The organism is Nitrospirota bacterium, from assembly GCA_040755395.1.
Classification (GTDB): domain Bacteria; phylum Nitrospirota; class Nitrospiria; order Nitrospirales; family Nitrospiraceae; genus DATLZU01.
Map to the genome: position 1 here is coordinate 1 of JBFMAX010000013.1, position 111,444 is coordinate 111,444.

Genomic DNA, 111,444 nt, shown 5'->3' on the forward strand with positions numbered 1-111,444 from the left:
CCGGTGCTGTGCTCTGCTCCTTCACGGCGGTGCCTCCTTTCATGGCCGGAATGCCTCCGGCTGGGTTTGGTCACCCGAAAGGTTGCCACCGCCTTTTTCCTATTTCCACACTTTCTGACTATACCTCATGAGGAATGTGGAATGAGGAATGATGAATTTAGGAATGAGGAATGCCGGCTGAGGAACGCGGGGAGAGACGCTCTTCAAAAAATTCCACATTCCTCATTTCTTCTACAGGTCTCGGATCGCGCCCTGAAGCACCGTGATTTGGGTGACGGGGTCGCCGGCGCTTTTCAGCTCCGCGCGGATCTGATCTTTGAGGTAGGAAGAATAGCCGACCTTGTCGAGCAGCAAGTCGAGAAACCGCTCGGCCGGCAGCAGGCTTTGCGCCTTCAACTCCTCGATCGTCTCCTCGCTCACCGGCACGTAGGTCGAACCCACGTGAAAAATGACGTTGTAGTACCGGTCTCTGCCGATTCGCTCAAATCGTAAGCCCTTCACGCGAAGCCTCCATTCCACCGGCCGGCCAAGGCGCTCATTCTAGACAAACCCATCGGTGAAAGACAAGGCCGGGTAGATGACCGCGCGACTCAACGCGCGCTTCTCGCCCGACCCAAGCCGATCGAATCCGGGGTTAGCCCCCGCTGTCCTTTTTCCCGAAATATTCCCGCCGGCTGACGGCAACGTCCGCGACGAACATCACGCCGGAGTGTCGTTCGAACAAGGGTCGCAGTCCGGCCAGAATCGGCTCGACCTTTTCTTCCGGGACGACGGTCATGATCATCACCAGGCTTTCCTGCTCGCTGAACATGAAATGCGCTTCGCGGAACCCATGATGGCCTTTCCCCGACACATTGCCGATGATCGTGTACCCGGTCGCGTTCACCCTGTCCAACAAGTCGGTGACGAACGCCCGGTGTTCTCCGGCGACGATGACACGGATCTCCTTCATGGGATGCAGCGTGAGGGCGCTCATGCGGTCGGCTCCTTTCCTCTCCAATCCAGTGCGGGGGCACCGGGACCGGTGCGCGCCGTCAGCGACCCGTTGCAAGGAAATCGCAACGGGTGCCCCGGCTCCACTCGCCCGTCGGCCCATAGCGATACAAGGCTCCATCCGATGGATCCAGCGCGGCGAGGTGCACCCACTCGTGATGATACAGGTGCCGCAACAGTTCGTGCCGCGCGATCAGCTTCTCGATGTTGGCGCGGGGAGCCTCGACCACGGTCAGCAGCCGCACGGGCTCGTGATAGGGAACCTCGCCGTTCATCACCGTCTGCCAGGCCAGGCCGAGCCGCAGATCGCTCCAGGGTCCGGACATGATCCCGACTCGTCCCACGACGTTATGATACACCTTGCTGCCGCTGCCGTAGACCTCGTTATCCACGGTGGAGAAATAATGTTCCATATTGATCCATTGCGCCACGACTTGCGGCGCCGTCAGCAAGACTTCCAGAAGGCGGCTGGTCGGGTCTTCGCGGTAGTCGTACGAATGCAGGAACACGCGTCCGCCGAGGTCGAGGCCCTTCGTCAGTTCGCGCGGCCCGATGATGAAGGCCGCGTTGCCGGACAGCCCCCATTCCGGCCGGGTCTGGCTCCAGTCGGCGGCTCGGTCGCGCACATGCGCGACCGCCTGCGGAATGGACGGCGTCCGCGCCAGATCCGGGAAGCGGGTGCACCGCTCCTGGCTGGTCAGCCGAGCGGCTTCCCGCAAATCATCCAGCAAGCGGGCCACGTCCTTCCGGTGGGTCAGCGGGACGTCTTCGAGGTCGAACAGTTGCACCTCGTCCGTCGTCGTGTCGATCTGACCGGCGAGAAAGTAGGTGTCGGAAGGTATGTCGATCCCGTTCTTGGCGAGCCGCGCCCTGACCTGCGGTTTGTTGGCCATTCCGGCGAGCACCCGGGCGTTGGGCTTGCCTTCGTTGCCGCCGCAGGCGCCGCAATCCAGCGCCGACTCGAACGGGTTGTTGTCCGAGGTGCTCCCATGCGCGCAGAACAAGACGAGCCGCGCGAAGTTGCGGGTCAGGCCCATCATCCGGAGCGCGGTCTCGACCGTGAACACCTGCTCTTCCAGCGTGAAGCCGGTTCGCGTGATCCGTTCCCGTTGGCGCGAGGCCGCCCGATGATTGACGTCGTATCGTCGGCGCAGGGTCTCCACGAAGTTCGCCAGCGCGTCCGGCGGCAGCCCGGTGCGCCGAACGAGATCCGGCACCTGGGCGTCGAGCGCTCCGTCGCCGTTCAACGCCCGCCGGCGCAGGGCTTCCACCAGTTCGGGCGAGACCCGCGAGCCGTGCAGGCCGAGCTCATTGCGCAAGGCCTTCCAGACGATCGCCCGCTGTTCCGCGACGACCATCTCTTCGGTGTCCGCCGGGGTCAGTTTATCGACGGTCACGGTGGTGGCGATGGGCGGCACGAAAATCCGGCGCAGCCAGGCGGTCCAGCGGCGATACCACGCGGAGAAGAAGGTCTTGCCGAACAAGGGGAGACCGTAGAACCAGCCCAGCGATTCCACCATGACATAGGGAGTCACTACGTTCTCTTTGAGATCGTGCAACAGGGTGTGTCCCGCATGGACCAGTTTGGCTCTCGATTCATGCTTGGGCACCATGTGATCGAGGTAACTGCGGGGAAACTCGCGCACTTCGTTCTTGGCCCGCATGATCACAGGAAACTGTTCGGTCTCATGGTCCTTCCCCCATGCCCGGAACCGAATGAAAACGGCGAAGAACCCGGCAAAGCCATAGGTCTCGTTCGCGCCGGTCGATTCCAGATGACGCCGGAACGGCTCGGATCGCACATCGATGCAAAAGACCGATTGAGATTGGGGTCTGACCGGAACGGACCCCTCCCGCTCGCTCGTGCGCGAAAGGGAGGCCGTCCGCATAAGTTGGCCGAACGCCTGGTCGTGGTACCCGGCTTCGAATGCCTTGAGCCAGAGGGAACCGTGGGCCGATTCGGGGAACTCGTCCATCCAGCGCGCCAGCATGGCCAGATGATCCGGAGTGCCCTCCAGCAGGACCGTCGGCACGATGTCCAACGCCTGAGCCAGCGCCAGCAGGCGCCGGGCCGTCGCCAACCGGAAGGCCCGATCCCGGCGCGGGCCCATCTCCGTCTGAACGCGGTCGGCTGCCTCTTTCCACCCGTCGTCGCCCCGGCGGGCCAGCCGATCGACCAGGTCGACATAGGGGGCCGGCAAGCGTCCGGCGGCCCGTTCCTTGCGCAAGAAGTACGCTTCGGGGTGCTGCTCCATGTAGCGCGTCACCGCGGTGAAGGTCCCCTCGATGCCGAGCTCATCGCGACAGACTTTCCGGACCAGTTCGCGCACATACCAGAGGCGGACGGCCAGGAATTTCACGAGACTGATCGGGCACGCCTGCTGCCAGGCATAGTCGGGCCTTTCCTCGCGCCACTTGATGAAGCTGGGCCAGCCGGGGAGCGCCGTGAGTTGGAGCGAGAGGTAGTCTTGCCGAAGCTCGTGGGGAACGGCGAGGATGTCCAGGCTCTCCAACACGGCGTCCTCGGGGTGTTCGGGCAGCGCCTCGATTTTCCGCCGACTGTCCGCAATGCCGCAGGGCGACCACTCCCGCGCCGCAAGGGATTTCCACGCGACATAGAACCCCCGTTCCCGCCCCGGCATCGACCAGGCGGCGTGGCCTTCGTCCAAGAAGGCTTCGCACCACTTCACCATTTCACTGTTGACCTGGGCGACGATGGACGTGCCGCAGGTGCGGTCGCACCAACTCGACAGGGTCAGGGCGCGTCCTAAGGACGAGAGGTCCTCTTTCACCGCCGCGGCCATCTGGTCGTACACCGGCGGGACCGACACCGCGGGAGCCAGATGGTCGGCCAAGGCGCGGACCAGGTCCTCGTTCGGTCCGCCGTCCACCAGGGCGTCGAGCGGTTCGTCCGGCAGTGCGCACAACCCATGGGTCAGGCAGGCCCGTAGGACCTCGCGATGTGCGATGCGGCACGGGCCGACGATCACGTGCTGCTCGCGGGCCAACGGGCGTAACGCCTCCTCGAGATGATGGAGGCGAATCCGGCCGGATCGGAGATAGCGCCGATACAGGTCGCCCGTGAGATAGCCCCTCCCTCCGAGGAACCGCGCGCCCCGCGCGACCGCTTCGTCGAACGGCAGATATTCGAGGCTGTGCAGCGGATTATGGTGCACGAACGTGCGCATCGGCCAATAGTGCGCGATCACTTCGCCGGCCACGCGGACGATGCCGCGCAATTCCATGCGGCGGGTTTCCGTGTCGATGCCGCGCGCTACCTGGTCCATGCGGGAAACTCCAGGGTGACCGTTCGCTGTGGCGGAGCAGGGCCGGATTCGAACAGCCGGGACGGCATCACGCCGAGCATCAGCAGGAGGGCGATCACGAGGGCGAGCGAAGCCGACTCGGGACCCCGCAGATCCTGATGGCGCAGGGTCGTTCGTTCCTGGCCGAACAGGAGGCGGTGCGCAAGATCGAAGAAATACCAGGATGCGCAGAGCCAGGCGATCACGACGACGATCAGGCCGCTGGTCGCGGTATGGGACGGCGCGAGCAGCATGCCGACCAAGCCTGAGAACACGCCGAAGGGCGGCAGACCCAGCGCGGCGAGCACGAGGAGCGAGAGCGCCACGGCGAAGCGAGGCATCGGGCGCGCGAGGCCGCTCAACGCCCGAAGATCAACGTCGCCGTAACGGGCGCGCAGGGCGTACCACGCGAGCAGCAATCCGCCGCCGGCCAGCCCGACCGCGCTCAGGTAGACGGCCGTCTGGGGCGGGGCCGTGCGGGTCTCGGCCAGGTACCACCACAGAATGGAGAGGAACGCCAGATCGCCGTAAGCGATGAGCGCGGCCGGACGCGATTGAGCCAGCGCTTTCAGCGACCCGTAGAGGGTTCCCGCGAGAGCCAGCCCCGCCGCCGCCTGCGCCAGCGCGTCCGGCCAGTGGGGAATCGCCCCACGCAGCCCGTGGAACCCGAGCACCGGCAGGAGCAGGGCGAGAAAGGCGGGCAGGTTGCCCGGCAGTCCCGTGACGGCGGCAAGGTAGCCGTGGTGAAACGGCACGAGCGGCAGCGCGATCGCGCAGCCCACGACGAAGGCGAGGGAGGAGACGGGAGGAGCCGCGAGGAGGGCGGTCGCGAGGCTCAGGACGCCGAGGCCGAGGGTCCCGATCCCCCACCAGGCAGCGGGCTCGGGAAGGGCCCTTTGGACGGACAGGAGCAGCGCAACGAGCGCGAGAACGAGCAGCAGAAGGATCTGCCCTAGAGGACCTTCCCCCGCGAGCGCGCCCAGCCCTATTCCGAGCAAGAGCAGGGTCAGCAACCAGGCCGTTCGGTTGCTCCCATGCGCCGGTTGTCCCAGCAGCGACACGAAGGCGCCCAGAGGCGGAAGCAAGAGAAACGGCAGCCCTTCGGCCGCGGCGGAGAGCGACCCGAAGCTCCAGCACACCGTGAGGAGACTCGCCGCGGCGACCAGGAGCCCCCAGACCTTGAGCACCCGCGGGTTGCCCCACAGGAGCAGCCCCAGCGCCGCGCCCAGGACGGGCGTTGCGACGACCAGCAGAGGCGCAGTCGCCCAAGCCGTCATGACATCCTCCCCCAAGACCATCGGTCGAGCCGGTCGGCTGCGCGCATGACGGCCCGGCCCAGCTTAGCGTAGAGCTCATCAAGATAGAGGCGGTTCATGAACAGCACGTACAGATATGAATGGCCCCGTTCCGCCCAGGCCGGCATCCGCACCGGCCGCCCGCGCGTTCGCGCGTACAGGAAAAACCACCCGAGGACGATCAGGAGGGTCGTGGTCGCGACGAGCCCGTCGAAGAGGAAGCCGGGCAGCGCGGCGGCCCGGAAGTACGAGGCCGTCTCCGCCGGATCGGGATAGAGGAAGGTGGTGAAGGATTCGGCGGCGAACAGGTAGGTGAACACGACGACAAGCAGCGTCGCCAGCATGGCCGCGGACACTTTCCATGAGGCGACGGCCCGCAGGCGGGTCAGCGTCAGGATCGCCTGGGACGACGTGACCCAACTGAAGAACAGGAAAATCACGGTCCCCTGGGAGTCGCGGATCGGGATGCGCAAGATGCCGTGGGTCACCAGCAGGATCACCAGCGGGATCAGCAGAGTCGTGACGAATCCCGTGGACCAGGCGAGCCGGGAAAATTCGGCTTCCTCCGGCGGACGGGCGACGGGCGGCAAGACCGGCTCCTGCCGGGCCTTGTGAATCACGTTGCCGCAGTTGAGGAAGACGGTCGCCTTGAAGAGCCCGTGCGCGATGAGATGGAAGATCGCGAGCGAAAACGCGCCCAGGCCGCACTCCATGATCATGTAGCCCATCTGGCCGATGGTGGAGAAGCCGAGCGTTTTCTTGATGTCGTTCTGCGCCAGCATCATCGCCGCGCCGAGGATCGCCGTGAGCGAGCCGACCACGAAGGCGACGTGAAGGGCCGTGGAGCTCAACCCGTAGAGGGGCGCGAGGCGGTTCATCAGAAAGCCCCCGGCGTTGATGATGCCGGCATGCAGCAACGCATGGACCGGCGTCGGGGCGTACAGGGAGCGCGGAAGCCAGATATGAAGAGGAAACTGCGCCGACTTGCTCATCGCGCCGACAAACAGCAGCAGCGTCACCGCGGTGGGGCCGCCGACCTCGACGCCGGACGCAAGAACCAAGGCGCCCGGCGTCTCGGCGGCCCGCGCGAAGAGCTCGTCGAACTCCAGGGTGCCGTAGAGCGAGTGCGCGAGCACGATCCCGGCGAGAAAGGCGACATCGCCGACGCGCAGCAGCGTGAACGTTTTGAACGCGCCCTCGAGCGTGGCGGCATGAGAGAGGTTGTGCGCGAGCAAATAGAGCAGGTAGCTCAGCAGTTGCCAGCACACAAAGAGCATGAGGAGATTGGCGCTCGACACCATGCACAGGAGGGCGAAGGTCGTGAAGCCGATGAGCGCCAGAAACCGGCGGTAGCCGCGATCCTGATACAGGTAGCCGACGGAGTAGCGGTAAATGACCGCGCCCACCCCGGCGATGAGCACCATCATGACCGCGCTGAGCCGGTCGATGCGGAAACCCAGCGGGAGGCCCAGAGTCCCGGCGGAGGCGGGATCATAGAATCGAATGTCGACTGGTCCATACGAGACGACGGCACCCAACGTCGCGATGGCGCCGAGAAAGGCCGCGGCCATGGGCGCCACGCCCAGCTTTGCGCGGTGATGCTGCGTCGCGGGCTCCCCGATCAGGACAAAGAAGACCGTCAACAGCGGCAACAGCGGGACGAGGATCAAGAGCGACATGCCCGGCGTCGTGTCCTTTCGCGGGACGGGCGCCTCGTTCGCGGGACAAACAAGGGCCCAAAAAACAAAAGCCAACCGGTCCCTCCGCGAGGGAATCCGGCTGGCTTGCACTGCAACCGACCGTCGACGAAGCCGGCCGCCCTACCGCCGTCTGAATTCCGACACACAGTCTCGGATGGGTCCACCGGTTCCGAGGGGAGATCGGGAGCGGGGCACCATCGCGTCTTGCGATGCTGCTCTTTATAGCTGAGACTCGCGGCGGCGGCAAAAGAAATTTCGTCCCATGTCTAGGTCTTAAGGCCCATGGCCCATACCCGAGCCGCGAGTGGAATAGTTGTCGATGCGCGGGACGGAACGCTTTATAATCCAAGCCGCCCTTTCCGGCCGGCGAGGATCGATGAATCACCCCGAAAAGCGCACCAAAGGCGAAGTCGAGGCCGCCATTCGCAATGCGGTCATCAAGTTCGAGCAGGAGTTCATGGGACGAGGCCCGGACGACGTGCGGGCCTTCATCGTCCGGGACATGGTCGTGGTCCGCTTGAAAGGCGTCCTGACGCCGGCGGAGCGACAACTCGCCAAAACGCCCGACGGCGTGGACATGGTGAAACGGCTGCGACAGAATCTGATCGCGCAGGGACGGGACAGGCTGTTCGACCAGGTGAGCGAGATCACCGGGGCCAGCACGGTCGCGCTCTTCACGGACATCGACGCCCAGGTGGGCGAGCGGGTGTTCGTGTTCACGCTCGATCGCGATCTGGAATCCAGCTTCCGCTGAAGGTGCGCCATGCAAAAGCTGATTGAGGGATTCAAGAAATTCCAGACCGAAGTCTTTCGGGCCAAGAAGGGGCTGTTCGACCGGCTCGCGCATCAGCAACATCCCCGGGCGCTGTTCATTACCTGCTCGGACTCGAGAATCGATCCCTGTCTCCTCACCCAAACGGAGCCGGGCGAGCTGTTTATCTTGCGGAACGCCGGAAACCTGGTGCCGTCCTACGGCGCCACCGTCGGCAGCACCACCGCGACGATCGAATACGCGGTCGGCGTGCTGGAGGTCCGCAACATCATCGTCTGCGGGCATACGGACTGCGGCGTGGTGAAGGCGTTGCTCGATCCGGACCAGGTCGGCGATCTGCCGGCGGTCAAAGCGTGGCTGACGCAGGCCGAGGCCACCCGCCGTGTGGTGAAAGAGAACTACGCCCACCTCAACGGCGAGGCCCTGCTGGTGGCCACCATCCAGGAAAACGTCCGCATCCAGGTCGAGCATCTGCAGACGCACCCGACCGTCGCAGCCCGGTTGCGGAGGGGTGCCCTGGAGCTGCACGGATGGGTCTATTCCATCGCGACCGGCGACGTTTGGGCGTACGATTTCGACAAGGACCGGTTCGTGTCGCTGTTGGACGTCCGGCCGGACAACCGTCGAGCCGGGCGATAATGTCCGTTGGTCTCAGGCCATGCCCCGAACACTGGAAACCTTGCGCTTCGACAACACCTACGCCCGCCTGCCGGAGGCGTTCTACGCCAAGTTGAATCCCACCCCGTTCGACCATCCGCCCTATCTGGTCAGTTTCAATCCCGCCGCCGCGGCGCTGACCGATCTCGATCCCGAGGAAGCGCGGCGGCCCGAGTTCACCGGCGTCTTCGGCGGCAGCCTGCTGGTGCCCGGCATGGAGCCGCTGGCGATGCTGTACGCCGGCCATCAGTTCGGGGTCTATGTGCCGCAACTCGGGGACGGGCGGGCGATTCTGCTGGGGGAAGTGCGCGACGAACGCGGGGAGAAGTGGGATCTGCATTTGAAAGGCGCCGGGCAGACGCCGTTTTCACGGGACGGCGACGGGCGCAAGGTCCTGCGGTCGGCCATCCGCGAGTATTTGTGCAGCGAGGCGATGCACGGGCTGGGCATTTCCACGACGCGCGCGCTGTGTATCGTGGGCAGCGACGACAAGGTGTATCGCGAACAGGTCGAGACCGGCGCGATGCTGCTGCGGATGGCGCCCTCGCATGTGCGCTTCGGCACGTTCGAGGTGTTTTACTACCGCCGGCAACACGAGCAACTCAAGCTTCTCGCCGAGTATGTGATCGAGCAGCATTTCCCGCATCTGCGCAGGGCCGACGACCGCTACGCCCGATGGTTCCACGACGTGGTGACGGGGACGGCGCAGCTCATCGCCAAGTGGCAGGCTGTCGGCTTTGCCCACGGAGTGATGAACACCGACAATATGTCGATCCTGGGCCTGACGCTCGATTACGGGCCGTTTGGGTTCATGGACGACTATGATCCCGGCTTCATCTGCAACCATTCCGATCATAACGGCCGCTATGCCTTCGACCGGCAGCCGTACATCGGTCTCTGGAACCTGAGCTGCCTCGCACAGACTTTGCTCCCGTTGGCGCCGAAAGAAGAGCTGAAAGCCGCCCTCGACACCTATGAGACGACGCTGAACCGTTGCTATCTCGACTCGATGCGGGCGAAGCTGGGCCTGGAACAATCGAGATCGGAAGACGAGACCCTGATCCACGATCTGCTCGCGCTGATGCAGGCAGGCCGCGCGGACTATACGATGGTCTTCAGGGCGCTGGGCGACTTCAGGCCCCTCGCTCTTCCCTCTCGGGTGCGCGACTTCTTTCTGGATCGCGACGCCTTCGACGCATGGGCCCAGCGGTACGCCGCGCGGCTGCGCGAGGAGGACAGCCGGGATGAAGAACGCCAGCGGCGCATGAGCCGGATCAACCCGAGGTACGTGTTACGGAACTATCTGGCCCAGCAGGCCATTGAGAAGGCGCAACAGAAGGATTTCTCGGAGATCGACCGCCTCCTGACCCTTCTCCGAGATCCCTACACCGACCAGCCGGGCATGGAACCCTACGCCGCCGCTCCGCCTGACTGGGGCAAGCATCTGATCGTGAGCTGCTCTTCGTGATCGCATGCGCATCGAGCAATTCGGCGGGGTGACGATCCGGATCACCGGCGGGACGGATGGGAAAGGCGAAGGGCATGGCCCGGTGGTCATCCTACTGCACGGGTTCGGCGCGCCCGGGGATGATCTCGTCTCGCTCGGGGACGCCATTGGCGCCCCGGCCGGGACCCGGTTCGTCTTTCCCCAAGGGCCGCTCTCCCTCAATCTCGGTTTCGGCGACTCCCGGGCCTGGTGGATGATCGACTGGAACCGGGTCAACCAGGACATCGCCGCGGGCCGTTTCCGTGATTTGTCGCGGGAAGTACCCAAGGGCCTGCCCGCGGCGAGACAGGGGGTGCTGGCGATGCTCAAGGAGTTAGAGCGTCGTTTCGGGGTCGATCCCAGGAAGACCGTCCTCGGCGGATTCTCGCAGGGCGCCATGCTGGCCTGCGACGTGATGTTGAGGACGGATGATCCGTTCGCCGGACTGGTGTTGCTCTCGGGCACGTTACTAGCTCAGGATGAGTGGGCGCCGTTGATGCCGAAACGGCGAGGACTGCCGGTCTTCCAGAGCCACGGCACACACGATCACATCCTGCCGCATCTGATGGCCGAGCGGCTGCGGGATGAATTGACGCAGGCCGGGCTGCGGGTGGAGTGGCACAGCTTTCGAGGGGGTCACGAAATTCCGGATAGGGTCGTGACGCAGCTCGGCGCGTTCATCAGAAGCGTGCTGAATCGAACATGAGCGAGATCGCGGCGTTTGAACTCACAGGCGCCGACGGCGCAGAGCGGGTTTTCAGTGAACAGTTTACAGCTCTCGGCTGTCAGTTCCGGAAGTTGAGAACTGACGACTGACAGCTATTTGTCTTTCCCCGCCGTGGCCTTCATCACCGCTTCGCGCAGGCCCGCCGAGTGGGGATGGTTCACCTCGCGGCGGATGAGGATATCGGCGGGCCGAACGGTCTTGCCGTAGTAGGAGCTGTTCCACTCGTCCCGAAAGGCGATGACGGCGCCTTCCAACGACACGCCCGCGAAGAGGCCTTTGGCCCGCGCGAAGGACAGCAGATCGGCGCTGAGGTTGGGAGCGGTCGCGCCTTCCACGCCGGCACCCACCGGCCCGACGGCGATGGAGGCATCGGCGCCGAGCTTGAAGGTGCTGGTCAGCATGGATTCGACGCCCTTCTTGGTCATGATGAGCAGAATCACTTCGGCGGCCTGCGCGCCGAACTGGAAGCCGAAACTGCCGGCCCCCATCGTGTAGAACGCCGGTTCGCTCCACCCGCCGGTTTGCTCGTCCCGAACCAGCAAGACGCCGCTTCCCCCTGCGCCGCCGAAGAAGAAGGCGGCCTTCAAAAACTGGGGCACGATGAACAGACCCTTGGCCTCCTTCACATGATCCCGAAACCAGCTCATGTTGGAATCGGCCAGAAAGCCCTCCAGGGTCATCCGCGCACGATCCACCAGGTCTTGTTGTTCGCGATCCTCGGCCCACGTCGAATCGGGTACCGTCCCCGATAACGCGGTCAAGGCGACGGCGAGGAAAAGCCTCGCGACAGGCCGGGCGATGGGTCTCGGAAGAAAGACTCGGAATGCCTGTCCCTGCGGTCTGAACATGACCCCTCCATCTTGCGCGATGTTCGCCTCGCATCACGGGACCATCACTTCTCGGCGTTCTGCTATTGTCGCCGACGGCCCGGCCTTGGGCAACCCCGCGGCGGAACGAAGTGGTCATGCGTCCGTGTTGATCATCGAGGCGCGGCCGTGAATTACGGAACCGGAAGGCGCTCGAGCTCGGCGTGACGACGGAGCCCGGGCAGCGCCCGGCGCAGCCCGGCGGCCGCGGCCAGCGTGACCAGCCCGCCGAGGGCGACCGTAAGCGGCGCGCCGATCCACGCGCCGGAGATGCCGCCCAACAGGCTGCCGAAGACGGTGAGCCCCAGCGAGGCGGTGGTGTAGAGGCTGACCACCCGCCCGCGCATGCCGTCCGGCGCGAGCGATTGCAGCAGCGTGTTGCTCGCGGCCAAAGTGCCGACCATCGCGAAGCCGATCGCGGCCAGGGCCGGGAGGGAGAGCCACAGCGACCGGCTGGCGGCGAACAGAAGCAGGCTGCCGCCGAACAGGGTCACCGCGCGGCAGATGGATGAGGCGAGGCCGGTCACCGAGGGCCGGCGCGCGAGCTTGAGCGCGCCGGTCAAGGCGCCCACGCCCGTTGCGGCCATCAGCCAGCCGAGCCCGGCCGGGCCGACCCGGAGCACTTCACCTGCGAAGACGGGCAGGAGCGTGGCGAAAGGCATGGCGGCGACGCTCACGACGGCGACCGCAGCCAGCACCGCGCGGACGTGAGGAGTTGTGCGGGCATAGGTCAGACCTTCGCGGAGCTGGCTCGCAGCGTCGCCCGGCGGGAGAGGCGGAAGCGGAGCGATCCGCATCGCCTTCAGGCAGCCGAGGACCACCAGGTAGCTCAGGGCGTTGATCAGGAAGCAGGGGCCTTCGCCCACGGTCGCGACGAGCACGCCCGCGATGGAAGGGCCCACGATCCGGGCGGCGTTGAACATCGAGGAATTCAATCCGATGGCGGACGGGATATCCGGCGACGGGACCAGATCGGTCATGAACGTCTGCCGGGTCGGAATTTCCAGCGCGCTGATCAAACCCATCAGCAGCGCCAGCGCAAGAATCCAGGGGACCGTCACGAGGCCGGTGAGCGTGAGCGCCGCCAGGGTCGCCGCCTGGAGCAGCAACAGGGTTTGGGTGAGGACCATCAGCCGATAGCGAGGGACTCGGTCCGCCACCAGGCCGGCCGCGAGCGACAGGAAGAGGATCGGCGCCCGGGCGAGGAATTCCGTCACGCCCAGGAGAAGCGGCGACTCCGTCAGCCGATAGACGAGCCAGGCTTGCGCCAGGCTGTGCATCCAGGAGCCGCACAGGGAAAACCCATGGCCCGCCGCAAAGAGGGCGAAGTTGCGATGGCTCAAGGCGCGCCAGGGCGATGCGGAAGGCAGGTGCTCGTTCAAGAGGATATCTCGGATTGATGAAACGGAAATGGTTCTGGCCTTGCTCCTGTGTACCATATCACGTGACCTACAGACAGGGGACGCGTTTGCGCCCTGTCGTCCACACCGATGCTGTGTTAGACTACCGCGCTGCCGGCTCAGTTGTGAGTCGTCGGACAGTCAAACGGACGCTCTCCGAGAGTACGGCGGAAGAAAGGATTGGTTCGGAATCCATGAGCGCGAACGACAAGCAGGTGATTTTTTCCTTGATCGGCGTCGGCAAGGTCTATCCGCCGAAAAAGCAGGTGCTGCGGGACATTTATCTGGGCTTCTATTACGGCGCCAAGATCGGCGTGCTGGGCTTGAACGGGTCGGGCAAGAGCACGCTGTTGCGCATTATCGCTGGCGCGGAGAAAGGCTATCTCGGCGAGATCACGATGTCCAAGGGCTACACGGTCGGACTGCTGGAACAGGAACCGCAGCTCGATCCGACCAAGACAGTGAAGGAGGTCGTCGAAGAGGGTCGCAAGGACGTGATCGCCCTGCTGAAAGAATACGAAGACGTGAGTAACAGGATCGGCGAGGCCTCGCCCGAGGAAATGGAAAAACTGTTGGACAGGCAGGCGCAGCTTCAGGAACGGATCGAGGCGGCCAACGGCTGGGAGCTGGAAAACGAGCTGGAGGTCGCGATGGACGCGCTTCGCTGTCCACCGGCCGATCAGAAGGTCGGCACGCTCTCCGGCGGGGAGAAGCGCCGGGTCGCGCTCTGCCGCCTGTTGATCCAGGAACCGGATATCCTCTTGCTCGACGAACCGACGAACCATCTCGACGCCGAATCGGTGCAGTGGCTGGAGCAGCATTTGCAGCAGTACAAGGGCACGGTCATCGCCGTCACGCACGACCGGTACTTTCTCGACAACGTGGCCGGCTGGATCCTGGAGCTCGATCGCGGCCACGGGATTCCCTTTCAGGGCAACTACTCGTCGTGGCTCGAGCAGAAGCAGGCGCGGCTGGAGAAGGAAGAGAAGGCCGAATCCAAGCGGCGGAAGACCTTGGAGCGCGAGCTGGAATGGATTCGGATGTCGCCCAAGGCGCGCCAGGCCAAGGGCAAGGCGCGGCTCAACCGCTATGAAGAGCTGGTGAGCCAGCAGCAGGAACGGAGGGCCGAGGACCTGGAGATTTACATTCCGCCGGGGCCGCGCCTCGGCGACGTGGTGGTGGAGGCGAGAGGCGTCAGCAAGGCCTACGCCGACAAGGTCCTGTTCGAAAACCTCAGTTTCAGCCTGCCGCGCGGCGGCATCGTCGGCGTCATCGGACCGAACGGCGCCGGCAAGACAACCCTGTTCAAGCTGATCGTCGGCAAGGAGAAGCCGGACGCGGGCACGATCAGGCTCGGCGAGACCGTGAAGCTCGGCTACGTGGACCAGGACCGCACGCTCGACGGCAACAAAACCGTCTGGGAGGTCATCTCCGACGGGAACGACACGATCAAGCTCGGCAAGGTCGAGGTCAACTCGCGGGCGTACTGCGCGCGATTCAACTTCAGCGGCGCCGACCAGCAGAAGAAGGTGAAGGACCTCTCGGGAGGGGAGCGGAACCGGGTGCATCTCGCGCGGATGCTCAAGGAAGGCGCGAACCTTCTCCTCTTAGACGAGCCGACGAACGATCTCGACGTGAACACCCTGCGCGCGTTGGAGGAGGGCCTCGAATCCTTCGGCGGCTGCGCTGTCGTGAGCAGCCACGACCGCTGGTTCTTGGACCGTATCGCCACCCACATCCTGGCGTTCGAGGGCGACAGCCGCGTCGTCTGGTTCGAAGGCAACTACAGCGAATATGAAGCCGACCGAAAGAAGCGGCTCGGCAAAGAAGCCGAACGGCCGCACCGGATCCGGTATCGGAAACTGACCAGGGGCTAGACCCGTTCTTCTAGATGGTTTACTCTATGCGAGGCTTACGACATCAGCAGCGAACGGAAAGCATCGAAAGCGGAGGACAGATACCAGAGTTTGCCCCCATCTTGACGCTATGAAGCTCAAAAGGATCGTACTGAAGGGTTTCAAGTCGATAAGAGAGCTCGATCTCGAATTACGCTCGCTGAACGTGCTGATCGGAGCTAATGGAGCAGGGAAAAGCAATTTCATCGCGTTGTTCCACCTGCTCAACCAGATGGTCATGGGCAATTTCCAGAATGCCGTTGCGAAGGCCGGCGGAGCCGGGACCTTTCTATACTTCGGTGAAAAGACGACGAAGCAGATTGATGTCGACCTTTACTTTGGACAGAACGGTTACTCCTGTTCTTGGGCCGCGACTGCCGACGGGTCTCTGTTTTTTGCAAAGGAACTGTGCCGTTTTTGGGGTGATCATACAACTGCTCCCTCTGGCCATCGTGAACCTCTCGGTTCTGGGCATCGTGAGAGTAAACTGAGTGAAGCTGAAAGGCCTCCGGGTTCACCGGTTCAAGGCTACGTCAGCGATGCTTTAAGAAGCTGGAAGGTCTATCACTTCCACGATACCAGCGAAACAGCCCCCGTGAAGAAGTCCGGGGAAATCAACGATAACCTGTTCCTCCGACCAGACGCCGGGAACCTTGCCGCGTTCCTTTTTCGCCTGAGAGAAAGCCGACAGCGAGATCACTATGAGGCGATTCGTGACACCGTCCGCCAGGTGACGCCGTTCTTTGATGACTTTGTCCTCAGACCTGATCCTCTGAACGAGAATATGATTCGCCTCGAGTGGAGGGAGAGAGGGTCCGATTACCCGTTCATGGCATACCATCTCTCCGATGGGACGTTGCGATTCATGTGTCTCGTGACTTTGCTGATGCAGCCGACTCCGCCCTCGACCGTGCTCATCGATGAGCCGGAACTTGGGCTTCATCCATACGCTATCGTCGTGCTGGCATCTCTGTTGAAAAGCGCTTCACGACGGACTCAGGTAGTGGTGTCAACGCAATCGGTGCCGTTAGTGAATCAATTGGATCTCGAGGATATCGTTGTGGTCGAGAGAGTCGAACGGCAGTCCGCGTTTAGGCGTTTGGACGTTGAGGAAATCAAGGGTTGGCTCGAAGACTATAGGATCGGAGACCTCTGGGAGAAGAACCTGTTGGGCGGCAGGCCATAAAGGGTGAAGAAGGTCTTCGTGTACGTGGAGGGTCCAACGGAGGAACGGTTCGTCAAGCAGTTGATGGTTCCGTATCTGGAACAGCGAGGTATCTTTCTTCACCCGATCGGTTGGAATGGACAAGGAAAGTACAGCAAGGTGCGGAAAGATTTGTTCAGACTCTTGGGAGACGCAAGTGCCGCGCTTGTGACAACGATGCTCGACTACTACGGACTTCCAAACAGTTTCCCGGGGAGAAGCGAGCCTGAGGGCAGCGATTGCTATCAGCATGTACGGTTCGTCGAGAATGCAATCGGTGCTGATATTAGCAATCAAAAGTTCCGACCCCACCTTACCCTGCATGAGTTCGAGAACCTTCTGTTTGCTTCACCAGGCGACATGGCAGCGGGGTTACCCGGTGGGCAAGGCCTTGAGCAGATGTTTCGCGGCATTCGCAGCCAATATAGGACTCCTGAAGAGATCAACGATAGCTCAAGCACTGCCGCACATATGAGGATTTCTGGCGTGTACCCACAGTACCAAAAAGCGCTTCATGGGCCGCAGATTGCCGAACGAATTGGCCTGGACAAGATCCGTACAGAATGTCCTCATTTCAACGAATGGATCTCCTTCTTGGAATCTCTCAGCGAGTAAGTTCTTTACGAGCAGCAGAATTTACGGGTCGGACTTACAACTGGCTTCAGTGATCGACGGTTGCGTGTAGCCACCAGACTAACCCTCTGTGCAGTGAGCCAAGGCAGTTCTTCCCTTGTTCTCGTCACCGGCGCCGCCGGCCTCATTGGCAGCTACCTCGTCAAGGCCGCCGCGCGGTGGGCGCCGGAATGGCGGGTCTACGGCCTGACCCGTTCCGCTCTCGATCTCACCGACACGGCCCGGGTCCGCGACCGGTGGCGGACGCTCCAGCCGAGCCTCGTCATTCACTGCGCGGCGCTGAGCCGGACGGAAGCCTGCGAGCGGGAGCCGGCGCTGGCGCACAGGCTCAACGTCGACGTCACGGCGCGGCTCGCCGACCTGTCCGCGGACATCGCCTTTCTCTTCTTCTCCAGCGACCAGGTCTTCGACGGCCGCACGGGCCGGTACGGGGAAACCGACGAACCTCATCCGCTGAATGTGTACGCCGAAACCAAACTGGCGGCCGAACGGGTTGTTCTGGCGAATCCGAAGCATACGGTCGTGCGGACGTCGCTGAACGCGGGCTGGTCGCCGACCGGAGACCGCAGTTTCGTCGAAGAGATGCGGCGAACGTGGCAGGCCGGGCGGAGGCTCACGCTGTTCACCGATGAATTTCGTTGCCCGATTCCCGCCGGGGTCACGGCGCGGGCCGTCTGGGAATTGGTGCGGAAGCAGCAGCCGGGACTGTACCATCTGGCCGGCGCCGAGCGGCTGTCGCGATGGGACATCGGACGGTTGCTGGCCGCGCAGTGGCCGGAGCTGCAAGCTGAAATGGCGCCCGGATCGGTTCGGGACTACGCCGGGCCATACCGTCCCCCGGACTTGTCCCTGAACTGCGATAAGATCCAAGCGCTGCTGTCGTTTCGGTTGCCGGGATTCGGCGAGTGGCTGGCCGGCCGCGCGGGCCGTGATGACGATCTTTGGGACTACTAAAACCCGTGAAGCGTGATGCGTGAAGCGGGGCACCCATTGCATTACTGGAGCAATGGGTCCCGGTGAAGCGCAACCCCGGGAAAAGGAGCACGCGATGACGGGGTCCGACCCTCTCGCCCTGGTCGTGACGGGTTATCTGGCGATGGCCGTCCTCATGGCGGGGCTGTGGGCTCTGCAACTCCGCGTGCGGAACGCCTCGATCGCGGACGCCGGCTGGTGTCTGGGGCTCGGCCTCGTCGTCTGCTGGTACGCGTGGGCCGCCCACGGAGACACGGATCGTCGATGGCTCGTCGCGATCATGGGATCGATCTATGCCTTTCGCCTCGGGTTCTACATCCTGGTCGATCGCGTGCTCGGCAAAGCGGAGGATGCACGGTATCGGCGGCTCCGGCAGGAGTGGGGCGAACGGCAAGAGGTCCGGCTGTTCCTCTACTTTCAGCTCCAGGCCGCCGCGGTCGCCCTGTTTTCGTTGCCCTTTCTGGTCCTCATGCAGAACCCGCGGCCGACCTTCAGCCTGTGGGAGTTGGCCGGCGCGCTCGTGTGGCTCGTCGCCGTCACCGGCGAAGCGGTCGCGGATCGGCAACTGGCGCAGTTTCGCGCCAAGCCCTGGAACCGTGACAGAGTCTGCCGCGAAGGGTTGTGGCGGTATTCGCGCCACCCCAACTACTTCTTCGAATGGCTGCACTGGTGGAGCTACGTCGTGATGGGCGTTGGGCTGCCGAACTGGTGGGTGACGCTCCTGGGGCCGGTCGTGATGGGCTGGGCGCTGCTCAAGGTGACGGGCATTCCACCGGCCGAGGAACAGGCCGTCGCCAGCCGCGGGGAGGAGTACCGCATCTACCAGCGAACCACGAGCGCCTTCTTCCCGTGGTTTCCCAAGTCCGGCTGATCCTTACCGGCTTTGACTCAGTGCGGCCAGCCTGTCCTTGGCCTTCTTCGCCGCGTCGCTGTTCGGGTAGTCGCGGAGGATCTCTTCGTACAGTTCCTTGGCGTGCGCCTGGTTGTTCTGCTTTTCTTCGAATTGCGCGGTCTCGAACAACTCGTCCGCCTTGTTGCCGGTGCAGCTCGCCGCGGCGAGCGCGAGCGCAAAGAACCACCCGATCACGGTGCGCGTCATGCGACCACCTCTTTCCGGAAGCTCTCATGGTAGATGCGGCGTGTCGGGCTCGTCCAGCGGGAAAACGCCGGGAGAGGCGATCACAGCATCAGGAGTTTGGTGATCGGGCTGTCGGGTTGGCGCGGGGTCTGGCGAGCGTGATACGAGTGGGCGCGCAATTTGTCCCGGTCGAGCCGCACGCGCCCGCCGTCCGCCTCGTGCAGCTTCTGCCAGGATTCGAGCAGATTCAGGCAGGCGTGGTCGATGTGGCGGAGCGAGTCGAAGCGAACCTGGATGTCCGTGCCGGGCGGGACCAGTTCGAGCGCCGTGGCGAGCTTCGGGAGACTCACGAACGTGGCGATGCCTTTGAGATCCAGCGTCAACGCGCCGGTGCGGACATCGGACGAGAGTTCCGTCTCGAGGTTCTGCGTGGTGTAAATCAATTTGGCGACGGCCAAGCCTACGCCGACCAGCACCCCTGTCAGCAGATTGGTCGCCACGATCGTGCCGAGCGTCCCCGCGTAGATCAACACCTCGCTTCGGCCGTGCGTCCTCAATTCGCGGATCGCTCCGACGTTGATGAGCTTGTAGCCGGTGAAGACCAGCACGGCGCCCAGGCTCGCCGTAGGAATCAGACGAAGCATGAAGGGAAGAAACGAGACGAAGAGCAGCAGCCAGGTCCCGTGAAGGATGGCGGAGGCGCGGGTCCGGGCGCCGGCGTGGACGTTGGCCGCGCTGCGGACGATGACGCCCGTCATGGGCAGCGCGCCGAGGAGCCCGCAGAGCATGTTGCCCACGCCCTGGCTGAACAGTTCGCGGTTATAGCGGGTGCGGCGGCCCGTGTGGAGGTGGTCCACCGCCGTTGCCGACAGCAGGGTTTCCACGCTGGCGATGAGCGCGAGCGCCAGCGCTTCCGCCAGCGTCGCGGTGTCCAGGAGATGGCGAAGGTTCTCGGCCGTCGGGAACTGGATGATGCTCAGGAGATCGTCGCGGACCTTGACGTGGCTGATCGGGAGATCGAACATCGTCGAGACCGAGGCGGCCAGCGCTACGCCGATCAACAGCGCGGGAATGGCTCTCGCCTTCTTGGGCGCCAGGAGATTCCAAAGGACGATGGCCCCGATCGTGAGCACTCCGATCCGCGCGGCGACGTGATGGTTTGTGGCGACGTCGTGATCCGGCACGAGCCCCTTCCACACGGCGGCGGGAATGGTCAGAATGTTTTCGATCCCGCTGCCTTTCGGCGTGTCGTCGATCATGACGTGAAACTGGCTGGCGAAGATCAGCACGCCGATGCCGGCCAGCATCCCGTGGATCACCGCGGGAGAGACGGCCCGGAACCATTGTCCCAACTGGAGCCAGGCCGACGCGATCTGAATGACGCCGGCCATCAGGACGATCACGGCCAACTTCTCCAGGCCGTGGGTCTGGATCAGCTCATAGACGATCACGCTCAGACCGGCCGCCGGCCCGCTGACCTGCAGCGGACAGCCCGACAGCCACCCGACGACGAGCCCGCCGACGATGCCGGTGATGATGCCGGTCGCCGGCGGCGCGCCGGAGGCGACTGCAATGCCCATGCAGAGCGGCAGCGCCACCAGGAACACGACGATCGACGCGAACAGATCCCGCTTCAAATCGGCGGGGGTGAAGTTGTGGAGGTCAGCGTTGAATCCCATGGCCGAAGCCTGCGTCGCGATTCTCGCAGGTGCAAAGTCTCAGCAAAGGGTAGCGGAAGGAATCGAAGGGACCAAGCGAATTCCATCATCCTATTGGTGAGTCCGACCGGGCGGGATTACAAACCCTTGGGCCGGGTCCCGGTGCGGGAAGCCGAAAGGTCGATTCCATACCGCGGGGCCGTGATCGCCTCGCTCCGGCAGCGGGGACAACGACTCGGTCTGGTCAGACGCGACCGGTCCCGAAAGATATAGCCGCAATCCTGGCATGCGGACGGTTCCAGCATGAAGCGGCGCGACCGATCGCGGGCGACGGTTTTCACGATGTGGGTCAGATGCTCTTCGACCTGGCGTTCGGAGATGCCGACCAGTTGGGCCAGTTGCCGTGACGTGAGCCGCGCGTCGAGGAGCAAATCCATCATACGCTGGCGAGCGGTCTGTTCCGGCGGAAGCATGGATGGTGCGGGCGGAAGCATGGGGCTGTGATGGTACGCGAATCGAAGGCGCGAAGCCAAGCCATCCGTTGACGCTTCTCTACCGGAAGAGGAAGAAGGTCGCACGGAACACGTTATGAAACTGTGGCTGACCATCGCGCTCGGCGCCCTCGCCCTGGCTGGGGTTTCGTTGGCGCTGGGAGCGGCGCTGAGCGCGCCCTCGCGCGGCAAACGGTTGGCTCAGGCCCTAAGAATTCCCCATCCCGCCGTCATCGCCCACCGAGGCGCATCCTTTTACGCGCCGGAGGGCACTCGTCCCGCGTATCTGCTCGCTCGCGAGATGGGCGCCGATTATCTGGAGCTGGATCTCCAACGGTCCCGTGACGGCGTGCTCGTTGTCTTCCATGACGACGATTTGTCCCGCACCACCAACGTGGCCGAAATTTTCCCCGGCCGCGAGCAAGCGCCGGTCGGCTCCTTTACGTTCGAAGAGCTGCAGCGCCTGGACGCCGGCTCGTGGTTCAACCGGCGGTTTCCGAAACGAGCGCGGCCGGCGTTTGGCGGCCTGCGCATCCTGCGGCTGGATGAGGTGCTCACCATCGCCGAGGGCGAAGACCGGCGCCCGGGCCTGTACATCGAAACCAAATCCGCGCACCGCTATCCTGAGATCGAGCGGCAATTGATCGAGACGCTTGCCGCGCAGGGGTGGATCGATCGGGCGGCCGCCGGTCCGCAATCGCGCGTGATCCTCCAGTCGTTCGAGCTCGACAGCCTCGCCCGGTTGCAAGCTCTGGCGCCTCAGGTGCCCAGGGTCTTCCTGATCGACGAAACGCTGATCGCCCGCGAAGGATGGGACTTGCTGTTCAAGAAGGCGAGGGCGGCGGCGTCCGGGATCGGGACCTGGGGCCTTCGTCATGCGCTCAGCCCGCGCTGGGATCGGGGCGCAGCACCGGTGCGCTACCTCACGACCTGGCCCTGGTACACGGGCCAAGCCCACCGAGCCGGCCTCTTAGTCCATTCCTGGACCGTCAACGACCGGTGGGAACTGTTGGCGCTCCATCTGTTCGGCGTGGACGGGTTCTTTACCGATCGTCCCGACCTGGCGCTGGCCGTGTGTCATCGCAGCCCGGCGCCGGAACCGGATCGGCTCTGGGAGAAAATCGGCTACTGATCAGGAAAAAAATAGACGTTTAAACCCCTCGTCGCTCGCCTCGTGCCTCTCGCCCAATCACTATTTTCCTGCCCTATGTTCGGCGAGACGAAGGCCCACGAAGGCTGTGTAAGAAATTTCCTACTGTGACGACCAACGACAGACCCGGCGATCTGTCAGTTGAACAAATCGGCAGGGTCTGGCAGGATCATCCCCCTAAGTCCCCGGTCGTATCGGGTCTCCAGGAAAAGGTCTCGGCGCATGAAAGTCCTCGCGGTTCATCCCGGTCCGCTCATGTACACCAAGATCTATCTGCGGCTTGAGCCGCTCGGTCTGGAGTTGGTCGCGCAGGCCGCCAGACAGGCCGGTTACGACGTCCGGCTGCTGGATCTGCAGGTGGAGACGCACCGCGACTACGTGAGGCTGCTCGACGAGTGGAGCCCCGACGTCGTCGCTTTTTCCTGCAATTATCTGGCGAACGTGCCGGAAATCGTCGACCTGGCCAAATTGACCAAACAGAAACTGCCCGACTGCTTTTTCTTCGTCGGAGGTCACAGCGCGTCCTTTATCGCGCAAGAATTTCTGGAGCACGGAGCGGGGGCCATCGACTGTGTGCTGAAAGGGGAGGGTGAGGCCGCCGTCACCAAGCTCCTGCTGGCCGTCGAACACGATCGTCGCGCCGTCGCCAAGGTGCCCGGCATCGTCGCCCAGTCCGGTGAAGGGTTGCCGCCGCAGTTTGTCGAGAGCCTCGATCACCTGCGCCCCGCCCGAGATCTACTGCGCCATCGCCGCAAGTACTTCATCGGCGTACTCGACCCCTGCGCCTCCATCGAATTCGCGCGCGGTTGTCCCTGGGACTGTTCCTTCTGCAGCGCCTGGACCTTTTACGGACGGAGTTATCGCGTCGTCAGCCCGGAACGGGCCGTCGAGGATCTTAAACGGATCGAGGAGCCGGGCATTTTCATCGTCGACGATGTGGCGTTCATCCAGGCGAAACATGGATTCGAGATCGGGGAGGCAATCGCCCGACAGGGCATCAAGAAGCAGTACTATTTGGAAACGCGCGGCGACGTGCTGCTACGGAACAAGGAGGTGTTCCAGTTCTGGAAGAGGCTGGGGCTGCAATACATGTTTCTGGGCATCGAGGCGATCGACGAAGAAGGCCTCAAAATGCACCGCAAGCGCATCTCGCTCGGCAAGAACTTCGAGGCGCTGGAGTTCGCCCGGTCGCTGGGCATCACGGTCGCCATCAACCTGATCGCGGATCCCGGCTGGGATCGGAAACGGTTCGAGGTCATCCGGGAATGGTGTCTGGAAATTCCGGAAATCGTGAACATCAGTGTCAACACCCCCTATCCGGGAACGGAGAGCTGGCGCACCGAAACGCGGAAGTTCCAGACGCGGGACTATCGGCTCTTCGACATCCAGCATGCGGTGTTGCCGACGCGGCTGCCGCTCCCCGAGTTTTACGAGGAGCTGGTCAAGACTCAACAGGTGCTGAACAAGAAGCACCTGGGCTGGACCGCCCTCAAGTCCACCGCCAAGATCGCGGCCGGCCATTTGCTGCGCGGCCAGACGAATTTCGTGAAGATGCTGTGGAAGTTCAACAGCGTGTACAACCCCAAGCTGCAGCTCGCCGACCACCAGCGCCCCGTCGCGTACGAGATGAAGCTGCCCGAGGCGATTCATGGAAAGGTCGATTCCAAACTCCTGTATATTCTGCCGCCCCCCGGCCGCCACGGTCGGGCCATCGACGACTCGACCGAGCAGTTTGTCGACGCCACCCGGATGGGAACGGGCGTCTAGCCTACCCCATCGACCCGTGTAGAAGATGGCGAGCAGCGAATAGCCAACAGCGAGTAGCTCCGCGCTGCTTGCTGTTAGCTGTTCGCTACGTGCCAGGGACATTTTATGGCGAACCCAAGGACCACGAAGACTGGTATGAAAATGCGGGTCCTGTCACCGACCAGCCGGGTACCCGTTGCTCCTCTCCGTTTGCAACGGGTGCAAGCTCACACCCCGCCCACACCCGCCGGGCGGGTACCCGAGGGACCCCGCTGCGCGCGGACAGGCGCCCAGGTCGGTGCCACCCGCATTTTCATGCTCCAGGGTGGCCACTTGGTGGTCATGAATTACTGGTATACTAATCGCCCTGGCCAGATCTTCTGACTATGCGTTGGATACAGAACCATGAAGGCATTGAACTGGGATGAACTGGCTGAATTGGCCTTGTCACGCGTCCGGGCGGCCGGGGCGGAGTACGGCGACATCCGCATCCTCGACAGCGCGATGCAGACCGTCCACGGCGAGGATCGGCGGATCGCGAAGATTCGGGACGGCCGCGACAGCGGCTTCGGCGTGCGCGTGCTCTACCGCGGGGCCTGGGGGTTTGCGGCCAGCTCGATTTTGTCGCTGGAGGAGGTGCCGCGGGTTGCAAAGCTGGCGATCGAAATCGCAAAGGGATCGGCCGATCTGCTCAGCGAGCCGGTGCGCCTGGCCGACGAGCCGGTCCATCGAGACAGGGTGATCACGCCTCGGCAGATCGATCCGTTCTCCGTGCCGCTGGAAGACAAGACGACGCTGCTGCTCGATGTGATGGAGTACGTCCACCGGCAGCCCGGCGTCGTCCGCAGCCGCGCGAACCTCTGGGCCCGTCGCGATCTCAAGTTGTTTGTTTCCAGCGAGGGCTCGCGGTTGGAGTTCGATCTGTTGGCGGTGCAGGGCGACTTCGAGGCGACCGCGGTGCACGACGGGCGCTTCGCCTCGCGCAGTTTCAGCACGCCGCACCTCCGCACCGGCTATGAGTTGATCGCCGACGCCAATTTCTTGGCCGAAGCGCCGCGCATCGCCGCGCAGGCGGTGGAGAAAGTCAAGGCTCCGCCGGTGGATCCGGGGCGCTACGATCTCGTGCTCGATCCGGAGCACCTGTCGCTCACCATCCACGAATCCTGCGGCCATCCCAGCGAGCTGGATCGCGCGTTGGGCTACGAGGCGAACTACGCGGGGACGAGTTTTCTCACGCCCGACAAGCGCGGCGCCTTCCGCTACGGGTCGCCCCACGTGAATCTCGTGGCCGACAATACCGAACCGGAGACGCTCGCCGCCACGGGATACGACGACGACGGGGTGGCCTGCCAGCAGTGGGACATCGTGCGCGAAGGGATCTTCGTCGGCTACTGCACGAACCGCGAGACGGCGCCCAAGATCGGCGAGCCGCGTTCGCGCGGGTCGAACCGGGCGGACGGGTGGGGCAGCGTGCCGATCGTGCGGATCGCCAACATCGGGCTCGAGCCGGGCGTGGCCTCGTTGAACGATCTGATCGCCGATGTGAAACGCGGCATCTACATCGAAGGGCATGGTTCCTACAGCATCGACCAGCGGCGGTATAACTTCCAGTTCGGCGGCGACGCCTTCTGGCTCATCGAGCACGGCCGGCGCGCCCACATGCTCCGGGACGTGATCTATTACGGCATCACGCCGGAGTTCTGGAGCAGGTGCGACGGCGTGGCGGATCGCTCGCACCGCCGCCGGTACGGTTTCATCACCTGCGGGAAAGGTCAGCCCGGCCAGTCCGGCTGGATGACCCACGCCGCCGCGCATGCGCGCTTTCGGAACGTGAACGTGATTCGGGGACAGGCCGCACCATGACCGAGGGCTCGGCCGCTGCGCCGAAACTGACCGACCGGGATGAATTCCGTTTTCTCGCCGACCTGGTATTCAAGCGTTCGAGCGGCGATCAGACCTTCGTCGCGCTCCAAGACCAGCACGGCGGCACCGTCCGTTTCGCCAACAATCAGGTCATCCAGAACGTCGACACCCGGCGCATCTCCTTCAGCGTCACGGTCGCGTTCGGCCGACGGCACGGAACCGCCGGCACGACGGACCTGACCGCTGGTTCGGTCCAAGAGGCGCTTACACGAGCCGAACGGCTCGCGCGGGTCGCTCCCGAAGACCCCGAATACCTGCCGCCGGTCGAACCGCAATCCTACCCGACGGTGCCGACAGCTCGGCCGGAAACGGCGGCCGCCGGCCCGTCCGGCCGCTTGGCCCACGCGAGACAAGCCATCGAGTTGTGCCGAGCCGAGCGGCTCACAGCAGCCGGCATCGTCTCGTCCTGCGCCGCGGCCGTCGGCGTGGCCGCGAGCAACGGCCTGTTCGCCCACGAGGAACGGACCGAGGCCCGATTCAGCCTGACGGCGCAGGAGGGTGAGGCGACCGGCTGGGCATCGGCGGCGCACCGGTCGATCGATCGGCTTGCCGTGCGCGAACGGACACGGTTCGCCATCGACAAGGCGAAACAGTCCGTCGAGGCGAAAGAGATGCCGGCCGGCCGCTACACGGTCATTCTCGAAGCGCCGGCGGTGGCCGGCCTTCTGACCTGGTTCATCTGGATGCTGGACGCCAAGGCGTTCTATAAAGGAACCAGCCCGTTCAGCGGCAAGCTGGGCCAACGGATCGTCGATCCGCGGCTGTCGCTGAAGAACCGACCCGACCATCCGGATTTGCTCGGCTACGGATTCACAAGCGAAGGCCTACCGGTGAACAACTCGACGTGGATCGATGGGGGCGTGCTCCGGCAACTGTCGTACGATCGGTTCACCGCCAAGGAGCATGGCGTCGACCGCATCGCGACGCTGGAATCGCCGCTGCTCTCCGGCGACGAATGGGCGAAGGCCGGCGTCGGAGACCTCATCCGCAGCACGGCGCGCGGCGTGCTGGTCACCACCTTCTGGTATATCCGCACCGTCAATCCCACCGACCTGACCCTGACCGGCATGACCAGGGACGGCACGTTTCTGGTCGAGGACGGCCGGATCACGACGGCGGTGCGCAACTTCCGGTTCCATGACAGTCCGCTGCGGGCCTTCAATGAGATCGAGGCGTTCACCGTGCCTGAGGAGGCGGTTACCACCGAGACCGGCAAGCTGCTCGTGCCCGCCATGAAAATTCGCGACTTCAATTTCTCCAGCGTGACCCGGTTCTGATCACACACAGTCTGAAAGCCTTCCAAGAGAATCATCTTGTTCAGCCGTGTAGGGTCCTTCCTTCACCGTAACTACGCGTCCGCCGGAGTCCCGTCTATACCTAGGGTCGACAGTGCTGTAACTCCTCGGAACCGCGTCGAGTTCTGAAGACCGCGCTCAATCGGCACGGCTGCCGCGACGGCACAATCCTTGCCAATCTGCTTCCCGTGGCAATTCACAACAAGGGAGGTGTCATAATGAACCGACTTCTACTTCTGGGTTTCGCCGTTCTGACGGTCTTGACTCTCGCCACGCCGGTCATTGCCCAGGGCCCGCCGTTCACGCCTCCTGGGCCTCCCAGGCCTGTGCCCGCGCCGCTACCGGATGAGGCGTGCACGCAAGTGCCGGAACTGTGTGTAGTGCAGTAGTGCAGTAGTGCAGTAGGTGCGCCGCGAAGCCGGCCGCTTCGACTGCATTGAAGCGGCCGGCCCTGCCTCCCGTTTGTCGCCTCTCCGTCTCCTACCGTATTCCCATTGACTAATGGCGTCGGGCAAGAGTACACAGTCTTCATGAGCTTTGGGCTTACCCTGTTTGACCCGTTGCTTGCACCCGTTGCAGGAAAAGAGCAACGGGTACCCGCAATGGGTGCCCCAGCAAGATGAAAATAGAGCCGACAGCCAGCCGCGAATGGCATAGAGCTATTTGCTGTTCGCTATTCGCTATTTTCTAAGGGAATCATGACCCCTACCGTTCGAGCCCGTCGCCGTCTCTTCGCTCCTGAGACCTTTCGTCATGGGTATGACCCGCCGTTCGGGCGTCTGTTCTCCGCCGTGTTCCTCGATTCTTGACCGGCTCAGACTCATCTCGACCATCTTCCGACGTGAGCGGCGGCCTCGGGGCTCCCCTGAAACGCTCGCCGCACTGGAGGTGCCGTCATGGCGCGAATGTTCAAAGAGGCTCCCGTGAAACTCATCCGGATTCTTCCTGCGGACCGCCCGATGCCCGGACGCCATCCGTTCGCGCGAACCATCATTTTGCTGAAACTGGAGCAGAGAACGGCCGCCGCTCGCGAGTGGATCGGGCAGGTCGCTCGGTGGCCCCGGCATCTCGCCGCCTGGGCCTCCCGCGGGCGCACGATCGTTCGGAAGATTCGGGAACACCTCGCTCCACGATGCGCGTCAGCGTGGGTGGCGTTGCGCTGCGCGGTGGGGATCTGCCGGGTGCGGATGGCCGCCGCGGCGCGGCGGTGGACGTCGGCCGTCAAGGAAAGGTTCGCAGAGATGCCACCGAAGCTGGATCGTATGCGGAGCGTCATCACGGAGAAAGGCCGTCGTCTGGCGCGGCGGCTCATGGAGCAGGCGCAAGCCATCCATGCGTCGAGGAGTGACGACGCTCGGGTTCAGGACCTCGTCCGTGAGGTGATCGCCTTGCGGGAGCAGGTCGCGGCTCAGCAGCGGGAGTTGGCGCAGATCACCGCGCGAGTTGGAGACCTCAACGCGATGATCCGCTCGCAGCAAGGAGTTCTCGTCCAGTTCGGCGACGAACTGGACACGGCGTCGATACGCGCGACGCCGCCCGACTCCGTGGGGACCCGAAGGCCTGCGAACCGGGCGGCACGGTCGGCCGGGCCTCGGCACTGCGTCGCAGAGCCTGCCGCCGCGGAAGCCTGAGCGGGCGTGTCGTCATGAGGATGGTGAGTGCGGCGTCTCGATCTGCGGCGTGGGGGCTTTTGGCCGTCCTGATCGTGGCGCTCGCTTCGGGAGCGTGTTCGAGCGCGAGACAGACCGTGTCGGGTCAAGTGTCCCCCGCAGTGCCGCTGTACGACAATCTGGGCAGCCTCCACCATCCCATCACGACGCCTTCGCAGAAGGCCCAGCAGTATTTCGATCAAGGCCTGCGGCTGGTGTATGCCTTCAATCACGAGGAGGCGATCCACTCGTTTGAGGAAGCGACGCGGCACGATCCCGCCGCGGCCATGCCTTACTGGGGTGTCGCGCTGGCGCTGGGGCCGAACATCAACGCGCCGATGGACAAGGAACAGGAACGCCGCGCGTATCACGCCCTGCAACAGGCCCTGACTCGACGCGAGCATGCCGGCCCCAAGGAACGCGCTTACATCGAGGCGCTCGCCACCCGCTATTCGCCGGATTCGAACGCAAAACGGGAGACGTTGGATCAAGCCTACGCGGATGCGATGCGGGAGGTCTGGAAACGGTACCCGGATGACACCGATGCGGGGACGCTCTTCGCCGAGGCGCTGATGGACTTGCAGCCGTGGAACTTCTGGACCCCCGACGGCCAACCCAAGGGAAACACGGAAGAGATCGTGGCGACCCTCGAACGCGTCTTGACGCTGAACCCTGACCATCCGGGGGCCTGTCACTATTACATCCATGCGGTCGAGGCATCGCCGAGGCCGGAACGCGCGCTTTCCTGCGCCGAGCGGCTTCCGGCGCTCGTCCCGGGTGCGGGCCATCTCGTCCATATGCCGGCCCACATTTATCTGCGACTGGGCCGGTATCGGGAAGCGGCGGAGCGGAACATGCATGCAGCCGCAGTCGATCAAGCCTATTTGAAGCACCGGCACCTCACCGGCATCTATCCGACGGGCTACTATCCGCATAATCTCCACTTCCTCTGGGCGGCGCTCACCATGGAAGGTCGGAGCCGGGAGGCCATCCAGGCCGCCCGCGATCTCCATCGAGTGGTCTCGTGGGACGAGGCGCGCAAAGATCCGTCGATGGAAGAGTTCACCCCTACGCTGCTCTTTGCGCTGGCCCGGTTCGGCAAGTGGAACGACGTGTTGGCCGTCCCGCCGCCTCCGGCCGAGCTGGTGTATACGGCGGCGATCTGGCGCTACGCGCGCGGATTGGCCTACGCGGCCACGGGTCGGTTCGACGAAGCGGATGCGGAACGGACGAGGCTGGCTGAGATGGCCAAGTCCATGCCTAAAGACAGGACCCTGGGCGGGAGTCAGGTAGCGACGCTGATGCGGATCGCCGACGAAGTCCTGGCAGGAGAGATCGCCGCTCGCCGCGGCGATCATGAGCAAGCCGTCTCGCGCTTGACAGCGGCGATCAAGCTGGAAGATGCGTTGCGCTACTATGAACCGCCGCTCTGGCATTATCCGGTCCGCCATTCATTGGGGGCCGTCCTGCTCGAAGCGGGCCGCCCGGCCGAGGCGGAGCGGATCTACCGGGAGGACCTGGCGCAACATCCGGAAAACGGCTGGGCGCTGTTCGGACTGGCCCAGAGTTTGAAGAAGCAGAACAAAACGGACGAAGCCGCGGCTGTGGAGGAGCGATTCAAGAAGGCGTGGGCGCGCGCCGACGTGACGCTGACCTCGTCGAGATTCTGACTGTCTGCTGCTTCGCCGGCAGCCGACCGGTTGACCCTCCCGCTCAAAGCTGCCACCATACGTTCGCGCGTTACCTCCGGCTGACCGTCCCGATTCCCAGAGAACCGAGATGGGACACGTCGTTCGAGTTGCGACGTCGCGACCCAAGCAAATCGTCGATCTGACCGCTCGCGTGAACGAGCTGATCCGGCACGCCAAGCTGCAGGAAGGCCTCTGTTCGTTGTTCCTCGCGCACACGACCGCGGCGCTCACGACCGGCGAAGTGGGAGAGGGAACGGAAGACGATTTGCTCGATGTGGTGGAGCAGATGATCCCGAAGATCCGGTTTCGGCATGCGCATGATCCGGCTCATGCCTGGTCCCATATGGCGGCGTCGATTCTGGGACCGTCGCTGACCCTGCCGATCCGGGACGGGACGCTGGCGTTGGGGACGTGGCAATCGGTGCTGTTGGTGGAGCTGGACGGGCCGAGGCACCGCGAGGTCCACGTCATGTGGTCGCCGTCGTGAGGCGCAGACCGGTGATCGGCGTCATGGGGCCGGGCAAGGCCTCTCGCGCGCAGCTCAGGTCGGCTATGGAGCTGGGAGAAGGGGTCGCGCGCAACGGGTGGGTCCTGTTGACCGGCGGGCGCGCCGCCGGCGTGATGGACGCGGTGAACCGGGGAGCGAAGCGGATCCCCGGCAGTTTGACGATCGGGGTCCTGCCGACGGCCGGCACGCGCGTGTCGCGCTTCGTGGACGTGGCGATCGTCACCGACATGGGCAACGCCAGGAACAACATCAACGTCCTCTCCAGCGATGTGGTGGTGGCTTGCGGGCCAGGCGGGCCCGGGACGATTTCCGAAGTGGCGCTGGCTCTGAAGGCGCGCAAGCCGGTGATCCTGCTGAACGGAGATCCGTTGGAGGAGAAGATGTTCACGAAGCTCGGCGGCAAGCTGGTTCGCTCGGCGCGCACGCCGCAGGCGGTCGTCGACATGATCGGACGGCATCTGAATCGGAGGAAAGCATGAGCAGCGTGTGGAATCGGGCGCTGGCGGCGGGATGCGTGGCGGTCGTGGTGAGCATGGGCGAGGTCGGGGCTGGCATGGCGTCCGCCGAAACGGCCAGCGGGATCGAGTTGGCGAAACGGGCCACGGTCGGACTCTTTTCGCCGGAGCACGAGACCTTCAAGCAAACCGGTAAGGGGCATTTTGTGATGCAGGCCAGCGGCATCCATCTCCATGATGGCTACATCGTGACGGCGCACCATGCGGTCGAACGGGATGACCGGGGCAAGCGCCTCGTGCAGGAGGAGATCCGGGTGCTGACGGCGGACCTCGAGGAATTGCCGGCCAAGCTGGTCGGGGTCAGCGCGTTTCTGGACATCGCGGTCTACCGTCTGACGGACGGCGCAGACCGATTGCCGAACGTGGGCTTTGCGGAACGCGAGCCTCAAGCCGGCGACGCCGTTTTGACGATCGGCTATCCGCTGGGGTGGGGCCCGGCCTTCGGGTTCGGTCGGATCGGCAACCCGAACACCTTTCTTCCGACGGCGGAAGGCCGGCTGATGCAGCTCGCGCTCGCGGCGTGCAGCGGAAATTCCGGCGGCGGGCTGTTCAACGAGCAGGGCGAGTTGGTTGGCGTCATGCATGCCATTATCGAGACGGACAAGGAGGAAGGTCCGGGACGCTGCAGCCAATTCGCCTTCGCCGTGCCGGGGCCGTTGGCGCACCGTGTGGTCACGGCCCTGATTCGCGGCGAACAGCCGGCGTTCTCGCGGCTCGGCATCGGTCTGACGGCGGTTCAGATGGGCACCCGGTGGCGGGTCGCGGCCTCCGAGGTGATGGGGCCGGCGCGCGACGCCGGCATCCAGAAAGGCGACGTCATTCTGGCGATCGACGAGACCGAGATCACCGCCGGCGCCCAGTTGAAAAATTATCTGATCGAGCGGACGACGCCAGGCCAGAAAGTGGCGGTCAAAGTGCTGCGCGGGCAAAAGGAGCAGACCATCGTCGTCACACTGGGGAGATCCTAACCGTTCGGGCGGTCCGTAAACAGCGAACCGGAGTGTAAGCGAAGCCTTCGACCTTCGACAACCAGACGAGGGAGGGAAGAGACTCATGAAGATCCCGTCACTGCTCCGACTCTCGATCGTTGCGGCCCTTGTCGCCGGATCGTTCAGCGGACAGGCGGCGACCCAATTAGCCAAAGCCACCTTTGCCGGCGGGTGCTTCTGGTGCATGGAGGAAGTATTCGAGGCAGTGGAGGGCGTCGTCTCGGTCACGTCGGGCTATACCGGCGGACAACAAGCCCATCCGAGTTACGAGGATGTGTCGGCGGGCGGGACCGGCCATGCCGAGGCCGTCGAGATCGTTTATGATCCCTCACGGGTGAGCTACGAGAAGCTCCTGCAGGTATTTTGGCGGAACATCGACCCCACCACGCCGGACCGGCAGTTCTGTGACAAAGGCCATCAGTACCGTTCCGCGATTTTTTATCATGACGAGACGCAGCACAGGCTGGCGGAGGAATCGAAGCTGGCGGTGGAAACAACCAAGCCGTTCAAAGAACCCATCGTCACCGAGATCGTCCCGGCCTCGGAGTTCTATCCGGCCGAAGACTATCATCAGGACTTCTACAAGAAGAATCCCATCCGCTACAAATTCTACAAATTCAACTGCGGGCGGGCGCAGCGGCTCGCACAGCTTTGGGGGAAGATGTGACTACGGACTGAGAACGGGGCATGCCTCGCACGATTCGGTCTCTCCGACTATTCGGCTACGTGTGGAACACCGTGGCGAGCATCGTGTGGGCGGTGGAACTGGCGCGCAATGGGTATTTGGTGATCTTCCGTCCGATCCCCGACCTCATTCTGGCCGCCCAGCGACTGTACCTTCCCTGGGAATCGCTCTGGCAACCGCTCGACGAGCTGTTCGGCGTCGCGATCGTGGGCGCGACGATCGGCGTCCTGTTTTTCGCGCCGGGGTTCGGCGCGCTCATTTTCGCCACCTGGCTCGAGGACCGAGCGCAGGCGGCGAAGGCTCTCCCGGCTCCAGCCCAAAGCGAGAGGCCTGAGGCGTGAGGGTGGAGGCTAGCCCACCTCTCGGGGAAGGCTTCGGTGCACAAGTGTACGGGGAAAAGTCTCCGCCATGGTCGCTCCGTGCACATCCGCGACGCGGCGGCGCCGTCCAGGCGGTGGGGTTTCGCAAGCGTGATCGGGAGGTTAGCCTAGGAATCGGGATCGGCATGAATCTTGAGGATGGGGAGTGGCTGTCGAGGCAGGGAGCTCGGAAGCGGATCAGCCAATTGGCGGAGCGTGGCAACCCCGAATCCCAGAGGTCGGCTCATCAGGACAGGTTTCCAGCACGGGCTGTGCGCGTCGCTGGTCGTGTGCGCGCTGGTGTTCGCGATCCCCGTGCCGACCCAGTCGGACTTGGACGGACGGCCGCGCTACACCAAACCGGAGTTGCGTCGCGCTATCAACTGGTACGCCAAAAAATATCGGCTCGATCCGGCGTTGCTGCGCGCCGTCATCAAGGCGGAATCGGATTTTCGTCCTGACGCGGTGTCCCACAAGGGAGCCGTCGGGCTCATGCAGCTCATGCCCAAGACCGCTGCCTCCCTCCGCGTCGCCGATCCGCTCGATCCCATCCAGAACATCCGCGCCGGCGCCAGACAACTCCGCCGTCTGCTGAATCGCTACCACGGCGACCTACCCTTAGCCCTCGCGGCCTACAACGCCGGCGTGCAGCGTGTGAAAGGGGGCAAGGTGCCGAAAATCCGCGAGACCCGCGCCTATGTCCGCAAAGTGCTGCGCTACTATCATGCCTCCAAACCGGGCCGACTCCACCACGCGGGCGAACAGAAGGTGCAGGGTTCAACAGCCAAGCCCCGATGACCTTCGCTCCCGTCCTCTCGGGCGGACCGGCTCGATACGTCCCGCGGGGCAGCGTGCACACGACTCGCATTCAGTACAGGAACGACAGGATGGAGACTTGTCGTTCCCACAGCCAAAGGTTGAGATATCCCACCAGGGCGATGATCGGCCCGGTCAAGAGGAGCGTGACACACACATCACCGATGGTGAGTGAAGGGGCCTCGATCCGGCAGGCCCCATGCTCTCCTTGGGCCATGGCGCGAATCAGCAGCGCGGTGTTCTTCGCATGGCTCTTGAACCAGAAGGAATAGGCGTCTCCGAAGAAGGGAATCGAACTGAAGACGCCGTTGAGCAGCAGGTTAAAGGCCATCCCGATCAACACGACCATCTGGACCCCCCAACTGCCTGGCGATCAGCAGAATGACCGCGCCCGATACGGTTGCAATGAGATCGCCCACGACGGGAATGACGCCGACCATGGGGTCAAGCCCGAAGCGAATGCCGGCGGGGGACAGACGAAACGCATCATCCAGCAGATGGGCGAGCAATTCGGCTTGCCGTTCCTTGGCGCGCACCGTGGCCATGGTTCTATTGTACTCCTGGCGGCCCGTCTCGGAGCGGCTGATCGGGGAACAAACGGACGACTCCCGCTGTGGCGCGTGCGATGAGCGGCGCGGCCTATCCGTGCTTCGGCGATGTGCGCCAGATGAAATAGAGCGGGATACCGGCCAGCACCGTCGCGAGGCCCAGTGCGGACTCGATCGGTCGTTGGATCAGGCTATAGCCGACGATGATCAGTGAGAGCGCGACCAGCAGACCGGGCAGCGCGGGATACAGCGGCACCCGATAGGGACGGGGCAGGTCCGGTTGCCGGCGTCGGAGCACGATCAGCGCTCCGACGGTGAAGGCCATAAACACCGCAAGGACCAGCCCGCTGTAGATCACCAGTTGCTCGAAGGTGCCCGTGAGAATCAGCAACGAGGCCCAGCCGCTCTGGAGCAGGATGGCCCGCACGGGCGCCCCGGTCCTTCCATCGAGGACCGCGAACCAGGAGGCGAAGACCCCGTCCCGCGCCATGGCCCAGTACACGCGCGGACCGGCCCAGACCATGGCGCTCACCGCACCGGCGATCGAGAGGCAGAGCAGCGCCGCGACGAAGCGTCCGCTCGCCGGACCCCAGAGGGCGGCGGCGGCTTTTTCGGCCACCGGCAGCACCGGCGGTTGCGCGAGCGAGGTGACCGGCAGGGCGTACAGGTACACGAGATTCAGCAGCAGATACATCGCGCCCACAAAGGCGGTGCCGCCGATCATGATCTTGGGAAGGGTCCGCCCCGGTTCGGCGATTTCGCCCGCGATATACCCCGCGACGTTCCACCCCAGGTAGCTGTATATCACGAAGATCAGCGCGACCATCAGGGCGCCTATGCCGGGATCGGCGTCGGGCGCCCGCACGGTGAAATTCTTCCAACTGCCTGTGCCGAGCGAAAGTCCCCCGAGGACCAGCCCAAGGATGGCGAGGACCTTCGTCGTCGTCAGCACCCGTTGCAGCCGCCCTCCGGCTCCTACGCCGGCGGCATGGACGGCGGTCAGGCTCCACAGCAGAAGCAAGGCGAGCCCTTTGGCCGCCCACCCGTTGTCGTCGGCGATCGGGGCGACGCGCAGGAAGTAGGAGGCGAAGCTCACGGCCGAAGCCGCGATGGCTGCGCCGAAGCCGATGGTAAACGAGGTCCATCCGCTCAGAAACCCGGCCAATGGCCCGTACGCGCGGCGCAGATAGACGTAGTCGCCGCCCGCCTGCGGAAGCGCCGCGCCGAGCTCGCCGTAGGACATCGCTCCGGCGAGGGCGAAGCCGGCGCCGACCAGCCAGAGCGCCAGGATCAGGACCGGGTCGCCCAGGTCGCGCGCCATGAACCCGGTCGTGGTGAAGATGCCGCCGCCGATGATGTTGCTCACCAGCACGCAGGTCGCGGTGAACCAGCCGACTTGGCGCCGGCCAGCCGGTTCATGGCGGTCGGCTGAAGACGTCCGGTTCATGAGCGGATCGGGCCGAACACCAGAAAGTGCTGCTTAGGCAGGAAGTCGAATTCCCGGATCAGGCGATAACCCGCCGCTTCCATTTCGCGAAGCACCGTCTCTTTCGGCGTCGCATGGCCGAACAGCCAGCCGCTGTCCTTGTACTCGATCACGGCGATGCGACCGCCGGGCCGCAGCGCACGTGCGAGCGACTGAAAGTAGGCGGTCCGATCGGGGAGGTGATGGTAGGTGTTGCAGGTGAAGATCAAATCCACGCCGGCGACGGGCAGTCGGGCATCGGTCGGCGTCGCCCGGACCAGTTCGACATTGGCCACCCCGCGCTGCGCCCTCTCCTGCTCGATGAGGCGTAGAGCGGTCTCGTCCACATCCACGGCGTAGACTTTGCCCTCCGGACCGACGGCCTCGGCCAAGCGCCACGTGAAGTAGCCGCCGCCCGCGCCAAGATCAGCGACGCGCGAGCCGGGAGCGATCGACAGGGCCTGGATCACCGTCTTGGGCTGCTGCCAGGCATCCCGCGACGGATCGTTCATCCGCTGATAGGCCCACTCGGCGCAGCCGCCGGTCACGACCAGTAACCACAAGATCACCAAGTGGAGCGCAAGACGAAGTCGACTGATCATGGAGTGCCTCTCTCGGTGCCGGAAGAGCGAGTGAACTTGTAGCACAGTGAACGTGCGCCAAGAAACACGTCCTTGGCTTGACCGTTTCTGAGTGCCCCGTTTCGCGGTGCCGAGGATTGCGCCCACGTCTGCCAAAACGCGGTCCTGTGGCGAAACGCCTTCCTCCGAAAGAAGGGGAAGCCCCTCTTCGCAACATCCTGTTTTTTCGGCGCTGGACATTCTTGTCCCTCCGGTCGTTTCGGCACGGAACCTGATCCTACGCCGGGTGGCAGCGCATGGAGCTGCCGCTCAGCGAAAAGTGACCCATGTATCGGAGGGATTATGGGCAACACAACTCCATACAAGACGGGCAAGAGCAGCCGCGGGTGGATAGGCCGGGCTTGGTATGTCGCGCTCGTGTTGAGCGTGATGGTCCTGGTGCCGCCCGCCGCGACCAGCGAGGTGTATCACGCTCTTCAGCCGGACGGAACGCTCAGCCTGACCAACGTGCCCACCGATCGACGCTATCAACCGCTTCCGTTCGGAACCATGTCCATCCGAACCCGCCTCTCTCAGCGCGAATTGGAACAGGCCATCGCCTGGTATGCCAGGCAGTATCGGTTGCATCCCGCCCTCCTACGGGCGGTCATCAAGGCCGAGTCGGACTTCGACCCCGCCGCCGTATCTCGGACGGGGGCGCAGGGGCTGATGCAACTGATGCCGCGCACGGCGGCGTCGCTCAAGGTACGCGATCCCTTCAATCCGGTCGAAAATATCCGGGGTGGGGCCAAGCATCTCCGCTATCTCCTCGACCGTTTCAACGGCGACCTGACACTGGCCCTGGCCGCGTATAATGCCGGCGAATATCGGGTGAAGCGGCATCAGCAGGTGCCGCCGATCCGCGAGACCCGCTTCTACGTCAAGAAAGTCCTCACGTACTACCACGCTTACCGGACCGGCAAGGTCCAGCCCGCGTACAGATAGCATCGATCATTCGACGAACCCATGAGAAGGTAAAGAGCCGGCACGCTGTCGGTTTACTGAGGGGCGCAGGGCCCAAGAACCCTGCGCCCCCGCTTCATAAGTGCGCAGCCGTTCTCGCGTGAGGCCGGGCTTGACCTCTCCGTGCGCCTATGTCAGGAAGGAGGACGCGGAGCGTCGGCGCAAAGGAGAATTCGGATGGCGCGCGAAGGCAATCAGCGCATGGCTGGGCTGGCCCAATCGGAGATTCGGGCCATGACGACGGCCTGCGCGCGGGTGAAAGGCATCAACATGGCGCAGGGGGTATGCGATACCCCGGCGCCGAGCCTGGTGATCGAGGCGGCCGAACGGGCCATGCGACAAGGCGTCAACACCTACACCCGTTACGACGGCCTCGCGGAACTGCGCCAAGCCCTCGCGCGCAAGCTCGCCGAATACAACGGCATTACGGCCGATCCTGAAACGGAGATTACCGTGAGCGCCGGCGCCACCGGCGCGTTTCACTGCGCCTGCCTGGCGTTGCTCAATCCCGGCGACGAGGTCATCGTCTTCGAGCCGTACTATGCCTACCACATCAGTGCCCTAGTCACGGTGGAAGCGATCCCCCGCGTGGTGCGCACGCAGGCTCCGGACCGGACCTTCTCGCCGGACGATGTGGAGCGGGCCGTCACCAGCCGGACCGCGGCCATCGTGGTGAACACGCCGGCCAACCCCTCCGGCAAGGTGTTCAGCAGGCAAGAACTGGAAGCGATCGCCGACCTGGCCCGCCGCCATGATCTGTTCGTGTTCACCGATGAAATCTACGAATATTTTCTCTTCGACGGCCGGAAGCACGTGAGCCTCGGGGCGCTGCCCGGCATGGCGGAGCGCACGATCACGATTTCCGGGTATTCCAAGACCTTCAGCATCACCGGCTGGCGGATCGGGTACAGCGTCGCGCAGGCCAAGTGGGCCTCGCTGATCAACGCGATGAACGATCTGCTCTATGTCTGCGCGCCGGCGCCGCTCCAGGTCGGCGTGGCCGTCGGCATTCAGGAATTGGAGTCGTCGTTCTATCAGGGCTTGGCCCGCGAGTATCAGGCGAAACGGGACCGATTCTGCCAGGCGCTGAGCAAGGCCGGTCTGCCGCCCTCCGTACCGCAAGGCGCCTACTATGTGTTGGCCGACGTGTCGCGCCTGCCCGGCGCGACAGGCAAGGACCGCGCGATGCACCTGCTCGAGCGGACCGGCGTGGCCGGCGTGCCCGGCGAAGCGTTCTTCGAGGGACCCGAGGGGCACCGCTTCATCCGCTTCAGCTTCGCGAAGACGGACGCCGATCTGGAGGAAGCCTGCCGCCGGATCGAGAAGCTGGGCTAGCCTACGCGAGCCTTCCCGCTTCATCCCCCGGACTCTCGACCGGCGCGCCCGGCGGCGGGTTGTTGTGGCCGGGTCTGGGCGACACCGTGTAGTGGATTCGATCGGTCGCGCGCACGTCGCGCGGCCTGTTCTTGATCGGGTCCAGGTTGCGGCTGATGTTCGCCTGGGGATCGACGAGCGCATCGAGCGCGACAACGGCGGCGCGGCTGATCGGGCAGCCGACCGCCAGCGCCTTCTTCAGCATCCACCGGAGCGCGATGTTGTTCAGCCCGAGATTGCCGTTCCCGCCGCCGATGTCGGAGTGGACGCCGCGGAACCACACTTCGTAACCGCCGCGAACCCGCGTCGGGCGAAACGTCTGGCGGCGTTCGTCCAACGCAAGCGCGTGAAAACAGTGGCTCACATTGCCCGGCAGGCTGAGGCGATAGCCCAAGTTGATGCGGCTGAACGGGATGCCGAGATCGATCGGGATGCCGAAGGCCGCCACCACGTCCCACAGACCGAGAAAGCGGATCACAGGTCGCGCCTCGATCACTCGGTCGTCCCGATCCCGCACGCCGCGGCTCGCGATTGTATTGGCGAAATGGAGAGCCAGCGCGGCGCCTCGGCTGAACCCGACGATGTCGATGTCGCGATCGCCGTCAGCGAAGTACTGCGCCAGTTGCTCCGCCGCCCGGTTGATCCGCTCTTTGCCGCCGACGCCGAACGCGCCGCCGATGATCTTGCCGATGATTCCGTACCGCGTCCCCACTCCCTTCGTGTAAAACTCGGATCGGCCTTCGTAGGCGTCGCGGAATTTCACGACGTTGGTGTTTTTGCCGTACTCTCCCGCATCCTTTTCCGCATTCCAGGTCCCGTCGAACGCGTACAAGGCCATCGCGCACCTCCTTTCCAGTCGGCACGGGCTGAGAGGACCAAGACGCAGCCGAGGCCCAATGCGCGCCGAAAATGTGCCCTGACCGTCGCCGCATCGTCTCGAGGAGATTGCCTGACTCGCGGCCGATGCTGGCGATCATACAGCACTTCGTCCCAACGGTCATCTACGATGTCGCCGGCATTCAGGTTGCGTTTCTGCCGTCCATCAGTCTTCGGCTCAGCTTGAGCCTCGTTGATGAGGCCTTGCGTAGGACAGCGACCCGCGCGACCGCTCCGTCATAGATCTCAGTTCCCTGAAACAGGACCTTGGCGACCGCCGCATGGGTTGCCGGCACGGATCCGTTTCCCGACTACGACGACAACAGGGCTCTCCGGACCGTCGCCGCGCGTCGCGAACGCTGCGCTCCTTGCTTCACCTGTACATTCGTGTTAGGGTGGCACTCGATCGCGGAAGACCTCCTGTGTCGGGGGGCGGCATTCCCCCAGTAAGCACGGAGCCTGACGCGATCTTTTTGTTTCCATGCCGCCGTAGCCCACGTCGCTGAGCATACTCCCGAAGCGGATTCGTCCATCGCTCGCCCTGCCAGCCCGACGCGGCCGCGGGAATCGTTCCCTCACAACAAGCACAAAGAGGTGAGTCGTTGTTTCAAGCATCGTGGTCAACGGTCCGAGGATTCCTCCGTGACGCCGCAGGAAGTCTCTATCACATCGTCGTCGTCACCTTGAGCGCGGGCATTGCGCTTCTGCTCCCGGCAGGGGCCAGGCAGTTCCTGTCCTTCTGGTCTTGGATCGAGCACGGCAAGCTCTCCCTCGTCGCGGTGGAAATGGCGGTGGCGATCGGCGCCGGCCTCGTTTCGTCCTTCCCGCAGCGCGCGCGTGGGGCGGAGCGGCACATTAGGAAACTCAAGGAAGAACGGAGCACAGGCCGAACCGTCATGATCATGGGGTCAAGCGGGTACAGCACTTTTATGGATCAAGTGGGAGATCTGGCGTCGGTGCTCGACAAATGCCTCGGGGCGAAAAATTCTGCTGGTGAACCCCTACAGCCAGGAAGCAAGCGCGCATCCAGGCCATCGCTCATCCCGAGTACACGCTGGCCGCCTTTCGCGAAGAAGTCCGGCAAAGCATTGAGCTTCTTAAGCGGCTGAAGGCGATGGGAAAGGCGGTCAGACTGAAGCTCTACGCGGAGCCGCCGTTGGTCAAGATGGTGATTCTCGGCGATTACCTCTGGCTCCAGCACTACCATGCCGATCTGGATGTCCGGACCATGCCAGAGTATGTTCTGCGGCACAACCAAAAGGACCACGGCCTCTATACGCTCTAGGCCCATTGCTTCGAGCAGCGATGGGAGAGCGCCGAGATTCCGGAGTATGATCTCGAGACGGACGAACTGGTCTATCGAGGCCGGAATGGCGGCGAGACCCGGCGGGAGCGGTTTGCGATCGAGCGGGCGCCTGGAGAAGCCGGGCCTTCAACAGAATCACTCGCCCTCGCTCCCGAGCCGGTTCGACTCGGCTGAGCCGACGGAGTCAAATCCGAGACAAGCCGGCCGTGCGACGGGATTCCTATCGAGCGACGCAAATCGTCACGTTCGTTCGGCGGTTCAAGCGACGGCCCAACTCCATCCAGCGGAACGCCGCAACCAAGTCCGATCTCCTGCGAGCCAACCCGTTTCATCCGTCCCTTCCGCGCCGAGAAACAGTCGCATTGTTCCTATCAAACAGACGGCGCCGAGGGGTACCTTGTTTGTCCTTCGCGAGAAATCGATCAGACACGCAGCGGGGGGCATCAACCGAGAAGGAAGGCTGCGAGCGCTGACCGCCGACGCAGAACGTCTGCGGTTTCCGTTCCCGACAAAGATGTTGTGGGAGAGCCGGAACGTGTCATATCTTATCTTCGCGGGTGTCGTGATAGTCCTAGAGGATACCCGCGTGTCTTCGTGACCGAACCCACTCACAAGAAAGGACGACCCATGCGCATCGTCACCGCCTGCATCGTGACCCTGCTCTACGTTGCAACCTCTACAGCCGTCGCCGCCGGACAGGACCCCGCCACCGACGAGCAGAAAGCCTTATACGCCATCGGCTTGGCCATCAGCGAATCTCTCGGCAATTTTTCGCTGAGCGAGGCCGAATTGGAGTTCGTCAAGGCCGGTCTCACGGACGGCGTCCTCAAACGGCCCCGCAAAGTCGATCTGCAGGCCATGACCCCGAAGATTCAGCAACTGCAACAGACGCGGGCGGCGGCGATCGCGGAGGCCGAGAAAAAAGCCGCGGCTGCGTTCCTCGCGAAGGCGGCGGCGGAATCAGGAGCGAAGAAAACCGAGTCGGGCGCGATCGTCACGACGCTGAAGGAGGGGAGCGGCGCGACGCCGAAAGCGACGGACACGGTGAAGGTCCACTATCACGGGACGCTCATCGACGGTACGGTGTTCGACAGCTCGATCAAGCGAGGGGAGCCGGCGACGTTTCCCCTGAACCAAGTCATCAAGTGTTGGACCGAGGGCCTGCAACACATCAAAGTCGGGGGCAAGAGCCGCCTGATCTGTCCCGCCAACCTGGCCTACGGGGATCGCGGGTCACCGCCGCGGATCAAGCCCGGCGCCACGCTGATCTTCGAAGTCGAGCTGCTCGACATCGTGAAGTAGTCGCGAGCGGATATTCTTCAAGGCCGATGAACTGCCCGTGCAGGCGTTCCGGAACCGTGACCGAGTACGGGAAAGGAGAAGAAGGTTTACGGGCGGATCACAGACAGACCGAGCACTTCCTCGAACGGATCGTAATTCCGATCATTGTGGAGCAGCGATCATGAAGCTGTCTTGATTCGACCTTGACGGCTTTCGCCGGGGCTCTCTCCCACTCCACCTTACCGCGAAGACGACGAAGACCCTCTTGGCCTTTGACCCTAATCAGGAGACGAAGTCCCTTTTCGACCACGGCGCGCTTCGTCGAGAGGCCGGTGGCTCGCATAGCCTGCCGCATCAAACCGTTGTCGATTACAACATTGGTACGCCTACGCGCCTCCTATCGGCGATGTGTACGGATTGCACGATCCTGCACACGCATGCGTGAAGAAGCAAGCCGGCGAGTGACAACACGACTCTTGCGACCCCATGCACCATCCCCATTTTCATGCTAACGGCCTAGACTGCCCAGCGGACCTGTCTGCGTGTGCACCACAGGCAGGCCGCCTCTGATTCCAATGGATCGATCCGGGATAGCCTGCTGGCTGATCGCCGGATAGACTGCGGGATTCGCAGTCTATCTCGGACAGCTCCGCGGCGCGATCTCTTGATAAGTGTCGGATTTCCTTTTAGACTCGCCATCCACTGGGCTGCGTAGGTTCCCGTGCCAGGCTGCACGAGCAGCCTGCAGCAGATTTAATAGTTTGGCAGACCGGTGGCTATGTCGTGAAGATACGAACCATTGAAGAGATCAAGCAGGCTTTTCGAGAGATGGGCCTGACTGAGACCACGTGGGGGAGGTTGCAGGTGTCTGAAACGGAGGTCGCGTCCGAACAAAGGGAGCACGTGTTCATCCGAATCGAGACGACTACGAAGCCCCTGGAGGCGAAACCTGATGCCGACTTGGCATAGCCTGCTCAACGAAATCAAGGCACGCGGCAGCACGTACGATGTTGTCCGTCGGGAGCGGCTGAAGGCGCTCGCCGAAAAGACCGGTCGTAACGTCATCGTCTACTACTCAGGGTGGCTACAGAAGCCGAAGTTTCCAGGAACGCAGGTGACTGACGCGGACAAAAATGGATTCGTGACAGTCATCGTACAACGAGCACCGGCCCCACCAGGGCCGGTGGTGCTACGGCAAGACCCCGATGCAGACGTTCCTGGACAGTGTGCCCGTGGCGAAGGAGAAGATGATCGCGGCATAAACAACGAAGGCGAGGACTCATTGACCGCGAGATGAAGTCTTGACATTTACAATTTAACAATTGGATTAGCTCTTGCGTGCGCGGTCTGCGAGTACAACTGTCAATGCTCCTCCCGAGCTTGCTTTTCTCCGAGAGGTGGCGAGGTGGATCTCTCACCGCGCGCCTCGATCGACTACAGCCTGATTCCCTGCTCTTCCCCCTCCGAGCTTGTGGCATTTGTTCATATATGGATGGCGGGTGGCGCTGACCTGGGAGCCCAGCCGTTTGGAGCGGGGTCCCCACACCGGGCGGGGTGCGAAGCCGGCTGGGCTGGTCAGTGACAGGACCCGGCCCTCCACACTCTTCCTTCACTCGAACAAGCTTCTCAACGCCCGCTTGATCTGTTCCAATCCCTCGCGCAGGTCGCGTTCCAAAGCGTCGGCTTTGGCCTGCACCATCCGGCGCTTGGCCTTTAACTGGTCCTTGAAGGCTTGCAGCTTGGCGAGGATCTCCTGTTTTTTCTCCTCCAGCTTGGCCTGCTGCGTCGCTTTCTCGCTCTCAAACCGGCTTTTGAGCGCCTCAAACTCAGCCTCAAGAGTGCTGGCCAGACCCACGAGATCCTCCCACAGTTTGCCCGACTCGAACGCGGCCCCCTTCAATTTCTCGTCCGCGATGGATTCGAATTCGCTCAAGGCCTTGAGAATCTTGGTCCGCTGCTCCTCGAAGGCGTCGCGGGCTTCCGCCTTGCCGAGCGACAGTTGTACTTGGAGATGGTCGAGCTTGGCTTGGACCTCCCTCTTCACCTGCTCGGCGACCTCTTTCGATTTCTGGACTTCGGCCTGGACTTGCTTGAGCAGGTCCCGGAGCTGCTGCTTGCGCTGCTCCAGCCGCTCCAGCGCCTGCTCCTTTGTCTGCGTGAGCTGCGCCTCCAGCGCCAGCGCCTGATGTTCCAACGCGTCCAGCTTTTTATCGATCGACGCTCTCAATTCCTTGATCCGCGACATGGGGCCCTCCTCTGTGTGCGTCAGGAAATGAAGACAGGCTACGTTCCGTGGGCAGTTGTGTCAACGCACCGGAGGGTGACACGGGTCGCCCGGCGTCAGCCTCTCATGCCATCGGCGCTTCGATGGGAATGAGGCGCTTATGGAGAGGATCGACGCCGAGCCCAAGCGTTTCGAGCGTTGTGGCGCCGAGGAGGATGAGAGAATTCGGCTTTCCGCAGAGGACCAACGTCGCAGTCTCGACGCCGTTGATGGCGATGTCCGCCTTTGCGACAGGCACAATGTCTTTCGTCCCGTCCGCATAGCGCACGGCGCGCGTGCCGGCCGGCGCGATACCGATCGTTTGCGCAAGGTCCACCGGGACCTGTGTAAACAACGCACCGGTGTCGACCAGCCCCTCGAGCTCGAGCCGTTGCTCCGGTTGGACAGGGTTCTTCAGTACGAATTTGACCGTGAACGTTCCCATACGCAGCCTGATTGTAGTCCGCCCGCCACTCCCTGTCAAAACCGAGACCGCGCCCAATCCGAAAGTATGCCCGTTGAACACGCGCGACATCGCGCCCTGAAAACTTCCTTGGGTGCCCGTTGTTTTTTCACATTGGGTCCGAGCGTACTCGCTTTTCCCCTGAGGAGGCTTGGTAGGCCCCTCAGCGCGCGCATCGAACGACCACCGCTTTATCGGTGGGTCTGAGGGCTAACGATGAATGCTCCTTCCAAGCTTGCCCGCTGCTCACTCACCACCCTAACTGCCACCGATGCCCGTGCCGTTCGATCAGCTTGTCGGCTTCGCTGGGGCCCCACGTGCCGGCGGTGTAGAAATGGATGGTCTTCTCGCCTTGCAACAACGGGTCGTACAGGCGCCAGGCCGTTTCGGTGAAGTCCGCGCCGACGAACAGCGTCTGGTCGCCGATCATCACGTCGCGGAGCAGGGTTTCGTAGGCTTCCGGGAGCTGGCCGAAGGCTTTCTCATAGTCGAACTGCAGCGCATGATCGGTCAGGCGGAACGGCCGCCCCGGGCTTTTCACCGAGAAGCAGAGGGAGAATCCTTCGCTGGGTTGCAGGGTGATGACCAGCTTGTTGGGGGCGATGCTGCCCGGTTCGAGCGACCTGAACACCTGCGCCGGCGCTTCCCGGAATGTCACCGCGATCTGGGTCAACTTGCGCGGCAGGCGCTTGCCGGTCCGCAGGTAGAAGGGCACGCCTTTCCATCGCCAGTTGTTGATATCGACTTTCAGCGCCACGTAGGTTTCGGTCAGCGAATCTCCCGGCACCTCGGCTTCTTCACGATAGCCTTTGATCGTCTGACCCGCGATTTCCCAGGCGGCGTATTGCCCGAAGACCACGTTCTCCGGAGCAATGGGGGATACCGAATGGAGGACTTTCAGCCGCTCCGTCTGGATCGCGCCGGCGTCGAAGGAGACCGGGACCTCCATCGCGACGACCGTCATGAGTTGGGTCAGATGATTCTGGACCATGTCGCGGAGCGCGCCGGCCTGCTGGTAGTAGGCGCCGCGGTGTTCGACGCCGATATCTTCAGCCACCGTGATTTGCACGTTCTCCACCGTGTTGCGGTTCCAGAGCGATTCGAAGATCGGGTTGGCGAAACGGAACGCCAGGAGATTCTGCACCGTCTCTTTTCCCAGGTAATGATCGATCCGATAAATCTCGGGCTCTTCGAGGTACCGGTGCAGCAACGTATTCAAGGCGCGGGCGGAGTGGAAGTCATGCCCGAAGGGTTTTTCGACCACGACCCGAACCCAGCCGTGGCTCTTGAGGAGTCCGGCTTGGTCCAATCCTTCAACGGCGCCGGAGACGGCGGCCGGAGGCAACGCCAGGTAGAACACGCGGTTCTCGGGCATGTTGTGCGTCCGCTCCAGCCGTCGAATGTACACTGCCAACGCCTCATAATCCTCAGGCCTTCCTTGATGCAGCGTGTGATAGTAGAGGCACTCGTCGCACCACGAGCGCAGCTCTTTATCGCTTGGCCAGCCCGCTTTGCGCAGCCCTTCGTAGGCCCAGAGCCGGAACCCCTCTTCCCCGGTCTCGGGCAGCGCGGCCCCGACGATCAAGGTGTTGCGTTTCTCCAGGATTCCCTGGTTCCGCAGGTGGTACAGCGCGGGCAGGAGCTTGCGCCGCGTCAGATCGCCGGTCGCGCCCAAAATGATGAAGATATGGGGTTCAACGGGCTGGTCGAGCATGCCGAATGGTCCTCGTGGTTACGCGCCATCCCCGCGCGCAGGGTTCACAGCCTCATACAGGGCGGAGTAGTCCACCTCGTCCAGACCCCGGCCGATCGTCTTCTCCAGCAGGCGGCGAATCCCGTCCAGGCCGCCCGTGTCGAGCTGGTGGCCCCTCGCCTCGGCCAGAAAGAGATCGACGTCCTTGAGGAGGTGACGGGTCGAGAAGTTCGGATCGGCGTAGTCACGACGGAGCAACCGGGGCAGTTTCTTGTCGTAGGCTGGCGCGTAAAGCGCGCTCTCGCGGAGAATGGCCATAAACGTCTCCACATCGATCCCGTGGCGTTGCACGAGCCCCAGACTCAAGGCGAAGGCTGCGATCTCGGCGGCGATCAACTGGTTCAGCGCCAGCTTAAGCGCCGCGGCCTTGCCGACCGAGCCGATCAGCCGGGGCCCGCGGCTCAGCGAGCGGAACAGAGCCGCCCACCGGGCGAACTGCTCCGGGCTGCCGCCGACCATGACGTGCAACGTCCCGGCCTTGGCTTCCGCGATGCTCCCCAAAACCGGCGCTTCGAAATAGTCGCCGCCGGCTGCGCTCACCTCTCGCTGCAACGCTTGACTCTCCGATGGGCCGATGGTGCCCATCTGGATGACGGTGCGGCCGGAGAGGTCCTTCCTTGTCGGGCCCGCAAGCAGGACGCTGCGGATCGCCGCCGCGTCGGCCAGCATCAGGACAATACACTCGGCGGATCGGATCGCCTCTTCCGGCTGCGAGTCGACCTGGATTCCCAACTCGCGCAACGGCTCGGCCTTGGTCCGGGTGCGGTTGTACACGATGACCTGATGGCCGGTCGCCTTCAGCCGCTCGGCGATCGGCCGCCCCAGAAGCCCTGTCCCCAACACCGCGACACGCATGGAGTGACCTCCCAATCAAAACGTGTCATGTGATAGTACCATAGGCAGGCTGATTTCCCGTGCCGGCTCAGCTAGACTGACTCGGGCAGCGATGAACATTTGGGACATCCCCACCGGAACCATTCTGAATCCCACCGGCGGCTATCTGGGTGAGGGCTTCACCCACACGATCAACTTGTACCGCGGCTGCGCGCTCGGCAACTCGCTCTGCGGGCTCTATTGCTATGCTCAATGGAATCCGCATCATACGCAGGGCCGGGCGTGGGGGCGTTTCCTCGACGTGAAGACCGGATTCGTGGAGGCCTATCGGGTCCAGTACGATCGGTTGAAAGAGCCGGTTCGCGGACACCCCAAGCCCCTGCGGATCTTTCTCTCCAGCGTGACCGAGCCCTATCCTCCGCAGGAGCGTTTGGCGCGACGAATGCGCCGGCTGTTGGAGGAGATGCTTGCGCGGACGCCCGATGTGCTCGTGATCCAATCTCATACCCCGCTGGTCCTCGATGACCTCCCCCTCTTGCTCTCGCTGCACCGGCGTTGCCGGCTGCAGATCAATATCACGGTGGAGACGGACAAGGAGACTCTGCCGCCGCCGTTCCCTCGCCATGCCTACTCGCCCGCGGCGCGGATCGCAGCGCTTCGCGCGTTGCGGCGGGCCGGCTTATTCACCGTGGCCACCGTGAGCCCGTTGCTCCCGCTGGACGATCCGTCGGCGTTCGCGCGACAACTCGAAGCGGCCTGCGACCGCGTGATCCTCGATCACTATCTTCTCGGCGACGGCAGTCGCGAGGGGCACCGGACCAAGCAGACGAAGTTGCCGATGCTGTTGGACGCCAACGGGTGGGGCGCCTGGACTGGCTTGGCGCCGTTCGAAGACGTGGTCAAGACGTTCCGCCGGGTCTTCGGCGACGCCCGGGTCGGCATCAGCCGCGCGGGATTCAACGCCGTGCACGGCGGCGCGCAGGACATCGCTCCCGCGGCTGAATAAGGGCCGGTTGTCGGAAGGGCTTGCGGAAGGGACGGTGTGATGGAGTCGCGCGTCACGATCGTGCAATGGACAGAGGCAGAGCCGGGCATTCGTGCCATCCGGGAGGCGGTATTCATGCGCGAGCAGGGCGTGCCGGAGGAGTTGGAATGGGACGGCCTCGACCCGGCTTGTCTCCATGTCCTGGCCTGGAACGAAGCCGGCGCCGCGGTCGCCACCGCGCGCCTGCAACCGGAGGGTAAGATCGGCCGCATGGCGGTGTTGAAGGAATGGCGGGGGCGCGGCCTGGGGCGGGCGATGCTGCGGACCTTGCTGCAGGCCGCGATCGAACGCGGCCTCACGGTGGTTGAATTGGCCGCGCAGACCCAGGCGATCGGCTTCTACGAGCGGGCGGGGTTTCGTGCGATTGGCGAGGTCTTCATGGATGCGGGTATTCCGCACCGGAAGATGGTGCTGGACCTCCGTTCGTATCGTATTGGTGAAACGGATCGTGGGATTAGGTCCGGGTCTGGCTGCGGCGATGAGCCATCAGCGTGCGGATGAGGTCGTTCACCCGCCCGGCGGACCCAGGCGCCACGGCCACCGTGCCTTGCATCGACGGCCGCGGTTGGTTGAAGCGGAACGGCTTGCCGGCTCCGTCCGTCACGGTTCCGCCAGCCTCTTGGATCAGAAGCACCCCGCCCGCCAGGTCCCATTCGTGCTCGCGCTCGAACGTGATCGCCGCGTCGACCCGCCCCGCAGCCACCAGCGCCAGCGCATAGGCGATCGAGTGCATCGGGCGGCAGTCGGCGGTCTCCTCCGCGGCCGCGAACCGGCCGGCCGAGAGCTCCCAGGGATTGACCAGGATCGCCGGTTGCCCGGTTCTCCTTGCCGGGGCCAGCGGATTCCCGTTCAGCCGGAATCCTTGTCCGCGGGCGGCCGTGAAGAGTTCATCGGTGACGGGGTTCAAGACGGCGGCGACGACTGGCTGGTCGCCTTCCACGAGGGCGGCCGAGATGCAGAATTCCGGCAAGCCTCTGACAAAGGCTTTGGTGCCGTCGATCGGGTCGATGACCCATACCCGCTTTTTCTCCAGGCGGATCGGAGTGTCGGGCGACTCCTCGGAGAGCCAGCCGTCGTCCGGGAAGGTTCGCGTCAACGTTTCGTGCAACAGCCGATTGACCTCCAGGTCCGCCGAGGTGACAGGGGACCGGTCGGCCTTGATGTGCGTGTCGAAACCGTCGCGCGCCAGTTCGAGGGCTCGCGCCCCCGCCCGGCGGATCGCGTCTTGGAGCAGGTCAAATTCTCGTTGCATCCGGATAAGGCTCCCAGGTGAAGGATGTTCGCTTGCCCCTTGCCTGGGTTGCAGCGGCCGGTCTTAGCGTCTGTGGAAGAAGCATAGCAGGTTCGATGCGGGCGGCTGCAACGATCGGTGAGCGCAAGCAGGGTGGGACACCCTCCTACGCCGGTGCCGACTCGACGCGGGCCGCGGGATTGCTCATATTCCGGACGGCCGCTGGCGCGCTGAGGTTACTGGTCCATGAACAGCCAGGGGACCTCCGCCTTTCGTCGCTTCTCGTAGGCGGCGATGGCCGGCTCGTGCTGCAGGGTGAGACCGATGGCGTCCAGTCCTCGGTAGAGGCAGTCTTTCCGGAAAGGATCCACGTCGAAATGGTAACGCACGCCTTCCGGCGTGGTCACCGTCTGGGCGGCGAGATCGACGGTCACCTGATAACCCGGTCGGGCCAAAACGGATTGGAACAGCGCCTGCACCTCGTCCGCCTTCAGCGCCACCGGCAGGATGCCGTTCTGAAAACAGTTGTTGTAGAAGATGTCCGCGAAACTGGGCGCGATGACGCAGCGGAAGCCCTGATCCAATAGCGCCCAGGGCGCATGTTCCCGCGAGGAGCCGCAGCCGAAATTGTCGCGCGTGAGCAGGATCGTCGCGCCCTGGTAGCGCGGCTGATTGAGGAAAAAGTCCGGGTCGGGCGTGCCGTCGCTCTTTCTCCGCCAGTCGTAAAACAGGCCTTCCCGCAGTCCCGTCCGCTTGATCGTCTTCAGGAACTGCTTCGGGATGATCTGATCGGTATCCACGTTGACCCGATCCAACGGGGCGACGAGGCCGGTATGTGTCGTAAAGGGCTGCATGTTCACTCCGTTTCAAGGCCAGTGGCGAGCAGGATGTTGAAAAAGTCCGCCAGCTTTGTTCTCGCATCGCTCAGAGGCTCAACGTACGGCAAAGAGTACGCCTCGCCTCTTCGCTCGCTGCGGCCGCGCTGGACGGCCTTTTTGAACATCCTGTGGACTGTTCTGATGCCATCTGTGACCGCTGGCTGGAGCAGCGTTCCTGGATGCTCAAAAGGTTTTTCAACAGCCTGCGAGAGGCGAGAGGCAATGGGCACCTGCAAAGCTGTCCCCCTTGCCTCGGGCCTCTTGCCTCGCGCCGTGACATCAGGACCACGTCCTGATGTCCACAAAGTGCCCTTCGATCGCGGCGGCCACGGCCATGGCCGGGGACACCAGATGAGTGCGGCCGCCCGCGCCCTGCCGGCCTTCGAAGTTCCGGTTGCTGGTGGAGGCGCAGCGCTCGCCCGGTTGCAGCACGTCGGCGTTCATCGCCAGACACATGCTGCAGCCCGCCTCGCGCCATTCGAAGCCGGCTTCTTTGAAGATTTGGTCGAGCCCCTCCTGCTCGGCCTGCCGCTTCACAAGCCCGGACCCCGGGACCACCAGGGCGTGGACGCCTCTCGCCACCTTCTTGCCTTTGGCAAAGCCGGCCGCCAGCCGAAGGTCCTCGATACGGGAATTGGTGCAGGAGCCGATGAAGACTTTGTCGATTCGGATCTCGGTGATCGGAGTGCCGGGTTTGAGCGCCATATATTCCAACGCCCGCTCGGTCGCCTTGCGGGTTTTCTCGTCCGGCATTTCGCTCGGGTCCGGCACCCGGCCGTCCACGCCGACCACCATGCCGGGACTGGTCCCCCAGGTCACTTGCGGCGCGATGTCCTCGGCCCGCAAGACGACCGTCCGATCGTACACGGCGTCGGGGTCGGTCACGAGCCGGCGCCAAGCTTGAACCGCCTGCTCGAACATCCGGCCCTTCGGCGCCATCGGTCGCCCTTCGAGATAGGCGACGGTCTTGTCGTCCGGCGCGACCATGCCGGCGCGCGCTCCGCCTTCGATCGACATGTTGCAGAGCGTCATACGGCCTTCCATGCTTAGATCGCGGATCGTCGAGCCCGTGTACTCCACCACGTAGCCGGTGCCGCCCGCCGTCCCGATCTTGCCGATGATCGCCAGGATCACATCTTTCGCCGAGCAACGCTCCGAGAGCCGTCCCTCCACGCGAATCTCCATCGTCTTGGGCCGTTTCTGGATCAGGCATTGGGTCGCCAGCACATGCTCCACCTCGCTGGTCCCGATCCCGAAGGCCAGCGCGCCGAACGCGCCGTGCGTCGAGGTGTGGGAGTCGCCGCAGACGATCGTCATGCCGGGCAGCGTGAAGCCCTGCTCGGGCCCGATCACGTGCACGATGCCCTGGCGCACGTCGTTCATGCCGAACAGCGTGATGCCGAACTCTTTACAATTGTCTTCCAGCGTTTGAATCTGTTTCGCGCTGACCGGGTCGGCGATCCCGAAACGGCGGTCGGTGGTCGGCACATTGTGATCGGGCACCGCCAGCGTCGCGCCGGGTCGCCGGGGACGGCGGCCCGCCAGTTTGAGGCCTTCAAACGCCTGCGGCGACGTGACCTCGTGAACCAGGTGCCGGTCGATATACAGCAAGGTCGTGCCGTCCGGCTCCTCCCGGACGACGTGCGCGTCCCAAATCTTTTCAAACAGGGTCTTTCCGGGCATGTGGGAACCTCAAGACGCGGATCGATCAATAATGGGAAAGGCAGTATAACAGCTTTGCCTCGTGGTCTGGAAGCGGCCGGGCCGGGCTGCTACGAAGCTTGCGGGTACTTGGCGAAGCAGATCATGTCCATCCGGTTGTAATGGTTCGGCAGCAGCGTCTCGGGCCGGTACCCGAGATTCAAGAACAGATGCACGTTGCGCGAGGTACGGAGCATCGTGCAGACGTAGAGTTTGTGGGCGCCGGTCACCACTCGCTCGATCTCTTGCATCAGCGCCTTGCCGATGCCGCGTCCCTGGTGGGAGGGTTTCACCGACAGGAGCCGGATCACGCAGACACCTCCGACCACCCAGAAGCGCACCGAACCGACCACAACCCCGTCCCATTCCGCGGCGAGGATTGTCTTCTCCTGCGCATCCCGTTTTAAGTCGTCCATCGTCTCGGTCGTCCAGGCGCTCGTAGAATAGAGTCCGGCATACTCGCCGAAGGCTTCCCGCTGGATCTCCAAAATGGAGTCGAAATCCTGTTCGCAAGCCGGCCGAATGGTCAGCATCGCTTCTCCTGCCTCCTAACAACAGCGAGCAGCAAATAGCAAACAGCAGCCACCGGCGACGGGCTTTCATGGCTCAAGTTTTGCGGGCGCACGGTCGACGCAAGCACATGTATGGCACACAAGGTTTCAGCGGACCGGATCGTGATTCCGCGCTGGACCATCAAGCGCTATCCCCGGGCGCTCGTCTGTCCCGACTGCGGCTCTAAATGGTGCGCATCCGGGCCGATCGGCGTCAAGTCGTCTTTTGCACCTGCCGCCTGAGGGATGAACGCATCATTCACGAATCACGGCGGTCAGAGCCGGCGCCGCCAGCCTGTCCACCCGAACGCGTTGCCTTCCCACCGATCTCTTTCAGTCGACTTTCGGCTTGCCCTGATTTTCCAGCCGCTTAGACTCGTTTGCTACCATTGATGGGAACAGCGCCCGAGCGCGACCGCCGTCTCGGCCGGAAGGAGGAATGCCCATGAAAATGCGATACGCGATCATGCCCGTCCTGATCGTCTACGTCATGCTGGTTCCCGCGATCGGCGACGCCAGTGACAGACCGGCTGCCGCCGATAAACCGTTTTCACGTTTCTGCAAAGCCCGCGATCTCGTCGGAACCTGGCGCCTGGTGAAATACACCACCCAATATGAGTTCAAGGACCCGAACGCGCCGTATCTGTTGCCCTATCAAGTCTTTCAGTTCACCGCGGACGGGAGCATGAAATCGGCCCATTCCCCCAAGCCGTTCCAGGAAAATCCGGGCAAACTGTTTCAGGCGATCCCGGCCATCGTGACGTACGGGCTCGAGCGCGAGGGCATGGTCACAGTGCGGGCCAAGGGGGCGGCGACCGCCGCGGAGACCTGGCATTGTGTCGCGATCATCAGGGATCGCAAGGACGAACAACACCGGGTCTTCATGAAACGCGGCGATCTCGTCATGACCCTGGTGGGAAAGAACGGCCAGCCGCTGTTTGTGCGGCAGCTCCGGAAGAGCGGAACGTGACAGCTCGTTGAATCCGCCGCCGGACACGTGCTACGAACAACGGGCGCGCGAGCCACAACGCTCGCGCACCCGTTGTCGTTTTCCATACGTGTCAAGGCTGTGGTCATGGCGACCGATCCGGTCTGGGCTTCCCCTCTGCTTGTGAACTGGTGCCGATGGCTGCTGGACAGTTTTCGCCATTGGACCGGCCGCGAATTGCTGGAACGGGCGGGGACGGCGGAGGACCAGGCGCGGGTCTTGTTCGCGGCGCCCTTCGTGGTCGTTTCACACGGGACGGAGGACGACCCGATCCTCAATTACGGGAACCAGGCGGCGCTGGACCTCTGGGAATGCACATGGGAGCAGTTGACGAAGACCCCTTCGCGGCTCACCGCCGAACCGGTGGACCGGACCGAGCGGGAACGGATGTTGGCGCGGGCGGCCGCGCAAGGTTTCATCGAGGACTATCGAGGGGTGCGCGTCTCCCGCAGCGGCCGCCGGTTCCTGGTCGAACACGCTGTCGTCTGGACCGTCATCGACCCGGCGGGCGTGAACCGGGGTCAGGCCGCGACCTTCTCCCGCTGGAGTTATCTGTGACCTCGGACTCGTCGAGCAACTGAAACCGCGGAATCGACCGTCCATCCCCCTGCACCGTCTCGAGAACATCGCCTCCGGCTTTACCCGGAGACCGTGGTCTCCGTACAGCGCGCGATAGACGACGAACTCCTCTCCCGTCTCCGAACCTGGCGCACCCCATGACCTGGTATTCCTCGCCTTTGTCGTGGCGATGGCGACCGGGTTTGATCATGGTGTACCATGCCCCGTCAGGTGTGAGGCGATCGCACACGATACGGACGGGGCTGAGGATGCACAAGCGTCGTGGCCTCATCGTGATCGACAACGGGTCGGCCGGCGATGCCAGGAGCCTCCGCGTCATGCGCGCGCGACCGAGCACGGCGTTTGTGCTGCACGCGCTCTGGCTGCTGGCGGCGACCCTGTCCGCCTGCGCCCAGGAAACCTGGGAGTCCGCCATGCAGGCCGGTCACCAGGCGGTCCAACGAGGTGATTACCCCGAGGCGGAACGGATCTATGCCGCCGCCGTCACAAAGGCCGAGGCGTTCGGGCGCAAGGACCGACGTGTCGCCGTGACGTTGAGTGAGTTGGCGCACGTCTATGCGACGCAAGGCAAGTACGTGGAGGCTGAGCCGGCCTATCTTCGGGCGCTCGAGATTTATCAGGACGTGCATGGCGAAGCTCATCCTGATGTGGCGGCAACGCTCAACAACCTGGGCGTGTTGCATCGGATGCATGGCCAGTATGCCCAGGCGGAGCCGTTGCTGGAGCGGGCGTTGGCGATCAAGGAGAAAGTCCTGGGCCGAGATCATCCCGATGTCGCCTTGGGTTTGAGCAATTTGGCGATGGTGCACGTAGCGCAGGGGCATTATGCGCAGGCCGAGCCCCTTTATCAGCGGGCGCTGGCGATCAGGGAAAAGGCCCTGGGAGCGGAGCATCCCGACGTGGCCAAGAGTCTCGAGGACTACGCCGCCATGCTGCGGAAGGCGCGGCGAAGCGATGATGCGGCGAAACTTGAAGAGCGGGCGACGGCGATCCGGAGCAAACAGGGCCGCGCGTCCGCGGTCAAACCCCAGGGTTGAAGTCCAAGGCGCCCACAGTGTAGCGTACCGGCTCGGTCGTGCAATGGACGAACAGCAAAAGACGCATGCCCGGCAGCGCGCAGTGATCGCCCGATCGGTCGGGATCGTCGCGATCGCCTTGGGGTTCGTGAGCGGTATGCATGGATTGGATCATCCAGATTCCATCTGGCTCAGGACCGCGCTGGGGTTGCTCGTGACCGGCATGATGGCCCAGGGCTATGCGTTGTACTGCACGCTTCGGCGGATGAGAGAGAAAGAGGATTCGAAGACGCCATGACCGGCTGGCGACGCAGCGGACCAGCGGAACGGGCCGGAAGACAAGCGCTCCTGTCGACCGTCGCGGCCGCTCTGTGCCTGACCCTGACCGCCTGCGGAGGCCCCTGGCGGGATAGCTATTTGACGCGGGGGATCAACCGGCTCACTCAGGAAGAGATCGCGGAGAAACTCGGGCCGCCTCATACCGCCAAGACGCCGGCGCTCGGCGGCGAGAGCGTATGGACCTATCGATTTCCCATGAGCGACAAGGAGCTGCATCCCTGGAGCTTCGACAACGTGACCAAGGGCGCGTTGAGCGTCACGCAGCAGGCCGCCGCGCTCATCGGCAAGGGCGGCGGCGAGGGCGCGCGCGAGACGCTCTATTGTTACCGCTACGTGCTGACCTTCGACGAGTCGAAGGTCCTCAAGAGTTGGAAACGGGAAGACTGCGTGCCGAGGAACCAGGAGAAAGCGGCATCGCAGTAGGCGAAGGTATTCGTTGCGCCGGACGGGAATCGCCGTCCCGGTCGAGAACGGGGCAGGATGACCATGAGCCTCGTCCAGCAGTGGTTTCCGAATCTCGACAGCGCCTTCCTGGCCGACGTCGTCAAGTCGCTCCTTCTCCTCCTCATTCTCTTGATCCTCCGGGCCATCCTGGTCCGGTCGATCACTAAAAGCCCCCGCCTCTCGACGGACTCCAAGCTGCGGTGGGTCGTGACCATCCGCAACACCGTCGTCTTTGTCTTCCTCCTGGGGCTGATCTTCATTTGGGCCCACGAGCTGCAGGCCTTCGCGGTCTCCCTGGTCGCCATTGCCGTCGCCCTGGTCCTGGCCACCAAGGAGCTGATCCTCTGCGTCAGCGGCGCGGCCTTGCGAGCCGGCGCGAACGCCTATTCGGTGGGCGATCGAATTCAGATCGCCGGCTATCGCGGCATCGTGCTCGATCAGGACCTGTTTGCAACGACTCTGCTGGAGATTGGGCCCGGCCAGGCGTCGCATCTCTCCACCGGGCGAGCCGTGGTCTTCCCCAACAGTCTTCTGTTCACCCATCCGCTGGTCAATGAGACCTACACCGAGGAGTATGTGCTGCACGTCACGACGGTGCCGTTGGGAAACGGAGACGATTGGCAGAAAGCGGAACAAGTTCTGCTGGAGGTCGCCAAAGCCGAGTGCGCGCCATACCTGGACGACGCGAAGCGCCACATGCAATCGTTGGAGGAAAAGAACCTGCTGGAAGCGCCGTCGTTGGACCCGCGCGTGATCGTGCAGATCCCCGAGCCGGGGCGCATCAACCTGCACCTGCGTTTCCCGGCGCCGGCCCGCGGCCGGTCGCGCATCGAACAGGCGATCCTACGAGGATACCTCTCGGCGATGGCCAAGACCTGACGAAGGTCAGAAGCCCGTTCCTGTGGTCAAGAGCCGAATCCGATACAGCAGGCTCCCGCCGGTGAGGTAGAGGGTCGAACCGTCGTCGCCCCAGGCCAGGTTCGAGACGGGCGTCCCCGTCTCGATGCTGCCGAGGTGCGTGCCGTCCGGCGCAAACACGCTGACCCCGCCGGGCCGCGCGCCGAAGAGATTGCCGGCCTGGTCGATCTTGAGCCCGTCCGGGCCGAAAAACGGGTCCTTCCGCCAGCGCGTCGCGTCAAAGAACACGCGGCCGTTCGTCACTGTGCCATCAGCCTTGACATCGTAGGCCAGCCAGGCCGCGCGTTTCGGATCGACATCCGTGACGTAGAGCGTCTTCTCATCGGGCGAGAACGCGATGCCGTTCGGCGCCTTGATGTCCTTGATCAACAGTGTCAACGTGCCGTCGCGCGACAGCCGATAGACGCCCTGGAACGGTGTTTCCTTGCGGGGGTCGTCGAACGCCTTCGGCAGGCCGAACGGAGGATCGGTGAAATACAGGTCGCCGTTCGATTTGAACACGAGGTCGTTCGGGCTGTTGATCCGCTTGCCCTCGAAGCGATCGGCGAGCACGGTCAGGCGGCCGTCCGGCTCAAGACGCGCGATCCGTCGGTCGCCGTGTTGGCACAGGACAAGCCGACCCGTCCGGTCGAAAGAGAGTCCGTTCGAGCCCGGTTCTTTGCCTTGAAAGGGCGCGGCCCCGCTGTAGCCGCTCGGCTTCAGCAACAGGCTCACGCCTTCGCCGTCTTTCCACTTGTAGACCGCATTGCCGGGGATGTCCGAGAACAGAAGGTAGCCGCCCTGTTTGTTCCAGACCGGCCCTTCCAACCAAGTGAAGCCGTCGGCGATCATTTCAAGCTTCGCATGTTTCGGCACGAGTTTATCGAAACGCGGGTCCAGCCGAACGACGGTGACGTCCGACTCCGCGGCCGCCATCGAGGCCCCCAGCGCGAAGATTACGATCCTACAGACAGCGCGGCACATGCGGGTAAAGGCGGGTTTCATCATCCGGCTTTCAATCGAGCGGCGGCCTGATGCCGGAAATGTTCAATCGGATGCGGTAAAGGCCGGTCAGCGCGGTGACGTACAGTGTCTTGCCGTCATCGTCCCCCCAAGCCATGTTGTGGGGGTCTTCGGGGCCCTTGATCGTGCCCAGGTGCTTGCCTTCCGGGGAAATGATCCAGAGCCCGCCCGGCCCCGTGCAATAGACATTGCCGCGCTGATCCACCTTCATCCCGTCCAGCGCGTCCTCGCCCGGCGCGTTGGTCATATCAAAGAAGACCCGGCCGTTCGAGAGACTGCAATCCGGCCGGACCTCATAGCGCATGATGATCTTCCTCTTGTCATTCCAGTTGTTGACAAACAGATACGTCTCATCTGGCGAGAGCGCGATCCCGTTCGGCGCATCGAGGTCGGTACTGACCAGCTTCACCTGCCCGTCCTTCACGCAATAGACGCCGCTGAAGGGCAGTTCCTTGCGCGGATCGTCGAACGCCTTCGGCAGGCCGAACGGAGGATCGGTGAAATACAGGTCGCCGTTCGATTTGAACACGAGGTCGTTCGGGCTGTTGATCCGCTTGCCCTCCAAGCGATCCGCCAACACGGTGACGTTGCCGCGCGGTTCGACGCGGATGACCCGGCGAGTGCCATGCTGATTGATGGTGAGCCGGCCTTGCTTGTCGAGCGTGAGCCCGTTCGAGCCGGGCTGGTGATATTCGCCGACGTTGAATCCGCTGTAGCCGCTCTTCGTGCGAAAGACGGACACCTGGCCGTCCGGCGACCATCGGTAGATCGTATTGTTGTTCGGATCGCTGAAAAGCAGATAACCGGGCATGGAATCCTTCCTCGGCACCCACACCGGTCCCTCGGTGAAAAGAAACCCGCCGGCCAGCTTTTCGAGTTGGGCATTCGAGGGGACGATCTCGTCCAAGGCCGAGTCGGCTTTGAGAATCTCGGTCCTGACGAACTGCGCCGCGCCGACCGAGTGCATCTTGTAGAACTCGAGCGTGGCTGACCGGACCCAGATAAAGTTCCCGGGCGGATTCGAGAGCGGCCCATTGATCCCGAACACCGCCAACTGAATGCGCTGGCCCGGTCTCGCATAGCGCGTCAGCACGACGCGATTGGGGGCGTTGAAGCCTTTAATAAGCTGACCGCCGGGCTGGCCGAGGACGAGCGGCAATTCGCCGTCCACCCATACCTCCGCGTAGTCGTCTACCGCGATCTCGAACACGATCGCGGAGCCGGTCGGGTCGAATGAACCGATCCGGTCTGGAACCGTGACGGCGATTCGATACCAGTTGAAGCAGAGCCGGCCGGTTGAGCGCCGCTCCTCCAACTGGGGCGGCCGCAGCGCTTCCCACGTCGAGTCGTCGAAGTCCGCTGCGCCGGCGTGGGGCTCGTAGTCGTAAGTCATGTTCGGGGGGCCGGACGGTCCGAGGTCGGGGCCGGGTCGGTGATGCGCGACCTGGACGATCCTGGTGTCGCTGTACCGCCACTGACCTTTGACCAAGGCCACGCCCTCGTCGGTCATCAGATCGACAATCACGTCGGGCCGGACGGCCGGGGCATCTTGCGTGGTTTGGGCTGACGCGATGGCGAGGCCACAGACGATGATCGTACCGGCTACCCCCATAAGTATGCAGGCTTTTGCTCTCATCACCCCCTCCGGCCGTTTGTCGTGTCTTCTAGCTATCAGCTGTCAGGTCTCAGCTTCCCCTCACCCTGCCCTCTCCCTCAAGGGGAGAGGGACTGAGTCCTGAGCTGACCGCTGAGAGCTGATCACTGATGGCTTCGTCACCGTACTTTCACCACGTAATAGTCGAATGGCGCTTCCACTTCCTTGAACCAATGCGGCACGTTGTTAGGGATGATGACGACGTCGCCGGGCGCCAGCCTGCGCGTCTCGCCGCCTTCGACGGTCGGTGCGCGGAATTCATGCGGCGCGATGGTTTTGACGCCGACCGGCGTCCCGCCCGTGATCAGGGTCGCCGAACCCTTGAGCACGTACACGATGTCCGTGTCCAATTCATGGATCTCCACGAGGCCGGGCTTATCTCGGTGGCTCGCGTGCACCATGTAGTTGCGCGCGGCGTGCATCATCTGTTCGTCGTCACCCACCAGCAACGCGCCCTTCGCAAACGCGGCGGCGACCTTCGGGCTCCCGATATAGGTCACGGGCAGCGGCGCCTGTCCGTTCGCCAGGCCGGCCATGTCCATCGATTCCAGCGACTTGGCGCCTATGATCGCGAGCTCCTCGTCCTGTTGGGCGCTCGCGGCGCCGCTCACACCGACGGCGCCCACGACTTTCCCCTCCCATTCGAGCGGGACTCCGCCTTGCAGGGGCGTGAAGTTCTGGAGGTCGCCGCCCAACGTCACCATCGAGGTGCGTCCGCTCTTGATGGCATCCTCAAACATCTTCGTCGGTTTCTTAAACAGCGCCGCCGTGCGCGCCTTGCCGATGGCGATGTTCGCGCTGGCGGCGAAGGTCTGGTCCAATCGTTCAAGCGCGAGCAAATTGCCGCCTTCATCGACGACGGCGATGGAGCCGCCCGGCGCGTTGACGCGCTTGGCCTCGGCGACCGTCGCCGCGATGACTTTCTTCGCGCCTTCCAGCGTGAGCCCGCGTTTGTCGGCCACGGACTCGGCGCGGACAAATGCCGCCGTTCCGATGACTATTCCCATTAGAAGTAGCATCGTCCGTTTCATGGAGGGTCTCCTTTCCCCAGCGATCAGCCTTCAGCCGTCGGCTGTCAGCTCCAGACTTCAGATGAAGCTGAGAGCTGACTGCTGACCGCTGATCGCCGGCCCTTAACGGCTCATAGCCATGCTGCCTGCATGCATCCTTTCGCCCGAGGCGGTCATGATGGGCTTGGCGAACGATGCTTCGCCGAGCAACACTTCCGCCCACGCACACCAGATCTGTACCTTGGCGACGTCATGGACGTACGGCGGGAGGACGATGGTGCGGTTTTCCTTGTCCCCTTTGATCTTCAGCCGCTGCAACAGGAAGACGTTGCCCTTCGAGTCCACGACCTGCCAGTGCGGTGCCGGCGTGTCCGGAATCTTGAAGTCGTCGGACCAGGTCAATGTGTCGTTGCCGCCCTGCCGCGAATGAGCGGCCGTCCCGCTGTCGGCTTTGACACCCTCGAATTTCGTGGTCGTATGGGCGTCGGCGGCGAAGACGCTGGTTGCGCCGAGCAGCCCGACCGCGAACATCCCCGTGAGCAATGCCATCTGCAAAGAATAAACGTGATGCATGGGAATCCTCCTCTGTGAATAGGTGATTCATCGGCCTTGAAGAGCGGCGACATCTCTCGGTGCACTCTTCAATTCAGTCGGTGAGTCGAGGCGAGGAGGCGAAGCTTACATGTCCGATCGGCGAAACGAACGAGACGCCCCGCTCTGCGATCCCTATTCTCCGGTCCCTTGCCCTTGTTGGCCGGTTCCTCCTTTGCTAGAATCGTTCGCCTTGGGCAGCGGGGGTCTGCGCAACGCCTGTTCAGTCACGACCATTTCTCGCAGAGGGCTCATGATTGGATAGAAGCTCGCTGCGGCCGCCTTCCTGCGTTCTATCCGATCGGTCCTGTCTTTGGCGCAGCCCGTTCCATGAAGATCGCCACGTTCAACGTCAACTCCATCCGCAAACGGCTGCCGATCGTCCTGGACTGGTTGGACCGGCACAAGCCCGACGTGCTCTGCCTGCAGGAGACCAAGGTGCAGGATATGGAGTTCCCGCTGCTGGCGCTGGCGGAAACCGGCTATGAGGCAAACTTTCGCGGGATCAAGGGGTACAACGGCGTGGCGGTCCTCAGCCGCGCGAAGCCGGACGCGGTCTTTTACGGGTTCGACGACGGAGGAGACCCCGATGACTCACGGCTCATGCGGGTCGTCATCCGGCGCATTCCGATCGTCAACACCTACGTGCCCCAGGGTTACGAGATCGACTCGCCGAAGTATGCCTATAAGTTGAAATGGTTCGAGCGGCTTCGCCGCTATTTCGCCAAGCACCTTTCGCCGGAGAAGCCGGCCGTCTGGTGCGGAGACATGAACGTGGCGCCGAGACCGATCGACGTGCACAGCCCGGAAAAACACCTCACGCATGTGTGCTATCACGAAGACGCGCGGAAGGCGTATGAGAGCACGGTGAAGTGGGGATGGCAGGACGTCTTCGTCAAGCTCTATCCGGACCGCCGGCAGTACACGTTCTGGGATTATCGGGCGCCGAGTTCACTGGAGGCGAACAAGGGCTGGCGTATCGACCATATCCTGGCCACGGCGCCGCTCGCCGCAAAGTGCGTGAAAGCGGATGTGGACATCGAGCCGCGACGAGCGAAGGACCCTTCGGATCACACGTTTCTGTGGGCGGAGTTTTCCGTCTAGCGCGCCGCTAAAGCAGTCTTCATGAGCCTTGGGCTCACCCGCGCATGATGAACATCATGAGCAGGCAAGAGGCTAGGGGCTTGGGGAAGGGGGGGAGACTCCGGCCTCTAGCCTCGGGCCGCGAGCCTCGCGCCTATTTTCAAAGAGAAGGAGAAAAAGAAGTGGACATCGGGCTCAGGGGAGCGAAAAACTCCTCGGATCACACCGTCAATCTCAGCGGAGGAGTTCGGTCTTTCCGGAAGCGCGATGTCCACGCAGGGAAAACGTATTCGGCGGGCCGGTCGTTCCAGTCTCCGGATTCCGTCGGCGGCTCCGCCGCCATAAAGTCAAGCCGCGTTCAAGGCCGGCTGCTTGACCGTGCGCTGGCTCAACAATCGGTTGTGCGCGATCAGCGGATCGGTGATCGCGCCGCAGTTGATGCACCGCCAGATGTATGTTTCGGGTGAGAAATCCGGGCGCCATTCCTCCACCATCAGCCCCTTACAGCGTTCACAGGTCATGGCAGCCACCTCCTTGGGTCGTGCCCAGGTCCCCTCGGGGCCTGTCCTCACGGCTGGAAGGCTAACACCGCAAGATTAGAGCGATGTTAAGGACAGGTTAAAAATGTCTAATCTGAATGTCGATGAAGCGCGCACCGGGTGAGGGCAAAAAGATCCTGAGCTTTCAAGAGGATGGAGGATCGTCGACGAGCAGGATCCCGGTCATGCCCTTGTGCCCGCGGACCCGGCAATGAAACAGATAGGCGCCTGGAGGCACCCGGAGCGTAAGTTCAAGGGACCGGCCGGGCAGGATCCTGATTCCGCCCTGACGAGGAACGGCGTCCGGTGACGGATCTGCGGTCAGGCGAACCCGCGGATCGGACAACAGGGGACCGGCGAACTCGTGCGGCTCGCGGCCTTCGTTCACGATCCTCAGGCGAAGCGGTCTGCCCGCGATCGCTCGCACTTCCACCGGGTCGAAGCGAAAATCCTGCGCGGCGATCCTGACGGTCTGCACATCGGGGTCGCATGCGTTGACCAGGATCGCCATTCCCGCAAGCCAGCCGAGGCGTTTCACGCGGCGGTTCATGGTGGTTCCAGACGGCGAGAATAGGTCTTTTACACTCAGGGCGCGGCGTGTGCAACCGCGGGCTCCGACGGCGTGGGTGGCGGGAGTCGACGGATGTCGCGGCGGATGGGCGGTCGCGCTCGTGCCGGCAGAAACCGCGGTCGCGCGACGGCCGCTCATCAGATTGTGCGGAGACTTTCGGGAGGTGCTGTTGCTCCGGCCCAGCCCGGCCGTCATCGCGGTCGACATCCCGATCGGTCTGCTCGACGGACCGCGCGCCGGCGGCCGGCTGTGCGATCGACTGGCGCGCGCGATGCTCACCGGTCGGACGAGCAGCGTGTTCAGTCCGCCCTGCCGCCGTGTCCTGCGAGCCCGAAAATATGAAGACGCGCACGGTTTCGGATTGTCCCGTCAAGCGTTCGGCATTCTGCCGAAAATTCGTGAGGTCGATGACCTGATGACGTCGGCGCTCCAGCAACTCGTGCGCGAAGCCCATCCCGAACTGGCGTTCAGCGCCCTCGCCGGTCGACCGATGCGTTGGAACAAAAAGACGCCGGCCGGACGACAGGAACGGCTGCGTGCGCTCGAACGGGGCGGAGCGCTCTATCGGGAACTCGCCGGATGGCTGGCGGAGGCGCTGGACACTTTCCCTCGGCGCCATCTCTCGGCGGACGATCTGATGGATGCGCTCGCTCTCTCCTGGACCGCGCGGCGCATCGCCGCCGGGAAGGCGCGACGGATTCCCGACCGGCCGCCGCGTGATCGCAGGAGCCTGCGTATGGAGATCTGGTATTGACATGCGGGAACGGGGACGGATCGTGCTGCTGCTGCCGCTGGTCATGGCGAGCGGCAGCGGCTGCGTCGCCTTGGCGGTCGGAGCGGCCGGCGGCGCGGCGGGAACGGCCTACGTCATGGGAAAGGTGACCGAGGAACTCGACGTTCCGGTCCACCGAACGCATGAGGCGGTCGTCGCGGCCTTTCGCGACCTCGATCTGGCGATTCTGGAAAACAAAGCCGACAAGCTCACTGCCCATGTGGAGGGCGAGTTCACGGACGGCAAACAGGTGTGGGTGGACATCGAGGAACTCTCCGAAGAGAAATCCAAAGTCACGATCCGTGTGGGGCTCGTCGGCGACGAGAGTCGCGCGCGTCAGATTCTTGACGCGATGCGCCGTCACCTGCCTCCGCGCGCACAGCCGCAGGCGCGCGCCGGCGCTGGGAACCGATCCAGCCGCCGCCTCCGCTCTCCGGAGGGTCTTCGCCCCGGCCGCGGAACCGCGCTTTCGCTTGACAGAGCCCGGCCGATCATTTATCGGTGAAGGGCCTTACCTGTAACTCCCAAGCGTGACCTTGTCGGGCGATGATCTGCGACCGATGCGGAGAAATCGGCGAAACCTTCGCGACGGGAGAACACGGCCAGCTTTGCGAGGCCTGCCAGCGACAGGTGGAAGACGAACGGCAACGGGCTGCTCTCCCCCCGCGACGGCCGAGCGGCCGGGACGAATGACCGACGGGATCCCTGAGCCATGCCCCTGCCGCTAAGCTGTCCCCGATGTGGAAAGGACGGCGTGCTCCGGTCACGCTGTCGGTCGGCGCGGGAATACCTGGCCGGCCTGCTCTTCGTCTCCCCGTTCCGCTGCCAGTTCTGCAGTCATCGGTTTTTGGCGTTCCGCTTCAGGCGGCGGTACCCCAAGCAGCTGATCGACCGCCGGGAGCATTTGCGCATTCCGGTCCGCCTGTTCCTCTCGTTTTCGGGAGGTCGGGTGCGCGGCGAAGGCACCGTCATGGATATCTCCATGGGCGGCTGTATCATCAAGAGCGACACGCAAGTCCATGTGGACGATATTTTCTATCTGCAGGTCGCGATCGATGAGCAAGAACCGCCCCTCGAACTCGCCGCAATGGTCCGATCGGTCAGCCCGCGGGGGATCGCCTTCAAGTTTCTTCGCAAGGCCCAGGAAGACAGACGGCTGCAGGCCTTCGTCCAGGCGAGAAGCGCGGGGCCGGCCGCGCGGCCGTACGGGTGAAAAGGGAGAAGACGGCGCAGGGTCTCCCGCGCGGGACGATCGCACACGCGAGATCGTGACAGGGCCGGCCGTGGATCGATGAAGGGCTTGATCGACGGGCGATCGTGCCTATCTTGCGTGCGAATGCAGGGTAGGATTGAAAGGAGGCGTGGCTTATGACCGGGCGTCGTCGATGGACGCCGATGCTCTTGCTGGCGGGCGGCCTGCTGATCCTGCCGGGCTGCGGGTACAACGAGTTGCAGGGGCTCGATGAGGAGACCAACGCCGCCTGGAGCGAGGTGCTGAATCAATATCAACGCCGAGCCGACCTGATCCCGAACCTGGTCGAAACGGTGAAAGGCTACGCGGCCCATGAACGCGAGACCCTGGAGAGCGTCACGCGGGCGCGGGCGCAGGTCGCCGGCCTCAAGCTCACCCCGGAGGCGCTCAGGGACCCGGAGGCGTTCGAGAAATTCCAGACCGCGCAGCAGGAGCTCTCCTCCGCCCTGGCGCATCTGCTGGTCGTGGTGGAGAAGTATCCGGACCTGAAGGCCAACGAGACCTTTCGCGATCTCCAGAGCCAACTCGAGGGAACCGAGAACCGCATCGCCGTCGCGCGCAAGCGGTACATCGGCAAGGTGGCCGAGTACAACAAGGCGGTACGCTTTTTCCCGACCAATCTGACCGCCAAGTACCTCCTGCACCTCGACGTCAAGCTCAACTTCACCGTCGCGGACGAAAAGGCCGTCGCGAAGCCGCCCGAAGTCAAATTTTAGGTTCAGGTTGAGGCCGGGGGGCTGGCAGAGGACGGGCAAAAGAGGGATCCGCGGAACCTCCGCCTTTTGCTTGACCTTCGCCTTAACCTTCACTTGCCTCTTCGCCTCACCTTCCCTCGGCCTCGACGTCCCGCCGCACACCGGCCGCATCGTCGACCTGGCTCACCTCCTGCCGCCGGATGTAGCCGCCGCGCTATCGGCCGAATTGGAGGCCCATGAGGCCAAGGCCGGCAATCAGGTCGCGTTGCTCACGCTCCCGTCGCTCGAAGGCGAGCCGCTCGAAGACTTTTCCCACCGGGTGGCGACGACCTGGAAGCTCGGCCGCAAAGGAACGGACAACGGCGTGCTGCTGCTGGTGGTCACGCGCGAGCGCAAAGTCCGGATCGAAGTCGGCTATGGGTTGGAAGGCACGCTCACCGACGCACGGGCGTCGCGCATCATCCGGGGGGAAATCGTCCCGCGGTTCAGGGCCGGCGATTTTCCGGGCGGGATCGCGGCGGGGCTCCGGGCGATTGTGGGCACGATCGAGGGCGCGTACGCCGTCCCGGCTCACCCGCCTGCTCCGCAGGCCCCGGCCGGCTTCTCGGCGATCCTCACGCTGCTGCTCGCCGTGCTGGTGGGGACCGTCATCGGGCTGCTGCTCAGTGCCCGGCGTCACCGTGCGAGGGGACTGCTGGGGAGTGTGTTCTCGTTCTCCATCGCGCAGTCGGCGAGTCTCTGGCTCGGCGTGCTCGCCGCGCTGGCGACGTTTGCGTTGATACTCTGGCTCGTCACGCTTCCGCCCAGCCGGCGACGCCGGGCGCGCACCGGGTTCGACTTCGAGTGGGGCCCTCCGGTCGCCTTCGGCGGCGATGCGATCGGGCCCGCCGGCGAGATCGGTTTCAGCGGAGGAGGCGGCGATTTCGGCGGCGGGGGCGCGTCGGGAGACTGGTAAGATGGTTCGTTTCTCGGACGAAGACCTGGACAAGATTCGGAACGCCGTGCGGGCGGCGGAACGCAAGACGCGCGGCGAGATCGTGCCGATGATCGTGCCCGCCTCGGCGCGCTACCGCGACGTCGGCTATCGGGTCGGGTTGGCCGCCGGGTTGCTGGTCCTGACCGCGCTCATGACGATCGACAGCGAATGGGCGCCCTGGGGATGGCACGCGGCCAATGCCGGCTGGCTGTTGCTCGCGGTCGTGGGCGCGTACGCGCTGGGCCAATGGGCGGGGACCTTCCCCGTTGTCGTCCGGCTCTTCACGCCGGCCGAACGGATGGCGATAAAAGTCCGCCTCCGCGCCGAACAGGCTTTTTATCAGCACGGGCTCCACAAAGCCAGGGACCGCACCGGCATTCTGATTTTGGTGTCGTTGCTTGAACATCGCGTGCATGTGCTGGCGGACAAGGAGATCAACGAACGGGTGCCGCCCGGCACCTGGGACCGGATCGTGGCGGGCATCATCGACGGCATCCGCGCAGGCCGCCCGACGGACGCGCTCTGTGACGCGATCGCCCGCTGCGGAGACGTGCTGGCTCGGTTCTGTCCGGCCGGCCCCGGCGACAATCCCGACGAATTATCCAACGAGCTGATTCGAGAGTCCTGAGCAACGCGCGTTCGGAGAACCGCCTATGCCACACGAAGAACGACTGCGCGGCAGGTCCGTCATCGTCGCGGGAGCGGGGCTTGCGGGCCTGGCGGCCGCCGTCGCCTTGCGCCGCGATGGCGCGCGGGTCACGGTGCTGGAAGCGCGGGACCGCGTCGGCGGGCGCGTGTGGACGCTGCGCAACGGCTTTCTCGAAGGACAGCATGCCGAAGCTGGCGGAGATTTGATCGAAGCCGATCAGGAAGCCATCCGGGAACTCGCGGCGCAGACCGGGCTCTCGTTGACGCCGATCCTCCGGGGAGGGTTCGGCTTCGTTCGGGGAGGTCCCGGACGCCGTCGTCCGACAGTGGTCGCCTCTCTTCCTGATCTCTGGGCCAAAATCGCCGCGCCCTGCGCCCCGTTGGTCCGGGCCTATCGTCTGACCGAGCAACGGTGGGACGGTCCGATTGCGCGGATGCTGGCCCGCCTGTCCGTAGCGGACTGGCTCGATCGCATCCGGGCCGATCGGGAGACGCGCGCGCTCATCCGGGGCCTGCGGGGGCTCTTCCTCGCCGATCCGGAGGAACTCTCGTTGCTCGCGCTGGTGGATCAGCTCGCGTCCGACATGCCGGGCGGCGGGCGATTCTACCGGATCAAGGGCGGCAACGATCAACTGGCGACGCGCCTCGCGGCGCGGTTCGGCGAGCAGGTCTGCCTGCGGACGGCACTGCTGGCGGCCACGCAGACCAGCAATCGGGTGCGGGTCACCGCCCGCGCTGCCGACGGCGGGCAGATGCAGCTCACCGCCGACTATCTGATCCTGGCCCTGCCCGCCATGACGGTACGGCGCATCGCCTTCAGGCCGCCGCTGCCACCGCTTCAACGCAAGGCCTTCGCGGATCTGCCATACGGGCGGGCGACGAAAACGCTGCTCCAGTTCGAGCGCCCGTTTTGGCGCCGGCGCGGGCGGCTGCGGGCGTTTGGGACGGATCTGCCGATCGGCGCGGTCTGGGACGGCAACGAAGAGCAACGCGGCCGCGCAGGCATTCTGACGCTGCTGGCGGGCGGATCGGCCAGCCCAGAGACCCTCAAGCTCGTCGACGAGCAGGGGATCGAGGGTCTCGTGGAGGCCTTGGCCTGGCTCGGCGTGAACAAGACGGCGCTGCTGACATCCCGACTGGTCTGCTGGGAGGAAGATCCGTGGGCGCAGGGAGGGTATGCCTGCTTCGATCCCGGATACGACCCGGAATTACGGGCGTGGCTGGCGAAACCCCATGGCCGGATCGTGTTCGCCGGCGAGCACACCAGCCTGCGCTGGCAGGGCTACATGAACGGCGCCGTCGAAAGCGGCTGGCGGGCCGCCGAAGAAGTGCGGGCGCTGGCGCGGCCGTCCGGACGCAGCAGGAGATCGAGCGCATGAAAGGCAATTCATCAATCGGCGCATTCAACAGAACCCGCGCTAACCCCGCTTCAGTCCGGACAGATCGGCAGGGGCGCCGCGCTTTTATTGGTCTTCGCGCGCGCCGCAAGGAAGGTGTCCGCTTCGTCGGTGCGGTTGGTTTCGCGCAAGAGCGCGGCGTACTCATGGACGATCACGAGCGTATCGGGGTGGGTCGGTCCCAGCGCCTTGTCGTCGATGGCCAGCGCCCGCCGGTAAAACGATTCCGCTTCGCCGTACTCGCCGAGACGGTGATTCAGTTTCGCCAGCTTGTGCAGGACGACGGCCGCCTGCGGATGGCCCTCTCCCTGGGTCTGCTCGGTGACGGTCAGCACGCGTCGGAGGAGCGGCTCCACCTCGCTGTGTTTCCCCTGCGTGTCGTAGAGATCGATGAGATCGGTCAGGGTGGTCAGCAGTCGCGGGTCATCGGGCTTGAGCCGTTCGGCCGCCTTCAGCGCGGCCGCCAAACGGGATTCGGCCTCGGCATATCGGCCGGCCTGTCGAGCTTCAAGCCCTTTCGCATGGTCCCGTTCCCAGTCCGAAGCGGGATCGGAGGAACCCGTGCATCCGGCGACCAGCGGGGCACAGGCGACCACGCCGTACAGTGTGGATCGGAGCCAGGATCGTCGAATTGCTGACCTGAGCATTCCGCCGGCGCCTGCGTGAGGAGTGCGTGGAACGGAGATTCAACCTTTGTACATGTCGGGATACAACTCGTTCATGCAGGTCGTGCAGACTCCGTGGCTGAACTCGGCGCCCGAATGGTCGTGAATGTAATCCTCCAACCGTTGCCAGGCGCCCTGGTCGTTGCGAATGCGCTTGCACTTGACGCAGATGGGAATGAGTCCGTGGAGGATCTTCATCTGCCGCAGCGCTCGCTGCAGGTCTTCGTTGCTCCTGAGCAGTTCCCGCTCACGGGCCTTCCGACACTCCCGCTCTTCCTTCAGGGCCAAGGCCGACGACACGCGAGCCGCCAGTTCCACGGGGTTGACCGGCTTACGGATATAGTCCATCGCGCCGGCCTGGAAGGCGGCCATCAGGTCCGCCGGTTCGGTTTTGACGGTGATGACGATGATCGGGACGTCCCGCAAATGGTCGCGCTGCCTGATCCACCTGCAGGTTTCCAATCCGTCCACCTCCGGCATGACGAGGTCCATCAGCACGAGGTCGACGGGCGCCCTCTCGGGACTTCGCTCATCGGGCCCGAGCAGGCGAAAAGCCGCCGCCGCGGAGTCGGCGGCGAGGACGTCCCGGTAGCCCTCCTTCGCGAGAAGGGTGCGCAACAACTCCCGTTCGTCCAGCGAATCATCGACGATGAGAATGCTCATGAGGGAAGTTCCTCTCAGACGGCCGCATGGAGACCCGACGGTCACCCATTGTACCGTCTGCAGAGGCGCCGCCCAAGAAGAAGTTATTATCGCACCCGTGTCGCGCCGATTGCGGATCGTGAACCGCCGTGGACTGCCTGCGGAGGTTCCGCTACAATCCGCGTTGATGTCTGAACCCACCACGGTTGCCGCCGCCGCGGGCGTCCAGGACGAGAACCATTCGGTCATACGGGCCGCGGGGCTGATCGGCGCCGCGACGTTCTCCAGCCGCGTCCTGGGTTTCATCCGGGACATGGTGCTCGCGCGACTGTTCGGCGCCACGCCGGCCGCCGACGCGTTCTTCGTCGCCTACCGTATTCCCAACCTGCTCCGCGAGCTGTTCGCCGAAGGGTCGATGTCGTCGGCGTTCATTCCGGTCTTCACGGAATATCATACGCTGCGCGCCAAACAGGACGCCTGGGAGCTCGCCAGCGCCGTGTTCACCACCCTGCTGACGGTCATCACGCTGATCACGCTGCTCGGGATCGCCGCGGCGCCCGGGATCGTCTGGCTGATGGCCCCCGGGTTCCACGACGATCCGGCCAAGCTCTCGACGACCGCGTTGCTGACCCGCATTATGTTTCCGTACCTCTTGTTCATCAGCCTGGCGGCGTTGGCGATGGGCATTCTGAATTCTATGCGGGCCTTTGCCGCGCCGGCGCTCTCGCCGGTGTTCTTCAACCTGGTCATCATCGCGTGCGCGCTGTGGCTCTCGCCGATGCTGCCAGAGCCCATCATCGGCGTGGCGATCGGCGTCGTGGCGGGAGGGGCGGCGCAGTTCGCCATGCAACTGCCGGGGCTCAAGCGCCGCGGGATGTTGTTCGGCTTCCGCTTTCAGCCGGGTCATTCCGGTGTCCGGCGGATCGGCCGACTGATGGTGCCCTCGTTGCTCGGCCTCTCCGTCACGCAGGTCAACATCACCGTCAGCACGATCCTCGCATCGTTTTTCGAGGGCGGGCCGACCTACTTATTCTACGGCATGCGCTTGATCCAGTTTCCCCTCGGCATCTTCGGCGTCGCGCTCGCGACCGCCATTCTGCCGACGCTCTCGGCGCAGGCCGCGCGGGGAGCGCTGAATGAACTCAGAGCCACCTTGGGATTCGGCTTGCGGATGATCCTGTTCATTATCCTGCCGGCGATGCTGGGCTTGATCCTGCTGCGCGCACCGATCGTCCACCTCTTCTTCGAGCATGGGTCGTTCACCGCTGCCGACACGGCCGCCACGGCGACGGCGGTGCTCTGCTACGCGGTGGGGCTGTGGGCCTTCGCGGGCGTGCGCATCATCGTGTCGGCGTTCTACTCGCTCCAGGACACGAAGACGCCGGCGGTCACCGCGGCTGCGGCCGTGGTCGCCAATGTGGTCCTGTCTCTGGTATTCATGGGACCGTTGCGGCATGCCGGCCTCGCGCTGGCGACGGCCGTGGCTGCGATGCTGAACAGCGGCGTCCTGGTGGCGATCTTGAATCGGCGGCTCGGCGGCGTGGATTGGAGAGCCATCGGCAAGTCGTCGATACGCATGGCGGTCGCGGCCGTGCCGCTCGTCCTTGCCTGTGTCTGGGTCGCCGGGGCGCAGGTATGGGCCCGCGAGGGCGAATGGGTCGCCAAGACGGTGATGCTGACGGTCGGCATCGGCTTGAGCGTGACCGGCTATCTCGGGGCGCACGCGCTGATGCGCTCCGAGGAATTGGACGTGTTGTGGGGGATCGTCAAGCGAAAGCTAGGCAAGGGGCGAGGGGCTTCGAACACCGTGACAAGTGAAGGGTGACGGTGACACGTAGGACAACGAGATCAACTCCGGAAGGCGAGATACACTTCTCGGCTTCACGTTTTTTTGTCGCGTCACGCTCCACGCGTCACGCCTCACGCGTTTTTCGGACCCCCTGGGGCTGGGTCGGGCTTTCCGCGTCGGCGCGAGGAGTGCGGACTATCATCTTGCCGAGGGCCTCGCGCCGCGAGGTCGAGCGGGCGCTCAGAGAAGAGGCACTGTCCTCTAACGGACCCCCCTCACCTCTTGCCCCTTGCCCCTCGCCCGAAACCGAACCTGTCTTACGCGCCGCGCGGGCGCAGATCACGGCCTATTTGGCCGGGCAACGCCGCGATATCGATGTTCCGGTCGACCTCTCCGGCGGGTCCGCTTTTCAACGGCGGGTCTGGCGGGCCATCCGGCGAATCCCATACGGGCGCGTACGGTCGTACAAGTGGGTCGCCTCGCGGGTCGGCGGCGCGCGATACGCGCGAGCTGTCGGCCTGGCGCTCGGCGCCAACCCCGTCCCGCTCGTCATCCCCTGTCATCGGGTCGTGACCTCCGGCGGATCGCTCGGCGGCTTCACCGGGGGACAGCATCTGAAACGGCGGCTGCTGGCTTTGGAAGGGTCATTGGCACAACTGAGATGAAAAGTCATTCGTCAACCGTCATTGGTCAATCGGGAGGAAAAACGTCATCGGTCACTGGTGAAGAGAGAGGCGAAGATCGTCTTGGTGAATGACGTTGATGCGTGACGATTGACGGTTCTGTTGAACGAATGACCAATGACGATTGACTATTGACGCCTTTACTATGCGTGCGGTCCTTCAACGCGTCACGCGAGCCTCCGTCGAAGTGGACGGCACGATCGTCGGCAAGATCGGGCTGGGTCTGCTGGTGCTGCTCGGCGTCGCGCGTGAGGACGGCGAGTCGGACGCGCGCTATATCGCGGACAAGATCCTGGGTCTGCGGATCTTCTCCGATGACGAGGGCAAGATGAACCGGTCGTTGGCGGACTGCGGCGGATCGGTGCTGCTGGTATCCCAGTTTACATTATTGGGAGACACGGCGAAGGGCCGACGGCCGGGGTTCGACCGGGCGGCTCCTCCCGAGCTGGCTCGGGCGCTCTATGAAAAGGTCGCCGACGACCTCCGCGCGCAAGGCGCGCCGGTGGAGACCGGCCTGTTCGGCGCGCACATGGCGGTCGAACTGGTCAACGACGGGCCCGTGACGTTTATCCTCGACAGCCGGAGGGACGGGTGACTCGGGCGCCGATACGGACCGGAGGAGGAGGCGAGCCGTCTTGTCAGACAGCCCTCTGATATACTACAAATAAATAGGCAATCAGGCTTCTGCACAGGAGGTGGAGATGGGGAGTCCGGTCCCTCATAATCACCCACTGCGTCGACTCTTCGGGGCCCTGACCGAGAAAAGTTTTGCCGAGAAATTGGGTTGGCCCGACCTCAACGTGACCGAGTACGTCTCTAACCTGCTCGTCGACTTCACGCATACCGACCAACTCTACAAAGTACGCAATCAGCACGGCAAGCCGATCGATACCGTGGTCCAGTTGCTGTTCGAGTCCGAAGTGCTGCTCGATGCCCGATCGCTCGACCGCGAGCGGGAAGTTCATCGCCACATCGGCGATTTCACGCTGTTCATGGCCGGTCTGTTCCCGGAATACCTCCGGCGGCTCAAGTCGGCCGGCATGATCTATCATCCCGACTTCCTGGTCGACTACGTCAAGACCGGCAAACGATCCTACGGGATCGTCGCGCAGTTCGGCGACGTCGAGTCGGAGACTGATCCGCCGCTGTTCCGTAAGCTTTCCGACAACTTCGAACTCTGCGTAACCGGCCTCGGCTTCGTCCGTTCCGATCTGGACCGCATGCAAGATCCGACCTTCCGCCGGGCCAAAGACCTCTTACTGAATTGACTCGTTCCCGCCCGATCATCCTCGTCCATGGCGGGGCCGGCCTCCGAGGGATGAACGAGGACCAGGCCTCATGCCTCGCTGAGACCCTCCGTGCCGGCTACGCGTTGTTGGACGCCGGGGCGCCTGCTTTCAACGCGGTCGAAGCGGCGATCCGCGTGTTGGAAGCGTCCGGTCTGTTCAACGCAGGAGTCGGCTCGCGGGTTCAACTCGACGGGGTCAAGCGGATGGATGCCTCGATCATGGAGGGCCGAACCCTGCGCGCCGGCGCGGTGGGATCCATCGAACGGATCGTCCACCCCATTACAGCCGCTCGGCTGGTGATGGACGAAACCTCCCATGTGCTGCTCGTCGGCCGACCGGCGACGCGTTTCGCGCAGTATTTCAAGTTGGAGCGGCAGTCGGCGGCCAGGCCTGCAGCGCGCCGGGCGAAGCGGCGCGGCTTGGCCGCGGCCTTCGCCGCCAAGACGCTTCGCCTGTACCGGGCGATGGCGAACGCCGGAGCGACGCGCGAGCGACTCGGACGGGAAACCGTCGGGGCCGTCGCCCTGGATCGAGCGGGGACGGTCGCGGCCGGCGCCTCCACCGGGGGCATCGATTGCATGTTGCCGGGCCGTGTCGGCGACACCCCGTTGATCGGCTGCGGCATCTACGCGGATGACCGGGCCGGCGCCGTGTCGATGACGGGCCTGGGCGAGAGCATCATCCGGATCGCCGTGGCCAAGGAGATCACGGATCAGTTGGCGGATGGGCTGGGCCCGGCGGCGGCGGCGCGGATCGTGCTCAAGAAGCTCGTAAAGCGGATTCGCGGCGCAGCCGGGGCGCTGGTCCTGTCCCCGGACGGCCGGTTCGCGATCAAGCACACCACCCCGCGCATGGCCGCCGGATACTGGGATGGAACCGGCAAGCCGGTGGTGAGGGATCGATTCGCGTAAGAATTTCACGCTTTGTCGATCTGATGATTTGATGATTGACACAAGACGAGTGTAAGCTTGAAAAGGAGCGATGAAATCTCAGTCTTGTGATCAGTAAATCAACAGATCGTCAGATCGACAAATGTCCAAAACTCTCTTCCATCTTGCCTTTCCAGTCACCGATCTTGAGGCCACGAAGAAGTTCTACGTGGACGGGCTTGGTTGCGAGCTGGGGCGAGAGTCCGAGTCTGCGGTGACGCTGGGCTTGGCCGGCCACCAGCTAGTGGCCCATCTGGTCAAAGAGTCGGAGGACAGCCAAAAGGGAATTTATCCCCGACACTTCGGGCTGGTGTTTACCGATGAGAAGGACTGGCAGGCGCTGGCGGATCGAGCCAAGGCCAAGGGGTTGAAGTTCTACCAGCACCCGCGCGTGCGCTACCCCGGCACCAGGATCGAGCACCGGACGTTCTTTCTGGAAGACCCTTCCGGCAATCTCCTCGAGTTCAAACACTACACCCACGAATCGGCCATCTTCGGGGAGCGGGAGCATCGAGAGGTCGGAGACCGCTCATCTCCCAAAGACCCGTAAACCTGCCGTGGATCGGGAGCGCCGGCCGGCGCGAGCAGGAAATCGAAGTCGGCTTTGGTGAGCAGCGCGCCGCCGCCTCCACGGACCGTCGCACCGACGACGGCTTGATAGAGATCCAGCTTCCGTCGTTTCAGCGCCATCATCTTTTCTTCCACCGTCTGGCGCATGAGGAGTCGCATGATCGTGACGGCCCGCTTCTGGCCGATACGGTGCGCGCGATCCGAGGCCTGTTGCTCCACGGCGGGGTTCCACCACGGATCGAGATGAAACACATACGTCGCTTTCGTCAAATTCAGGCCTTGCCCTCCTGCTTTCAGACTCAACAGAAACGCACCCGGTTCCTTGCGCGCCTGAAACGCCGTCACCAAGGCCTTGCGCTTGCCGGGCGCCGTTGACCCGTCGAGTCGGCTGTAGGGAATGCCCTCTTGCTCGAAGGCTTCTTCGACCAGATCCAGAAAACCGGTGAACTGGGAGAACACCAGCGCGCAGTGCCCTTCCTCCAGCAGCACCTTGAGCCGGTCCAGCAGGAGCTCGAGTTTGGGCGCAGGCTCGTCCGGCCGGCCGGTGAGCAACCGGGGCGAGAGACAAACCTGGCGGAGCTTCAGAATCGCCGTGAGCGCAATGAGTTGAGCCTGGGCCGGCGTCTTGCTGCGATAGGCGTCGTCGATCGTCGTGCGGACCTGCGCCACGGTCTGCTGATAGAGCGCCTTCTGTCGATCGGTCAGGTCGAGGAACAAGTCGGTCTCGATCTTGTCGGGCAGGTCGGGCAGAGTCTGCTCCTTGGTTCTCCGGAGGACAAAGGGGCGGGTCCGCCGGAGGAGGCGTTCGAGCCCGTTCGACACGGGGCCTTTCACCGCGGCCTTGAACCGCTCGTAGTCGCCCAGCAACCCGGGCAGACTCAGATCGATGATCGAGAAATATTCGCCGAGATGATTTTCCAGGGGCGTCCCGGTCATCGCCAGCTTGAACGAGCCGGTGAGCCGGCGGGCGGCTGCGGTCGTGTCGGCGTGGAGATTCTTCACCGCCTGCGCTTCGTCGAAGATGATGACGTGGAATGCCGTTCGCGCCAGCGTCTCGATATCCCGCCGCAGCAGCCCGTAGGTCGTGAGCACCACCGCATCGTCTTTGGCATCGAGCACCCGCTCGGTGCCGGTGTAAGTCCGGACCGTCAGGTCAGGGTAGAAACGCGCCAGCTCCTGTTCCCAGTTGAAGAGCAAGCTGGTCGGGACGACGATCAGGTGGGGGCCTCGGGCTGCCGCCGGCGGCTGGACGATTCCTTCTTTGATCGCGCCCAGCAAGCAGATCGCCTGGAGCGTTTTCCCCAGCCCCATGTCGTCGGCCAGGCAGCCGCCGAACCGATGCTGGTAGAGAAAAGCCAGCCACCCGTAGCCGTCACGCTGATAGGACCGGAGGGTCGCCTGCAACCCGGCCGGGAGCGGCGGAGGCTCGATCCGCTCGAAGCGCAACAGCCGAGCGAGCACGGCTTCATCCTCGGCCGGGAGCGAAACCCGCACGCCCTGCTCCCGCAGCGCCAGCCACTCGAAGAGGGCGAGCCGCGGCACCGTCACCAGGCGCGTGGCGCTTCGAGCGGGCTTTGCGTGGTCGGCGAGTGACGCAAGCGCGCGCAGACGCTCCAGGGTCGAGGCGTCCAACACCAGGAGCTTGCCCCCGGTCTCGATCAGCCCGCCGCGCCGCACTGCCTCGCGCCACAGTTTTTCCTCCAGCACCGCCCCATCGCAGCGGATCTCGGGCCGGATCTCGAACCAGTCGATTCCGGTCCCCTCGCGATTCCATCGTTCGACCCGGACCGAGCAGTCCCACTGCCCGGCGCGAACCGGCTTCTTGTCATAGAGCACGGGAATGCCCGCTGCAGCCGACCGTTCGACCAAATCCGCCAACCGCTGGAACAGGAGCGGGGCCGGGACCGCCATCTCGTCGCCGCGTCGCATCCCGCGAAAGATCTCCGGGCCGAACACCTCACAGGGGATCCGGTACAGCGCCGCTTCCTTGACCTTGTCGATCGATCGCAACACCCAATGCCCGTCGTGAAACTCCAACCGCAGGTCGCTGCGCCGAGCGGAGGCCAGTCCGGGTTGGAGCGCCCATTGCGCCTCGCGCCGGACTTCGCGGGAATGAAACACCGGGTGGCCGAGCTGCCGGCGAAGGCGGCGTTCTTGTTCCTTGGCGTCGGTGACGGCGACGAGATCGAGATACGCCGTCATCATGACCGTCTTGCGTTTCCAGGCCCGCAAGGGGGCCGGATGCCGGCCCTGTTCTAAAAGCGGGAAGAAGCCGAACACCGAAGCACTGGGCGCGACGTACCGATCCTGCCACAGAGATTCCGCCCGCAGACGGTAGCGGGCGGAAAGCTCGTGTTGATCAGCCGGCGGCAACAGCAGCAGGCGGCCGATCGGCTGGTCCGTCGTGTCGGGCTTAGGGAATGCCGGGGGCGGTTGTTCCTTCCCGTCGATCTTGAGGATGAGAGAGCCGAACACCCGCTCGGCCTGTTTCTTGAGCACGTCAAGCTGCACCGACCGGAACTCTTGTAACGGCATGGTCACGGTCATCTGCCGGCTTCGGCTTTGCCACACGCGGAGGCCGGACTGGTCCGGCCAAGTTACCGCGCGGGGCACTCCTCCGAGGATGCCGGCGGCGCTCACGTAAGGCTCGGCGAATCCGGTGCCGTGCTGGAACGCCAGGAACGGCGCCCACCCTTGCTCATCAGTTAAGTGCAGAAGCCGGCCGCCATTTACATCCACCACGAAGGTGCGGAAGCGCAGAAACTCGGCCAGTTCCACGTCATCGACGACACAGGCTGCGCGCACGTGCACTTGGTCGCCCGCGACATCCAGGACTGTCTTGCTCAGGCCCTTCACCGAAGGCTGCCAGCGGAGCGGGATGGTCTTCGTGCGGGTCTCCAGCAGCAGCGGATAGGTGTCCGCGTGCCGTTTGAGATAGAGCAGGAACGGGTCCTCGCCCCAGCCCGCTTGGTAGCCGTAATAAGGGGTCAACAAGGGGGTCACTTCTCGGGGGAGGCCGGTCCGTGGAAGCCACCCGGACGAGGCGGTCACCTTATACCCATCGAGGCGGATCACGAGCGCCGGCGGGTCACTGGTCGCGTCGATGACAAGTTCCACTCGGGCCGCCGGTGCGATGGCCCTCGTCTTCGACCGCTCCTCGCTTCGGCGCTCGCCGAGCAGCGCGACTCGAAGAGTGTCGTGGTGCAGGGGCTCGATCCGATGGAGTCGGAACGTCTCGGGCGAAAGCAGGTTCTTCGTCGTAAAGCAGACGCAGAGCACATGTTTACAGGGCCATTCGGGACTCCACGCCGGGCAGTCGCATTCCCCGAAGAGCGCGTCGTCCTGCACGAAGAACGTCACCGTGTACAGCCTGGTGCCCTGCACGAAGGCCGTAAGCCTCGACCGGTCGGGACTCCACGCGTACCCTTGGAGCCGGTGCCGCTGATAATAGTCGAACCCGCGGGTCACCGACTCCTTGGGAGCCATCAGGTAGATATCGTTGGGGCGCAGCGCATCGAAGGCGCGCAGCACGGCGGGCGGTTGGGCCGAGACTGGCTCCGCCGGGCGGGCGGCCACATCTGCGTGGTGGGCAGGCGGGTCGGAACGGGTCGCGGTCTTGCGGCGCACAGGCTTTGTTGTCGGCACGAGGTCAGACCGTCTGCGTCACCAGGACTTCTTCGCCCAGCATGTCAATGATCTTCGCAGCCACGGTGGTCGTGCCGTTCGGCGTCGGGAATTCATACCGCCCCGCCACGAAATCAGTCTTCTTTTCCGGCGCATCCGAGAGTATGACGTTGAACACCTGGCCGTTGCAGGCCGGGTCGATCATCGCGCAATCCACCATCGCCCGCAATAGGCAGGCACCTTCAACCAGATCTATACGTCGATAAGTATCACCTTGACCGGCACAGCGGGGAAATGCCTTTTCAGCCGTTCTATATCGTAGACAAGCTGTTCACCATACGAAACCCCAGTAGACATCTGGGAATGCATGGCATGACAAGGAACGATCTCAACGCCCACATCAGCTTTATTTTCATTGAAGAAATATTGAAACTTGGCCATGTCGTAAAACATAAATGCGTACTTTCCGAACTGCACTTCGACGAGAACTTTGTCTTTTACGAAGTCGATTTGCTTGAAAGCACCTTTGATCGAGGTCTGACTGTTCGGAATAGTGATAGTGTAGGTATCACGAAGCTCAAGGTATCCCATTTTCCTGAACGAGTCCTTGAACCTCCTATTCAACTCCCTCGGGTCATACAGCAAAGTTCCCTTCATGGTTTTTTCTTTGCTCACTTTAGACTTATCAAGACCAGAGATGCGTGCGATCACCTCGTCAATCTCTTTCTCAATCTTGGGATACCGAACCCTAAGTATCTCGGAGCCGCCAAGATGCGAGTATTCATAAACTTTTCTCATAAAGTCGCCTGATCGGTCTTACTGTACACAGCCAATGCCTCGTGCATTTCAAAGAGAGTCTGTTGGTTCGGCATCATGCCGATCTGAACCTTCAGCGGGGGGCGTGCCGGCGTCGGCCTTGTCGGATCGAAAACTGGCCTATCCATGGGGCGGATTCTCAGGCGACCATCAGCTGCACGCTCAAGCCTTTCCCTTGCGATCTTGATGTAATCCGCAACGATCTCCGCCCCCAAAACGCGCCGGTTGTGAAGGAGTGCGGCGACAGCTGTCGTTCCTACTCCAAGAAATGGATCAAGAACCCAATCAGCTTCGTTCGTCAACGCCAGAACGAGCCGTTCGATCAATTCGACAGGGAACTGACAGGGATGGACGGTCTTTTCGACGTGATTGTGCTTCACGTTTGGAATGATCCATACGTCTCCTGGATTTTTCCCCAGCGGGTTACAAGATAACTGCCCCGCTTTGGGGCCTTTGAAATGTTTCTTGTTGGGATATTTCTGAGGGACGCGAACTTTATCGAGATTGAACGTGTACTGATCGCCTTTTGTGTACCAGACAATGGTTTCGTAACGACCGGAAAATCTCTTGCTGCAATGAAGGCCATGCTCGAAATGCCAAATAATCCGGTTCCGGAGTATGAGACCAAAGGAAGAAAAAATGGGATGGAGAGCCATGTCAAGAGGGATAATTGAGTTCTTAAGGACGAAATTGCCGACCTGCCAGCAGATACTCCCCTGAGGGTGAAGTAACTCGACGCAACGATGAATCACTTTACTTTGTTGATCGAGATATTCATCCAACGCCCTCCGCTTTTCGTAAGATTTCCCAATGTTGTAAGGCGGTGATGTGACAACGAGCTTAATGGTTTCGCGCGGAATCTGTCGAAGGAGATCCATGCAATCTCCTTTATGCAAAACACAGGTTGCACTCGGCTCATACTGTGAAGCTATGCGTAATATGGAAGCCACAGCCTTCTATGGACGGGTAACTAAAAGGAAAGATGTAGCGCAACAATATGGTCTCTTCATCCATAAGTCAATCTGCTGCGAACGAAGACAGTACTCTCGGGAGATACGAACATCTAGGGAGCAACGGGTCCTTGTGGCAGCACGAACGTACAAGCCGAGAAAAAGAGGATCGAGCACCGGACGTTCTTTCTGGAAGACCCTTCCGGCAATCTCCTCGAGTTCAAACACTACACCCACGAATCGGCCATCTTCGGGGAGAAAGAATTCACCAAGATCGGCGATACGGAGTAGAGGTGCGAAACGAGCAGGATGACGCGACCGGCCAGATCGACTTTGGCACCAGTCTCGCTTTTCTCGCATCTCACGCTGGTCTCGCGCACTTAATACTCCATCCTCAATCCCCCCATCACCAGCAGCGGCGCCCCGAGGGTTTTGATCGGACCGGTCTGCGTGGCGATGTATTGCCGGTTCGTCAGGTTCTCGCCGTTCAGGAAGAGCGTCATGCCCGTCGTGATCCGTTTCTGGAGCGAGGCGTCCAGGACGACGAAGTCGGCGATCGGCTGGGTGTTGAGGTCGTCCGCGAACTGTCGGGAAAGATACCGGCCCAGCAGCGTCGCCTGGATGCGATCGGGGTGCCCCACCGTGAAACCCATCGCGACCTGATGCCGCGACACGTTCGGCACCCGCTTGCCTACGCGCGAGGGATTGCCGGGAGAATCCTTGATCGCGGAGTCGGCGTAGGCATAGCCGAGGTTGAGGCTGATCCCGTCCGAGGGCCGGAAGACCACAGCGAGCTCGCCGCCGTAAGTTCTCGTCCGTCCCACGTTCTGTCGTTGCGCGGCCAACGGGCTCTGCGTGACGAAGATGATCTGGTCCTTCACCTCGTCGTAGTGGCCTGAAATCCGCCAGGACAGCCTGCGATCGGACAGGAGATCGCCTTCCAGTTTGGCTTCCCCGCCGGTCAGCCGTTCCGGCGTCAAATTTTCATTGGGCAGGAAATTGAACCCGCCGAAGCCGAAGCCGCGGTAGAGTTCGTTCAACGTCGGCGCCCGAAAAGCCTGATAGACCGCCGCGCCGGCGCGCAGGTGGTCTGTCAGTCGGTAGTGAACCGCCAGCTTGGGGTTGATGACGTGCTCCACGTTGTCGCGCGGAATCGTCGCGGCGCCCTGGGCCGATTCGATCCGCGCGTCGAAGTTCTTCCACCAATCGGACCGGAAGCTGGGAACCACGGTCAGCCGATCGGTGAAATCGGCGATCCATTCGCCGAACACGCCCCAGCCCGCCTGCCGGCCTTTGGCCAGGGTCCGACCCGCGGGCCCGGCGGCGGTGAACACCTGATCCTCCGACTGTGCGATGATCGTGCGCGCGTCGGCGCCGAGCACGAGCCGGTGCCGCGGCGCGACCGGCATCATCCATTGCGCCGATCCGCCGAAATCGTTGCTGGGGATCGCTTGGATGCGTTCCCGCACTTCGCCCAGTCTTATCGTCGGCGCCGGCGTGATCTGGGACGTCAGATTGCGGAACGTCTGCCACTGGGCAAAGAGCTTCGTTTCCCATCGGTCGCCGCGCCGCGTATCCCCTTCGAGCCCGACCGCGGCGCTGCCGATTGTCCGCGAGGCCAGGCTCAGCGGGGTGCCGAATGAGCGGTCCTCGCGGAACAGCGATCCGGTGAGGGTCAGCGTCGTCCGGGAGGTGAGAGCGGTCGAGACCGATCCGGTGAAGTGCTCATGCCGAGAGTCGTTCGACTGATCGATCGGACCTCGTTGATAGGCCGGCGTCGGGATGAAGCCGTTCGTGTGAAACCATCGGTAGTGCAACGAGAGCGCGGAGCGGGTCGTCCCGTACCGGGCCCCGATCGCTTGTTGATACGAGCTTAAATTGCCGGCCTGGCTTTCCGCCTGAAGACCGGGCCCCAGAGTCGGCGGTTGGGTGATCAGATGAACGACGCCTCCCATCGCCCAGGTGCCGTAAAGATTCGACCCGCCGCCCGGCACGACTTCGATCCGATCCAGGTTGTTCGGGACGAGCCCCCAATTGATCCACCCGCCGAATCCGTCGTTGAGCGGCACCCCGTCCAGCAGCACGAGCGCGCGCCGGCTTCCCAACCCGCGCAACGTGATTGCCTGGGCGGTCGGATGATTGTAGCGGCTGCTCAGATTGCTGGGTTGGACGCCCGGCACGTATCGGAGGAGGTCGTCGGCTTGATGGCCGTCGGGGAAAGGCGAACGATCGAGCTGTTCGCGGCTGATGATCGATGCGGCGGCCGGAATCCGGCCCGCAGGTTCCGGAGTGCGGGTTGCGGAGACGATGACCTCCTCGGTGATGACTGCAGCGGCTGTGCGACCGTCCGCGTCCGGCTCATCCGCCTGCGCGATCGGTTCTCCCGCCGGCGGACCCAAAGAAAGCCAGACCGCTATGAGCAGGCCGACCTGCCTCACGATTCGCGCGTGACCACGAAGTGGGGCGTCGTCATTGCGTCGATAGTTTCAGGCCGACGATGCCGGCCACGATCGCGCCGATGCAAGCGATCCTCGCCGGATCGCGGGATTCGCCGAGCAGGACCATGCCCAGCGCGGCCGTCCCGGCGGCGCCGATGCCGGTCCAGACCGCGTAGCCGGTGCCGACCGGGATGGTCTTGAGGGCCTCGGACAGGAAGACCAAGCTCGCGATCATGGCGCTGACGGTCCCGACGCTCGGCCACGGACGGGTGAAGCCCTCGGTGTACTTCAATCCGATCGCCCAGACGATTTCGAACGCGCCCGCGATGAACAGATAGGTCCACGACATGGATGAGACCCCCTTCTTCTCACACCTATGACACGCGACGGGTCAGCCGGCCGCCGGCGCATCGGCCCCGCCGTTGATCTTCTGTATCCACCGAAGGATCCGTTGCTGGCGTCTGGCGACCTGGGCGGTGACTTTGAGCGGATCGTACCGGCGCGGCGACGGGAGGATCGCCGCCAGCAACGCCGCTTCTTCCGCGGTCAGGTCCCTGGCGGATTTGCCGAAGTGATGGCGGGCCGCCGCTTCGGCGCCGTACACGCCGCGGCCCCATTCCGCCACATTGAGATACAACTCCAAGATGCGTGGCTTGGACAGATGGTGTTCCAGGGATCGCGCGATGAGCGCCTCCCGCGCCTTGCGCAGCAGCGAACGCTCCGGCGAAAGATAGAGATTCTTGGCGAGTTGTTGGGTGATCGTGCTGCCGCCGCGCCGCATTTCGCCCGCTTCCAGGTTATGAAGCGCCGCGTCCTTAATGCCCTCCCAGTCGAAGCCCTCGTGCGAAAAGAACGCGGCGTCTTCGGCCGCGATCACCGCCCGCTGCAGATGGGACGAGATGCGGGAGAGCGGGACCCAGATCCACTGGGTCTTGAACGGGCGTCCCCGCTCGCGGGCCTGGACGAGCCGCGCCTCCATGAGAGCCGTCGAGGTCGGGTTCGTCTTTTCGAGCGCCGCGACATCGGGCAGCGTCACCAGCCACACGAAGGCGAGCACACCAAGCGGCAGGCCGATCACCAGCACGAGGCTGATCATGATCCGGGCCAGTCTACGCCGTCGAGTTGACTTGGGCATGCGCGCTGCGTATGACAAGGTGCGAGGCGAGAGGCACGAGGCAAGGGTGAAGAATTGACTCTCTAGCCCCTAGCCACGCGCCTCTTGCCAGGCGAAGCCGATGAACATCCTGTCCGCCCAGTTTATCAAAAGTTGCGACCGACCCGAACAGTTTCCGCAGGAACGCCTGCCGGAGATTGCGTTCGTGGGACGATCCAACGTCGGCAAGTCGTCGCTGATCAATTCGCTGCTGCACCGCCGCGGGCTCGCCAAGGTCAGCCGGACACCGGGCAAAACGCGGCTGGTGAATTTCTTTCTGGTGACGACGGACGATCCGTCGTTGAAACGGCTCTACGTCGTCGATCTGCCGGGTTACGGCTACGCCAAGGTGGCCAAGTCGGTGCGGGCGCAATGGGGGCCGATGATCGAGCGGTACCTCACGGGGCGCGACGAGCTGCGAGGGGTGGTGCTCCTGGTCGAGGCGCGCCGGGTGGCGGAGCACGATCAGGTGACGATGCGATGGCTGCGCGCGATCGGTCGGCCGGCGATCGTCGTTGCGACCAAGGTCGACAAACTGAACCGCGGCGAGCGGCGGGGAAGCCGGGACCTGCTTCGTGACGCGTTGGACCTGTGCGGGGACGCCGAGCCGATTCCGTATTCCGCCGTGACCCACGAAGGACGGGAGGCTTTGTGGAAGGCGATCAGGGCGATGCTGCTCGCCCCGGGCCCGGGGCGAGCGCCGAATTATGAATTTTGAATTGTGAATTATGAATTTCCCGAAGGGAGGCTGCGCGATTCTTTATTCGTTTTGCCTGCCGCCCATCGCCTCTAGCCCCTAGCCTATCGCCTAGAATTTCACTTCGATATACGCCTTGTTCTTCAGCTCCGCGATCCACACCTGATAGACATCTTCGCTTTTCTGCTGGAACACGAGGCTCTGGATTTCCGCCCTGACTTCCTCGAACGGCCGGAACTGGCGGGGCTTCTTCTCGTCCACCCGGATGATATGGAAGCCCTCGGCGGTCTCGATGGCGTCCGTGATCTCGCCGACCCGCGCCGACGACAGCGCCCGCTCGATGGGCGGGAGGAGTTCCCCTTGGCGGACGAGCCCCAAACGCCCGCCGCGGGCGGCGTTGACGCCGTCGCTGTAGCGCAGCGCCAGATCCTCGAACTTCTCGCCGGCCTTGAGCGCCTCCAGGACCTGTTTCGCCTTGGCCCGGGCGTCGTCGACGTCGTCGGGCCCGCGTGAACGAATCAGGATTTGGCTGAGGGTGTATTCTTCCGGCAGCGCGAAACGGTCCTTGTGTTCCTGGTAGTAGCGCCGCATCTCCGATTCCGCGACCATGATCCCGCTTCGGACTTCGCGATCCACGACCTTGAGGAGCGTCAGTTGCTCCCGGACGTTTTTGACGCTCTCGGGGTTCGCCGCGTCGATCTGTTCGCCCTGCCGTTTCATCTCCTCGATCGCCTGGCGCACCTCCTGGTCGGAGACCGCCACGCCTTTGCTTCTGGCCGCCTGGAGTTGCAACTTGCGTTCGATCATTCTGGTCAACGCGGTGTATTCGGCCAACTTCAACCGGCGCTCAAGTTCTTCGCCCTTGTACCGTTTCTGAATCCGTTCCTCCTCCGGTTCGATCTCCTTCTTCATTTCGGAGAGCATGATCAGTTCGTTGTTGACGACCGCCACAATGCGGTCTTCGAGATGCGCGGCGAGGGCCTGCCACGGCCATCCCCCCGAGAGAAGCCCGGTCATAAGCAGAAGGGCCCGCCCAAGCGCGTGCCCGGCCGAGATGCCGACATGCCGGTGTATCGTCATCGAACGAGCCAACATGGCCTTTCGGGCCATCCTGCGGGATGAAGATCGTGGATGGCGAGAGGCGAGGGGTTCAACTCCCCGCTCCTAACCCTCTGGCCTCTATTCCCTCGCCTCAAGTCTCTAGCCTCGCGCCTCTTTTCAAAGGTGTCCGCGCCGCCGGCCGTCGCCGGCGACCGGCCAGGATTCTACACGAATGATGCCCGCGATGGAGAGCGCGCACGGCCGGGGGAAAGGTGGGCGGAACGATCGGCGGCGACGAACGGTCAGGGGACCGCGACGCTGCGGGGACGGCCGGTGTCGTCGGCCACGCGACCGGCCGCGTCGGCCATGCGGATCGAGGCGCGGGCGCGCAGCTCGGAGACGATTTCCTCCAGGCGCCGGCGGCGCTTCTCCGCAATGAGTTCCTGCCGGAGCCGCTCGCGGGTCGCCTGGTCGGCTTGGAGCGTCTCTCGATCGAGGGGGCTGACCCTCACGATGTAGTAACCCTGGTCGGTTTTGATGGGGTCGCTGACCATGCCGGGCCGGAGCGTCGGAATGACCGCGTCCACTTCCGGCGCCAACACGCCCTTGCGATAAGGCCCGACCTCTCCGCCCTTCGCTTTGGTCTTTTCATCGATGGAGTAGCGCTGGGCGAACTTGCCGAAATCGCCGCCCGACTCGACCTGCTTCTTCAGGTCCTTGGCCGCATAAATGTTCGGGAGCAGCATCTGAGAGACCTGCACCTTATTGGAGCCGAGCAATTCGTGGGCGTGCTGCGCGAAGTAGGCCTCCAGTTCCTCCTTCGACACCTCCACTTTCGTCTTGATTTTGTCCTTGAGCAGTTCGTCGAGGATCAGTTGTTCCTTGAACCGTTGGGTGCGCTCGCGGATGCCCTGGCTTTGGTCCAGCCCCTGTTTGCGCGCCTCCTGCATCAGCAGTTCGCGCGTGATCAGGTCGTCCAGAAACTTCCGCTTGCCGCCTTCTTTCTCATACCGCGCGCGGGTGGCCTCGGACAGTTCCGACCAGCGAAACTCGAACTCGCTCAGCGTGATGGGCCGGCCGTTGACGATCACGACCACCGCTTCGTCCTGCCGCGGCGCGCAGCCGGACAGGCCGCCGACCCACAACCCGGCCGCCGCGCCCAGCGCCAGCAGGACGCATCGCAAGGGAGTCGGAGCTGGATGAAGGACGAGGCCGGAGGCGAGGATGAGCCGTCGAATCATAGCGGGGCGTTCAAAAGCCGTTGCCTCTCATGCGCGCACGTGCTCGCTCTGCGCGCGTCCCTTGGTATCACAGACTCCCAGGGTTTGCAAGGCGGCGGTGAGTTCCTGAAATTGCGAAGGCCAGTCCTGATGCGGGATTCGCAATTCGAACGAGAGCGGCGAGAGAAAACGCAGGCGCGTCCGATAGCGATCCATCAGCGCGCGCACGGCCGCGTCCGGCACCCGGGCCTTCGGGTCGAAGGCGATGACCAACGACCCGGCTTTGACTTCGACCGAGCTGAGCCGGAGCGCTTTCGCCAGCAGCTTGATCTGCATCACTTCGAACAGCCGCTCGACCGGCTCGGGCGGAAGGCCGTAGCGGTCCTGGATCTCGCCGTGCAGCAGGGCCAGGTCGCCGACCTGCGCGCACGACGACAGGCGTTTGTAGAGCGAAAGCCGCTGGTGCGCGTCCGCGACGTAGTCCTCGGGAATGAAGGCGGATACGCTCAGACGCAGCACGGGGTCGGGCTCCTCTTCGACGACCTGACCCTTGAGGCGCTGCACCGCCTGCTCGACCATCTGCATGTACAGATCGAGCCCGACGGCGGCGATGTGCCCGGACTGCTGCTTACCGAGCAGGTTGCCCGCGCCGCGTATCTCCAGGTCCGCCGCGGCGATGCGGAAACCGGAGCCGAGTTCCGTGAACTGTTGGATGGCGATGAGTCGCTTCTGGGCGTCGCCGGTCAGCGCCCCTTCGTCCGGGACAAGGAAATAGGCGTAGGCCTGATGGCCGGAGCGGCCGACGCGGCCGCGGAGTTGGTAGAGTTGCGCCAGCCCGAACGTGTCCGCGCGGTTGACGAGGATCGTATTGGCGTTGGGCACGTCCAGCCCCGACTGAATGATGGCGGAGGCGACCAGGACGTCGGCCTCCCGGTGGAAGAACTTCAGCATGACGGATTCCAGGAGCTTCGAGTCCATCTGGCCGTGTGCCATGACGATGCGGGCCTCCGGCACCAATCGCTGGAGCCACGAGCCCATTCGCTCCATCGTCTCGACCCGGTTGTGGACGAAGTAGGTCTGCCCGCCCCGGCCCAATTCGCGGACGATCGCCTCGCGGATCGTCGTCTCGTTGAACCGGACGACCTGTGTGCGGATCGCGAGGCGGCCGGCCGGCGGGGTCTCTATCACGGAGAGGTCCCGCACGCCCGACATGGCCATCTGGAGCGTTCGGGGAATCGGCGTCGCAGTCAGCGTGAGCACGTCCACCTGGGTCCGCAGTTGCTTCAGGCGCTCCTTGTGGCGGACTCCGAACCATTGCTCCTCGTCGATGATCACCAGGCCCAGGTTGCGGAACCGGACATCCTTCTGGAGCAGGCGGTGGGTGCCGATCACCACGTCGATCGCGCCGGCTTCCACATCCTTAAGAACGGCTTTCGTCTCTTTGGGCGACTGGAATCGCGACAACAGCGCGACGCGCGCGGGAAACGGCGCGAAGCGCTGCGCAAAATTGTCGTAGTGTTGTTGGGCGAGCAGCGTGGTCGGGACGAGAACGGCGACCTGGCGGTTATTCTCCACAGCCTTGAACGCGGCGCGCATCGCCACTTCGGTCTTGCCGTAGCCCACGTCGCCGCACACGAGCCGGTCCATCGGCTTCGGCGATTCCATGTCGCGCTTGATATCCTCGATCGCTTTGAGCTGGTCCGGTGTCTCCTCGTATTCGAATGCTGCTTCGAACTCGCGCGTCAGGGTCGAGTCGCCGTCATAGGTGCCGCGTTGGACGAGTTCGCGGTTGGCATAGAGCTCGATCAACTCCTGGGCCATCTCCTCGATGTCCTTCTTAACGCGGGCCGTAATTTTGGCCCAACTACTCCCGCCCAGCTTGTCCAGCTTGGGCACGTGGCCCTCGCCGCCACTGTAGCGTTGCACCTGAGTCAGCCGGTCCAGCGGGACATAGAGTTTGTCGCCGGCGGCGAACTCGAGGATCAGATAGTCGCTCTCGAACCCCTGCACCTCCAGCCGCTTCAAGCCTTGATAGCGGGCGATCCCGTGCTGCACGTGCACGACGAAGTCGCCGGCGTTCAGGTCGTCCAGCGAGGACAGGAACGTCGCCGCTTGAGTCTTCGGCGGCGGCCGGTGCCGGATCCCCTTCGCGAACAGCTCCTCTTCCGTGATCAGCGCGAGGCGCAGCTCGGGGGACACGAACCCCGCCGAGAGGTCACCCTGCACGACGGAGAACGGCTCTTTCGCCGGTGAGGCGGCAGTCCAGAACGACGGCTGCCACGCGCGGGCGGGGAGGTCGTGTTCGGCGAACAAGGCGAGCAGCCGATCCACCTGCCCGCGGCTTCGGGCGACGAGCAACACGCGGCCCCCGTCGCGGAGCCGCTCGAGGATCTGCAGGGTTTCGCTGAACGGCGTGCCGCGCGCGGCCAGGCCGACGCTGCTCGGCGCGCGGGCGGGAAACTCGACGGCCGGTCCCCGCGCTGCGTCAGGCGCGGCTACCGGTTCCAGGGCCAAGGTCGACCAGGCGCGGATCCGTTCGTGCACGGCTTCCCACGACAGGTACAACCGATCTGGTGTAGGGTAGGGGTCGGAGCCAGCGGAGTCCCCGTGCCGGAGGTAGCCTTCCTGGATCTCAGCCCAGAACTCCTTGGCCTTTTGAGCCAGAGCGTCAGGTTGGTCCAACGCCGCCACCGGCTCGCTTGTGAAGTAGTCGAGCAGCGTGTCCATCCGAGGATAGACGTCCGGCCCGCGCCACTCCGCGTCGGGCGGCAGCGGCGCCGGCACGTCCGGCGATTCTTCCGAGCGGATCAGCTCGCGCGCCGGAAGCACCCAGGCCCGGTCGAGTTGGGCGGTGGATTTTTGCGAAGCGGGATCGAAGAAGCGGACGGACTCCACGGTGTCGCCCAGGAACTCGATCCGCAGCGGATCGGCGTAGGCCGTCGAGTAGATGTCGACGATGCCCCCGCGGATGCTGAATTCGCCGGGGACCTCCACGACGGACCCGCGCCGGTACCCGAGCCGCAACAGCCCGGATATGAGGGCTTCGCGTTCGAGCGTCGCGCCGGGGCGTAGTTCGAGACAGGCGGCGGTGAACACCGACCGCGGGACGAGGCGCTGGATCAGCGCCGGAACGGAGGTGACCAGCACGGTGCGGGCGCTTTGCGTCAGCCGATGCAGGGCCCTCATCCGTCGTGCGATCAGGTCGACATGCGGGGCGGCGGCCTCATAGGGCAGCGTTTCCCACTCGGGGAACAGGACCAATGGGTCGGACGTCATGCCGAAGAGCGCATGGTAGAACCGGAGGTCGTTGTAGAGACGCTCGGCCGCCTCGTCCGTCGTCGCGACCAACAGCCACGACCGGCGGGCCCAGCCGGCTTCTTCGCCGGCGCGCGCGCGGGCCAACAGCGTCAAGGCGAAGCCGGCGGTCGAGCCGTGCAGGCCGACCAGGCAGGCTCGGCCGCCGGGCTGTCGCAGCGCGGCGACGATCGGTTCCAGGATATGGTCCCACTGACGGGGGTAGGAAGCGCTGGACACGGTGCGAGTTACGGTTTGATCGCTTGAATGCGCTCGACGAGGGCGCTAGTGGACACGCCGGGCACGAGCGGGATGCTCAGGACCCGCCCGCCGCGCGCCTCGACGACCTCGCGGCCGACGATCCGGTCCGGCGCCCAATCGCCGCCCTTGACCAGCACGTCCGGTTGCAAGGCCCCGATCAACGCGCCGGGGTCGGGCTCGTCGAACACCACCACATAGTCCACGCAGGCCAAGGCGGCCAGGACCTCCGCCCGCTGCGCCTGGGGGACGATCGGGCGTCCGGGCCCTTTGTTCAGCGAGCGGACCGACGCGTCGCTGTTCACGCCGACCACCAGCACGTCGCCCAACTCGCGGGCCGCCTGCAAGTACCGGGTGTGGCCGATGTGCATGAGATCGAAGCAGCCGTTGGTGAACACGATGCGTTTGCCCTGCCGCCGCAAGTCTTCCACAATGGCCGCGAGATCCGGCTTGCTTTTGATCTTGCCGATCACGGCCCCCATCATACCCGTTCAGCGATCCGGAATCCTAGTCGGGTGGACGGCGTCGCCGCGCGTTCAACGGCGAAAAACCGGGAACAGGCCTCGGCGGGTTGACTAGTCTCCCCGCGCGGTCCTACATTCAGACTCAGGAGGCGCCGGTCTTTATGGCGGAGATCCCCGACGAACGCAGCGGCCGAGCCTACAGCCTGTACACGTCGTTGCGGCGGTACTTCGAACCGCTGAGAGAACACTGGGACAAGCTCACCCATGAGGAGCAGGATGTGGTGATCCAGGAGCTGGAAGCGTTCTTGAACTCCGTCCGTCCGCCGGACGGCCGGCGACCCGGATGATCCGCCCTGATCGGCGAACGCGATGCCATCGGATAACCGACAGTCCGTGGAGTTGGCCGTGAGCCCTCGCTTCGCGCAGGCGCACGGGTGGGTGGTCAACGCCATCACCGGCTTTCTGTCGGCTTATTACATGGAAGATCCGCGGTTTCACTTCCGCAAGCGCTACCAGGAAACCGAGTCCGGCGTTCACGTCTGGGTGTGCGAAATCGAAGACGGGATGCCGATGACGCGTCTGGTGAAGCGGCTCCTGGTCGATCTCCCGCCCGGCAAGGCCGAGCTGCAACCGGGCCGGAACGGGTGCGTCCGGTATATCATCGATGGCTGCGATGATGAACCGCCTCGTTCATGAACAGGGCGCCTGAGTGTCGCGGGACTCGCGCGAATGGCGCGATGTGCGGCTGCTCGCGGGGGCTGATGGCTGACGACTACTTGAATACAGTCCTCATGGCCCTTGGGGCCACCCTGCAGGATGAAAATCGCGGCTGGGCGAGAGGCAAGGGGCTCGGGGCAAGGGGGGCACAGTCTCCGACCTCTAGCCACGAGCCTCTAACCTCGGGCCTATTTTCGGAGGTGAACCGGCCATGACACGAACCTGCCTGACGGTCTTCGTCGTGTTCTTGCTCGTTACGGGGTTCTCGGGCCGTTCGCTCGCAGCCGACTCCGCCGAGAAGGCCTCCGATCAACAGAAATCCGACCAGTCGAAAAGCAAGATCGACATCAGCGTCAAAGATCTGCCGAATCCGATTCCGGAGGTGCTGGAAGGCATCAAACGCGTCGGCGACGAGGTCGGCAAGGGCATCTCCAAGGCCGCCAGCGCCGCCGCGGAAGCCGTGAACAAGGCGGTGTCCGACAAGAAAGACAAGGACAAGAAAGAATAACGACACTAGGCGATGGAGAACGGCAGGGTGAGCTGAATCGACCCGCCGGTCTCGCGTCTTCGGGACACTGGACGAATCCGCTGCGCGACCGGAAGCTCGCGCAGGGCGCCCCGACACGCTCCGCAGCGGTGACGGCGGGGATGGATCGTGCGGCGCTGCCGGCGGTAGACGCGCCCGCAGTCCTGGCAACGCCAGGCGTAGCGGGACAGCGCGTCCACTTCCTTGGCGAGGCTGTGATAGATCGTGACACCCAGCCCGTCGCGGTTCATGGCTTCCATCATGCGACGGAACTCCGGACCGTGATCGGGACGGCGCTTGAGCACGTCGAACTGCCACTGGTGAATCATCTCGTGAGCCAGGGTGCTGAGCGGCTCCTGTTCCGGGCCGTGACGCTTCTTGGGTGGTCGCCGGAGCAGGGGGATGGAGAGGCGAATGCACCGGCGCTCCGGTCTCGTGTCCGCGCCGTCGCCGGACCTGGCCCTCGGTCCGACCCGGCTCACGAACATGCCGGCCGAGGATGTGAGTCGCGCACTCCAGCGGATCTCGATCGGGGGTAGCGTCCCGCGGAAGTAGCGCGCGTTCAGTTCCGCCCAGGTGGTTTGGAGATGTGCAGCCGACAGCGCCGACATGACCGTGCAGTCGTCGAGGAGATCAGCGGTCCGCCAGTTCTTCCAGGACCGCCGCCGCCACCAATGGAAACATGATCTCGTGGTGGCCGATCAGCGTGTACCCTTTTCCGCCTTTTTGGGTCGGACGCCGGACGACGTTGGTCGTCGGCCGGTAGTGGGACAAGAAATCCATGTTGACGGTGGTGAGGTTCGTGAGTTCGTGTCCCAGGTTGCGTCCCAGTGCCACCGTCTTGAGAAAGACTTCCGGCATGATGACCGCCGATCCGAGATTCAGATAGACCCCGCCTTCCATTCCCGCAACGACCGCGGCCAGCCGGCGAAAATCCAACAACGACCCGGCGCCGATCGCGGCTCCGTCGGCGGACGGGTGCATGTGGATGATATCCGTGCCCAACGCGACGTGGACCGTCACCGGGATGCCGAGCCTGGCGCCGGTCGCCAGGATGCTGGTGGCCCGGTTTGGAAACTGACCTTTGTAGCGGTTGATGTAGTGGCCGACCGCCTCGCCGAGGCCCTGGCCGTCCTTCACCCCCCGCGAGATGGCCTCGTTCAACATGCGGCCCGTCTCTTCCGCCATCCCGAACCGGCCCGAGTCGATTTCCGCGTCCACTTCTTCCGACGTGTGACCCAGCAAGGCGAGCTCGAAGTCGTGAATGATGACGGCGCCGTTCATCGCGACGGCGCTGATCACGCCGCGCTCCATCAGGTCCACGATGACGGGATTCAGACCGACCTTCACCGGATGCGCGCCCATGCCGAGGATCACCGGCTTCCCGCGGCGGTGCGCCCGCACGATAGCGTCTACGACTTCGCGCAAGGTCTTGACGGCGAGGATGTCGGGGAGACTTCGGAGGAATTGTTTGAACGAGCCGCCGCGCTTCCAGGACGACGCGAAATCCGAGAGACGGACTTTGCTGTGGCGCCGCTTCAGCGGGTAGGTCTTGAGATCGGCAACGTTGATGGGCGGGATGGCGGCCCGGGGAAGAACCGGCTCGCGCGCCCTCTCAGGCGTTTTTCGCAAAGACCTGTTCCTCGATCAGCTCGCACAGGACGTGCCCGAGCGTAATGTGGCTCTCCTGAATGCGGGCCGTCACGGTCGACGGTACGACGAACGCGTGATCCACCATGCCGGCCAGTTTCCCGCCCGTCCCGCCGGTCCAGCCGATCGTCGTGAGGCCGGCTTCCTTCGCCGCCTGGACGCCCTTCAGCACGTTGGAAGAATTGCCGCTCGTGCTGATCGCGATGGCGATGTCGCCCTTCTGGCCGTGCGCGCGGACTTGCCGGGCGAAGATCTCGTCGTAGGCATAGTCGTTGGCGATGCAGGTGATCGCCGCCGTATCGGTGGCCAGCGCGATGGCGGGCAGCGGAGCCCGGTCGCGGTGATAGCGGCCGACGAACTCGGCGGCGATGTGCGAGGCGTCGGTGGAGCTCCCGCCGTTGCCGAACAGGAGCACCTTGCGCCCTTCGCGGAAGGCCTGTCCGATGAGTTGCGCGACCTGCGCGATCCGGTCGACATGTTCCCGTACGAACCGCCGCTTGACCTCCGCACTCTCCTCGAATGCCTTGATAATCCGGTCTTTCATGAGGGCGATTGTAGGGGACGAAGGAATCCGTGTCAAACGAGGCAGGGAACCGGTCAGGCTCGTTGATCGAGTCGAGGGCGGATGCTATAGTCGCGCCGGTCATGGCGGCCGAGAGTCCTATTAAAGCCCTGCTGATTGCGGTCACGGACGATGCGCCGCCGGCGATCTATGCGATCAACCGGCTGAAGCCGGACTCGCTCTGCCTCTTCGTGCCGGAATCGGCCAAGGCGTTGGTGGAGAAGGCGATCCAGCCGAAGATCGCGCAGATGCCGCGCCGGTGGGACTGGATCGTGACGCCGGACCCGCAGCGCTTCATGGCGTGCTATCAGGCGTTGGCCCGCGCGCTCCCCGATCTCTTGCGGACCTGGGAGGTGCATCCCGGCGAGTTGGTGACGGACCTGACCGGCGCCACGCCGGCGATGGCGGCCGCCTTGTCGCTGGCGGGGATGCCGTACACCTCGCGGGCGGTGACCTTGCTGCGCTCCGCCGCCGGCTCGCCGTCCGACGGCGAAACGGTGACCGTCGAAGGGCAGACGTACGTGTGGGCGCAGGGCAATCCGTGGGACGAAGCGGCGGCGTGGTCCCGCCGCGAAGGCTGCGAGCTGTTCAATCGAGGGGAATTCGGCGCCGCGGCGTCGCTTTTCCGCCAGATCGAGGCGCGCGTCAGCGGCGGACAAAAGCCGCTCTATCGGGCGCTGGCCGATCTCGCCGAAGGTTACGGGCTCTGGGAGAAATTTCAGTATCGGCCCGCGTGGGAGAAACTCAAGATATCGCTCAAGGCGCTGGAGATGGCGTCGGTGTGGGGCGGGCCGCCGGGCTTGAAGCAGGTCCTGCCGGCGATCAAGGCGAACGCGGGCTTTCTCGAACACCTGGTGCTCGATCCGCTGGAGGTGAAAGAGGCGGTCGCGCTGGATCTCCTGGCGCACGCGCGCCGGCGCGCCGATGTCGATCATGACGCCGAAGCGGCGATGGTCGCCCTGGTCCGCGCCCTCGAGGCTTTCGCGCAGCGACAGCTTTTCAAGCAGTACAAGATCAAGACGTGGGACGTGCAGCCTGAACAGTTGCCGCAGGCGCTGCAGGAGACCTGCCGGACCTGTTACCTGGACGATGTGGACGGCAAGTACAAGCTGCCGCTGCAGGGCCAGTTCCGCGCGCTGGCCGGGTTGGGCGATCAGATGGGGCAGACCTTCCTCGCGCAGTGGCCGAAAATGAAACCGCTCCTCGACGCAGCCGGCCACGCGGTGCTCGGCCACGGCTTCGAGCCGGTCAAAGCCGAGCGGGTGCAGCAGTTCTACGACATCGTTATCAAGCTCACGGGCGTCAGCGAGAGTTCATTGCCGAAGTTTCCGGTTTTGAATCTTTGATGAGCTCATAGCGAATAGCCGGCAGCGAGCAGCCGGACGAAAGCCTGACGGTCGGAGGGGAAGAGTATACTCAAATTGGGTTCCATGTTGAGATGACAATGCCGGGGTTCCAAGCCGTTCGCTATTCGCTGCCGGCTATTAGCCACTAGCTGCATTCATGGACGTTCGCATTTATTATGAAGACACCGACTGCGGCGGGGTGGTCTATTACGCCAACTACCTCAGGTATTTCGAGTGGGCGAGGACGGAATATCTTGAAGAGCGCGGCATCTCGGTCGTCGAGCTGGTGAAGGACGGCACGCAGTTTCTGGTGGTGCACGCGGACGTGGACTACCGGTCCCCCGCCCGCTACGGCGACGTCCTCTCCGTGGAGACCAAGTTGACGGACATCGGCCGCAGTTCCCTGACGTTCAGCCACGTGATCCGGGAACGGGCCAGCCGGCGCGTTGTTGTGGAAGGCTCGGCGAAACTGGTGACCGTGGACCTGCAAGGCAAGGTGAAGCGGTTGGATCCGTCGATGGTGGAAGCGCTACAAGCACCGGTCGAGCGAGGCCATTGATGGACAAGCTGGGCACCTGGTTGGCCATTGCGGCGGTCGCGGTCGGCTTCGTCGTCCTGGCCTGGTTGCTGTTCGCGGAGGGCCCCAAGGATAAGAAAAAGTGAGCGTCGGGTCACCCGCCGTCCGGCAGTTCGCGCAGCCGTCGTTCGAGAAACCGCCGCTCCGGCTCCTGCCGTGCGAGACCGAGCGCGCGTCGGTACGAGGCTCGAGCCTCGGTTGTCCTCCCCAGCCGCCGGCACAGGTCCGCCCGCGCCGCATGAGCGAGGTGGTAGTCCTTCAGATCGCCGCGCGCCAGGATGGCGTCGATCAGCGCCAAGCCGGCATCCGGTCCATCCCGCATCGCCACCGCCACCGCGCGGTTTAATTCGACCACGGGCGACGACTCCGCCCGTGACAACACGTCATACAGTCCGACGATCTGCGCCCAGTCCGTCTCGGCGGCGCTCGGCGCCTCGGCGTGCACCGCCGCGATGGCCGCTTGGAGCGTGTACGGGCCGAACCGGCGCGAGGCAAGCGCCCGGTCCACTAGCCCCAATCCCTCCGCGATCTGATCACGGTTCCACAGCGAGCGATCCTGATCGGCCAACAGAATCAGCTCGCCGTCCGGCGCCGCGCGCGCGGCGCGCCGCGATTCATGCAGGAGCATCAACGCCAACAGTCCAAGCGCCTCGGGCTCGGGCAGCAACTCGATCAGCAGACGCCCCAGCCGGATCGCCTCGGCCGAGAGATCGGGCCGCGTGAGCGAAGCGCCGGAGGAGGCGGAGTAGCCCTCATTGAACACCAGGTAAATGACACGGAGCACCGCGTCCAGCCGGTCCGGCAGATCGGCCTGCGAGGGGACTCGATAGGGGATGCGCGCGTCGCGGATCTTCCTCTTGGCCCGCACGATACGTTGGGCCACCGTGGGCGGGGAAATGAGGAGCGCGTGCGCGATTTCTTCCGTGGTGAGGCCGCAGACCTCGCGCAGCGTCAGCGCCACCCGGGCTTCGGGAAACAGGGCGGGATGGCAGCAGGTGAAGATCAGCCGCAAGCGGTCGTCCTCCACGCTGTCGTCGTCCCACGCCGCAGGGTCGGAAGTCTCGGTTTCGAGCCGCTCGGCCAGTTCCGCCAGCGACGCGTCGTATCGGGCACGCCGACGCATGCCGTCGATGGCCTTGAAGCGGCCGGCCGAAATGAGCCACGCCCGGGGATTGGCAGGGACACCGTCCCGCTCCCATTGCTCGACCGCCGCGGTGAAGGCGTCATGCAAGGCCTCTTCGGCGAGTTCGAACTCGCCGAGCAGGCGAATGAGCGTGGCGAGGACATGGCGCGACTCGGAGCGGTAGACGGCGTCCACCACTTCGCGCACCCGTCTGGTGGCATCTTCCGGATGATCCATCACTTCAACGGCGCCGTCGACGCCGTAAAGGCAAGTCGCCCGTCAGCCTCTTGTATGGGCGCGTGCCGGTCAGGCGTCGACCAAGACCTTGAATCCGCCGTAGACCATGCGCCTGACGTCGAAGGGCATCGACTTGGGATCGCACATCGCCGCGATGCGCGGGTCCTTCATCACCTTGGCGTTGACGCGATCGCGATGCGCTCGCGACCTATATACGATATACGAGAACACCACCGTCTCGCCCGGCTTAGCCTTGGCGCTTTTCGGGAATGGAACCCCCATCTTTGTATTGAGATCGTCGCCGACGCACTCCTTGTAGTCGAGAGCGCCGTACTCCCGCCAGATCTTTCCCGCCTTCTGCGCCATGCGGCGGTAGGTCGGGAGGTTCTTCTTCGGAACAGGGAGCACAAATCCATCGACGTACCGCATGTGAACCATCCTTTCTCACTGTGCTGTCCTTATCTACTTTTTCGGCTCTTCCGGAAATTGTGCGGGTTCAACCCGGGGCCGGGTCGACCTGCGTCTGAGCAGGCGCAGGCCGATTGGCCTACTGCTTCCGCGTGTACGTGATCTCCAGCATCTTCATTTCCCTTTCGCCCTGGTGAGCGCCATACATGTCGAAGGTCTGTGTGTTGTTATCGATGATCTTCCAAACCGCGCGATGCGACATCCGGCCGCCGCCTGGTTCTGGATGCGAGCCTTTCAACGTGATCGTCTTGCCATCCGGGCTCGCCGTCCCTTCCATGATGAAGATTCCCGTGCCCATCGAATCGATCCAGGCCGTCACGTATTTCTTGGTCAGGTTGTCATAGGCATCGATTCCGATTCCGGAGAAAGGTTGCCCCATCATCTGGCTGTTGTATTCCTGGTAGAGAAAACGCCCGTCCAGCAACATCTTCATCTCCGCGGTGCCGGTTGATTCCGCGGGAGGCTTGCCGGGCTCCATCCACTCCTTGGTCGTGGTCGTCCAACTGCCGGCCAGGCTGGCGAACAGCTTGTGCGGCTCACCGGGCGTGGCGAGTTTCTTCCAGAGTTCCATCATCGCCTGCGGGTCCATCGGTTTGTCGTCCTTCTTGCCTTTGGCCATGACCGGCGAGACCGTCAGCATGATGCACAATGTTGCGACTGCGAGCTGTATGAAACGCATGGTTCCCTCCTTGTGGTTGAATGCCGAATCCATTGCCGTTTCCTGCTTTTCGAGCACGCAATGAAACAGCACCGGCTGCCACACCGGCGCGTCCCGCTCGACAAGGAAATCCGCCTCCTCTGATGCTCTCCTTCGTTTCGGCGAAAGAGCCGTCGACGACGGTTCGGTTTGTTCCGCCACACGTGACGCGCCATCCCTGTGAGCCGGCCTGAAGCCTTCGGAATTCTTGATAGCCCTGACGCTGCTCCTGAACGCACGGTCGTCTCTTGTTCCTATTTCCGTTCCGAACCGATGCTTCTGACCGGCCTACCGAGCGGGATCGGTCTCAACCCGATAGTCGAACGGGAGACCGGAAATCGACACCCGCCGGCCCCATTTATTTTTAGGGCTCTTCAGGATCTCGTGTGGGTATGGAACTCCAGGACATCCCTCGCCCCCGCTTTGCGGGGGAGAGGGTGCGGGTGAGGGGGAGATCGGCATGGGCCTTGACCGTTCAGAAACATCGTGGGCCTCCATGGGCATCGCAGTCTTGTCCGCCAACCCCGGCGTTCACCCTCACCCTCCCCTCTCCCCTCAAGGGAGAGGGAAAAAGAAAGACCCACACGATTTCCTGAAGAGTTTTTAGTAGAGCCCGTATCCCCGGCGTAGCCGCTGCGATGAGTGAAATGAGGACGAGCGCTCCAGATTCTGCGATCAACCGTCCTCGGATGCCGCCTATGTGCTCATCGGACGGCGGAACCCTCCCTCGAAATCAGCCTGTTTGGTCCATCGACTCGGTGCGGGGTCGGGGAGTTGCGCAAGGTGATCGAGCGCAATGCCAGGACCGTTCCGATTGAGGTAGCGGTCTGGCGGTGTTGGACCTCCTTCGTGACGTCGACCGTCACAGACTCGACTCGCTCGGGCCGGTTTGCGAAGGCTGCACGAGTCTCTCGTACGGACTGATACTTCCATGCGGTGAGATTTAGCCCGGCCGAGGCAACCATGACGAGAAGCAGGACTGGTCCCCCCCTCCTGCCACGACGATTCATAAATGCGGGCTTCCCGAGTATCCGACGTCGAACACCGCGGCGATGAAGCAAAGACTTCTTGCGGTGTGTACCGGCGTGCAAGCAGCAACGCCCGTACCAAGAGCGATGGAGTAGGTCGCCCCGCGCTAATGACAGGTCAGCAAAGAGATTTCCAACCTGACGGGAAGGAATTGCGGAGCGCCATGTAGCCGGTGACGATCCGATTCTGCCGACATCTCGGCACATGCCGAAAAATCGGCGCGAGCCGATACTACGGATGAGTCAATTATCGAGGCTACGAAGGGCGGAAAATGCCGAGCTTCTGCATTTTCGATTGCAGGGTGGTACGCTTCATGCCGAGCCGGACGGCGGCTCCAGCCGGACCACCGATTACCCAGTCGCTGTCCCGGAGAGCCTTGAGAATATGTTCGCGCTCGGCCTGCTCCAGGGTCGTGTTCAGCGAGTTCGTCGCCTCGCTCGATTCCGATTTCAGTTCGGACAACGGAACATAGAGATCGCTCCCTTGCGTCAGGATCACGGCCCGTTCGATGAAGTTTTCCAGCTCCCGCACGTTGCCCGGCCACGCATAGCCCTGCAGCGCCTTCATGGCCGCGGCGGGAATCGTCTCCACGCGCTTCTTCATTCGTTGAGCGAACTTCTGGGTGAAATGTCTGACGAGCAAAGGAATGTCTTCGACCCGCTCGCGCAGCGGGGGCACCGTGATCGGGAACACATTGAGCCGGTAAAACAAATCGCTGCGGAACTTTTTCTCCTCGACCAGTTGAGCCAAATCGCGATTGGTCGCGGCGATCAGGCGAACATCGACCCGCAACGTTCGGTTGCTCCCCAATCGTTCAAACTCCCGCTCCTGGAGCACACGGAGTAACTTGACCTGTAACTCCAGCGGAATTTCTCCCACCTCGTCGAGGAACAGTGTCCCCCCGTCGGCCAGTTCGAATCGACCGATTTTTCTCCCGATCGCCCCGGTAAAAGCGCCTTTCTCGTGCCCGAACAATTCGCTCTCGAGCAGGCCCGTCGGAATCGCGGCACAATTCAACTTGACGAATGTCCGCTCCTGTCGGCCGCTCAAGTTGTGAAGCGCCCGTGCGACGAGTTCCTTCCCGCTGCCGGTCTCTCCCAGAATCAGAACCGTGGAGTCGGTGACGGCGACCGTTTCCACCTGTTTGAGGACGCGTTTGAGCGCGCGGCTCTCGCCGACGATCTCCTCAAAGTTGTATTCGGTCTGGATTTCCTCTTCGAGATAGAGCTTTTCCTTCGTCAGCTTTTCTTTGAGCTGGGCAATCTCCTGATAGGCCAGCCCGTTCTCCACCGCGATGGCGATCTGTTGCGCGACCTGGTTGAGGAGTTCGCACTCGGCCGGTGTGAAGTCCTCTTCACGCGTACGCCCCACGTTCAATGCGCCGAGGACTCTCTCATGCGACAGGAGAGGAACGGAGCAGAATGAGCGGACTCCCTGGCTCAGCAGCCGTCGGGTGATCTCGGATTCGACCGCCAACAGCTCCAGATCGCGCTTCCGATAGACCGCCGGTTTCTTGGTGGCGATCGCTTTGTCCGACGGAGACTTGCATTCGGGTGTGATCGGATGCTCTTCAACGAAGTCTTCCTTCCTTGCGAAGTCCAGCACATGAACGCGACAGCGATTGGTAGCGGAGTCGAACAACACTAGCGCAGACCCATCGTGCCGGATGACCTTTCGCAGGCACGCGCTGACTGCGACGAAGACGTCTCGCAGGTCTAAGTGGGACACCACCGCATTGTTGACTTCCAGCAACAGGCGCAGCCTGTCCCGGTCACGGGTCAGGTCTTGATGATGGAGAACGTTGTCCACGGTCACCGCGATTTGTCGCGCCACCTGCTGAAGAAACACCACGTCCTTTTCAGCGTAAGCCCCCTTTTCCACGCTGGCGAACCCGATGGTTCCGAGCCGCCGTAGAGCCGTGGTGAGGGGCACCATGCACAGAGACCGGATGCCGTCCTCACGCATCCGACCGATGACTTTGGGCCAGCGCTGCTCGTCTGAAATGTCCTGGATAATGAGTGGTTGTTGTGTGCGCCAGACCAGTCCGGTCGGAGTCTCCTCAAGAGGTTCTTCGTGGCCTCCTACAATCTCTGCCGGAACATTGGTCTGAAGCGTGTGCAACCGCATCAGGTTGCGCTCGGCATCATAGAGAGACAGAGCGACGAAATTGACGGGCGCAACCCGAGGAAGTCGCTGAGCGAGATCGTGGAACAGGTCCGGCAGATTGTGCCGTGTCGAGATCGCCTCGGTGACCTCCAGCAGGGTTTGGTATTGATCCGCTAGGGTCTCGCAGGGAGATGGGGCGTGCCTATCCATAGCGCTCACCGTCTTCTTAATCGGTCATAAGAGCTTGCTCGGCTGAAGCACGACGGAAAGCGATCACACGGCTATTGTTCACGCGGAAGTCGCCCCCCGATTGTAGTCCGGCCCGAGCCTCCTATCCAATGGGGAGCCGGCCTCGGCATGGTGCGTGTCCGAAAGCAATTCGCGATGGGCCATACCGGAATCGGTGCTGACAGGGTTCCCGGATGCGTCGCACTTCACGGAACGAGCCGATCCACGCAACGCTCTTTCTACCGCAAAGCTTCCGTGAAGGCAGCGATCAGCGTACCTGGTGATACGAATTTGAGGCGCTCAAGGCAACTCGCGCAACCTCCCTCCGGGAGACTGCGCGTGGCGCAAATACAGGAGGACTCGATGAGCCGACCACGCATCCTGCGGACGTGTTCGACAGCCTGTCAGCCTCCCGCCATAGCCCCCACGATCAGAAACGGCTCGGCGCCCGTCGCGACGGCGTCGGGCAGCGGAGCGTCCGGCGATTCGTGGGAGAGATCCTGCTCGCAGGCGAAGAACCGCAGGAACGGGCGGCGCTGTTGCGTGACGTGATCGCGGATCGTCCCCCGCAACATCGGATAGCGGGCTTCCAGCGCGTCGAGGATCGACCGCTGCGTCACCGGGCCCTCGAGATCCAGCGTCGCCTCGCCGTCGATGCGGGCCAGCGTCCGCAGATGGGCTGGCAATACAACCCGAATCATTTCGTATCTCGCCAAAAACCGTCGTATGTATCTCGTCGCTCATATCTCGCTTGCGAACGACGCTTCACGCGGATTCAGGGCAGTGTCTGCACCTCGACCGACAGCACCGCCGGCAGATCCCGGACGATCGGCGCCCAGCTCTCTCCGCCGTCGGCCGAGGCGTACACCTGGCCGCCGGTAGTCCCAAAGTAGAGGCCGCACGGATCGAGCGAGTCGACCGCCATGGCGTCGCGCAACACATTGACGTAACAGTCGCGCTGCGGCAGACCGTTGGTCAACGCTTCCCATTCGTCCCCGCCGGTTCTGCTCCGGTACACCCGGAGTTTCCCCTCCGGCGGAAAATGCTCCGAGTCGCTCTTGATCGGGACCACGTAGACGATCTCCGGCTGGTGCGCGTGTACGGCGATCGGGAATCCGAAATCACTCGGCAGGTTCCCGCTGATCTCGCGCCACGACTCACCCGCGTCATCGCTGCGCAGCACGTCCCAGTGTTTCTGCATGAACAGCACGTTCGGCTGCGACGGGTGCATGGTAATGCGATGCACGCAGTGGCCGACGTCCGCGTCCGGGTCAGGCAGCTCATATTGGGATTGCAAGCCTCGATTGATCGCCCGCCAGGTCTTGCCGGCGTCGTCGGTCCGGAACGCGCCGGCCGCCGAGATAGCAATATAGATCCGCCGCGGGTTGGTCCGGTCCAGGATGATCGTATGCAGACACATGCCGCCGGCGCCGGGTTGCCACAGATTCCCCTTCACTTCGCGGAGGCCGGCCAGCTCCTGCCACGTCCGTCCGCCGTCGGTCGAGCGGAACAAGGCGGCATCTTCCACCCCGGCGTAGACCGTGTCCGGATCTGTCAGCGACGGTTCGAGGTGCCAGACGCGTTTGAATTCCCACGGTCGTTGCGTGCCGTCGTACCACTGATGCGTGGTGAGCGGCCTGCCGGTTTCAGCGGACGTATCGTAGAGAAACATGTTGCTCTCGCCCTTCGGCATGCCGTCCGGCCCCCTGAGATCTTCGGGTTTGGTTCCGGGTGCGTTCCAGGTTTTGCCGCCGTCATCCGACCGTTGAATGACCTGTCCGAACCAACTGCTGGTTTGGGAGGCGTAGAGCCGATTCGGCTCGACGGGAGATCCCGTGAGATGGTAAATCTCCCACCCGCCGAAGTGCGGACCGCTGACGTCCCAGTTCTTGCGTTTGCCGTCCGACGTGAGAATGAACGCGCCTTTCCTCGTCCCGACCAGAACCCGTACGTTGCTCATCGCTCTCTCCTTCGCATGATGAACCATTGCATCCAACCGATCTTCTCGACGCAGACGCTCGTTCGGATTTCATCCCGGCAAGCTGGAGCCGTCAGCCGAAAACTCTCCCTATCGGCGGTGTCGCTGTGCCCGTGTCCACGTTCATGCCCTCACGCGGTTGCGTCGGCAAGCTGCTCCCGGGGAGTCGTCTGTTCCAATCGGCGCGCTCCGGCCATGCACCTGTCGGCCACCGGGCGGATCTCCACGACACAGCCGTGCTCGAGTCCGGGACACTGCTTGGCGATCTCCACCGCTTCGTTCATGTCGGCGACCTGAAGGTAAAAGTAGCCGCCGGAGGTTTCCTTGGATTCGGCAAACGGGCCGTCGGTCACGACGTGTCCGTTCTTGCCGGAGACCAGCTTGCCCTCACCGTGCAACGGATGACCGCCCGCGCATTTCCCTTCTTGCACCAAGCGTTCGAACCAAGCGGCCCAATCCGACACGACCTTGTGAAGTTGCTCCGGCGCCAGCCGATTCCCCCAGTCCGTGCCGCGAAACAGCAACAGGTAATCAGTTTGTGATGTGGGCGTGCTCATAGTCCCCTCCTTTTGCATCCTGGTGTACGGTCTCGCCAGCGAATTTCGTCGATGACCTCACGTGCTATGGGAATTCATGCGCGGCGGCTACACGCAGCTTGGCTGACGCTTCGCCATCTCGGCAAAGAAGGCCTCGCCGCGCTTCTGGATTTCCTCTTGGGAGAGATCCTCTTTCCGCGCGGCCACGGACCATGTATGACCGAACGGATCCACAAACGTCCCGCACCGATCACCCCAGAACATATCCGCGACCGGCATGGCCACCGTGGCGCCGGCTGAGGTGGCGCGGCTGAAGGCCTTATCCGCGTCTTCGACGTAGAGATACAGGGAAACCGGGGTGCCTCCGAGCGTCTGCGGACTGCGGCAGCCCTTGTCTGCTTGTTCACCTCCCAACATGATGACGGAATCGCCGATCTTGAGTTCCGCATGCATGACGCTCTTTCGGTCCGGTCCTATAAATCGCAGCCGTTCTTCAGCGCCGAGGGCCCGCTTGTAAAAGTCGATCGGCTTGTCCACGTCCCGTACCGTGAGCACGGGAGTGACGGAGTGGTAGCCTGCGGGAATGGGTTTCGCCTGCGTGGCCATGACATCCTCCTTTGTCTCTTGGGACCGAAGCTACCAGCTATCAGCTCCGACCCCTACCGAGATACGCTTCACGATTCACGCTTCACGGTCCGGCAGCCCCGGGATCTCGATGACCGGCCGGACCTCCACGGTTCCTTTGCGCGCCATAGGAATCTTTGCGGCGGCGGCGATGGCATCGTCGAGATTCTTGGCCTCGATGAGGAAGTAGCCACCCAGTTGCTCGTGCGTCTCCGCGAACGGACCGTCGGTCACGAGCCGTTTGCCGTCGCGCACCCGGACGGAGGTCGCCATCGATGTCGGGTGCAAAGGGTTGGCGGCCAGATATTGGCCGTTCGAGTGAAGCTGCTGCGCAAGTTGCAAGGACTCCGCGTAACACTCCTGCCGCTCGCTTTCGCTCAACGCTTTTTCGTCGTGGTAGATCAGCAACATGTATTTCATGTGGATGGCTCCTCTAATGACTTCTCGGCAGAACAGGCGAGAAGGGTGAGACTCGCGCGACTCGTCTGGAAGTGACGTTCAACCTGTCCCGCTTTTCTCGCAAGTGCCGCTTTGTCCCACAGGATAATCGTCGTAAGCCGCCAAAATCGACACCGATCCTACTCCCGGTGCAGCTCCATGACCGGCCGCACCTCCAGGCTCCCGAACCGCGCGGATGGAAACTTCGAGGCCACCTGGATGGCCTCATTGAGGTCTTTGGCGTTGATAAGAAAGAACCCCCCAATCTGCTCTTTGGTCTCCGCAAACGGACCATCCGTCGTGAACAGCTTCCCGTTTTGGACCCGCACCGTCATAGCCGTCTGAATTGGTTCGAGCTGCTCCGCCGCAATGAGGTGACCGCTCTGCTTCAGCGCCTCGCAGTAGGCCATGGTCTCTTCCATCAGGGCGGCGCACTCGCTCGCGGACATGGAGTCCAGCTTCTTCTCTTCGTGGCAACACAGGAGCAGGTATTTCATGGCTTCGAACCTCCGATGGGGATGTGAACCGCTATTCTTGTCAGATAGTCGTTCAAGATTGCCAAAATCGACAAGGGGCTTTCCAGAAAGGCGGAGCGGGAGGAGCGGGTACACGGTAGGAGCGAAAATCATGGACAAGAATGTTTGGCTCGGCTCGGAAAAACGAGGAGTTACGCCGGCCGGCCGGCTGGCCGGCTCATCGCCGCTTCGAAAATCCTGCCGTCAGCACGGCTTCGCCGTTCTTGTAGGCGAGGCGCTCGGCGATTTCCGTCGGCAGCTCAGCCAGCCACGCACGCACCGAGCCGGCGTGCGAGCCGATCATACCCCAGCGCTCGGGAGCGAACGTATCAGTGCCCACCATGAAGCGATCGGGAAATTCAAGCAGGAGGGCCCGCCACTCTCCCGCAAGTTGACCGTTAGGGGCGACATCGTCGCGGGACGAGAGTTCCACCCAGAGGTTCCGATAACGCCGCAACATCTCGCGCACGCGCGGCGGGTTTTCGTATCCGGCATGCGCCCAGAGGATCCGCGCCTCCGGATCCTGGCGGAACACACGCTCCACCGCATCGGCATCCGAGTGGGCGTGCAGCATCAAGCCGTACTGCTTGGCGAGCCGGACGACGCCGCGCACGACCGGCAAATCCGCATCCGCGCCGCTCACATGAAACTCTCCGATGGCAACGTACCGGTATCGCTTCAGCCGCTCCTCCAGGTAGGCGAGGAGCGACTCGTCACGCAGCCAACTGGAAATTTCTCCGTTCTTCCGGTAGGGCCGAAGCTCCGGCACGATTAGATCGGGCGCCTCTGCATACAGTTTCTGCGTGCCGTCGTCGCTGGAACTGGACACGAGCGCCCGCAGCACACCGGCCTTCCGTAACCGCGCGATCGCCTCGCTCGGCGAGATTACTTCCCAAGCGTCGTGGTTATAATGGATGTGCGCATCGAACAGCGGAAGCTCGGCCGCCTGGGTGCGCATCGTCCCGCCGAACAGCACCACGAGCGCAGCAACAAAAAGAAAACCGGGCATGCTTACCCAACTCAAGAACTACCGTCCGGCCAGACAGCCCGTCGAGCTGGGTCTCTTGGGCTCCCAGCACTCCGGCTTCCAGAAGGTGAACGGCGCCGAGAACTGGCCGTGCTTCTGTGGATCGGTGTCCCGCACGTCCGCGCCCGCATTGAACTCTTTGATGTGAATGCGCCGTCGCAACTCCTCGGGCGTATTGTGGAGCGCGACCATGAGGTTGGTGAATCGTCCCGCGGTGCGGTCGTGCGGCGTCCCCGGGTTGGCGAGGAACTCATCGACCCACACGAGCAGAGAGCCGCGCGGCGGAAGGTCCACGTAACGGACCGGCTCCCAGCGGTCGCGGACCTCCGCCCGTGCATGCAGAGTCAGGTGGTAGAAGTGCGCGCCGGGGTTCCGGGCCAAATAGGGGAAGACGCTGTCCTCGTACTCCTTAACCGATGCGGCTGCGGCCATGTACACGATCCGGTTGAAGGGCATCGTTCCCGACGGGGATGTTCCGAGGTCGTGGATCAGCCGATTGAGCACGATCGTGCCCATGCTGTGGCCCACCAATGTGATGTCCCAGGCGTCGGCGCCGCCGTTCCGCGCGAGTTCCTCTTGAAGCCGGCGCATGAAGACCGAGAGCCCGCCGTCCGCCCGGATGTGCTGATAGCCCTTCTCCGCGTGTGCCCGCTTGGCGACGTCGGATTCCGTCGAGAAGTCGCCGTCGGTGTGGTACAGCATGTCCGTGCGTCGCAACATGATCTCCCAGGCGCTTTTGCCGAAGGCGTCGATGAACGGCGCGGTCAGCAGTTTGGTCGGGAGGGTGACGAACCAGGAGAATCCCGAGGCGATCATTTCGGCGGTGTCCCGCCTGTCGTCTCCCTCGGCCAAATCGATGATCCCTTCTCCTTTGACGTCATCGGCGATGCGCCTGGCGTCCGTTTCGTCCGGCGTCGTGACGAACGGAATGCTCCGGATATCATTCCAAAATTGAAACGCCCACACGACCGGTGCCCGGGCCACGCTCCGCGCCACGTCGGCGAGCAGATAGAACGGCGCGAACGGCACGCCCGCCACCCCGAGGTCCTGACCCTTCCTGATGTAGAGCAGGTGATCGAAGTAGCTGGAGAAGAGCGAGGACTGCCAGTTGATGAAGATCGGGAAATAGCCGGCCGCTTCGATGGACCGGTGGAGAGCGGCGGCCCGCTTGATGGTCCCCACTTGGGTGTTCAAGCCGCCATGGACGAAGAGCAAGAGCCGTCTCTTGCCGTCGACCGTCGGCGCGTCACGCCGCATCGCCTCGAACAGCGTCGACAGGTAGGCGTCGTACCGGTCCCGTGTCATCTCGGGATAGGCCGTGAGCCAGAAGTGCGAGCCGTTGCACGGCGCCGGCTCGTCGGCGCAGCCGATGTTCCCTGTCGGGTCCACGGGGTTCCCGCGGCCGTTGATCATCACGATGTGCTCGGTCGGCACCTGCGGGATCGATGAGCAGCCGGCGAGCACCGCCAGCCCCAAGACGATGAGGCCGCAGGCACCCAACGTGAGGCGTAACCCGTTCGCGCGCCGGCTTCTTCCCGAGTGGATGGTCATGCTCGTACCTCCCTTCACCTCCTCGCCGCCAGTCCGGCTCTCCTTTCTCTTGTCTCCGGTCTGTTTTCACGATAGCGCGGAGATTGACCCTGAGGATGCTCATGAATGTCTCCCGTGCGGTTTGCGTTCAGACGCGTCGAACAACCCAAGGCCCGCACAGGCTCCCCTATACCTTCGTCAATAAGTCGTGCGCGCCCCACCCAAGAAGCAGCAACCACACGGCCGTATAGAGCCACTGCTCCATCAGAATCTGACGCGCGTCTAGTCCCTCAAACCAAAGACACCGCCGTTGCGGTGTGGTCGATTCCGCAAGGCCCCGGCGAACGGCCCGCTTCGCACCCTCGCGCCGCGCCCGATTGCTCTCTCGCTTGGCGTCTGCCTTCCGGCCCCAATAGGCGCCGCGGCCCTTTCTCGATCCGGCGTGTTCAGTCTTTCGCGCGTTTCCGGCCATGGATTCATTTCTCTGTGCGTCTGTCTGACGCCTGGCTCCACTTCTGGAGCCTTGCCCAGGGAACTGGAAGTCCCGGAAACGAATGTCGCGCCACGGTCAGTGCAGCGTGTGGTTAAGCCGGCTCATTCACCGACGGAACGCTCAAGATCGAGTAAGTACTGCTTTCGCCGCAGACCGCCCCCGTAGCCGCCAAGCTCGCCATCCTTGTTGACCACGCGGTGGCACGGGATCAGGATGGCGATGCGGTTGAGCCCGTTCGCACGGCCCACCGCCCGTATCGCTTTCGGCTCCCCGATTGCGACGGCGATCTGCTCATACGAGCGCGTCTCCCCATAGGGGATGGCGAGGAGTTGCTCCCACACGCGCCGCTGGAACGCCGTGCCGGGATAGACCAACGGAACCGAAAACGCCTGCAAGGAGCGAGCGAAGTACCGCGCGAGTTCGTCTCGCAG

The 111,444-nt window shown here is 63.6% G+C and carries 114 protein-coding genes and 5 pseudogenes (1 of these 119 only partly in view); 57 read left to right on the forward strand and 62 right to left on the reverse strand.

Translation table 11 applies throughout. From position 1 onward, the window contains the following. Nucleotides 1-231: 231 nt before the first annotated feature. The 5 genes from AB1555_16055 to AB1555_16075 form a co-directional block, all read right to left on the reverse strand. Nucleotides 232-501, reverse strand: a complete 270-nt coding sequence (locus AB1555_16055) for a hypothetical protein (protein ID MEW6248206.1) — start codon at nt 499-501, stop codon at nt 232-234. Between the two features lie 133 nt (nt 502-634). After that, nucleotides 635-976, reverse strand: coding sequence for a P-II family nitrogen regulator (locus tag AB1555_16060; protein MEW6248207.1), 342 nt, complete (start codon nt 974-976; stop codon nt 635-637). 58 nt (nt 977-1,034) lie between these two features. After that, on the reverse strand, nt 1,035-4,280 hold the full coding sequence (locus AB1555_16065) for a DUF2309 domain-containing protein (protein ID MEW6248208.1): 3,246 nt from the start codon (nt 4,278-4,280) through the stop codon (nt 1,035-1,037). Further along, nucleotides 4,268-5,575 (reverse strand): proton-conducting transporter membrane subunit, encoded by a 1,308-nt coding sequence (locus AB1555_16070; protein MEW6248209.1) that lies wholly within the window; start codon nt 5,573-5,575, stop codon nt 4,268-4,270. Before AB1555_16070 ends, AB1555_16065 begins: the two co-directional genes overlap by 13 nt. Then, complete coding sequence (locus AB1555_16075; GenBank protein ID MEW6248210.1) at nt 5,572-7,272, reverse strand: proton-conducting transporter membrane subunit; 1,701 nt, start codon at nt 7,270-7,272, stop codon at nt 5,572-5,574. Before AB1555_16075 ends, AB1555_16070 begins: the two co-directional genes overlap by 4 nt. Nucleotides 7,273-7,669: 397 nt before the next feature. Here AB1555_16075 and AB1555_16080 point away from each other — a divergent pair, with 397 nt between their 5' ends. Genes AB1555_16080 through AB1555_16095 form a run of 4 tightly spaced genes read left to right on the forward strand, consistent with a single transcriptional unit; the run spans nt 7,670 to nt 10,914 of the window. After that, on the forward strand, nt 7,670-8,047 hold the full coding sequence (locus AB1555_16080) for a DUF2294 domain-containing protein (protein MEW6248211.1): 378 nt from the start codon (nt 7,670-7,672) through the stop codon (nt 8,045-8,047). Nucleotides 8,048-8,056: 9 nt separating this feature from the next. Beyond that, nucleotides 8,057-8,704: a carbonic anhydrase gene (locus AB1555_16085; protein MEW6248212.1), complete on the forward strand. Its 648-nt coding sequence runs from the start codon at nt 8,057-8,059 to the stop codon at nt 8,702-8,704. Nucleotides 8,705-8,723: 19 nt separating this feature from the next. After that, nucleotides 8,724-10,190, forward strand: a complete 1,467-nt coding sequence (locus AB1555_16090) for a protein adenylyltransferase SelO (GenBank protein ID MEW6248213.1) — start codon at nt 8,724-8,726, stop codon at nt 10,188-10,190. Nucleotides 10,191-10,194: 4 nt separating this feature from the next. Beyond that, nucleotides 10,195-10,914 (forward strand): hypothetical protein, encoded by a 720-nt coding sequence (locus tag AB1555_16095; protein ID MEW6248214.1) that lies wholly within the window; start codon nt 10,195-10,197, stop codon nt 10,912-10,914. 113 nt (nt 10,915-11,027) lie between these two features. Here the strand turns inward: AB1555_16095 and AB1555_16100 are convergent, their stop codons facing one another. Continuing rightward, nucleotides 11,028-11,783 (reverse strand): lipid-binding SYLF domain-containing protein, encoded by a 756-nt coding sequence (locus tag AB1555_16100; GenBank protein ID MEW6248215.1) that lies wholly within the window; start codon nt 11,781-11,783, stop codon nt 11,028-11,030. A 152-nt stretch (nt 11,784-11,935) separates the two neighbouring features. Beyond that, the gene (locus AB1555_16105) at nt 11,936-13,183 is read right to left on the reverse strand and encodes an MFS transporter (GenBank protein ID MEW6248216.1); all 1,248 of its coding nucleotides are present in this window, start codon (nt 13,181-13,183) and stop codon (nt 11,936-11,938) included. 212 nt (nt 13,184-13,395) lie between these two features. On the opposite strand from AB1555_16105, the gene ettA reads away from it, so the two are divergent. From ettA to AB1555_16130, 5 genes are all read left to right on the forward strand, one after another. After that, nucleotides 13,396-15,078, forward strand: a complete 1,683-nt coding sequence (gene ettA, locus AB1555_16110; protein ID MEW6248217.1) for an energy-dependent translational throttle protein EttA — start codon at nt 13,396-13,398, stop codon at nt 15,076-15,078. 109 nt (nt 15,079-15,187) lie between these two features. Beyond that, nucleotides 15,188-16,282: an AAA family ATPase gene (locus AB1555_16115; GenBank protein MEW6248218.1), complete on the forward strand. Its 1,095-nt coding sequence runs from the start codon at nt 15,188-15,190 to the stop codon at nt 16,280-16,282. A 3-nt stretch (nt 16,283-16,285) separates the two neighbouring features. Beyond that, on the forward strand, nt 16,286-16,915 hold the full coding sequence (locus AB1555_16120; GenBank protein MEW6248219.1) for a DUF4276 family protein: 630 nt from the start codon (nt 16,286-16,288) through the stop codon (nt 16,913-16,915). A 93-nt stretch (nt 16,916-17,008) separates the two neighbouring features. Then, a complete protein-coding gene (locus tag AB1555_16125; GenBank protein ID MEW6248220.1) occupies nt 17,009-17,887 on the forward strand; it encodes an SDR family oxidoreductase in 879 nt (292 codons plus the stop codon). 94 nt (nt 17,888-17,981) lie between these two features. Continuing rightward, entirely contained in the window at nt 17,982-18,776 is a 795-nt protein-coding gene (locus tag AB1555_16130) for a DUF1295 domain-containing protein (protein MEW6248221.1), read from the forward strand. Between the two features lie 3 nt (nt 18,777-18,779). On the opposite strand, the gene AB1555_16135 is transcribed toward AB1555_16130, so the two are convergent. The 3 genes from AB1555_16135 to AB1555_16145 form a co-directional block, all read right to left on the reverse strand. Further along, nucleotides 18,780-19,004, reverse strand: coding sequence for a hypothetical protein (locus AB1555_16135; GenBank protein MEW6248222.1), 225 nt, complete (start codon nt 19,002-19,004; stop codon nt 18,780-18,782). An 80-nt stretch (nt 19,005-19,084) separates the two neighbouring features. Further along, nucleotides 19,085-20,662, reverse strand: coding sequence for a SulP family inorganic anion transporter (locus AB1555_16140; GenBank protein ID MEW6248223.1), 1,578 nt, complete (start codon nt 20,660-20,662; stop codon nt 19,085-19,087). A 116-nt stretch (nt 20,663-20,778) separates the two neighbouring features. Continuing rightward, nucleotides 20,779-21,081, reverse strand: coding sequence for a transcriptional regulator (locus AB1555_16145; protein ID MEW6248224.1), 303 nt, complete (start codon nt 21,079-21,081; stop codon nt 20,779-20,781). A gap of 148 nt (nt 21,082-21,229) precedes the next feature. On the opposite strand from AB1555_16145, the gene AB1555_16150 reads away from it, so the two are divergent. The 12 genes from AB1555_16150 (at nt 21,230) to AB1555_16205 (ending at nt 34,440) form a co-directional block, all read left to right on the forward strand. Then, nucleotides 21,230-22,264 (forward strand): glycerophosphodiester phosphodiesterase family protein, encoded by a 1,035-nt coding sequence (locus AB1555_16150; GenBank protein ID MEW6248225.1) that lies wholly within the window; start codon nt 21,230-21,232, stop codon nt 22,262-22,264. Between the two features lie 240 nt (nt 22,265-22,504). Then, nucleotides 22,505-24,049 (forward strand): hopanoid C-3 methylase HpnR, encoded by a 1,545-nt coding sequence (gene hpnR / locus AB1555_16155; GenBank protein ID MEW6248226.1) that lies wholly within the window; start codon nt 22,505-22,507, stop codon nt 24,047-24,049. Nucleotides 24,050-24,433: 384 nt separating this feature from the next. Next, on the forward strand, nt 24,434-25,891 hold the full coding sequence (locus AB1555_16160; protein ID MEW6248227.1) for a TldD/PmbA family protein: 1,458 nt from the start codon (nt 24,434-24,436) through the stop codon (nt 25,889-25,891). Beyond that, nucleotides 25,888-27,228, forward strand: coding sequence for a TldD/PmbA family protein (locus AB1555_16165; GenBank protein ID MEW6248228.1), 1,341 nt, complete (start codon nt 25,888-25,890; stop codon nt 27,226-27,228). Before AB1555_16160 ends, AB1555_16165 begins: the two co-directional genes overlap by 4 nt. Before the next feature lie 914 nt (nt 27,229-28,142). Further along, nucleotides 28,143-28,877: a hypothetical protein gene (locus tag AB1555_16170; GenBank protein MEW6248229.1), complete on the forward strand. Its 735-nt coding sequence runs from the start codon at nt 28,143-28,145 to the stop codon at nt 28,875-28,877. Between the two features lie 14 nt (nt 28,878-28,891). Beyond that, a complete protein-coding gene (locus AB1555_16175) occupies nt 28,892-30,565 on the forward strand; it encodes a tetratricopeptide repeat protein (protein ID MEW6248230.1) in 1,674 nt (557 codons plus the stop codon). Between the two features lie 109 nt (nt 30,566-30,674). Continuing rightward, entirely contained in the window at nt 30,675-31,073 is a 399-nt protein-coding gene (locus tag AB1555_16180) for a secondary thiamine-phosphate synthase enzyme YjbQ (GenBank protein MEW6248231.1), read from the forward strand. After that, complete coding sequence (locus tag AB1555_16185) at nt 31,070-31,573, forward strand: cytochrome (protein ID MEW6248232.1); 504 nt, start codon at nt 31,070-31,072, stop codon at nt 31,571-31,573. The genes AB1555_16180 and AB1555_16185 overlap by 4 nt, the downstream gene beginning before the upstream one ends. Continuing rightward, nucleotides 31,570-32,577: a S1C family serine protease gene (locus AB1555_16190; GenBank protein ID MEW6248233.1), complete on the forward strand. Its 1,008-nt coding sequence runs from the start codon at nt 31,570-31,572 to the stop codon at nt 32,575-32,577. Before AB1555_16185 ends, AB1555_16190 begins: the two co-directional genes overlap by 4 nt. A gap of 85 nt (nt 32,578-32,662) precedes the next feature. Further along, entirely contained in the window at nt 32,663-33,265 is a 603-nt protein-coding gene (gene msrA / locus AB1555_16195; GenBank protein MEW6248234.1) for a peptide-methionine (S)-S-oxide reductase MsrA, read from the forward strand. 20 nt (nt 33,266-33,285) lie between these two features. After that, complete coding sequence (locus AB1555_16200) at nt 33,286-33,624, forward strand: hypothetical protein (protein ID MEW6248235.1); 339 nt, start codon at nt 33,286-33,288, stop codon at nt 33,622-33,624. A 234-nt stretch (nt 33,625-33,858) separates the two neighbouring features. Continuing rightward, on the forward strand, nt 33,859-34,440 hold the full coding sequence (locus tag AB1555_16205; protein ID MEW6248236.1) for a lytic transglycosylase domain-containing protein: 582 nt from the start codon (nt 33,859-33,861) through the stop codon (nt 34,438-34,440). A gap of 70 nt (nt 34,441-34,510) precedes the next feature. Here the strand turns inward: AB1555_16205 and AB1555_16210 are convergent, their stop codons facing one another. The 4 genes from AB1555_16210 to AB1555_16225 form a co-directional block, all read right to left on the reverse strand. After that, nucleotides 34,511-34,807, reverse strand: coding sequence for a DUF4112 domain-containing protein (locus AB1555_16210; protein ID MEW6248237.1), 297 nt, complete (start codon nt 34,805-34,807; stop codon nt 34,511-34,513). Continuing rightward, a complete protein-coding gene (locus AB1555_16215; protein ID MEW6248238.1) occupies nt 34,779-35,003 on the reverse strand; it encodes a DUF4112 domain-containing protein in 225 nt (74 codons plus the stop codon). Before AB1555_16215 ends, AB1555_16210 begins: the two co-directional genes overlap by 29 nt. A 94-nt stretch (nt 35,004-35,097) precedes the next feature. Beyond that, nucleotides 35,098-36,453 (reverse strand): amino acid permease, encoded by a 1,356-nt coding sequence (locus AB1555_16220; GenBank protein ID MEW6248239.1) that lies wholly within the window; start codon nt 36,451-36,453, stop codon nt 35,098-35,100. Further along, complete coding sequence (locus AB1555_16225; GenBank protein MEW6248240.1) at nt 36,450-37,073, reverse strand: methyltransferase domain-containing protein; 624 nt, start codon at nt 37,071-37,073, stop codon at nt 36,450-36,452. The genes AB1555_16220 and AB1555_16225 overlap by 4 nt, the downstream gene beginning before the upstream one ends. 321 nt (nt 37,074-37,394) lie before the next feature. Here AB1555_16225 and AB1555_16230 point away from each other — a divergent pair, with 321 nt between their 5' ends. Both AB1555_16230 and AB1555_16235 read left to right on the forward strand, forming a co-directional pair. Continuing rightward, a complete protein-coding gene (locus tag AB1555_16230; GenBank protein MEW6248241.1) occupies nt 37,395-38,036 on the forward strand; it encodes a lytic transglycosylase domain-containing protein in 642 nt (213 codons plus the stop codon). Nucleotides 38,037-38,231: 195 nt separating this feature from the next. Continuing rightward, entirely contained in the window at nt 38,232-39,389 is a 1,158-nt protein-coding gene (locus AB1555_16235) for a pyridoxal phosphate-dependent aminotransferase (protein ID MEW6248242.1), read from the forward strand. 1 nt (nt 39,390) lies between these two features. Here AB1555_16235 and AB1555_16240 read toward each other — a convergent pair whose 3' ends face one another. Beyond that, entirely contained in the window at nt 39,391-40,266 is an 876-nt protein-coding gene (locus tag AB1555_16240) for a DUF2235 domain-containing protein (protein ID MEW6248243.1), read from the reverse strand. 640 nt (nt 40,267-40,906) lie between these two features. On the opposite strand from AB1555_16240, the gene AB1555_16245 reads away from it, so the two are divergent. The 3 genes from AB1555_16245 to AB1555_16255 all read left to right on the forward strand — a co-directional run bounded on the left by AB1555_16245 (nt 40,907) and on the right by AB1555_16255 (nt 42,912). Then, entirely contained in the window at nt 40,907-41,413 is a 507-nt protein-coding gene (locus tag AB1555_16245; GenBank protein ID MEW6248244.1) for a hypothetical protein, read from the forward strand. 5 nt (nt 41,414-41,418) lie between these two features. Beyond that, complete coding sequence (locus tag AB1555_16250; GenBank protein ID MEW6248245.1) at nt 41,419-41,589, forward strand: hypothetical protein; 171 nt, start codon at nt 41,419-41,421, stop codon at nt 41,587-41,589. Between the two features lie 648 nt (nt 41,590-42,237). Further along, nucleotides 42,238-42,912, forward strand: a complete 675-nt coding sequence (locus AB1555_16255; protein ID MEW6248246.1) for an FKBP-type peptidyl-prolyl cis-trans isomerase — start codon at nt 42,238-42,240, stop codon at nt 42,910-42,912. Between the two features lie 97 nt (nt 42,913-43,009). Here the strand turns inward: AB1555_16255 and AB1555_16260 are convergent. Beyond that, nucleotides 43,010-43,264: pseudogene (locus AB1555_16260) on the reverse strand (type II toxin-antitoxin system VapB family antitoxin). A gap of 781 nt (nt 43,265-44,045) precedes the next feature. Between AB1555_16260 and AB1555_16265 the strand changes: the two are divergent. Next, nucleotides 44,046-44,153: pseudogene (locus AB1555_16265) on the forward strand (IS481 family transposase). A gap of 347 nt (nt 44,154-44,500) precedes the next feature. Here the strand turns inward: AB1555_16265 and AB1555_16270 are convergent. The 4 genes from AB1555_16270 to AB1555_16285 all read right to left on the reverse strand — a co-directional run bounded on the left by AB1555_16270 (nt 44,501) and on the right by AB1555_16285 (nt 48,225). Beyond that, a complete protein-coding gene (locus tag AB1555_16270) occupies nt 44,501-45,136 on the reverse strand; it encodes a hypothetical protein (protein MEW6248247.1) in 636 nt (211 codons plus the stop codon). A 103-nt stretch (nt 45,137-45,239) separates the two neighbouring features. After that, nucleotides 45,240-45,599 carry a retroviral-like aspartic protease family protein gene (locus tag AB1555_16275; protein ID MEW6248248.1) on the reverse strand — a complete coding sequence of 120 codons (360 nt, stop codon included), beginning with the start codon at nt 45,597-45,599 and terminating at the stop codon, nt 45,240-45,242. Nucleotides 45,600-45,867: 268 nt separating this feature from the next. Further along, complete coding sequence (gene zwf / locus AB1555_16280; protein ID MEW6248249.1) at nt 45,868-47,331, reverse strand: glucose-6-phosphate dehydrogenase; 1,464 nt, start codon at nt 47,329-47,331, stop codon at nt 45,868-45,870. Between the two features lie 18 nt (nt 47,332-47,349). Next, nucleotides 47,350-48,225: an NAD(P)-dependent oxidoreductase gene (locus AB1555_16285; protein MEW6248250.1), complete on the reverse strand. Its 876-nt coding sequence runs from the start codon at nt 48,223-48,225 to the stop codon at nt 47,350-47,352. Nucleotides 48,226-48,316: 91 nt separating this feature from the next. Here AB1555_16285 and AB1555_16290 point away from each other — a divergent pair, with 91 nt between their 5' ends. Both AB1555_16290 and AB1555_16295 read left to right on the forward strand, forming a co-directional pair. Continuing rightward, the gene (locus AB1555_16290) at nt 48,317-49,210 is read left to right on the forward strand and encodes a hypothetical protein (protein ID MEW6248251.1); all 894 of its coding nucleotides are present in this window, start codon (nt 48,317-48,319) and stop codon (nt 49,208-49,210) included. A gap of 39 nt (nt 49,211-49,249) precedes the next feature. After that, nucleotides 49,250-49,750, forward strand: coding sequence for a GNAT family N-acetyltransferase (locus tag AB1555_16295; GenBank protein MEW6248252.1), 501 nt, complete (start codon nt 49,250-49,252; stop codon nt 49,748-49,750). On the opposite strand, the gene AB1555_16300 is transcribed toward AB1555_16295, so the two are convergent. The 5 genes from AB1555_16300 to AB1555_16320 all read right to left on the reverse strand — a co-directional run bounded on the left by AB1555_16300 (nt 49,704) and on the right by AB1555_16320 (nt 53,592). Then, nucleotides 49,704-50,501 carry a 3'(2'),5'-bisphosphate nucleotidase CysQ gene (locus AB1555_16300; protein MEW6248253.1) on the reverse strand — a complete coding sequence of 266 codons (798 nt, stop codon included), beginning with the start codon at nt 50,499-50,501 and terminating at the stop codon, nt 49,704-49,706. The genes AB1555_16295 and AB1555_16300 overlap by 47 nt on opposite strands. Nucleotides 50,502-50,716: 215 nt before the next feature. Beyond that, entirely contained in the window at nt 50,717-51,334 is a 618-nt protein-coding gene (gene leuD / locus AB1555_16305; protein MEW6248254.1) for a 3-isopropylmalate dehydratase small subunit, read from the reverse strand. A 2-nt stretch (nt 51,335-51,336) separates the two neighbouring features. Continuing rightward, a complete protein-coding gene (locus tag AB1555_16310; GenBank protein MEW6248255.1) occupies nt 51,337-51,594 on the reverse strand; it encodes a hypothetical protein in 258 nt (85 codons plus the stop codon). A gap of 43 nt (nt 51,595-51,637) precedes the next feature. Continuing rightward, nucleotides 51,638-53,041: a 3-isopropylmalate dehydratase large subunit gene (leuC, locus tag AB1555_16315; GenBank protein MEW6248256.1), complete on the reverse strand. Its 1,404-nt coding sequence runs from the start codon at nt 53,039-53,041 to the stop codon at nt 51,638-51,640. An 89-nt stretch (nt 53,042-53,130) separates the two neighbouring features. Continuing rightward, nucleotides 53,131-53,592, reverse strand: a complete 462-nt coding sequence (locus AB1555_16320) for a GNAT family N-acetyltransferase (protein ID MEW6248257.1) — start codon at nt 53,590-53,592, stop codon at nt 53,131-53,133. Nucleotides 53,593-53,703: 111 nt separating this feature from the next. Between AB1555_16320 and AB1555_16325 the strand changes: the two genes are divergently transcribed. The 3 genes from AB1555_16325 (at nt 53,704) to AB1555_16335 (ending at nt 55,156) form a co-directional block, all read left to right on the forward strand. After that, nucleotides 53,704-53,853 carry a hypothetical protein gene (locus tag AB1555_16325; protein MEW6248258.1) on the forward strand — a complete coding sequence of 50 codons (150 nt, stop codon included), beginning with the start codon at nt 53,704-53,706 and terminating at the stop codon, nt 53,851-53,853. Between the two features lie 202 nt (nt 53,854-54,055). Then, entirely contained in the window at nt 54,056-54,580 is a 525-nt protein-coding gene (locus AB1555_16330) for a hypothetical protein (protein ID MEW6248259.1), read from the forward strand. 105 nt (nt 54,581-54,685) lie between these two features. Further along, nucleotides 54,686-55,156: an MEKHLA domain-containing protein gene (locus tag AB1555_16335; GenBank protein ID MEW6248260.1), complete on the forward strand. Its 471-nt coding sequence runs from the start codon at nt 54,686-54,688 to the stop codon at nt 55,154-55,156. Here the strand turns inward: AB1555_16335 and AB1555_16340 are convergent. Continuing rightward, a pseudogene (locus AB1555_16340) lies at nt 55,092-55,367 on the reverse strand (DUF1653 domain-containing protein). The gene AB1555_16335 and the pseudogene AB1555_16340 overlap by 65 nt on opposite strands. A gap of 58 nt (nt 55,368-55,425) precedes the next feature. On the opposite strand from AB1555_16340, the gene AB1555_16345 reads away from it, so the two are divergent. The 4 genes from AB1555_16345 to AB1555_16360 all read left to right on the forward strand — a co-directional run bounded on the left by AB1555_16345 (nt 55,426) and on the right by AB1555_16360 (nt 57,855). Further along, the gene (locus AB1555_16345) at nt 55,426-56,214 is read left to right on the forward strand and encodes a tetratricopeptide repeat protein (protein MEW6248261.1); all 789 of its coding nucleotides are present in this window, start codon (nt 55,426-55,428) and stop codon (nt 56,212-56,214) included. A gap of 43 nt (nt 56,215-56,257) precedes the next feature. Further along, nucleotides 56,258-56,491 (forward strand): hypothetical protein, encoded by a 234-nt coding sequence (locus tag AB1555_16350; GenBank protein ID MEW6248262.1) that lies wholly within the window; start codon nt 56,258-56,260, stop codon nt 56,489-56,491. Beyond that, entirely contained in the window at nt 56,488-56,955 is a 468-nt protein-coding gene (locus tag AB1555_16355) for a hypothetical protein (protein ID MEW6248263.1), read from the forward strand. The genes AB1555_16350 and AB1555_16355 overlap by 4 nt, the downstream gene beginning before the upstream one ends. 63 nt (nt 56,956-57,018) lie before the next feature. After that, the gene (locus AB1555_16360) at nt 57,019-57,855 is read left to right on the forward strand and encodes a mechanosensitive ion channel domain-containing protein (protein MEW6248264.1); all 837 of its coding nucleotides are present in this window, start codon (nt 57,019-57,021) and stop codon (nt 57,853-57,855) included. Nucleotides 57,856-57,861: 6 nt separating this feature from the next. Here the strand turns inward: AB1555_16360 and AB1555_16365 are convergent, their stop codons facing one another. The 4 genes from AB1555_16365 to AB1555_16380 all read right to left on the reverse strand — a co-directional run bounded on the left by AB1555_16365 (nt 57,862) and on the right by AB1555_16380 (nt 62,133). Beyond that, nucleotides 57,862-58,881: an SMP-30/gluconolactonase/LRE family protein gene (locus tag AB1555_16365; protein ID MEW6248265.1), complete on the reverse strand. Its 1,020-nt coding sequence runs from the start codon at nt 58,879-58,881 to the stop codon at nt 57,862-57,864. A 7-nt stretch (nt 58,882-58,888) separates the two neighbouring features. After that, nucleotides 58,889-60,532 carry an SMP-30/gluconolactonase/LRE family protein gene (locus tag AB1555_16370; protein MEW6248266.1) on the reverse strand — a complete coding sequence of 548 codons (1,644 nt, stop codon included), beginning with the start codon at nt 60,530-60,532 and terminating at the stop codon, nt 58,889-58,891. A 137-nt stretch (nt 60,533-60,669) separates the two neighbouring features. Continuing rightward, the gene (locus AB1555_16375) at nt 60,670-61,581 is read right to left on the reverse strand and encodes a heme-binding protein (protein ID MEW6248267.1); all 912 of its coding nucleotides are present in this window, start codon (nt 61,579-61,581) and stop codon (nt 60,670-60,672) included. Nucleotides 61,582-61,683: 102 nt separating this feature from the next. Then, nucleotides 61,684-62,133, reverse strand: a complete 450-nt coding sequence (locus AB1555_16380; GenBank protein MEW6248268.1) for a hypothetical protein — start codon at nt 62,131-62,133, stop codon at nt 61,684-61,686. 348 nt (nt 62,134-62,481) lie between these two features. On the opposite strand from AB1555_16380, the gene xth reads away from it, so the two are divergent. Then, complete coding sequence (gene xth / locus AB1555_16385; GenBank protein ID MEW6248269.1) at nt 62,482-63,255, forward strand: exodeoxyribonuclease III; 774 nt, start codon at nt 62,482-62,484, stop codon at nt 63,253-63,255. Nucleotides 63,256-63,581: 326 nt separating this feature from the next. Here the strand turns inward: xth and AB1555_16390 are convergent, their stop codons facing one another. After that, nucleotides 63,582-63,755 carry a hypothetical protein gene (locus AB1555_16390; protein MEW6248270.1) on the reverse strand — a complete coding sequence of 58 codons (174 nt, stop codon included), beginning with the start codon at nt 63,753-63,755 and terminating at the stop codon, nt 63,582-63,584. 163 nt (nt 63,756-63,918) lie between these two features. Continuing rightward, nucleotides 63,919-64,323 carry a hypothetical protein gene (locus AB1555_16395; GenBank protein MEW6248271.1) on the reverse strand — a complete coding sequence of 135 codons (405 nt, stop codon included), beginning with the start codon at nt 64,321-64,323 and terminating at the stop codon, nt 63,919-63,921. A gap of 49 nt (nt 64,324-64,372) precedes the next feature. Here AB1555_16395 and AB1555_16400 point away from each other — a divergent pair, with 49 nt between their 5' ends. The 7 genes from AB1555_16400 (at nt 64,373) to AB1555_16430 (ending at nt 70,066) form a co-directional block, all read left to right on the forward strand. Beyond that, nucleotides 64,373-65,098 carry a DUF429 domain-containing protein gene (locus tag AB1555_16400; protein ID MEW6248272.1) on the forward strand — a complete coding sequence of 242 codons (726 nt, stop codon included), beginning with the start codon at nt 64,373-64,375 and terminating at the stop codon, nt 65,096-65,098. Nucleotide 65,099: 1 nt separating this feature from the next. After that, on the forward strand, nt 65,100-65,621 hold the full coding sequence (locus AB1555_16405) for a DUF3568 family protein (GenBank protein ID MEW6248273.1): 522 nt from the start codon (nt 65,100-65,102) through the stop codon (nt 65,619-65,621). A 249-nt stretch (nt 65,622-65,870) separates the two neighbouring features. Further along, the gene (locus AB1555_16410; protein MEW6248274.1) at nt 65,871-66,329 is read left to right on the forward strand and encodes a PilZ domain-containing protein; all 459 of its coding nucleotides are present in this window, start codon (nt 65,871-65,873) and stop codon (nt 66,327-66,329) included. A gap of 182 nt (nt 66,330-66,511) precedes the next feature. Continuing rightward, nucleotides 66,512-67,084 (forward strand): LemA family protein, encoded by a 573-nt coding sequence (locus AB1555_16415; GenBank protein ID MEW6248275.1) that lies wholly within the window; start codon nt 66,512-66,514, stop codon nt 67,082-67,084. A gap of 70 nt (nt 67,085-67,154) precedes the next feature. Beyond that, nucleotides 67,155-68,018 (forward strand): TPM domain-containing protein, encoded by an 864-nt coding sequence (locus tag AB1555_16420; protein MEW6248276.1) that lies wholly within the window; start codon nt 67,155-67,157, stop codon nt 68,016-68,018. A gap of 1 nt (nt 68,019) precedes the next feature. Then, nucleotides 68,020-68,667: a TPM domain-containing protein gene (locus tag AB1555_16425; protein MEW6248277.1), complete on the forward strand. Its 648-nt coding sequence runs from the start codon at nt 68,020-68,022 to the stop codon at nt 68,665-68,667. A 25-nt stretch (nt 68,668-68,692) separates the two neighbouring features. Continuing rightward, on the forward strand, nt 68,693-70,066 hold the full coding sequence (locus AB1555_16430) for an NAD(P)/FAD-dependent oxidoreductase (GenBank protein MEW6248278.1): 1,374 nt from the start codon (nt 68,693-68,695) through the stop codon (nt 70,064-70,066). 50 nt (nt 70,067-70,116) lie between these two features. Here AB1555_16430 and AB1555_16435 read toward each other — a convergent pair whose 3' ends face one another. After that, the gene (locus tag AB1555_16435; protein MEW6248279.1) at nt 70,117-70,731 is read right to left on the reverse strand and encodes a tetratricopeptide repeat protein; all 615 of its coding nucleotides are present in this window, start codon (nt 70,729-70,731) and stop codon (nt 70,117-70,119) included. 39 nt (nt 70,732-70,770) lie between these two features. Then, entirely contained in the window at nt 70,771-71,412 is a 642-nt protein-coding gene (locus tag AB1555_16440) for a response regulator (GenBank protein ID MEW6248280.1), read from the reverse strand. A 166-nt stretch (nt 71,413-71,578) separates the two neighbouring features. On the opposite strand from AB1555_16440, the gene murJ reads away from it, so the two are divergent. From murJ to AB1555_16470, 6 genes are all read left to right on the forward strand, one after another. Then, nucleotides 71,579-73,216, forward strand: coding sequence for a murein biosynthesis integral membrane protein MurJ (murJ, locus tag AB1555_16445; protein MEW6248281.1), 1,638 nt, complete (start codon nt 71,579-71,581; stop codon nt 73,214-73,216). Between the two features lie 152 nt (nt 73,217-73,368). Further along, entirely contained in the window at nt 73,369-73,845 is a 477-nt protein-coding gene (locus tag AB1555_16450; protein MEW6248282.1) for a methylated-DNA--[protein]-cysteine S-methyltransferase, read from the forward strand. A gap of 163 nt (nt 73,846-74,008) precedes the next feature. Further along, nucleotides 74,009-74,458, forward strand: coding sequence for a D-aminoacyl-tRNA deacylase (gene dtd / locus AB1555_16455; protein ID MEW6248283.1), 450 nt, complete (start codon nt 74,009-74,011; stop codon nt 74,456-74,458). A 106-nt stretch (nt 74,459-74,564) separates the two neighbouring features. Then, complete coding sequence (locus AB1555_16460; GenBank protein ID MEW6248284.1) at nt 74,565-75,131, forward strand: hypothetical protein; 567 nt, start codon at nt 74,565-74,567, stop codon at nt 75,129-75,131. Next, nucleotides 75,128-76,063: an isoaspartyl peptidase/L-asparaginase family protein gene (locus AB1555_16465; protein ID MEW6248285.1), complete on the forward strand. Its 936-nt coding sequence runs from the start codon at nt 75,128-75,130 to the stop codon at nt 76,061-76,063. The genes AB1555_16460 and AB1555_16465 overlap by 4 nt, the downstream gene beginning before the upstream one ends. Nucleotides 76,064-76,184: 121 nt before the next feature. Beyond that, a complete protein-coding gene (locus AB1555_16470; GenBank protein MEW6248286.1) occupies nt 76,185-76,631 on the forward strand; it encodes a VOC family protein in 447 nt (148 codons plus the stop codon). Here the strand turns inward: AB1555_16470 and AB1555_16475 are convergent. The 4 genes from AB1555_16475 to AB1555_16490 are packed head-to-tail and all read right to left on the reverse strand — an operon-like array spanning nt 76,553 to nt 81,969. Beyond that, nucleotides 76,553-80,296, reverse strand: a complete 3,744-nt coding sequence (locus tag AB1555_16475) for a DEAD/DEAH box helicase (protein ID MEW6248287.1) — start codon at nt 80,294-80,296, stop codon at nt 76,553-76,555. The two genes, AB1555_16470 and AB1555_16475, sit on opposite strands and share 79 nt — an antisense overlap. Nucleotides 80,297-80,300: 4 nt before the next feature. Further along, on the reverse strand, nt 80,301-80,480 hold the full coding sequence (locus AB1555_16480) for a hypothetical protein (protein ID MEW6248288.1): 180 nt from the start codon (nt 80,478-80,480) through the stop codon (nt 80,301-80,303). A 47-nt stretch (nt 80,481-80,527) separates the two neighbouring features. Continuing rightward, nucleotides 80,528-81,073, reverse strand: coding sequence for a BglII/BstYI family type II restriction endonuclease (locus AB1555_16485; protein ID MEW6248289.1), 546 nt, complete (start codon nt 81,071-81,073; stop codon nt 80,528-80,530). Further along, a complete protein-coding gene (locus tag AB1555_16490; protein ID MEW6248290.1) occupies nt 81,070-81,969 on the reverse strand; it encodes a site-specific DNA-methyltransferase in 900 nt (299 codons plus the stop codon). The genes AB1555_16485 and AB1555_16490 overlap by 4 nt, the downstream gene beginning before the upstream one ends. Before the next feature lie 240 nt (nt 81,970-82,209). On the opposite strand from AB1555_16490, the pseudogene AB1555_16495 reads away from it, so the two are divergent. Beyond that, nucleotides 82,210-82,332, forward strand: a pseudogene (locus AB1555_16495) (glyoxalase). Nucleotides 82,333-82,421: 89 nt separating this feature from the next. On the opposite strand, the gene AB1555_16500 reads toward AB1555_16495, so the two are convergent. Genes AB1555_16500 through mtgA form a run of 3 tightly spaced genes read right to left on the reverse strand, consistent with a single transcriptional unit; the run spans nt 82,422 to nt 85,614 of the window. Further along, on the reverse strand, nt 82,422-84,479 hold the full coding sequence (locus AB1555_16500; GenBank protein ID MEW6248291.1) for a TonB-dependent receptor: 2,058 nt from the start codon (nt 84,477-84,479) through the stop codon (nt 82,422-82,424). 31 nt (nt 84,480-84,510) lie between these two features. Next, the gene (gene sugE / locus AB1555_16505) at nt 84,511-84,828 is read right to left on the reverse strand and encodes a quaternary ammonium compound efflux SMR transporter SugE (protein MEW6248292.1); all 318 of its coding nucleotides are present in this window, start codon (nt 84,826-84,828) and stop codon (nt 84,511-84,513) included. Nucleotides 84,829-84,870: 42 nt separating this feature from the next. After that, the gene (gene mtgA / locus AB1555_16510; protein MEW6248293.1) at nt 84,871-85,614 is read right to left on the reverse strand and encodes a monofunctional biosynthetic peptidoglycan transglycosylase; all 744 of its coding nucleotides are present in this window, start codon (nt 85,612-85,614) and stop codon (nt 84,871-84,873) included. A 100-nt stretch (nt 85,615-85,714) separates the two neighbouring features. On the opposite strand from mtgA, the gene yihA reads away from it, so the two are divergent. Continuing rightward, nucleotides 85,715-86,350, forward strand: coding sequence for a ribosome biogenesis GTP-binding protein YihA/YsxC (gene yihA / locus AB1555_16515; protein ID MEW6248294.1), 636 nt, complete (start codon nt 85,715-85,717; stop codon nt 86,348-86,350). Nucleotides 86,351-86,440: 90 nt separating this feature from the next. Here the strand turns inward: yihA and AB1555_16520 are convergent, their stop codons facing one another. The 4 genes from AB1555_16520 to rfaE2 all read right to left on the reverse strand — a co-directional run bounded on the left by AB1555_16520 (nt 86,441) and on the right by rfaE2 (nt 92,627). Next, nucleotides 86,441-87,409, reverse strand: a complete 969-nt coding sequence (locus tag AB1555_16520; GenBank protein ID MEW6248295.1) for a peptidyl-prolyl cis-trans isomerase — start codon at nt 87,407-87,409, stop codon at nt 86,441-86,443. A 263-nt stretch (nt 87,410-87,672) separates the two neighbouring features. After that, the gene (locus AB1555_16525) at nt 87,673-88,611 is read right to left on the reverse strand and encodes a peptidylprolyl isomerase (GenBank protein ID MEW6248296.1); all 939 of its coding nucleotides are present in this window, start codon (nt 88,609-88,611) and stop codon (nt 87,673-87,675) included. A 27-nt stretch (nt 88,612-88,638) separates the two neighbouring features. Continuing rightward, nucleotides 88,639-92,124 (reverse strand): transcription-repair coupling factor, encoded by a 3,486-nt coding sequence (mfd, locus tag AB1555_16530; protein MEW6248297.1) that lies wholly within the window; start codon nt 92,122-92,124, stop codon nt 88,639-88,641. Nucleotides 92,125-92,132: 8 nt separating this feature from the next. After that, nucleotides 92,133-92,627 (reverse strand): D-glycero-beta-D-manno-heptose 1-phosphate adenylyltransferase, encoded by a 495-nt coding sequence (gene rfaE2, locus AB1555_16535; GenBank protein MEW6248298.1) that lies wholly within the window; start codon nt 92,625-92,627, stop codon nt 92,133-92,135. Nucleotides 92,628-92,767: 140 nt separating this feature from the next. Here rfaE2 and AB1555_16540 point away from each other — a divergent pair, with 140 nt between their 5' ends. From AB1555_16540 to AB1555_16550, 3 genes are all read left to right on the forward strand, one after another. Then, the gene (locus AB1555_16540; protein MEW6248299.1) at nt 92,768-92,953 is read left to right on the forward strand and encodes a hypothetical protein; all 186 of its coding nucleotides are present in this window, start codon (nt 92,768-92,770) and stop codon (nt 92,951-92,953) included. A gap of 58 nt (nt 92,954-93,011) precedes the next feature. Then, nucleotides 93,012-93,302: a hypothetical protein gene (locus AB1555_16545; GenBank protein MEW6248300.1), complete on the forward strand. Its 291-nt coding sequence runs from the start codon at nt 93,012-93,014 to the stop codon at nt 93,300-93,302. A 232-nt stretch (nt 93,303-93,534) separates the two neighbouring features. Next, nucleotides 93,535-93,831, forward strand: coding sequence for a hypothetical protein (locus AB1555_16550; protein ID MEW6248301.1), 297 nt, complete (start codon nt 93,535-93,537; stop codon nt 93,829-93,831). Between the two features lie 5 nt (nt 93,832-93,836). Here AB1555_16550 and AB1555_16555 read toward each other — a convergent pair whose 3' ends face one another. The 3 genes from AB1555_16555 to AB1555_16565 are packed head-to-tail and all read right to left on the reverse strand — an operon-like array spanning nt 93,837 to nt 96,043. Next, nucleotides 93,837-94,460 carry a SprT-like domain-containing protein gene (locus AB1555_16555; protein MEW6248302.1) on the reverse strand — a complete coding sequence of 208 codons (624 nt, stop codon included), beginning with the start codon at nt 94,458-94,460 and terminating at the stop codon, nt 93,837-93,839. Between the two features lie 22 nt (nt 94,461-94,482). Beyond that, nucleotides 94,483-95,481 carry a hypothetical protein gene (locus tag AB1555_16560; GenBank protein ID MEW6248303.1) on the reverse strand — a complete coding sequence of 333 codons (999 nt, stop codon included), beginning with the start codon at nt 95,479-95,481 and terminating at the stop codon, nt 94,483-94,485. Beyond that, nucleotides 95,465-96,043 carry an SIS domain-containing protein gene (locus AB1555_16565; GenBank protein MEW6248304.1) on the reverse strand — a complete coding sequence of 193 codons (579 nt, stop codon included), beginning with the start codon at nt 96,041-96,043 and terminating at the stop codon, nt 95,465-95,467. The genes AB1555_16560 and AB1555_16565 overlap by 17 nt, the downstream gene beginning before the upstream one ends. Nucleotides 96,044-96,072: 29 nt before the next feature. Here AB1555_16565 and AB1555_16570 point away from each other — a divergent pair, with 29 nt between their 5' ends. Both AB1555_16570 and AB1555_16575 read left to right on the forward strand, forming a co-directional pair. After that, nucleotides 96,073-97,407: a TIGR02710 family CRISPR-associated CARF protein gene (locus AB1555_16570; GenBank protein ID MEW6248305.1), complete on the forward strand. Its 1,335-nt coding sequence runs from the start codon at nt 96,073-96,075 to the stop codon at nt 97,405-97,407. Between the two features lie 157 nt (nt 97,408-97,564). Then, nucleotides 97,565-97,966, forward strand: a complete 402-nt coding sequence (locus AB1555_16575) for a thioesterase family protein (GenBank protein MEW6248306.1) — start codon at nt 97,565-97,567, stop codon at nt 97,964-97,966. A gap of 112 nt (nt 97,967-98,078) precedes the next feature. Here AB1555_16575 and AB1555_16580 read toward each other — a convergent pair whose 3' ends face one another. The 14 genes and pseudogenes from AB1555_16580 to AB1555_16645 all read right to left on the reverse strand — a co-directional run. Beyond that, a complete protein-coding gene (locus tag AB1555_16580; protein ID MEW6248307.1) occupies nt 98,079-99,344 on the reverse strand; it encodes an RNA polymerase sigma factor in 1,266 nt (421 codons plus the stop codon). A 69-nt stretch (nt 99,345-99,413) separates the two neighbouring features. Further along, entirely contained in the window at nt 99,414-99,773 is a 360-nt protein-coding gene (locus AB1555_16585) for a DUF1428 domain-containing protein (protein ID MEW6248308.1), read from the reverse strand. A gap of 118 nt (nt 99,774-99,891) precedes the next feature. Continuing rightward, complete coding sequence (locus AB1555_16590) at nt 99,892-100,491, reverse strand: DUF1579 domain-containing protein (GenBank protein ID MEW6248309.1); 600 nt, start codon at nt 100,489-100,491, stop codon at nt 99,892-99,894. Between the two features lie 121 nt (nt 100,492-100,612). Beyond that, nucleotides 100,613-100,705 (reverse strand): annotated as a pseudogene (locus AB1555_16595) (YciI family protein). 1,088 nt (nt 100,706-101,793) lie between these two features. Further along, nucleotides 101,794-103,854: a sigma 54-interacting transcriptional regulator gene (locus AB1555_16600; protein ID MEW6248310.1), complete on the reverse strand. Its 2,061-nt coding sequence runs from the start codon at nt 103,852-103,854 to the stop codon at nt 101,794-101,796. Nucleotides 103,855-104,276: 422 nt separating this feature from the next. Then, a complete protein-coding gene (locus AB1555_16605) occupies nt 104,277-104,573 on the reverse strand; it encodes a MoaD/ThiS family protein (protein ID MEW6248311.1) in 297 nt (98 codons plus the stop codon). Between the two features lie 74 nt (nt 104,574-104,647). Continuing rightward, entirely contained in the window at nt 104,648-105,832 is a 1,185-nt protein-coding gene (locus AB1555_16610; GenBank protein ID MEW6248312.1) for an exo-alpha-sialidase, read from the reverse strand. A gap of 149 nt (nt 105,833-105,981) precedes the next feature. Continuing rightward, entirely contained in the window at nt 105,982-106,407 is a 426-nt protein-coding gene (locus tag AB1555_16615; protein ID MEW6248313.1) for a YciI family protein, read from the reverse strand. 87 nt (nt 106,408-106,494) lie between these two features. After that, entirely contained in the window at nt 106,495-106,992 is a 498-nt protein-coding gene (locus tag AB1555_16620; protein MEW6248314.1) for a VOC family protein, read from the reverse strand. 75 nt (nt 106,993-107,067) lie between these two features. Further along, on the reverse strand, nt 107,068-107,430 hold the full coding sequence (locus AB1555_16625; GenBank protein MEW6248315.1) for a YciI family protein: 363 nt from the start codon (nt 107,428-107,430) through the stop codon (nt 107,068-107,070). Between the two features lie 158 nt (nt 107,431-107,588). Next, nucleotides 107,589-107,945, reverse strand: a complete 357-nt coding sequence (locus AB1555_16630; GenBank protein ID MEW6248316.1) for a YciI family protein — start codon at nt 107,943-107,945, stop codon at nt 107,589-107,591. A gap of 196 nt (nt 107,946-108,141) precedes the next feature. Continuing rightward, entirely contained in the window at nt 108,142-108,972 is an 831-nt protein-coding gene (locus AB1555_16635) for an amidohydrolase family protein (GenBank protein MEW6248317.1), read from the reverse strand. An 18-nt stretch (nt 108,973-108,990) separates the two neighbouring features. Continuing rightward, nucleotides 108,991-110,541, reverse strand: a complete 1,551-nt coding sequence (locus AB1555_16640; protein ID MEW6248318.1) for a hypothetical protein — start codon at nt 110,539-110,541, stop codon at nt 108,991-108,993. Between the two features lie 573 nt (nt 110,542-111,114). Further along, nucleotides 111,115-111,444, reverse strand: the 3' portion of a protein-coding gene (locus tag AB1555_16645; GenBank protein ID MEW6248319.1) for a methylated-DNA--[protein]-cysteine S-methyltransferase. Its footprint extends 717 nt past the window's final position; only the last 330 of its 1,047 coding nucleotides appear in the window; its start codon lies beyond the right edge, outside the window — the gene reads right to left on this strand; it ends in the stop codon at nt 111,115-111,117.

Excerpts from the sequence above, each read along its gene's own strand:
- AB1555_16200 (MEW6248235.1), top strand. The coding sequence starts at position 33,286 with ATGCCTCGCACGATTCGGTCTCTCCGACTATTCGGCTACGTGTGGAAC.
- AB1555_16080 (MEW6248211.1), top strand. The coding sequence starts at position 7,670 with ATGAATCACCCCGAAAAGCGCACCAAAGGCGAAGTCGAGGCCGCCATT.
- AB1555_16490 (MEW6248290.1), bottom strand. The coding sequence starts at position 81,969 with ATGGATCTCCTTCGACAGATTCCGCGCGAAACCATTAAGCTCGTTGTC.
- AB1555_16190 (MEW6248233.1), top strand. The coding sequence starts at position 31,570 with ATGAGCAGCGTGTGGAATCGGGCGCTGGCGGCGGGATGCGTGGCGGTC.
- AB1555_16150 (MEW6248225.1), top strand. The coding sequence starts at position 21,230 with ATGAAACTGTGGCTGACCATCGCGCTCGGCGCCCTCGCCCTGGCTGGG.
- AB1555_16610 (MEW6248312.1), bottom strand. The coding sequence starts at position 105,832 with ATGAGCAACGTACGGGTTCTGGTCGGGACGAGGAAAGGCGCGTTCATT.
- AB1555_16430 (MEW6248278.1), top strand. The coding sequence starts at position 68,693 with ATGCCACACGAAGAACGACTGCGCGGCAGGTCCGTCATCGTCGCGGGA.
- AB1555_16395 (MEW6248271.1), bottom strand. The coding sequence starts at position 64,323 with ATGAACCGCCGCGTGAAACGCCTCGGCTGGCTTGCGGGAATGGCGATC.
- sugE (MEW6248292.1), bottom strand. The coding sequence starts at position 84,828 with ATGTCGTGGACCTATCTGTTCATCGCGGGCGCGTTCGAAATCGTCTGG.
- yihA (MEW6248294.1), top strand. The coding sequence starts at position 85,715 with ATGAACATCCTGTCCGCCCAGTTTATCAAAAGTTGCGACCGACCCGAA.
- AB1555_16175 (MEW6248230.1), top strand. The coding sequence starts at position 28,892 with ATGAGGATGGTGAGTGCGGCGTCTCGATCTGCGGCGTGGGGGCTTTTG.
- AB1555_16325 (MEW6248258.1), top strand. The coding sequence starts at position 53,704 with ATGGCACACAAGGTTTCAGCGGACCGGATCGTGATTCCGCGCTGGACC.
- AB1555_16180 (MEW6248231.1), top strand. The coding sequence starts at position 30,675 with ATGGGACACGTCGTTCGAGTTGCGACGTCGCGACCCAAGCAAATCGTC.
- msrA (MEW6248234.1), top strand. The coding sequence starts at position 32,663 with ATGAAGATCCCGTCACTGCTCCGACTCTCGATCGTTGCGGCCCTTGTC.
- AB1555_16380 (MEW6248268.1), bottom strand. The coding sequence starts at position 62,133 with ATGCATCACGTTTATTCTTTGCAGATGGCATTGCTCACGGGGATGTTC.
- AB1555_16300 (MEW6248253.1), bottom strand. The coding sequence starts at position 50,501 with ATGCAACGAGAATTTGACCTGCTCCAAGACGCGATCCGCCGGGCGGGG.
- AB1555_16130 (MEW6248221.1), top strand. The coding sequence starts at position 17,982 with ATGACGGGGTCCGACCCTCTCGCCCTGGTCGTGACGGGTTATCTGGCG.
- AB1555_16435 (MEW6248279.1), bottom strand. The coding sequence starts at position 70,731 with ATGCTCAGGTCAGCAATTCGACGATCCTGGCTCCGATCCACACTGTAC.
- ettA (MEW6248217.1), top strand. The coding sequence starts at position 13,396 with ATGAGCGCGAACGACAAGCAGGTGATTTTTTCCTTGATCGGCGTCGGC.
- AB1555_16555 (MEW6248302.1), bottom strand. The coding sequence starts at position 94,460 with ATGTCGGCGCTGTCGGCTGCACATCTCCAAACCACCTGGGCGGAACTG.
- AB1555_16480 (MEW6248288.1), bottom strand. The coding sequence starts at position 80,480 with ATGATCGACCCGGCCTGCAACGGCCAGGTGTTCAACGTCATACTCTCG.
- AB1555_16600 (MEW6248310.1), bottom strand. The coding sequence starts at position 103,854 with ATGGATAGGCACGCCCCATCTCCCTGCGAGACCCTAGCGGATCAATAC.
- rfaE2 (MEW6248298.1), bottom strand. The coding sequence starts at position 92,627 with ATGATGGGGGCCGTGATCGGCAAGATCAAAAGCAAGCCGGATCTCGCG.
- AB1555_16355 (MEW6248263.1), top strand. The coding sequence starts at position 56,488 with ATGACCGGCTGGCGACGCAGCGGACCAGCGGAACGGGCCGGAAGACAA.
- AB1555_16235 (MEW6248242.1), top strand. The coding sequence starts at position 38,232 with ATGGCGCGCGAAGGCAATCAGCGCATGGCTGGGCTGGCCCAATCGGAG.
- leuC (MEW6248256.1), bottom strand. The coding sequence starts at position 53,041 with ATGCCCGGAAAGACCCTGTTTGAAAAGATTTGGGACGCGCACGTCGTC.
- AB1555_16085 (MEW6248212.1), top strand. The coding sequence starts at position 8,057 with ATGCAAAAGCTGATTGAGGGATTCAAGAAATTCCAGACCGAAGTCTTT.
- zwf (MEW6248249.1), bottom strand. The coding sequence starts at position 47,331 with ATGCTCGACCAGCCCGTTGAACCCCATATCTTCATCATTTTGGGCGCG.
- AB1555_16470 (MEW6248286.1), top strand. The coding sequence starts at position 76,185 with ATGTCCAAAACTCTCTTCCATCTTGCCTTTCCAGTCACCGATCTTGAG.
- mtgA (MEW6248293.1), bottom strand. The coding sequence starts at position 85,614 with ATGCCCAAGTCAACTCGACGGCGTAGACTGGCCCGGATCATGATCAGC.
- AB1555_16540 (MEW6248299.1), top strand. The coding sequence starts at position 92,768 with ATGGCGGAGATCCCCGACGAACGCAGCGGCCGAGCCTACAGCCTGTAC.
- AB1555_16360 (MEW6248264.1), top strand. The coding sequence starts at position 57,019 with ATGAGCCTCGTCCAGCAGTGGTTTCCGAATCTCGACAGCGCCTTCCTG.
- AB1555_16605 (MEW6248311.1), bottom strand. The coding sequence starts at position 104,573 with ATGATTCGGGTTGTATTGCCAGCCCATCTGCGGACGCTGGCCCGCATC.
- AB1555_16550 (MEW6248301.1), top strand. The coding sequence starts at position 93,535 with ATGACACGAACCTGCCTGACGGTCTTCGTCGTGTTCTTGCTCGTTACG.
- AB1555_16625 (MEW6248315.1), bottom strand. The coding sequence starts at position 107,430 with ATGAAATACATGTTGCTGATCTACCACGACGAAAAAGCGTTGAGCGAA.
- AB1555_16170 (MEW6248229.1), top strand. The coding sequence starts at position 28,143 with ATGGCGCGAATGTTCAAAGAGGCTCCCGTGAAACTCATCCGGATTCTT.
- AB1555_16485 (MEW6248289.1), bottom strand. The coding sequence starts at position 81,073 with ATGAGAAAAGTTTATGAATACTCGCATCTTGGCGGCTCCGAGATACTT.
- AB1555_16460 (MEW6248284.1), top strand. The coding sequence starts at position 74,565 with ATGGGGAGTCCGGTCCCTCATAATCACCCACTGCGTCGACTCTTCGGG.
- AB1555_16095 (MEW6248214.1), top strand. The coding sequence starts at position 10,195 with ATGCGCATCGAGCAATTCGGCGGGGTGACGATCCGGATCACCGGCGGG.
- hpnR (MEW6248226.1), top strand. The coding sequence starts at position 22,505 with ATGAAAGTCCTCGCGGTTCATCCCGGTCCGCTCATGTACACCAAGATC.
- AB1555_16290 (MEW6248251.1), top strand. The coding sequence starts at position 48,317 with ATGAACATTTGGGACATCCCCACCGGAACCATTCTGAATCCCACCGGC.
- AB1555_16275 (MEW6248248.1), bottom strand. The coding sequence starts at position 45,599 with ATGGGAACGTTCACGGTCAAATTCGTACTGAAGAACCCTGTCCAACCG.
- AB1555_16240 (MEW6248243.1), bottom strand. The coding sequence starts at position 40,266 with ATGGCCTTGTACGCGTTCGACGGGACCTGGAATGCGGAAAAGGATGCG.
- AB1555_16250 (MEW6248245.1), top strand. The coding sequence starts at position 41,419 with ATGGGAAAGGCGGTCAGACTGAAGCTCTACGCGGAGCCGCCGTTGGTC.
- AB1555_16365 (MEW6248265.1), bottom strand. The coding sequence starts at position 58,881 with ATGATGAAACCCGCCTTTACCCGCATGTGCCGCGCTGTCTGTAGGATC.
- AB1555_16335 (MEW6248260.1), top strand. The coding sequence starts at position 54,686 with ATGGCGACCGATCCGGTCTGGGCTTCCCCTCTGCTTGTGAACTGGTGC.
- AB1555_16350 (MEW6248262.1), top strand. The coding sequence starts at position 56,258 with ATGGACGAACAGCAAAAGACGCATGCCCGGCAGCGCGCAGTGATCGCC.
- AB1555_16345 (MEW6248261.1), top strand. The coding sequence starts at position 55,426 with ATGCACAAGCGTCGTGGCCTCATCGTGATCGACAACGGGTCGGCCGGC.
- AB1555_16440 (MEW6248280.1), bottom strand. The coding sequence starts at position 71,412 with ATGAGCATTCTCATCGTCGATGATTCGCTGGACGAACGGGAGTTGTTG.
- dtd (MEW6248283.1), top strand. The coding sequence starts at position 74,009 with ATGCGTGCGGTCCTTCAACGCGTCACGCGAGCCTCCGTCGAAGTGGAC.
- AB1555_16065 (MEW6248208.1), bottom strand. The coding sequence starts at position 4,280 with ATGGACCAGGTAGCGCGCGGCATCGACACGGAAACCCGCCGCATGGAA.
- AB1555_16370 (MEW6248266.1), bottom strand. The coding sequence starts at position 60,532 with ATGAGAGCAAAAGCCTGCATACTTATGGGGGTAGCCGGTACGATCATC.
- AB1555_16580 (MEW6248307.1), bottom strand. The coding sequence starts at position 99,344 with ATGGATCATCCGGAAGATGCCACCAGACGGGTGCGCGAAGTGGTGGAC.
- AB1555_16615 (MEW6248313.1), bottom strand. The coding sequence starts at position 106,407 with ATGAGCACGCCCACATCACAAACTGATTACCTGTTGCTGTTTCGCGGC.
- AB1555_16295 (MEW6248252.1), top strand. The coding sequence starts at position 49,250 with ATGGAGTCGCGCGTCACGATCGTGCAATGGACAGAGGCAGAGCCGGGC.
- AB1555_16225 (MEW6248240.1), bottom strand. The coding sequence starts at position 37,073 with ATGATCAGTCGACTTCGTCTTGCGCTCCACTTGGTGATCTTGTGGTTA.
- AB1555_16145 (MEW6248224.1), bottom strand. The coding sequence starts at position 21,081 with ATGATGGATTTGCTCCTCGACGCGCGGCTCACGTCACGGCAACTGGCC.
- AB1555_16565 (MEW6248304.1), bottom strand. The coding sequence starts at position 96,043 with ATGAAAGACCGGATTATCAAGGCATTCGAGGAGAGTGCGGAGGTCAAG.
- AB1555_16060 (MEW6248207.1), bottom strand. The coding sequence starts at position 976 with ATGAGCGCCCTCACGCTGCATCCCATGAAGGAGATCCGTGTCATCGTC.
- AB1555_16585 (MEW6248308.1), bottom strand. The coding sequence starts at position 99,773 with ATGCGGTACGTCGATGGATTTGTGCTCCCTGTTCCGAAGAAGAACCTC.
- AB1555_16525 (MEW6248296.1), bottom strand. The coding sequence starts at position 88,611 with ATGATTCGACGGCTCATCCTCGCCTCCGGCCTCGTCCTTCATCCAGCT.
- AB1555_16100 (MEW6248215.1), bottom strand. The coding sequence starts at position 11,783 with ATGTTCAGACCGCAGGGACAGGCATTCCGAGTCTTTCTTCCGAGACCC.
- AB1555_16520 (MEW6248295.1), bottom strand. The coding sequence starts at position 87,409 with ATGACGATACACCGGCATGTCGGCATCTCGGCCGGGCACGCGCTTGGG.
- AB1555_16320 (MEW6248257.1), bottom strand. The coding sequence starts at position 53,592 with ATGCTGACCATTCGGCCGGCTTGCGAACAGGATTTCGACTCCATTTTG.
- AB1555_16390 (MEW6248270.1), bottom strand. The coding sequence starts at position 63,755 with ATGACCTGTGAACGCTGTAAGGGGCTGATGGTGGAGGAATGGCGCCCG.
- AB1555_16115 (MEW6248218.1), top strand. The coding sequence starts at position 15,188 with ATGAAGCTCAAAAGGATCGTACTGAAGGGTTTCAAGTCGATAAGAGAG.
- AB1555_16160 (MEW6248227.1), top strand. The coding sequence starts at position 24,434 with ATGAAGGCATTGAACTGGGATGAACTGGCTGAATTGGCCTTGTCACGC.
- AB1555_16375 (MEW6248267.1), bottom strand. The coding sequence starts at position 61,581 with ATGAAACGGACGATGCTACTTCTAATGGGAATAGTCATCGGAACGGCG.
- AB1555_16640 (MEW6248318.1), bottom strand. The coding sequence starts at position 110,541 with ATGACCATCCACTCGGGAAGAAGCCGGCGCGCGAACGGGTTACGCCTC.
- AB1555_16590 (MEW6248309.1), bottom strand. The coding sequence starts at position 100,491 with ATGCGTTTCATACAGCTCGCAGTCGCAACATTGTGCATCATGCTGACG.
- xth (MEW6248269.1), top strand. The coding sequence starts at position 62,482 with ATGAAGATCGCCACGTTCAACGTCAACTCCATCCGCAAACGGCTGCCG.
- AB1555_16330 (MEW6248259.1), top strand. The coding sequence starts at position 54,056 with ATGAAAATGCGATACGCGATCATGCCCGTCCTGATCGTCTACGTCATG.
- AB1555_16230 (MEW6248241.1), top strand. The coding sequence starts at position 37,395 with ATGGGCAACACAACTCCATACAAGACGGGCAAGAGCAGCCGCGGGTGG.
- murJ (MEW6248281.1), top strand. The coding sequence starts at position 71,579 with ATGTCTGAACCCACCACGGTTGCCGCCGCCGCGGGCGTCCAGGACGAG.
- AB1555_16210 (MEW6248237.1), bottom strand. The coding sequence starts at position 34,807 with ATGGTCGTGTTGATCGGGATGGCCTTTAACCTGCTGCTCAACGGCGTC.
- AB1555_16140 (MEW6248223.1), bottom strand. The coding sequence starts at position 20,662 with ATGGGATTCAACGCTGACCTCCACAACTTCACCCCCGCCGATTTGAAG.
- AB1555_16575 (MEW6248306.1), top strand. The coding sequence starts at position 97,565 with ATGGACGTTCGCATTTATTATGAAGACACCGACTGCGGCGGGGTGGTC.
- AB1555_16415 (MEW6248275.1), top strand. The coding sequence starts at position 66,512 with ATGCTCTTGCTGGCGGGCGGCCTGCTGATCCTGCCGGGCTGCGGGTAC.
- AB1555_16285 (MEW6248250.1), bottom strand. The coding sequence starts at position 48,225 with ATGCGTGTCGCGGTGTTGGGGACAGGGCTTCTGGGGCGGCCGATCGCC.
- AB1555_16630 (MEW6248316.1), bottom strand. The coding sequence starts at position 107,945 with ATGAAATACCTGCTCCTGTGTTGCCACGAAGAGAAGAAGCTGGACTCC.
- AB1555_16075 (MEW6248210.1), bottom strand. The coding sequence starts at position 7,272 with ATGTCGCTCTTGATCCTCGTCCCGCTGTTGCCGCTGTTGACGGTCTTC.
- AB1555_16425 (MEW6248277.1), top strand. The coding sequence starts at position 68,020 with ATGGTTCGTTTCTCGGACGAAGACCTGGACAAGATTCGGAACGCCGTG.
- AB1555_16165 (MEW6248228.1), top strand. The coding sequence starts at position 25,888 with ATGACCGAGGGCTCGGCCGCTGCGCCGAAACTGACCGACCGGGATGAA.
- leuD (MEW6248254.1), bottom strand. The coding sequence starts at position 51,334 with ATGCAGCCCTTTACGACACATACCGGCCTCGTCGCCCCGTTGGATCGG.
- AB1555_16270 (MEW6248247.1), bottom strand. The coding sequence starts at position 45,136 with ATGTCGCGGATCAAGGAATTGAGAGCGTCGATCGATAAAAAGCTGGAC.
- AB1555_16635 (MEW6248317.1), bottom strand. The coding sequence starts at position 108,972 with ATGCCCGGTTTTCTTTTTGTTGCTGCGCTCGTGGTGCTGTTCGGCGGG.
- AB1555_16135 (MEW6248222.1), bottom strand. The coding sequence starts at position 19,004 with ATGACGCGCACCGTGATCGGGTGGTTCTTTGCGCTCGCGCTCGCCGCG.
- AB1555_16215 (MEW6248238.1), bottom strand. The coding sequence starts at position 35,003 with ATGGCCACGGTGCGCGCCAAGGAACGGCAAGCCGAATTGCTCGCCCAT.
- AB1555_16220 (MEW6248239.1), bottom strand. The coding sequence starts at position 36,453 with ATGAACCGGACGTCTTCAGCCGACCGCCATGAACCGGCTGGCCGGCGC.
- AB1555_16405 (MEW6248273.1), top strand. The coding sequence starts at position 65,100 with ATGCGGGAACGGGGACGGATCGTGCTGCTGCTGCCGCTGGTCATGGCG.
- AB1555_16255 (MEW6248246.1), top strand. The coding sequence starts at position 42,238 with ATGCGCATCGTCACCGCCTGCATCGTGACCCTGCTCTACGTTGCAACC.
- AB1555_16070 (MEW6248209.1), bottom strand. The coding sequence starts at position 5,575 with ATGACGGCTTGGGCGACTGCGCCTCTGCTGGTCGTCGCAACGCCCGTC.
- AB1555_16090 (MEW6248213.1), top strand. The coding sequence starts at position 8,724 with ATGCCCCGAACACTGGAAACCTTGCGCTTCGACAACACCTACGCCCGC.
- AB1555_16620 (MEW6248314.1), bottom strand. The coding sequence starts at position 106,992 with ATGGCCACGCAGGCGAAACCCATTCCCGCAGGCTACCACTCCGTCACT.